Annotated in this window: 119 protein-coding genes and 3 pseudogenes (2 of these 122 running past the window's edge); 69 read left to right on the forward strand and 53 right to left on the reverse strand. The window is 52.3% G+C overall.

Features of this window, described 5'->3' with window-relative positions; translation table 11 throughout:
• A protein-coding gene (locus THINI_RS13680) for a molybdopterin oxidoreductase family protein (RefSeq protein ID WP_002709165.1) crosses the window boundary here: on the reverse strand, nt 1–2082 show its 5' portion. Its footprint begins 819 nt before the window's first position; 2082 of the gene's 2901 nt are visible here — the first part of the coding sequence; its start codon is at nt 2080–2082; its stop codon lies off the left edge, out of view.
• A gap of 181 nt (nt 2083–2263) precedes the next feature.
• Here THINI_RS13680 and THINI_RS13685 point away from each other — a divergent pair, with 181 nt between their 5' ends.
• From THINI_RS13685 to THINI_RS13700, 4 genes are all read left to right on the forward strand, one after another.
• Nucleotides 2264–2728, forward strand: coding sequence for a phosphate-starvation-inducible protein PsiE (locus THINI_RS13685; protein ID WP_002709166.1), 465 nt, complete (start codon nt 2264–2266; stop codon nt 2726–2728).
• Between the two features lie 115 nt (nt 2729–2843).
• Complete coding sequence (locus THINI_RS13690) at nt 2844–4079, forward strand: ATP-grasp domain-containing protein (protein WP_002709167.1); 1236 nt, start codon at nt 2844–2846, stop codon at nt 4077–4079.
• A 14-nt stretch (nt 4080–4093) separates the two neighbouring features.
• Entirely contained in the window at nt 4094–4909 is an 816-nt protein-coding gene (locus THINI_RS13695; protein WP_002709168.1) for an N-formylglutamate amidohydrolase, read from the forward strand.
• 184 nt (nt 4910–5093) lie between these two features.
• Complete coding sequence (locus tag THINI_RS13700) at nt 5094–5303, forward strand: DUF6447 family protein (protein ID WP_002709169.1); 210 nt, start codon at nt 5094–5096, stop codon at nt 5301–5303.
• Nucleotide 5304: 1 nt separating this feature from the next.
• Here THINI_RS13700 and THINI_RS13705 read toward each other — a convergent pair whose 3' ends face one another.
• Entirely contained in the window at nt 5305–6420 is a 1116-nt protein-coding gene (locus THINI_RS13705) for a PQQ-dependent sugar dehydrogenase (RefSeq protein ID WP_002709170.1), read from the reverse strand.
• Nucleotides 6421–6588: 168 nt separating this feature from the next.
• Here THINI_RS13705 and THINI_RS23530 point away from each other — a divergent pair, with 168 nt between their 5' ends.
• From THINI_RS23530 to THINI_RS13745, 8 genes are all read left to right on the forward strand, one after another.
• Nucleotides 6589–7611 (forward strand): transporter substrate-binding and LysM peptidoglycan-binding domain-containing protein, encoded by a 1023-nt coding sequence (locus THINI_RS23530; RefSeq protein ID WP_002709171.1) that lies wholly within the window; start codon nt 6589–6591, stop codon nt 7609–7611.
• A complete protein-coding gene (locus tag THINI_RS13715; RefSeq protein WP_002709172.1) occupies nt 7608–8069 on the forward strand; it encodes an SEL1-like repeat protein in 462 nt (153 codons plus the stop codon). The genes THINI_RS23530 and THINI_RS13715 overlap by 4 nt, the downstream gene beginning before the upstream one ends.
• Before the next feature lie 94 nt (nt 8070–8163).
• On the forward strand, nt 8164–9474 hold the full coding sequence (gene rimO, locus THINI_RS13720; RefSeq protein ID WP_002709173.1) for a 30S ribosomal protein S12 methylthiotransferase RimO: 1311 nt from the start codon (nt 8164–8166) through the stop codon (nt 9472–9474).
• A gap of 236 nt (nt 9475–9710) precedes the next feature.
• Nucleotides 9711–9890: a hypothetical protein gene (locus tag THINI_RS13725; RefSeq protein WP_154724417.1), complete on the forward strand. Its 180-nt coding sequence runs from the start codon at nt 9711–9713 to the stop codon at nt 9888–9890.
• Nucleotides 9887–10624, forward strand: a complete 738-nt coding sequence (locus THINI_RS13730; protein WP_002709175.1) for a DUF1538 domain-containing protein — start codon at nt 9887–9889, stop codon at nt 10622–10624. Before THINI_RS13725 ends, THINI_RS13730 begins: the two co-directional genes overlap by 4 nt.
• Entirely contained in the window at nt 10621–11403 is a 783-nt protein-coding gene (locus tag THINI_RS13735) for a DUF1538 domain-containing protein (protein WP_002709176.1), read from the forward strand. The genes THINI_RS13730 and THINI_RS13735 overlap by 4 nt, the downstream gene beginning before the upstream one ends.
• A 20-nt stretch (nt 11404–11423) precedes the next feature.
• Complete coding sequence (locus THINI_RS13740; RefSeq protein WP_002709177.1) at nt 11424–11774, forward strand: P-II family nitrogen regulator; 351 nt, start codon at nt 11424–11426, stop codon at nt 11772–11774.
• Nucleotides 11771–12172 carry a CBS domain-containing protein gene (locus THINI_RS13745; RefSeq protein WP_002709178.1) on the forward strand — a complete coding sequence of 134 codons (402 nt, stop codon included), beginning with the start codon at nt 11771–11773 and terminating at the stop codon, nt 12170–12172. Before THINI_RS13740 ends, THINI_RS13745 begins: the two co-directional genes overlap by 4 nt.
• On the opposite strand, the gene THINI_RS13750 is transcribed toward THINI_RS13745, so the two are convergent.
• Nucleotides 12163–13341 carry a YbfB/YjiJ family MFS transporter gene (locus tag THINI_RS13750; RefSeq protein ID WP_002709179.1) on the reverse strand — a complete coding sequence of 393 codons (1179 nt, stop codon included), beginning with the start codon at nt 13339–13341 and terminating at the stop codon, nt 12163–12165. The genes THINI_RS13745 and THINI_RS13750 overlap by 10 nt on opposite strands.
• 149 nt (nt 13342–13490) lie before the next feature.
• On the opposite strand from THINI_RS13750, the gene hisB reads away from it, so the two are divergent.
• The 4 genes from hisB to THINI_RS13770 all read left to right on the forward strand — a co-directional run bounded on the left by hisB (nt 13491) and on the right by THINI_RS13770 (nt 17762).
• A complete protein-coding gene (gene hisB, locus THINI_RS13755; RefSeq protein ID WP_002709180.1) occupies nt 13491–14084 on the forward strand; it encodes an imidazoleglycerol-phosphate dehydratase HisB in 594 nt (197 codons plus the stop codon).
• Nucleotides 14084–14722: an imidazole glycerol phosphate synthase subunit HisH gene (gene hisH, locus THINI_RS13760; RefSeq protein WP_002709181.1), complete on the forward strand. Its 639-nt coding sequence runs from the start codon at nt 14084–14086 to the stop codon at nt 14720–14722. The genes hisB and hisH overlap by 1 nt, the downstream gene beginning before the upstream one ends.
• A gap of 136 nt (nt 14723–14858) precedes the next feature.
• On the forward strand, nt 14859–16949 hold the full coding sequence (gene fusA, locus THINI_RS13765) for an elongation factor G (RefSeq protein ID WP_002709182.1): 2091 nt from the start codon (nt 14859–14861) through the stop codon (nt 16947–16949).
• A gap of 210 nt (nt 16950–17159) precedes the next feature.
• The gene (locus THINI_RS13770; RefSeq protein WP_002709183.1) at nt 17160–17762 is read left to right on the forward strand and encodes an SPFH domain-containing protein; all 603 of its coding nucleotides are present in this window, start codon (nt 17160–17162) and stop codon (nt 17760–17762) included.
• 203 nt (nt 17763–17965) lie between these two features.
• Here THINI_RS13770 and THINI_RS13775 read toward each other — a convergent pair whose 3' ends face one another.
• Both THINI_RS13775 and THINI_RS13780 read right to left on the reverse strand, forming a co-directional pair.
• A complete protein-coding gene (locus THINI_RS13775; protein WP_002709184.1) occupies nt 17966–19633 on the reverse strand; it encodes an ATP-dependent DNA helicase in 1668 nt (555 codons plus the stop codon).
• Nucleotides 19634–19786: 153 nt separating this feature from the next.
• Nucleotides 19787–21739, reverse strand: a complete 1953-nt coding sequence (locus THINI_RS13780) for a hypothetical protein (RefSeq protein WP_040839464.1) — start codon at nt 21737–21739, stop codon at nt 19787–19789.
• 1810 nt (nt 21740–23549) lie between these two features.
• Here THINI_RS13780 and THINI_RS23535 point away from each other — a divergent pair.
• The 7 genes and pseudogenes from THINI_RS23535 to THINI_RS27330 all read left to right on the forward strand — a co-directional run bounded on the left by THINI_RS23535 (nt 23550) and on the right by THINI_RS27330 (nt 27768).
• A complete protein-coding gene (locus tag THINI_RS23535) occupies nt 23550–24371 on the forward strand; it encodes a BRO-N domain-containing protein (protein ID WP_002709187.1) in 822 nt (273 codons plus the stop codon).
• 97 nt (nt 24372–24468) lie between these two features.
• Complete coding sequence (locus THINI_RS13790) at nt 24469–24936, forward strand: hypothetical protein (RefSeq protein WP_002709188.1); 468 nt, start codon at nt 24469–24471, stop codon at nt 24934–24936.
• Nucleotides 24933–25091, forward strand: coding sequence for a hypothetical protein (locus tag THINI_RS25280; protein WP_002709189.1), 159 nt, complete (start codon nt 24933–24935; stop codon nt 25089–25091). The genes THINI_RS13790 and THINI_RS25280 overlap by 4 nt, the downstream gene beginning before the upstream one ends.
• Nucleotides 25092–25148: 57 nt before the next feature.
• The gene (locus tag THINI_RS26630; protein WP_040838909.1) at nt 25149–25529 is read left to right on the forward strand and encodes a helix-turn-helix domain-containing protein; all 381 of its coding nucleotides are present in this window, start codon (nt 25149–25151) and stop codon (nt 25527–25529) included.
• A 62-nt stretch (nt 25530–25591) separates the two neighbouring features.
• The gene (locus THINI_RS26635) at nt 25592–26077 is read left to right on the forward strand and encodes a transposase (RefSeq protein ID WP_245536675.1); all 486 of its coding nucleotides are present in this window, start codon (nt 25592–25594) and stop codon (nt 26075–26077) included.
• A 123-nt stretch (nt 26078–26200) separates the two neighbouring features.
• Nucleotides 26201–26476 carry a hypothetical protein gene (locus THINI_RS26040; protein ID WP_002709190.1) on the forward strand — a complete coding sequence of 92 codons (276 nt, stop codon included), beginning with the start codon at nt 26201–26203 and terminating at the stop codon, nt 26474–26476.
• A gap of 355 nt (nt 26477–26831) precedes the next feature.
• Nucleotides 26832–27768: pseudogene (locus THINI_RS27330) on the forward strand (IS1595 family transposase).
• Here THINI_RS27330 and THINI_RS13815 read toward each other — a convergent pair.
• From THINI_RS13815 to THINI_RS13830, 4 genes are read right to left on the reverse strand one after another with little or no spacing between them, the layout of a single operon-like run.
• Complete coding sequence (locus THINI_RS13815) at nt 27713–28585, reverse strand: hypothetical protein (RefSeq protein ID WP_002709191.1); 873 nt, start codon at nt 28583–28585, stop codon at nt 27713–27715. The pseudogene THINI_RS27330 and the gene THINI_RS13815 sit on opposite strands and share 56 nt — an antisense overlap.
• Nucleotides 28582–29013 carry a hypothetical protein gene (locus THINI_RS13820; RefSeq protein WP_002709192.1) on the reverse strand — a complete coding sequence of 144 codons (432 nt, stop codon included), beginning with the start codon at nt 29011–29013 and terminating at the stop codon, nt 28582–28584. The genes THINI_RS13815 and THINI_RS13820 overlap by 4 nt, the downstream gene beginning before the upstream one ends.
• 22 nt (nt 29014–29035) lie before the next feature.
• The gene (locus THINI_RS13825; protein ID WP_002709193.1) at nt 29036–29443 is read right to left on the reverse strand and encodes a DUF2513 domain-containing protein; all 408 of its coding nucleotides are present in this window, start codon (nt 29441–29443) and stop codon (nt 29036–29038) included.
• 30 nt (nt 29444–29473) lie between these two features.
• Nucleotides 29474–32671, reverse strand: a complete 3198-nt coding sequence (locus tag THINI_RS13830) for a type ISP restriction/modification enzyme (protein ID WP_002709194.1) — start codon at nt 32669–32671, stop codon at nt 29474–29476.
• Nucleotides 32672–33438: 767 nt separating this feature from the next.
• Here THINI_RS13830 and THINI_RS13835 point away from each other — a divergent pair.
• Together THINI_RS13835 and THINI_RS27335 are read left to right on the forward strand one after the other, a co-directional pair.
• Nucleotides 33439–33981 carry a hypothetical protein gene (locus THINI_RS13835; protein ID WP_002709195.1) on the forward strand — a complete coding sequence of 181 codons (543 nt, stop codon included), beginning with the start codon at nt 33439–33441 and terminating at the stop codon, nt 33979–33981.
• Between the two features lie 296 nt (nt 33982–34277).
• A pseudogene (locus tag THINI_RS27335) lies at nt 34278–35214 on the forward strand (IS1595 family transposase).
• Nucleotides 35215–35240: 26 nt separating this feature from the next.
• On the opposite strand, the gene THINI_RS13850 reads toward THINI_RS27335, so the two are convergent.
• From THINI_RS13850 to THINI_RS13890, 9 genes are all read right to left on the reverse strand, one after another.
• Nucleotides 35241–36215, reverse strand: coding sequence for a hypothetical protein (locus THINI_RS13850; RefSeq protein WP_002709196.1), 975 nt, complete (start codon nt 36213–36215; stop codon nt 35241–35243).
• 686 nt (nt 36216–36901) lie between these two features.
• A complete protein-coding gene (locus tag THINI_RS13855) occupies nt 36902–37699 on the reverse strand; it encodes an FRG domain-containing protein (RefSeq protein ID WP_002709197.1) in 798 nt (265 codons plus the stop codon).
• Nucleotides 37696–38523, reverse strand: a complete 828-nt coding sequence (locus tag THINI_RS13860; RefSeq protein ID WP_002709198.1) for a hypothetical protein — start codon at nt 38521–38523, stop codon at nt 37696–37698. The genes THINI_RS13855 and THINI_RS13860 overlap by 4 nt, the downstream gene beginning before the upstream one ends.
• 497 nt (nt 38524–39020) lie before the next feature.
• On the reverse strand, nt 39021–40289 hold the full coding sequence (locus THINI_RS13865; protein WP_002709199.1) for an integron integrase: 1269 nt from the start codon (nt 40287–40289) through the stop codon (nt 39021–39023).
• Nucleotides 40290–40375: 86 nt separating this feature from the next.
• Nucleotides 40376–40702, reverse strand: a complete 327-nt coding sequence (locus tag THINI_RS13870; protein ID WP_002709200.1) for a hypothetical protein — start codon at nt 40700–40702, stop codon at nt 40376–40378.
• A gap of 132 nt (nt 40703–40834) precedes the next feature.
• The gene (locus THINI_RS13875) at nt 40835–41263 is read right to left on the reverse strand and encodes a hypothetical protein (RefSeq protein WP_002709201.1); all 429 of its coding nucleotides are present in this window, start codon (nt 41261–41263) and stop codon (nt 40835–40837) included.
• Entirely contained in the window at nt 41260–41493 is a 234-nt protein-coding gene (locus THINI_RS13880; RefSeq protein WP_002709202.1) for a hypothetical protein, read from the reverse strand. Before THINI_RS13880 ends, THINI_RS13875 begins: the two co-directional genes overlap by 4 nt.
• 17 nt (nt 41494–41510) lie before the next feature.
• Nucleotides 41511–41858, reverse strand: a complete 348-nt coding sequence (locus THINI_RS13885; protein ID WP_002709203.1) for a hypothetical protein — start codon at nt 41856–41858, stop codon at nt 41511–41513.
• Nucleotides 41859–41860: 2 nt separating this feature from the next.
• Entirely contained in the window at nt 41861–42496 is a 636-nt protein-coding gene (locus THINI_RS13890) for a hypothetical protein (protein WP_002709204.1), read from the reverse strand.
• 314 nt (nt 42497–42810) lie between these two features.
• Between THINI_RS13890 and THINI_RS13895 the strand changes: the two genes are divergently transcribed.
• Nucleotides 42811–43242, forward strand: a complete 432-nt coding sequence (locus THINI_RS13895; protein WP_002709205.1) for a hypothetical protein — start codon at nt 42811–42813, stop codon at nt 43240–43242.
• Nucleotides 43243–43600: 358 nt separating this feature from the next.
• On the opposite strand, the gene THINI_RS13905 is transcribed toward THINI_RS13895, so the two are convergent.
• Entirely contained in the window at nt 43601–43939 is a 339-nt protein-coding gene (locus tag THINI_RS13905; protein WP_002709207.1) for a hypothetical protein, read from the reverse strand.
• 288 nt (nt 43940–44227) lie between these two features.
• On the opposite strand from THINI_RS13905, the gene THINI_RS13910 reads away from it, so the two are divergent.
• The 5 genes from THINI_RS13910 to THINI_RS13935 all read left to right on the forward strand — a co-directional run bounded on the left by THINI_RS13910 (nt 44228) and on the right by THINI_RS13935 (nt 48983).
• On the forward strand, nt 44228–44497 hold the full coding sequence (locus THINI_RS13910) for a hypothetical protein (RefSeq protein ID WP_002709208.1): 270 nt from the start codon (nt 44228–44230) through the stop codon (nt 44495–44497).
• 672 nt (nt 44498–45169) lie between these two features.
• Complete coding sequence (locus THINI_RS13920) at nt 45170–46045, forward strand: SPFH domain-containing protein (RefSeq protein WP_002709210.1); 876 nt, start codon at nt 45170–45172, stop codon at nt 46043–46045.
• Between the two features lie 4 nt (nt 46046–46049).
• Complete coding sequence (locus THINI_RS13925; protein WP_002709211.1) at nt 46050–46499, forward strand: NfeD family protein; 450 nt, start codon at nt 46050–46052, stop codon at nt 46497–46499.
• A 215-nt stretch (nt 46500–46714) separates the two neighbouring features.
• Complete coding sequence (locus tag THINI_RS13930; protein WP_002709212.1) at nt 46715–47917, forward strand: RtcB family protein; 1203 nt, start codon at nt 46715–46717, stop codon at nt 47915–47917.
• Nucleotides 47918–48038: 121 nt separating this feature from the next.
• Nucleotides 48039–48983, forward strand: a complete 945-nt coding sequence (locus THINI_RS13935) for a hypothetical protein (protein ID WP_002709213.1) — start codon at nt 48039–48041, stop codon at nt 48981–48983.
• On the opposite strand, the gene THINI_RS13940 is transcribed toward THINI_RS13935, so the two are convergent.
• Both THINI_RS13940 and THINI_RS13945 read right to left on the reverse strand, forming a co-directional pair.
• The gene (locus THINI_RS13940; protein WP_002709214.1) at nt 48980–50266 is read right to left on the reverse strand and encodes a ribonucleotide-diphosphate reductase subunit beta; all 1287 of its coding nucleotides are present in this window, start codon (nt 50264–50266) and stop codon (nt 48980–48982) included. The genes THINI_RS13935 and THINI_RS13940 overlap by 4 nt on opposite strands.
• A 21-nt stretch (nt 50267–50287) precedes the next feature.
• A complete protein-coding gene (locus tag THINI_RS13945; RefSeq protein WP_211207031.1) occupies nt 50288–54250 on the reverse strand; it encodes a ribonucleoside-diphosphate reductase subunit alpha in 3963 nt (1320 codons plus the stop codon).
• A 415-nt stretch (nt 54251–54665) separates the two neighbouring features.
• On the opposite strand from THINI_RS13945, the gene THINI_RS13950 reads away from it, so the two are divergent.
• From THINI_RS13950 to THINI_RS13995, 10 genes are all read left to right on the forward strand, one after another.
• Entirely contained in the window at nt 54666–55154 is a 489-nt protein-coding gene (locus THINI_RS13950) for an HvfA family oxazolone/thioamide-modified RiPP metallophore (protein ID WP_002709216.1), read from the forward strand.
• A gap of 3 nt (nt 55155–55157) precedes the next feature.
• Nucleotides 55158–55985, forward strand: a complete 828-nt coding sequence (locus THINI_RS13955; RefSeq protein ID WP_002709217.1) for an HvfB family MNIO-type RiPP peptide maturase — start codon at nt 55158–55160, stop codon at nt 55983–55985.
• On the forward strand, nt 55982–56734 hold the full coding sequence (locus THINI_RS13960; protein WP_002709218.1) for an HvfC family RiPP maturation protein: 753 nt from the start codon (nt 55982–55984) through the stop codon (nt 56732–56734). Before THINI_RS13955 ends, THINI_RS13960 begins: the two co-directional genes overlap by 4 nt.
• Nucleotides 56735–56786: 52 nt before the next feature.
• A complete protein-coding gene (locus THINI_RS13965) occupies nt 56787–57062 on the forward strand; it encodes a hypothetical protein (protein WP_002709219.1) in 276 nt (91 codons plus the stop codon).
• 128 nt (nt 57063–57190) lie between these two features.
• Complete coding sequence (locus THINI_RS13970) at nt 57191–57412, forward strand: hypothetical protein (RefSeq protein WP_002709220.1); 222 nt, start codon at nt 57191–57193, stop codon at nt 57410–57412.
• A gap of 5 nt (nt 57413–57417) precedes the next feature.
• The gene (locus tag THINI_RS13975; RefSeq protein WP_002709221.1) at nt 57418–58434 is read left to right on the forward strand and encodes an AraC family transcriptional regulator; all 1017 of its coding nucleotides are present in this window, start codon (nt 57418–57420) and stop codon (nt 58432–58434) included.
• 100 nt (nt 58435–58534) lie between these two features.
• The gene (locus THINI_RS13980; RefSeq protein ID WP_002709222.1) at nt 58535–59365 is read left to right on the forward strand and encodes an NAD-dependent epimerase/dehydratase family protein; all 831 of its coding nucleotides are present in this window, start codon (nt 58535–58537) and stop codon (nt 59363–59365) included.
• Nucleotides 59362–59835: a DUF2269 family protein gene (locus THINI_RS13985; protein ID WP_002709223.1), complete on the forward strand. Its 474-nt coding sequence runs from the start codon at nt 59362–59364 to the stop codon at nt 59833–59835. Before THINI_RS13980 ends, THINI_RS13985 begins: the two co-directional genes overlap by 4 nt.
• Before the next feature lies 1 nt (nt 59836).
• Entirely contained in the window at nt 59837–60433 is a 597-nt protein-coding gene (locus THINI_RS13990; RefSeq protein WP_002709224.1) for a DUF4166 domain-containing protein, read from the forward strand.
• A gap of 70 nt (nt 60434–60503) precedes the next feature.
• Nucleotides 60504–60782 carry a helix-turn-helix domain-containing protein gene (locus THINI_RS13995; RefSeq protein WP_002709225.1) on the forward strand — a complete coding sequence of 93 codons (279 nt, stop codon included), beginning with the start codon at nt 60504–60506 and terminating at the stop codon, nt 60780–60782.
• On the opposite strand, the gene rimI is transcribed toward THINI_RS13995, so the two are convergent.
• Together rimI and THINI_RS14005 are read right to left on the reverse strand one after the other, a co-directional pair.
• Complete coding sequence (gene rimI, locus THINI_RS14000; RefSeq protein WP_002709226.1) at nt 60744–61850, reverse strand: ribosomal protein S18-alanine N-acetyltransferase; 1107 nt, start codon at nt 61848–61850, stop codon at nt 60744–60746. The genes THINI_RS13995 and rimI overlap by 39 nt on opposite strands.
• The gene (locus THINI_RS14005; protein ID WP_002709227.1) at nt 61847–62962 is read right to left on the reverse strand and encodes a DUF2817 domain-containing protein; all 1116 of its coding nucleotides are present in this window, start codon (nt 62960–62962) and stop codon (nt 61847–61849) included. The genes rimI and THINI_RS14005 overlap by 4 nt, the downstream gene beginning before the upstream one ends.
• A gap of 85 nt (nt 62963–63047) precedes the next feature.
• Here THINI_RS14005 and THINI_RS14010 point away from each other — a divergent pair, with 85 nt between their 5' ends.
• On the forward strand, nt 63048–64535 hold the full coding sequence (locus THINI_RS14010) for a RimK family alpha-L-glutamate ligase (RefSeq protein ID WP_002709228.1): 1488 nt from the start codon (nt 63048–63050) through the stop codon (nt 64533–64535).
• A 24-nt stretch (nt 64536–64559) separates the two neighbouring features.
• Complete coding sequence (locus tag THINI_RS14015) at nt 64560–65216, forward strand: thiopurine S-methyltransferase (RefSeq protein ID WP_002709229.1); 657 nt, start codon at nt 64560–64562, stop codon at nt 65214–65216.
• On the opposite strand, the gene THINI_RS14020 is transcribed toward THINI_RS14015, so the two are convergent.
• From THINI_RS14020 to THINI_RS14075, 12 genes are all read right to left on the reverse strand, one after another.
• Complete coding sequence (locus tag THINI_RS14020) at nt 65213–66946, reverse strand: hypothetical protein (RefSeq protein ID WP_002709230.1); 1734 nt, start codon at nt 66944–66946, stop codon at nt 65213–65215. The genes THINI_RS14015 and THINI_RS14020 overlap by 4 nt on opposite strands.
• A 100-nt stretch (nt 66947–67046) precedes the next feature.
• Nucleotides 67047–67325: a membrane protein insertion efficiency factor YidD gene (yidD, locus tag THINI_RS14025; protein ID WP_002709231.1), complete on the reverse strand. Its 279-nt coding sequence runs from the start codon at nt 67323–67325 to the stop codon at nt 67047–67049.
• A gap of 52 nt (nt 67326–67377) precedes the next feature.
• Nucleotides 67378–68112, reverse strand: a complete 735-nt coding sequence (locus THINI_RS14030) for a sulfite exporter TauE/SafE family protein (protein ID WP_002709232.1) — start codon at nt 68110–68112, stop codon at nt 67378–67380.
• Nucleotides 68112–68501 carry a phosphoribosyl-AMP cyclohydrolase gene (gene hisI / locus THINI_RS14035; RefSeq protein WP_002709233.1) on the reverse strand — a complete coding sequence of 130 codons (390 nt, stop codon included), beginning with the start codon at nt 68499–68501 and terminating at the stop codon, nt 68112–68114. Before hisI ends, THINI_RS14030 begins: the two co-directional genes overlap by 1 nt.
• Nucleotides 68501–68866, reverse strand: a complete 366-nt coding sequence (locus tag THINI_RS14040) for a gamma-butyrobetaine hydroxylase family protein (protein WP_040839470.1) — start codon at nt 68864–68866, stop codon at nt 68501–68503. The genes hisI and THINI_RS14040 overlap by 1 nt, the downstream gene beginning before the upstream one ends.
• A 78-nt stretch (nt 68867–68944) precedes the next feature.
• Nucleotides 68945–70312 (reverse strand): ATP-dependent protease ATPase subunit HslU, encoded by a 1368-nt coding sequence (hslU, locus tag THINI_RS14045; RefSeq protein ID WP_002709235.1) that lies wholly within the window; start codon nt 70310–70312, stop codon nt 68945–68947.
• Nucleotides 70312–70845 carry an ATP-dependent protease subunit HslV gene (gene hslV / locus THINI_RS14050; RefSeq protein WP_002709236.1) on the reverse strand — a complete coding sequence of 178 codons (534 nt, stop codon included), beginning with the start codon at nt 70843–70845 and terminating at the stop codon, nt 70312–70314. The genes hslU and hslV overlap by 1 nt, the downstream gene beginning before the upstream one ends.
• Before the next feature lie 198 nt (nt 70846–71043).
• Nucleotides 71044–71505: a hypothetical protein gene (locus THINI_RS14055; RefSeq protein ID WP_002709237.1), complete on the reverse strand. Its 462-nt coding sequence runs from the start codon at nt 71503–71505 to the stop codon at nt 71044–71046.
• A 146-nt stretch (nt 71506–71651) separates the two neighbouring features.
• Nucleotides 71652–72578 carry a LysR family transcriptional regulator gene (locus THINI_RS14060; RefSeq protein ID WP_002709238.1) on the reverse strand — a complete coding sequence of 309 codons (927 nt, stop codon included), beginning with the start codon at nt 72576–72578 and terminating at the stop codon, nt 71652–71654.
• A 108-nt stretch (nt 72579–72686) separates the two neighbouring features.
• On the reverse strand, nt 72687–73250 hold the full coding sequence (locus tag THINI_RS14065; protein WP_002709239.1) for a hypothetical protein: 564 nt from the start codon (nt 73248–73250) through the stop codon (nt 72687–72689).
• Nucleotides 73238–74425 (reverse strand): class I SAM-dependent rRNA methyltransferase, encoded by a 1188-nt coding sequence (locus THINI_RS14070; protein WP_002709240.1) that lies wholly within the window; start codon nt 74423–74425, stop codon nt 73238–73240. Before THINI_RS14070 ends, THINI_RS14065 begins: the two co-directional genes overlap by 13 nt.
• Complete coding sequence (locus THINI_RS14075) at nt 74419–75117, reverse strand: SDR family oxidoreductase (protein WP_002709241.1); 699 nt, start codon at nt 75115–75117, stop codon at nt 74419–74421. Before THINI_RS14075 ends, THINI_RS14070 begins: the two co-directional genes overlap by 7 nt.
• Before the next feature lie 172 nt (nt 75118–75289).
• On the opposite strand from THINI_RS14075, the gene THINI_RS14080 reads away from it, so the two are divergent.
• Nucleotides 75290–76498: a YncE family protein gene (locus THINI_RS14080; RefSeq protein ID WP_002709242.1), complete on the forward strand. Its 1209-nt coding sequence runs from the start codon at nt 75290–75292 to the stop codon at nt 76496–76498.
• Between the two features lie 98 nt (nt 76499–76596).
• On the forward strand, nt 76597–77628 hold the full coding sequence (locus THINI_RS25295) for a hypothetical protein (RefSeq protein WP_002709243.1): 1032 nt from the start codon (nt 76597–76599) through the stop codon (nt 77626–77628).
• A gap of 16 nt (nt 77629–77644) precedes the next feature.
• On the opposite strand, the gene THINI_RS14090 is transcribed toward THINI_RS25295, so the two are convergent.
• Nucleotides 77645–79396: an endonuclease gene (locus THINI_RS14090; RefSeq protein WP_002709244.1), complete on the reverse strand. Its 1752-nt coding sequence runs from the start codon at nt 79394–79396 to the stop codon at nt 77645–77647.
• 157 nt (nt 79397–79553) lie between these two features.
• On the opposite strand from THINI_RS14090, the gene THINI_RS14095 reads away from it, so the two are divergent.
• From THINI_RS14095 to purU, 4 genes are all read left to right on the forward strand, one after another.
• Entirely contained in the window at nt 79554–79817 is a 264-nt protein-coding gene (locus THINI_RS14095) for a hypothetical protein (protein WP_002709245.1), read from the forward strand.
• Nucleotides 79811–80164 (forward strand): type II toxin-antitoxin system PemK/MazF family toxin, encoded by a 354-nt coding sequence (locus tag THINI_RS14100; protein WP_002709246.1) that lies wholly within the window; start codon nt 79811–79813, stop codon nt 80162–80164. The genes THINI_RS14095 and THINI_RS14100 overlap by 7 nt, the downstream gene beginning before the upstream one ends.
• 2 nt (nt 80165–80166) lie before the next feature.
• Nucleotides 80167–82371, forward strand: coding sequence for a DNA helicase II (gene uvrD / locus THINI_RS14105; protein WP_002709247.1), 2205 nt, complete (start codon nt 80167–80169; stop codon nt 82369–82371).
• 97 nt (nt 82372–82468) lie between these two features.
• Nucleotides 82469–83332 carry a formyltetrahydrofolate deformylase gene (purU, locus tag THINI_RS14110; RefSeq protein ID WP_002709248.1) on the forward strand — a complete coding sequence of 288 codons (864 nt, stop codon included), beginning with the start codon at nt 82469–82471 and terminating at the stop codon, nt 83330–83332.
• A gap of 29 nt (nt 83333–83361) precedes the next feature.
• Here purU and nhaD read toward each other — a convergent pair whose 3' ends face one another.
• Nucleotides 83362–84774 carry a sodium:proton antiporter NhaD gene (nhaD, locus tag THINI_RS14115; RefSeq protein WP_002709249.1) on the reverse strand — a complete coding sequence of 471 codons (1413 nt, stop codon included), beginning with the start codon at nt 84772–84774 and terminating at the stop codon, nt 83362–83364.
• Between the two features lie 185 nt (nt 84775–84959).
• Between nhaD and gshA the strand changes: the two genes are divergently transcribed.
• Together gshA and THINI_RS14125 are read left to right on the forward strand one after the other, a co-directional pair.
• Entirely contained in the window at nt 84960–86558 is a 1599-nt protein-coding gene (gshA, locus tag THINI_RS14120) for a glutamate--cysteine ligase (protein WP_002709250.1), read from the forward strand.
• A 240-nt stretch (nt 86559–86798) separates the two neighbouring features.
• Nucleotides 86799–87182, forward strand: coding sequence for an RNA recognition motif domain-containing protein (locus THINI_RS14125; RefSeq protein WP_002709251.1), 384 nt, complete (start codon nt 86799–86801; stop codon nt 87180–87182).
• Nucleotides 87183–87241: 59 nt separating this feature from the next.
• Here the strand turns inward: THINI_RS14125 and THINI_RS14130 are convergent, their stop codons facing one another.
• From THINI_RS14130 to proC, 3 genes are read right to left on the reverse strand one after another with little or no spacing between them, the layout of a single operon-like run.
• On the reverse strand, nt 87242–87532 hold the full coding sequence (locus THINI_RS14130) for a DUF167 domain-containing protein (RefSeq protein ID WP_002709252.1): 291 nt from the start codon (nt 87530–87532) through the stop codon (nt 87242–87244).
• 24 nt (nt 87533–87556) lie between these two features.
• Nucleotides 87557–88105, reverse strand: coding sequence for a YggT family protein (locus tag THINI_RS14135; RefSeq protein ID WP_002709253.1), 549 nt, complete (start codon nt 88103–88105; stop codon nt 87557–87559).
• 18 nt (nt 88106–88123) lie between these two features.
• Complete coding sequence (gene proC, locus THINI_RS14140) at nt 88124–88966, reverse strand: pyrroline-5-carboxylate reductase (RefSeq protein WP_002709254.1); 843 nt, start codon at nt 88964–88966, stop codon at nt 88124–88126.
• A gap of 74 nt (nt 88967–89040) precedes the next feature.
• Between proC and THINI_RS14145 the strand changes: the two genes are divergently transcribed.
• The gene (locus THINI_RS14145) at nt 89041–89367 is read left to right on the forward strand and encodes a DUF3301 domain-containing protein (RefSeq protein WP_002709255.1); all 327 of its coding nucleotides are present in this window, start codon (nt 89041–89043) and stop codon (nt 89365–89367) included.
• A gap of 11 nt (nt 89368–89378) precedes the next feature.
• Here THINI_RS14145 and THINI_RS14150 read toward each other — a convergent pair whose 3' ends face one another.
• Genes THINI_RS14150 through THINI_RS14160 form a run of 3 tightly spaced genes read right to left on the reverse strand, consistent with a single transcriptional unit; the run spans nt 89379 to nt 91548 of the window.
• On the reverse strand, nt 89379–89603 hold the full coding sequence (locus THINI_RS14150) for a hypothetical protein (protein WP_002709256.1): 225 nt from the start codon (nt 89601–89603) through the stop codon (nt 89379–89381).
• Entirely contained in the window at nt 89603–90961 is a 1359-nt protein-coding gene (gene trhP, locus THINI_RS14155; RefSeq protein WP_002709257.1) for a prephenate-dependent tRNA uridine(34) hydroxylase TrhP, read from the reverse strand. Before trhP ends, THINI_RS14150 begins: the two co-directional genes overlap by 1 nt.
• Nucleotides 90962–90966: 5 nt before the next feature.
• Complete coding sequence (locus THINI_RS14160) at nt 90967–91548, reverse strand: thioredoxin family protein (protein WP_002709258.1); 582 nt, start codon at nt 91546–91548, stop codon at nt 90967–90969.
• A 134-nt stretch (nt 91549–91682) separates the two neighbouring features.
• On the opposite strand from THINI_RS14160, the gene THINI_RS14165 reads away from it, so the two are divergent.
• The 8 genes from THINI_RS14165 (at nt 91683) to THINI_RS14200 (ending at nt 99850) form a co-directional block, all read left to right on the forward strand.
• The gene (locus THINI_RS14165; protein WP_002709259.1) at nt 91683–92642 is read left to right on the forward strand and encodes an MBL fold metallo-hydrolase; all 960 of its coding nucleotides are present in this window, start codon (nt 91683–91685) and stop codon (nt 92640–92642) included.
• 308 nt (nt 92643–92950) lie between these two features.
• Nucleotides 92951–94144 carry a sulfate adenylyltransferase gene (sat, locus tag THINI_RS14170; protein WP_002709260.1) on the forward strand — a complete coding sequence of 398 codons (1194 nt, stop codon included), beginning with the start codon at nt 92951–92953 and terminating at the stop codon, nt 94142–94144.
• Nucleotides 94145–94263: 119 nt separating this feature from the next.
• Nucleotides 94264–94734 carry an adenylyl-sulfate reductase subunit beta gene (gene aprB / locus THINI_RS14175; protein WP_002709261.1) on the forward strand — a complete coding sequence of 157 codons (471 nt, stop codon included), beginning with the start codon at nt 94264–94266 and terminating at the stop codon, nt 94732–94734.
• A gap of 57 nt (nt 94735–94791) precedes the next feature.
• A complete protein-coding gene (gene aprA, locus THINI_RS14180) occupies nt 94792–96822 on the forward strand; it encodes an adenylyl-sulfate reductase subunit alpha (RefSeq protein ID WP_002709262.1) in 2031 nt (676 codons plus the stop codon).
• A gap of 118 nt (nt 96823–96940) precedes the next feature.
• Nucleotides 96941–97594 carry an adenylate kinase gene (gene adk / locus THINI_RS14185; protein WP_002709263.1) on the forward strand — a complete coding sequence of 218 codons (654 nt, stop codon included), beginning with the start codon at nt 96941–96943 and terminating at the stop codon, nt 97592–97594.
• A gap of 65 nt (nt 97595–97659) precedes the next feature.
• Nucleotides 97660–98169: an FKBP-type peptidyl-prolyl cis-trans isomerase gene (locus tag THINI_RS14190; RefSeq protein ID WP_002709264.1), complete on the forward strand. Its 510-nt coding sequence runs from the start codon at nt 97660–97662 to the stop codon at nt 98167–98169.
• Nucleotides 98170–98188: 19 nt separating this feature from the next.
• Nucleotides 98189–98545, forward strand: coding sequence for a hypothetical protein (locus tag THINI_RS14195; RefSeq protein WP_002709265.1), 357 nt, complete (start codon nt 98189–98191; stop codon nt 98543–98545).
• A 45-nt stretch (nt 98546–98590) separates the two neighbouring features.
• Nucleotides 98591–99850, forward strand: coding sequence for a 6-phosphofructokinase (locus tag THINI_RS14200; RefSeq protein ID WP_002709266.1), 1260 nt, complete (start codon nt 98591–98593; stop codon nt 99848–99850).
• Nucleotides 99851–99926: 76 nt separating this feature from the next.
• Here THINI_RS14200 and THINI_RS14205 read toward each other — a convergent pair whose 3' ends face one another.
• The 3 genes from THINI_RS14205 to THINI_RS14215 all read right to left on the reverse strand — a co-directional run bounded on the left by THINI_RS14205 (nt 99927) and on the right by THINI_RS14215 (nt 102306).
• The gene (locus tag THINI_RS14205; RefSeq protein ID WP_002709267.1) at nt 99927–100391 is read right to left on the reverse strand and encodes an FKBP-type peptidyl-prolyl cis-trans isomerase; all 465 of its coding nucleotides are present in this window, start codon (nt 100389–100391) and stop codon (nt 99927–99929) included.
• 97 nt (nt 100392–100488) lie between these two features.
• Complete coding sequence (locus tag THINI_RS14210; RefSeq protein ID WP_002709268.1) at nt 100489–101637, reverse strand: patatin-like phospholipase family protein; 1149 nt, start codon at nt 101635–101637, stop codon at nt 100489–100491.
• Between the two features lie 15 nt (nt 101638–101652).
• Nucleotides 101653–102306 carry a hypothetical protein gene (locus THINI_RS14215; protein ID WP_002709269.1) on the reverse strand — a complete coding sequence of 218 codons (654 nt, stop codon included), beginning with the start codon at nt 102304–102306 and terminating at the stop codon, nt 101653–101655.
• Between the two features lie 94 nt (nt 102307–102400).
• On the opposite strand from THINI_RS14215, the gene THINI_RS14220 reads away from it, so the two are divergent.
• A complete protein-coding gene (locus THINI_RS14220; RefSeq protein WP_002709270.1) occupies nt 102401–103042 on the forward strand; it encodes a response regulator in 642 nt (213 codons plus the stop codon).
• 109 nt (nt 103043–103151) lie between these two features.
• A complete protein-coding gene (locus THINI_RS14225; protein WP_002709271.1) occupies nt 103152–103502 on the forward strand; it encodes a DMT family protein in 351 nt (116 codons plus the stop codon).
• A 15-nt stretch (nt 103503–103517) separates the two neighbouring features.
• Here the strand turns inward: THINI_RS14225 and THINI_RS14230 are convergent, their stop codons facing one another.
• Nucleotides 103518–104420 carry an IS30 family transposase gene (locus THINI_RS14230; protein ID WP_169314624.1) on the reverse strand — a complete coding sequence of 301 codons (903 nt, stop codon included), beginning with the start codon at nt 104418–104420 and terminating at the stop codon, nt 103518–103520.
• A 234-nt stretch (nt 104421–104654) separates the two neighbouring features.
• Between THINI_RS14230 and THINI_RS14235 the strand changes: the two genes are divergently transcribed.
• From THINI_RS14235 to THINI_RS14250, 4 genes are read left to right on the forward strand one after another with little or no spacing between them, the layout of a single operon-like run.
• Nucleotides 104655–104876 carry a restriction endonuclease subunit S domain-containing protein gene (locus THINI_RS14235; RefSeq protein WP_050988058.1) on the forward strand — a complete coding sequence of 74 codons (222 nt, stop codon included), beginning with the start codon at nt 104655–104657 and terminating at the stop codon, nt 104874–104876.
• Entirely contained in the window at nt 104873–105193 is a 321-nt protein-coding gene (locus THINI_RS14240; protein WP_002709272.1) for a hypothetical protein, read from the forward strand. The genes THINI_RS14235 and THINI_RS14240 overlap by 4 nt, the downstream gene beginning before the upstream one ends.
• The gene (locus THINI_RS14245; RefSeq protein WP_002709273.1) at nt 105193–106170 is read left to right on the forward strand and encodes a Fic family protein; all 978 of its coding nucleotides are present in this window, start codon (nt 105193–105195) and stop codon (nt 106168–106170) included. The genes THINI_RS14240 and THINI_RS14245 overlap by 1 nt, the downstream gene beginning before the upstream one ends.
• The gene (locus THINI_RS14250) at nt 106167–106799 is read left to right on the forward strand and encodes a metallophosphatase domain-containing protein (RefSeq protein ID WP_002709274.1); all 633 of its coding nucleotides are present in this window, start codon (nt 106167–106169) and stop codon (nt 106797–106799) included. Before THINI_RS14245 ends, THINI_RS14250 begins: the two co-directional genes overlap by 4 nt.
• A gap of 15 nt (nt 106800–106814) precedes the next feature.
• Here THINI_RS14250 and THINI_RS14255 read toward each other — a convergent pair.
• Nucleotides 106815–107111: pseudogene (locus tag THINI_RS14255) on the reverse strand (IS701 family transposase); the annotation flags it as partial.
• Between the two features lie 127 nt (nt 107112–107238).
• On the opposite strand from THINI_RS14255, the gene THINI_RS27340 reads away from it, so the two are divergent.
• Nucleotides 107239–107322, forward strand: coding sequence for a pentapeptide repeat-containing protein (locus THINI_RS27340; RefSeq protein ID WP_081485848.1), 84 nt, complete (start codon nt 107239–107241; stop codon nt 107320–107322).
• A 4-nt stretch (nt 107323–107326) separates the two neighbouring features.
• Here THINI_RS27340 and THINI_RS14260 read toward each other — a convergent pair whose 3' ends face one another.
• Both THINI_RS14260 and THINI_RS14265 read right to left on the reverse strand, forming a co-directional pair.
• On the reverse strand, nt 107327–108520 hold the full coding sequence (locus THINI_RS14260; protein WP_002709275.1) for a BaiN/RdsA family NAD(P)/FAD-dependent oxidoreductase: 1194 nt from the start codon (nt 108518–108520) through the stop codon (nt 107327–107329).
• 81 nt (nt 108521–108601) lie between these two features.
• Nucleotides 108602–108994 (reverse strand): 3D domain-containing protein, encoded by a 393-nt coding sequence (locus THINI_RS14265; RefSeq protein WP_002709276.1) that lies wholly within the window; start codon nt 108992–108994, stop codon nt 108602–108604.
• 465 nt (nt 108995–109459) lie between these two features.
• Here THINI_RS14265 and THINI_RS14270 point away from each other — a divergent pair, with 465 nt between their 5' ends.
• On the forward strand, nt 109460–110983 hold the full coding sequence (locus tag THINI_RS14270) for a B12-binding domain-containing radical SAM protein (protein ID WP_002709277.1): 1524 nt from the start codon (nt 109460–109462) through the stop codon (nt 110981–110983).
• Nucleotides 110984–110995: 12 nt separating this feature from the next.
• Here THINI_RS14270 and THINI_RS14275 read toward each other — a convergent pair whose 3' ends face one another.
• From THINI_RS14275 to THINI_RS14285, 3 genes are read right to left on the reverse strand one after another with little or no spacing between them, the layout of a single operon-like run.
• Nucleotides 110996–111802, reverse strand: coding sequence for a hypothetical protein (locus THINI_RS14275; RefSeq protein ID WP_154724418.1), 807 nt, complete (start codon nt 111800–111802; stop codon nt 110996–110998).
• Nucleotides 111803–111854: 52 nt separating this feature from the next.
• Nucleotides 111855–113108, reverse strand: a complete 1254-nt coding sequence (locus THINI_RS14280) for a type II toxin-antitoxin system HipA family toxin (protein WP_002709279.1) — start codon at nt 113106–113108, stop codon at nt 111855–111857.
• Entirely contained in the window at nt 113105–113371 is a 267-nt protein-coding gene (locus THINI_RS14285; protein ID WP_040840781.1) for a helix-turn-helix domain-containing protein, read from the reverse strand. Before THINI_RS14285 ends, THINI_RS14280 begins: the two co-directional genes overlap by 4 nt.
• 148 nt (nt 113372–113519) lie before the next feature.
• Between THINI_RS14285 and THINI_RS14290 the strand changes: the two genes are divergently transcribed.
• A protein-coding gene (locus tag THINI_RS14290) for an NBR1-Ig-like domain-containing protein (protein ID WP_002709281.1) crosses the window boundary here: on the forward strand, nt 113520–113976 show its 5' portion. 164 nt of this gene lie beyond the right edge of the window; the window shows 457 of its 621 coding nt (coding positions 1–457); it begins with the start codon at nt 113520–113522; its stop codon lies off the right edge, out of view.

Here is a 113976-nt window from a genome sequence, read left to right on the forward strand (position 1 = left end):
CTTCGGCATCACGTGGTGGTGCATGCAATTGTTCTTGGCGTACTGTTCCCACTGGTTAGGGTTCGGTTCGCCACGCATGGATTTTTCACCACTCTGGCCGCGCCAACCACTCAGGAAGCCGATACCGGAACCAGGCGCGGTTTCAAAGTTGGTGATGAAGTCCGGGTAGTCGCGGAATTTGCGCTTGCCATCCTTGTCGGTGAAGGCCGGGAAGCCGAGGCGGGAGCCCAGCTCGATCAGGACTTCCTGAAACGGTTTACAGTCGCCGGTCACGGGCAGGATCGGAATCCGCACGGAATCGACTGGGCCGTCGTATTCGGAAATCGGGCGATCCAGCATCGACATCACGTCGTAGCGTTCCAGATAAGTCGTATCCGGCAGGATCAGGTCGGCGAACGCAGTCATTTCGGAGTGGAACGCATCACACACCACCAGGAACGGGATTTTGTACTCGCCGTTTTCGTCCTTGTCCTTGAGCATGTTGCGGACTTCGGTGGTGTTCATGGACGAGTTCCACGCCATGTTCGCCATGAAAATCAGCAGGGTGTCGAGTTTGTACGGGTCGCCGCGCCACGCGTTGGTTATCACGTTGTGCATCAGGCCGTGCACGGAGAGTGGGTATTCCCACGAGAAACCCTTGTCGACGCGTACCGGTTCGCCCTTGTCGTCAACGAACAGGTCATCCGGATCAGCAGGCCAGCCCAGCGGCATACCTTCCAGCGGTGTGTTGGGTTTCACATCGCCCGGTGAAGTTGGCGTTTTCGGGCACGGCGGAATCGGGCGCGGGTACGGCGCTTTGTGGCGGAAACCACCCGGACGGTCAATCGTACCCAGCAGCGACATCAGGATACTGAGCGCGCGGATGGTGTGGAAACCGTTGGAGTGCGCCGCCAAACCGCGCATGGCGTGGAATGCCACCGGGTTGCCGGTCACGTGGTCGTGCTCGTTACCCCATACGTCAGTCCAGGCAATCGGCAGTTCGATTTTTTGGTCACGCGCGGTGATACCCATTTCGTGAGCCAGCCGCTTGATGGTGGCCGCCGGGATGCCGGTGATGCCTTCCGCCCATTCAGCGGTGTAGGCTTCCACGCGCTCGCGCAGCAGCTGGAAGGAAGGTTTGACCGGTGTGCCGTCTTTCAGCTTGAAGTCGCCGGTCAGGAACGGGTCAGCGCCGGGGGTGTGGGTAGAAATCGGCTTGTTGAGGTCGCGATCCCACCACAGCTTGTTCTGCGGATCGAAGCAGCCTTCTTCCAGCGGCACTTCAAAACGCAGGAACATACCGTATTCCGGGTTGTTCGGATCCATGTTGACCAGTTCCGGCCCGTTGGTGTAATTCACCACGAAGTCACGGTCATACAAGCCCTGCTCAATAATTTCGCGGATGATTGCCAGCAGTAATGCGCCGTCGGTGCCGGGGCGGATCGGAATCCATTCGTCAGCCACCGCCGCATAGCCTGTACGCACCGGGTTGATGGCGATCAGGCGGCCACCGTTGCGCTTGAAGTGCGACAGTTCGATTTTCAGCGGGTTGGAATGGTGATCTTCCGCCGTACCGATCATGACAAACAGTTTGGCATGGTGCAGGTCAGGGCCACCGAATTCCCAGAAGGAACCGCCGATGGAATAGATCATGCCCGCCGCCATGTTGACCGAGCAGAAACCGCCGTGCGCGGCATAGTTCGGCGTACCGAACTGTTTGGCGAACAAACCGGTCAGCGCCTGCATCTGGTCGCGCCCGGTAAACAGGCCGAACTTCTTCGGGTCGGTCGCGCGGATATGCTTGAGGCGGGTTTCCAGCGTGTCGAAAGCTTCTTCCCACGTAATCGGTTCGAACTGGCCTTCGCCACGGGTCGCGTTGGCCTTGCGCCGCAGCGGTTGGGTCAGTCGTGCAGGGGAGTACTGCTTCATGATGCCGGAGGAGCCCTTCGCGCAGATCACGCCCTTATTGAGCGGGTGATCCGGGTTGCCCTCGATGTATTTCACCTCACCGTTCTTGAGGTGGACGTTGATGCCGCAGCGGCACGCGCACATGTAACACGTGGTGCTTTTGATCTCGGTTGCCTGGCTAGTTTGGGTAGTCATAATCAGTATGTAACTAAATAAGGATTTACTGAAATAGTAGTGTAGCCCGATAGTGCGTGAGATAAGTCAAGGAATCAATAAAAAAATTTATTTCTATGAATAGAATTTATTGATTGAAGTATTGCATCTGCCCCGTTTCTGGTGTGCTTTAATCAAAGGGCGCTAGAGGAGGAGTACAATCATGCAGAGAATACACGACTTGGGTCATTGGCTGGGCAAGCTTGGTGATTTTGCCGTGGAGGCTTTCCACATTCTGGGTTTGTTCGTCATTGGCGGCACCATCGTCTGGACAGCCGCCCACACCTATCTCGTCGATATTATGAGTAAACCGTATGCAACGCTGGACGACATCCTGTTGCTGTTTATCTATCTGGAACTGGGGGCGATGGTGGGCATTTTCTTCCGTACCCACCGCTTGCCGGTCATCTTCTTGTTGTTCATTTCCATGACGGCGTTGACCCGCTATCTGGCGATTGACCTGAAAGATTTCGACAATATGAAAATCATCACCATTGTGTCGGCCATCCTGCTGCTGTCATTCGCCACGCTGGTGCTGCGTTTCAGCGAAAAACGCTTTGCCGCGTCAGACATGGAAGGCTCCACCCGGCAAGATGTGAGTGACCATAAGGAAACCATGTCCTCGTAAGCGGGAACAGAGGTAGGGACTGTCACATTACTGAAGCAGATTTTTGCTAATTTGGCGTCATCTCCCCCTATCTCACGGTTTGACCACCCCATCCTTTTGCAGGTAATGCGTTTCTATGCTTGAACGATACACAGGCTGCACGGTCAGCGATGCTTACGCCACTGGTGCGCATGGCATCCATATGCCGCGCTACCCCTATTACGCCGACTATGACCAACCTGGGAACTGTCATTATTACTACCGGCGTTCGAGGGAATACCTTGCCTGCCAAACCGCGCGCTTCCTGCTGATCGGGGGCGAGGCGACCACGCTGGCCAAGGAGGGCGTGATTGACCCCGGCAGCGAGTTGAATGCCTGGTGGCACGGCTTTTTCCGCGAACATTTCGGCGGGCAAATGGGCGAGGTGGCCAAATACGCGGGCGGGTACACCTATCTCGAATATCTCGGTAATCACCCGGAAGCGAAACTGGTTGTACCGCACCCTTATCCGCCTGGCCAGATTGGCCGTGACCATTATTATCTGGAAAACCCGGATGTGATTGTGCACCTGAATGACAAGGGGCAGATGGCGGACATTTCCTCCCATTGCATTCCCTATCAGGTGTATGACGCCGCTACCTTCGCTGGCCACGTCTGGCGGGAGGCATGGGAACTGCCGTTCGTCATCAAGCTGGCGGCCCCTTCCGGCGGCGGTGATGGCGTGGCCATCTGCCACACGGATGAGGATGTGGCAGCCGCGCAAATCCGTTTCGGTGGGCATCGGGTCAAGGTTGAAGCCTTCATCGGCGGCTATGAAAACAACTACAACATCAACCTGCACGTTGACCGTGGCGGCTCCATCCGTTTCATTGGGGGTTCCTCGCAGCGGGTTTCCGCTGCCGCCCGTTACGAAGGCAATTACATCGACCTTGGCTGGTATCCTGAACCGGAACTGGAAGCGTTATGCGTCGAAATTGCCCACAACGCTTGGAAACTGGGCTGGTTTGGCGTGTGCGGGCTGGATGTGATCCAGGCAGCGGATGGCAAGCTGTATTTCATTGACCCGAATTTCCGCCTCAATGGCTCCACCCCGTTCCATTTTATCCGCAGCCACTTCCTGACCCATTTCCAGCGCCCGCATCTGGAAACCGGTTATTTTTGTTTTCCCGGTGACCCTTTGGCGTTTCTGGACGGGTTCCGGCCCGAAATCGAGAAAAAAATCCTCGTGCCAGTTGGCTTGTACCATGACCCCCGCTATGATCAAAAGACGCGGGTTTATCTGGCGCAGGCAACCGAAAATGACGCCGACGCCCATGCCAGCCTGCGTGCAGGGCTGATGCAGCGTGGCCTGCTGCCAGGAATACACTTATAACTGCTTGTACTTACATGGATATTGACCAACCCTATCAGTATATCGTGGGGGAATGCCCCGTTTTACTCGAACTGCCGCACGGCGGGCATCTGACCCCGGATGAGGTGAAACCTTACCTGCACCCCAAATTCACCCCCGGCGACCGGCGCGAGGATGCGGATGAGTTTTCCGACGCCATTTACCTGGATTTGCCCAGCAGGCCGCATTTGCTGCGCTTCAGCATCTGGCGCGCCCATGCAGACCCGAACCGGCGGGTTGATGACTTCCATGCTGATGGTGTGGTCAAGACCCATACCAGTCAGGGGGTGAAAATTTACCAGTCGGAACGTGGTCTGCCTGAAACCGTGCGCCAGACTGTGGTCAGCCAGTATGTCGTTCCCCATCAGCAGAAACTGTTGGAATTGTTGGGGGAGGAAAGCATCCGGCGGGTTATGTTCTGCCACACCATGCCAGGTATCGGCACCAGCGTTTCCAAGGATCGGGGCAACTTGCGCCCGTTATTCATGTTCGGCAACGGCGGTGACGCCAATGGCAAACCGCACCACAACTGTTACGGCAGCAAAAAGATGCTGGAACACATGTCCAACATTATCGAAGACCACGTGCACGAGCTGGATGTGGCGTTCAACTTTTGTGATGTAGTCCGTTACAACAACCCTTATTCCGGCATCAATTCGCTAGGCCGCTTCACCTGCGAGCAATTTCGCGGCAAGCATCCGTTCACGCTGGAAATCAACCGTGACCTGCTGCTGCATAATCCGGAAAACATCACGCCGGTACGCACCATCATCAACCTGATCGTAACCGAACTGGCGCATTGGAAGGATTGAATTGATTATACCTATATAAAATATTTTGTTGCAAAACAGGTGATTTTTCCTCAAAGGGTGATGGGGTGCACATATCCGGAGGCTTCAGCAGGTTAGACTGCCGCCCCACATGGAGTGAGACGTAGCTACTGACTGGTTCAGCAGACCCTTGTTCCATCCGTTATGGCAAATGAAGGAGAATCCGATGTCCGAAACACCTGCTACCCCAACGATCACCATCGACGGAAAAGCTTATGAGCTGAGCAACTTATCCGATGCCGCCAAATCCCATATCAGCAGTGTACGGCTGGTTGACCAGAAAATCGCGGAAGCCCAGCAAACCATCGCTGTTCTTCAGACTGCCCGCAATGCCTACATGTCTGCCTTGCAACAAGCATTGCCTGACGCTGCCTGATTCACCGCAACTGGTAAAGGCCGCCATCCTCCTCATCCGTCAGCACATACAGGTAGCCGTCTGGCCCTTGCTGGATGTCGCGGATGCGGCCAATTTTCCCCTCCAACAACTGCTCTTCCGCCACGAAACGGTCACCCTCCAGCGTGATGCGTGACAGCAGTTCGGATTTGAGCGAACCCACCAACAGGCTGCCCTGCCAGCCGGGGTATTGGTTACCCGTGTAAAATGTCATGCCGGAAGGTGCGATGGAAGGCGTCCAGTACAGCACGGGTTGTTCCATCCCGGCTGTATCGGTAATGCCTGCGCCGACTGCGCCACCGCCGTATTCCTCGCCGTAGGTAATCACCGGCCAGCCGTAGTTGGCTCCGGCGCGTTCCAGATTGACCTCATCGCCGCCCTGTGGGCCGTGTTCACACGTCCAGACCTGCCCGGTTTGGGGGTGGATAGCCATCCCCTGCATATTGCGGTGGCCATAAGTATAAATTTCCGGTTTGGCTCCGGGAGACTCAACGAAAGGGTTGTCGGCGGGGATACGCCCATCATCATGTAGGCGGATCAGGCTGCCCGCGTGGTTGGCAAGGTCTTGCGCGTTATCCCTGTTGCCCCGGTCACCGAGGCTGAGATAGAGGTATCCGGCAGGGTCAAAGGCAATCCGCCCACCGAAATGCTGCCCAGACTCGGATTGCGGGGTCGCCGCAAACAAGACTTGCACCGTGTTGAGCTTGCCATTCTGATATTGCCCGCGTGCCAGATGGGTGCTGTAACCGCCTTCCCCTTTGTCTGCAAAGCTAAAATATAGCCAGTGATTTGCTGCAAATTGCGGGTGAAGGGCGAGGCCGAGCAGCCCGCCCTGGCCATGTTCCTCGATTTCTGGCAGGCCGGTAACGGGGGCATCAAGCAATTTGCCGTCCCGGATGCGGCGCAAACTGCCGCCACGTTCGCTGACCAGGACTTCACCATCAGGGAGGAAGGTCATGCCCCAGGGGTGTGTCAGCCCGGCAGCGATCTTGACGGCTGTCACTTCCGCAGCGGCCAGCGATGCAAATAGAACAATGGGCAGGGTAACGGTGGCTGCAAGCAACAACCCGTGAATGAATGGCTGGACAGGACGGGGCATAAGACCTCCCGTTAGCGTGGGGTACTGTTCCCAAGTATAGGTGAAGCGTTGTTTTACCCCGCCTCAACCCCACAAAAACTACCTTTTATCTTGCCGACTCGGAAGCGGAACCTCCCCTGTTTATACTGTGAACCAGTGTCAATCCATTACTACATACGGGAGTTTGGTATGCGGAAATTTGTCTGGTCTTGTGCCGCCGCCCTGTTTTGCTTCGCCACCGGCGTAACGGCTGCGGTTCCGCCACCGCCACCGCCGACTGAAGCAGCCCCGGCAGCAGCAACTACCGAACCGGAAGCGGTAGGCAATGTGCTGGAGGCTGCACGGCAGGCAGGCGTGCTGCGCGTGGCGACCGAGCCTGATTTCCCGCCGCTGTACTGGGTCGATGAAAACGGTAAGGAACAGGGCTTTGAATACGAGCTTGCCCACATGATCGCCAAGGAACTGGGCATCCCCAAAGTTGAACTGGTGGAAGACGACTATGACAAGCTGCCAGACCTCGCCAAAGAAGGGAAAGCGGATATTTTCATGGCAGGTTATGTTCCCGACACTTCCGTCGATGGTGTGGCATGGTCTGACAGTTACCTGGATTTCGGCTTATGCCTGATTGTCCCCAAAGGCAGCCCGGTGAAGAATATCAGGCAGCTCAAGGGCAAGAAAATCGGTGCTTACAACGACCCTGCCGCTGTCCGCTGGATAGAAGACAACATCCCCAACCACAAGGAAGTGAAAACCTACATGGGGCCGGGTTGGCTGTACCATGCCGACAATCGCGATGTGGATGCGGTCATTTACGACTACCCACTTGCCGTACACGAAATCAAGGCATTTGGGCGGTTGCAAATCGTTGCCTTTAACCTGAATGAAAGCCTTTACGCCATCGGTCACAAAACGGGCGAAGGGGAGCTGGGGGCAGCGCTGAATACCGCCATCCAGAACATCAAGGCATCCGAGGATTATGCCCGTTTGATCAAGCAATATATGCCCTTCAAAATTTCCAAGGAAGTGCCTGCGGATAGCCGCAACTATACCATCCAGTCGGGCGATTCCCTGTCGAAGATTGCTGCCAAAGAGCTGGGGGGCGGCGACGCTTGGCGGCAAATCTGGGAGCTGAACAAGCACCGTGTCCCCAACCCCAATTTGCTGGAGTTGGGGGATGTCCTGATCATGCCAAAAGACGGGAAAAAGCCATGAAACTGGATCGTTTCTGGATCGTCCAGATCATGATTGCCTTAGTGCTGTTTGCACTGCTGATCGGCAGTTACCTGTTGTCTTCCGGGATGTTGTCTGCCAGTGGTGATGATCCGCCGCCAGCACCGCTGGAAACTGGTGCGGAGACGAAGGATTCCATGCTGGCCACGGCAGCTTGCGTGCCTGTTGGGACGGCGCTATCGCCCAGCGCCATTGAGGCTAGCCTGGGCAGCGACGACCCCGCGCGGCGCGAGGCTTGTTTAACTTTCTTACAAGCAGAAAGCGCTGCCGGAGACCTGGGCGCAGACTTGTGGCTGGGGCGCGCTTACCACAACGGTTGGGGTGTCAGCAAAAATGTGGAGGAAGCTGCCGCCCACTACCGCAAGGCTGCCTCGGCAGGCGATACTGCTACCCGGGAGTCCGCTGGGCAGTGGCTGTCACAGCTGGAACGGGGTCAGTAGGGGCGGGGTTTCATCAATTTCAACCCTACAGGCAGCACAATGGCGGATGATCGGCTATGATGATTGGCTTTCGGTCACTTAAGCATTGTCAAGCATGAAACAAGCCCAGCCCCAAGTCGGTTTTGTCAGCCTCGGTTGCCCCAAGGCATTGGTGGATTCCGAGCGCATCCTCACCCAATTGAGCGCCGAAGGTTACGCCATCAGCGGCAGTTACGATGAAGCTGACTTGGTGGTGGTGAACACCTGCGGTTTCATTGATTCGGCGGTGGAAGAGTCGCTGGAAGCCATCGGCGAGGCATTGGATGAAAATGGCAGGGTGATCGTCACCGGTTGTTTGGGGGCAAATGCCGACAAGGTGCTGGCAGCCTACCCCAATGTGCTGGCAGTCACCGGCCCGCACGCCTATGAGGCGGTGATGCAATCTGTCCACGCGCACTTGCCGCCGTTGCATGACCCGTACACCGACCTGATCCCGCCGCAAGGGGTGCGCCTGACGCCACGCCACTACGCCTACCTGAAAATTTCCGAAGGCTGCAACCACCGCTGTTCCTTCTGCATCATCCCGGCCTTGCGCGGCGATCTGGTGTCACGCCCTATCGGCGATGTGTTGCAGGAAGCTGAAAACCTGGTGAACGCGGGGGTGAAGGAATTACTGGTGATTTCCCAGGATACCAGCGCCTACGGCATCGATACCCAGTACCGCACCGGGTTCTGGCAAGGCCGCCCGCTCAAGACCCATTCCCAGCAACTGGCCGAAGCATTGGGGGAAATGGGTGTGTGGGTGCGTCTGCATTACGTTTACCCCTACCCGCACGTCGACAGGCTGATCCCGTTGATGGCGGAAGGCAAAATTCTGCCGTATCTGGACATCCCCTTCCAGCACGCCAGCCCACCGGTGCTGAAGGCCATGCGCCGCCCTGCCCATGCCGAAAAGGTGCTCGACCGCCTGCAAAACTGGCGCGCCACCTGCCCTGACATTGCCGTGCGTAGCACCTTTATCGTCGGCTTCCCCGGCGAAACCGAGGAAGACTTTGAAACCCTGCTCGACTTTTTGCAGGAGGCCGAACTCGACCGGGTGGGCGCGTTCACTTACTCCGACATTGACGGCGCACCAGCCAACGACCTGCCCGGAGCAGTCCCGGAAGAAGTCAAGGAAGAGCGCCTGGAACGTTTCATGGAGGTGCAGGCCGACATCAGCGCCGCCAAGCTCAGCCGCCTGGTTGGCCAGACCATGACCGTGCTGGTGGATGAGGCAGGGGATGGCCAGAGCATAGCCCGTAGCCACCGGGATGCGCCCGAAATTGACGGGCAGGTGATCATTGAGGGTACGGAATTGCCGGTGGGTGAATTCGCGCAGGTACACATAACCCATGCTGATGAACATGACCTGTGGGCTAGAATTTAATCATTATCAATAAGATATTTTAGTTTGCTGATTTCATCTAATTTATTTACGCTGGAAATGAACTCCAGATAGCGGAAAATGCCTAAAAATTGAATTTTGGGTGAGGGCGAGGCTAGAAGGGCGAGTCATGCATATAAAGTGATCAACATCACTGGTATGTAACTTGCTTGTGCATTAATATTGTTGATAAAGGATTAATGCAAGAAATGCAAACGCCTACGAAGGGGCTAACAACGATGATCGCAACATTCAACCGGTTATGCGGCTCTATCCTGCAATCGCTCAGTGATGCATTGCCGGTGCTGCTGATAGCCATTTTCTATCAGATGACCATTCTGGAAATCCCGGTTCACGAGATCATGGGTATGCTGGGGTGGGTGCTGTTTATTAGTTTTGGTCTGACGATGATCTTATGAGCAAGGCCATCAAAGCCTTGCTGCGCGCGATGCTGGGCAGCTTGCGTGACCTCTTGCCGATCCTGCTGGTGATCGTGTGTTTCCAGTTGCTGGTCTTGCAGCAGCCGTTACCGGATGTGTGGAATTTATTGGGCGGTGCGCTGCTGGTGGTGCTTGGCCTGACGTTTTTCATCTTTGGACTGGAAATGGGGCTGTTCCCGATTGGGGAAACCATGGCCTATGCCTTTGCCCGCAAGGGTAGCGTGGCGTGGTTGCTGCTGTTTTCATTTGCCCTGGGGTTTGGCACGACAGTGGCGGAACCTGCCCTGATCGCGGTGGCGGGCGAAGCGGCGGACATTGCCGCGCAGGGGGGCGTGATCCAGAAAGATGAAGACAGTATGCGTTCCTACGCCACCGGCTTGCGCCTAACGGTTGCCCTGTCGGTGGGGGTGGCGATTGTGGTGGGGGTGCTGCGCATCCTCAAAGGCTGGCCGATCCAGTACCTGATCATGGGTGGGTATATTGGCGTGGTGGTCATGACGGCATTCGCGCCCGAATTCATCATTGGCATTGCGTATGACTCCGGCGGGGTAACGACTTCCACCATCACCGTACCGTTGGTGACTGCTTTGGGGGTGGGGCTGGCCTCCAGCATCAAGGGGCGTAACCCGATGATTGACGGTTTCGGGCTGATTGCGTTTGCCTCCCTGACCCCGATGATGTTTGTGATGGCTTACGGCATCCTGGTGTCATGATGGAGGTTGTGTGGAGTTTCCTGCATATCCTGCTGGCGACCTTGCGGGATGTGCTGCCGATTGCGGGCATCATTTTCGGTTTCCAGTTCCTGGTGATCCGCAAGCCTGTGCCCAACCTGCGCCGCGTCATTATCGGTTTTATCTATGTGGTTATCGGCCTGGCGCTGTTCCTGCAAGGGCTGGAACAGGCACTCTTCCCGCTGGGGCGGCTGATGGCGGAACAACTGACCGCCCCGCAGTTCATTTACGGGCTGGAAAAACTGCCGGAAATCGTCCATTGGCAGGAATATTACTGGGTTTACCTGTTTGCGTTCGCCATCGGCTTCAGCACCACCATTGCGGAACCCTCGCTGATTGCGGTGGCGATGAAAGCCAATGAAGTGTCAGCGGGGGGTATCGGTGTGTGGGGGCTGCGAATAGCGGTCGCCATTGGCGTAGCCATCGGCATCGGGCTGGGAAGCTGGCGGATCGTGACGGGCTATCCGCTGCATTATTTCATTATCACGGGCTATATTATTGTGGTCATCCAGACCTTTTTCGCGCCCCGGCTGATTGTGCCGCTGGCGTATGACTCGGGCGGGGTGACAACTTCGACAGTGACCGTGCCGTTGGTGGCGGCGCTGGGTCTGGGGCTGGCAGAAACCATTCCGGGTCGCAGCCCTTTGCTGGACGGGTTTGGCCTGATTGCCTTCGCCAGCCTGTTCCCGATGATGACGGTCATGGGTTACGCGCAATTGTCGGCATGGCTGGCGGCAAGGCAGCGACGGAATGCCGGTTAAGGCTTTAAGGAGGATGCGACATGCATTTCAAGCTATTGGTGGCGCTAGTGAGCGATGAGAAAACCGACAAGGTGATCGAGGCTGCACGGAAGGCGGGCGCGATGGGCGCGACCATCATCAATAATGCCCGTGGCGAAGGCGTCAGCCAGACCCGCACGTTTCTGGGTTTAAACTTGGAAACCCAACGCGATCTGGTGATGTTCCTGGTCGAGGAGCACCATAGCCGCAAAGTGCTGGAAATCATCGCGGAAGTAGGCGAAATGGAATCCAGCAGTGGTGCGGGTATTGCCTTCCAGCTCGATGTGGAGGATGCCGTAGGCGTCTCGCACCAGGTCAAGCTGCTGGCGGAGCGGGTGGAGGAGGCATTATGAGCAACATACCGGCAGACACCCTGCGCGCCCGCGATGTCATGAAAAGCGCGTTCGACGTGGTGGATGGCAAGCTGACCGTGCGACAAGCGCTGGCGCAGATGCAGCACCCGGAAACCAGCGTGCTGGTTGTGCGCAAGCGCCACGCGGATGATGAGTGTGGCATTGTATTGCTGGCGGATATTGCCCGTCAGGTACTGGCAAAGAACCGTTCGCCAGACCGGGTGAACATTTATGAAATCATGTCCAAACCAGTGCTGGGCGTTCCGGCGGACATGGCCTTGCGGCATTGCGCACGCATGTTCGAGCGTTTCGGCATCGGTCATGCGCCAGTACAGGAAAACGGTGACATTGTGGGCATCATCAGTTACGCCGACATGGTGTTGCACGGTTATCGCTGAGCGCTGAATCCATCCAGCAGCCGCAAGCGCAGGATCAGCAGTGTACCTACCACCATGACTGCCGTCGCCAGATACAAACCATCCGCATAGCTGCCGCTTTTGGCGGCCAGCAAGCCGGTGATGGCAGGCGCGGCAATCTGCGCAACCCCGTAGGAAACGGTCATTTTCCCCATCATTTTGGCCGGTCGGGTCGGGTAATAACGCCCCGCCATGGTCAGCACCAAGCTGACAATGCCAATAAATGTGCCGCCAAACAGTGCCGTGCCGAAAAATGTTACCAGCAGGTTATCGCTCATCACTGGCAGCAGGATGCCCACAATCTGCAACACGAAAGCAGCCAGCAACGAATTCAGGTCGCCGATCCTGCGGGCAATCAAATCCCAAACGATACAGGCGGGTGCTGCCGCCAGCCCCAGCACCAGAAAACTCAGCGAACCCTTGCCTTCCAGCCCCGGCAGATGGTCAACGATGGCCACGATGAAGGTAGCGCTGACTACATACCCCACCCCCGCGCAGAAATACGCCGCCATGAAGGTGTAGAGGAAGGCTTTGCCGGGCGGCTTATCCACCAGCGCATTGCCGCTACGGGTCATGTTGCTGGTATCCGGCGGCGGCAGCCAGAGCCAGGCGGGGACTATCAGCAGCACGCCCATGCCGGTGAACAACAGCCATTGCTGATCCCAGCTGAAATGTTGCGTCATCAGCTCGACGGCCAGCGCGCAGAAGGCAATGCCCAGCCCTACGCCACCAAAATGAATCCCCAGTTCGCTACGGAAATCGTGCCGGATCAGCCAGTTCAGGATTAGCCCCGAACCCAGCAATAAGCCAGCGGCGCTGCTCAGTCCGGCGAAGAAACGCAGTATCGCCCACAGCCAGGCATTTTCCGTCAAGCCCATTCCCGCCGTAGTCACCACTGCGACGATCAGGCCGATGCGGTACAAGCGGTCTTTCAACACCAGATCGCTGATCAGGGACGCAATCAGCGCCCCACTGAAATAGCCGAGGTAGTTGATGGCTGCCAGCCAACCACCCGCCGATATTCCCAACCCGGCCTGCTGCTGCATGAGCGGCAACAACGGTGTGTAGGAAAAACGGGCAATACCCAGCATCAAAATCAGGCTCAAGATGCCTGCGCTCAGCACTTTCAGGCGTTGTGTTTGTGGGGTCATCACGGCTCTTCCAGACGAATCAACAGACTGTATATGCCGCACCGCAATATTTCCACCGGATTCAGCCGATCATGATCATTGAAATCATGGAATGTAGCGCCAGACTGATGTGGTAAGATTTACCGATAGTCAGCAACACAGGTTTACCCATGACGGAACGTACCGCCAGCGTGGCACGCGACACGCTCGAAACTCAGATTAAGGTATCCATCAATCTGGATGGAACCGGCCAATCCCGCTTTGACACCGGCATCCCTTTCCTCGAACATATGCTGGATCAGATTGCCCGCCATGGCATGATCGATCTTGACATCGAATGCCAAGGCGACCGCCACATCGACGACCATCATAGCGTGGAAGACATTGGCATTACATTGGGGCAGGCGTTCGCCAAAGCCGTGGGTGACAAGAAAGGCATCCGCCGTTACGGGCACGCTTATGTGCCACTGGATGAGGCGCTGTCCCGCGTGGTGATCGACTTTTCCGGCAGGCCGGGGCTGGAACATCACGCCGACTACCTGCGTTCACACATCGGCAGTTTCGACACTGACCTGTTTTACGAATTCTTCCAGGGCTTTGTGAATCACGCGCTGGTGACGCTGCACATCGACAATATCCGTGGGCGTAACGCGCACCACATTGCCGAAACCGTTTTCAAAGCCTGCGGGCGTGCGCTGCGCATGGCGCTGGAACTTGACCCGCGCATGGCTGGCATCATGCCTTCAACCAAGGGGTGTTTGTAATGCAGAAAATCGCCATCATCGACTACAACATGGGCAACCTGCACTCAGTGGAACGTGCTGTTTCGCACGCGGCGGGCGGTCAAGCAACAGTTGCGATTACTTCCGACCCCGACATGATCATGCAAGCCGACCGGGTAGTGTTTCCGGGGCAGGGCGCGGCGCGTGACTGTATGCGTGAGCTGGAAACGCGTGGCATGGCTGAAGTGGTGCGCGAAGTCATCCAGACCAAACCGTTCCTCGGCATTTGCATGGGGATGCAGGTGCTGATGCAGCATTCCGAAGAAAACAATGGCATCGAGTGCCTCGGCGTATACGGGGGTAATGTACGCTATTTCGGCAACGTCCATCAGGAAATCGGTGTGCGCCTGAAGATTCCACAAATGGGCTGGAATCAGGTCTGGCAGCAAATGGAGCACCCGTTGTGGAAGGGTATAAAGGACGGCGCGCGCTTCTATTTCGTGCACAGCTACTACGTCGAGCCGCTGACGCCAGACCTGATTGCCGGGTCAACCGACTATGGCATCAGCTATGCCTCCGCGATTGCCAGGGACAACGTGTTTGCGATTCAGGCACATCCGGAGAAGTCTGCCGATGACGGTTTGAAGTTGCTGGAGAATTTCGTCAACTGGGATGCGTGACGCTAGGGGGGGCGCAACAAAAAAATCACATTTTTCTGTGATTCGCGCTTGAATTTCCCCTTACTCCGTGCTTCAAGATGCTTTACAATCGCCCCCTTACTCGCAGTTCCTGCGTTTTTCTTTGAGATTTGGAACAATGACTGACTTAACACTTTACCGAAACATCGGCATTTTTGCCCACGTTGACGCGGGCAAAACCACCACCACCGAACGTATCCTGAAACTGACCGGCAAGATCCACAAGATCGGTGAGGTACACGAAGGCGAATCCACCATGGACTTCATGGAACAGGAAGCCGAGCGTGGTATCACCATCCAGTCCGCTGCGACTACCGCTTTCTGGAAAGGCCACCGTTTCAACATCATCGACACCCCAGGGCACGTTGACTTCACCATCGAAGTTTACCGTTCACTGAAAGTGCTGGATGGCGGCGTTGGCGTATTCTGTGGTTCCGGCGGTGTTGAGCCTCAGTCTGAAACCAACTGGCGTTATGCCAACGAATCCAAGGTTGCACGTGTCATTTACGTCAACAAACTGGACCGTATCGGTGCTGACTACTACCGCGTCGTCAAGCAGGTCGAAGACGTATTGGGTGCACGCCCGATCGTAATGGCGCTGCCAATCGGTATCGAAGACAACTTCATCGGCGTGGTGGATCTACTGACCCGTAAAGCGTGGGTATGGGACAACTCCGGCGACCCAATGAAGTACGAAATTCAGGACGTTCCGGCTGATATGGAAGCCCAGGTTGAGGAATGGCGCGCCAAGCTAATCGAAACGGCGGTTGAGCAAGACGACGATCTGATGATGATGTATCTGGAGGGCGAAGAGCCTGCCATCGACGACATCAAACGCTGCATCCGCAAGGGTACTATCGCACTGGACTTCTTCCCGACATTCCCTGGCTCTTCCTTCAAGAACAAGGGCGTACAATTGGTGCTGGACGGCGTGGTTGACTACCTGCCGAACCCGACCGAAGTCAACCCACAGCCTGAAACTGACCTGGAAGGCAACCCGACTGGCGAATTCGCCATCGTTGACCCAGCCCGCCCGGTACGTGCGCTGGTGTTCAAGATCATGGACGACCGTTTCGGCGCGCTGAACTTCGTGCGCGTTTACTCCGGTACGCTGAAAAAAGGCGACACCCTGCTCAACACCTTCACCGGCAAGACTGAGCGTGTTGGTCGTATGGTGGAGATGCACGCCAACGACCGTTCCGAAATCGAAACAGCCCAGGCGGGTGACATCGTTGCCCTGATTGGCCTGAAAAACGTGCAGACCGGCCACACCCTGTGTGACGTGAACAAGCCAGCTACGCTGGAACCGATGGTCTTCCCTGATCCGGTTATCTCCATCGCGATTGCGCCCAAAAACAAGGGTGCTGCCGAGAAAATGGGTATGGCCCTGAACAAAATGATTCAGGAAGACCCATCTTTCCGCGTTGAAACTGACCAGGAAACAGGCGAAACCATCCTCAAGGGCATGGGCGAACTGCACCTCGACATCAAGGTCGACATCCTCAAGCGTACCCACGGTATCGAAGTGGAAGTCGGCAAACCACAGGTTGCTTACCGTGAATCCATCACCGCCCGCGTAGAAGACAGCTACACCCACAAGAAGCAGTCGGGTGGTTCCGGCCAATACGGTAAAATCGACTACACCATCGAACCCAACGAACAGGGTGCAGGCTACGCATTCGAATCAGTGGTTGTCGGTGGTTCCGTTCCGCGCGAATTCTGGCCTGCGATCGACAAGGGCTTCAAGGAAAGCATGGGCAAAGGCCCACTGGCTGGCTACCCTGTCGTTGACGTGAAAGTCACCCTGCGCGAAGGTGGTTTCCACGCGGTTGACTCCTCAGCCATCGCGTTTGAAATCGCGGCCAAAGGCGGCTACCGTCAGACCATGCCAAAAGCTGGCCCGCAGATTCTGGAACCGATCATGAAAGTGGACGTGTTCGCACCAGAAAGCCATACCGGTGACGTTATCGGTGACCTGAACCGCCGTCGTGCGATGATCAAGTCCCAGGACACTGCGCCTATCGGCGTGCGCGTCAAGGCTGACGTGCCACTGTCCGAAATGTTCGGTTATATCGGCGACCTGCGCACCATGACTTCCGGTCGCGGCCAGTTCTCGATGGAATTCTCGCACTATGCTGCGTGTCCGAAGAACGTTTCCGACCAGGTTATCAAGGAAGCAGCTGAGCGCAAGAAGGCTGCTGAAGCTTAAGGCAATCTGCAATCTGTAGGGTGGGTGGAGCACAAGCGATACCCGTCGGGTTTACACGAAAATCCCCGCTGGGCAACTGGCGGGGATTTTTTGTTTAACGATATTCCTTTAACCCCGCCTTTGTCCGGAAATGTTCGCAGTCCAACCCCCTTGGCGATACACTAAAGCCCAATAGAAACAACAACTCGCCATAGCTGCAAGGAGCCTCCCATGTTCTCATCCTTCGCCATCGCCGTGCTGATCTTCATCGGCGCACTTATCTTCATGGGCGTCAAAATGGTGCCGCAAGGCTTTGCCTACACCGTTGAACGCTTCGGTAAATACGTCTACACCCTGCAACCCGGCCTCGGTTTGCTGATCCCCGTCATCTATCAGGTTGGGCGCAAGGTCAACATGATGGAACAAGTGCTCGACATCCTCCCGCAACAGGTCATCACCGCTGACAACGCCAACGTCAGCATCGACGGCGTAGTGTTCTATCAGGTTTTCGACCCGGCCAAAGCGTCGTATGAAGTTGCCAACCTGAACAACGCTATCCTCAACCTGACCATGACCAACCTGCGTTCGGTGTGCGGCTCCATGGAGCTCGACCACCTGCTCAGTAAGCGTGATGAAATCGGTGCGCGGGTGCTCTCCATTGTCGACGAAGCTACCAATGCCTGGGGTGTGAAAGTACTGCGCATCGAAATCAAGGACATCGAACCGCCGCAGGAGCTGGTGCGGGCGATGAACTTTAATGATAGCCTGCACGTAAGTGACAGGCTAATCTCACTGTTCAACCAACCTTTCAATGTAAACCACCAACCTGCCTAAATCACTCTTCATCCAGTCCTCCAATAAGCACCTAAACTGAAACTAAAGAAGGTTCCAGATTATCTCCAGAACCCTCACAAATAGCCCAGCTTCCAAGGCGAAAATAAACGTCACTACATCACGTAATGAACCAGGAGCGCATTCAAAAAATCATAGCCAAAAATCCCGTTTTTCAAGCACTCACTGATGGGTAATTGTTTTAACTAAAATGGAATTTCTTCAGCATCATAATTCAACTGTCTTGTTTCTTCATTGGTTGCATTACCAACATCAAGGATGATTGTTCCAACATTATTATTCTGTGAACCTGTTTCCCAATCGGCTGTATTAACATTATCAGGCAATGGCATCGAAACAGATTCAACATGCTGGCTTGCTTGATCTGAAACCTCATCTGCTGTGGCAAATGCAATAGTATCCGCAGCACCGCTAACCAAACCAACAAAGCTATCTTTACAACGACTAAAAGCCACATACAACATTTGCCTGTAGCTATCCTCATCCCATTTAAAGGACTCAAAAGAATCAATAACTATACCTGTATTACTGTATGTCCCTCCTTGACTCTTATGAACAGTCATTGCATAACCATAGTCAATCCCTTTTGGAATGCCCTTTTTTTCATCCTGATTATAAATATTTTCTGGAAAGTAATAATTCTTTAACAGCTTATTATAATCTGCTTGCTTTTTATTATCGTGTAATTGATGCAAGTACGCTCTAAGTGGAGTCCAGTCATTTTCTCTTGAAATAACAGGCAGTATCACTTCATAACCATTTTCCACCAGACTATCGTAACTCCGAGGAAGTAGCGAACTTACAAGAACCTTTAAATTATAACCCTTATAGTTTGCCTGATTATTCCTTTTTGGATCACCAATAGTAAATACCTTATCCTCAATTTCAGTTATAAAGCCATCCATGGCATTATGAAAATCTTCAGCTCCATTCTTATAAGCCATAATCAGATCACCTACATGGTATTCATTATTTGGTTTATCTTGAAATAATGCTACATGAAAGTAATCATTATACCTTTCAACTTCAGCATTTGTTCCACACAGTATACGATAATGCAGCACATTTTCTTTAAGAAGCTTAAAGGATTCAAAAGAATACTTTAGAAATTCTTCCTTATTGGAAGTAAAACAATACTCTTGGGACGGATTCAAACTAAATCCTTGACCTTGCCTTACCCCCGTAAGCAAAGACAATATAGCATTTGAGGAGGTTCTTTTTACTTCCGTGAGTTCACATTCTAATTTAGGCTCAGTCAAGGCCATACTGGTTCCAGCACTCTTTATGGGTCTTAACTGCGCGGGATCGCCCATAAAGATAACCCTTGTACCAAGCGTTCTTATAAAGTAGTTATTTATAGAAAGATACAAACTATCACTAATCATCGAAGCTTCATCTATCACAACAAAATCATATCTGGGAAGACTACTATTTCTTTTTATCAGCTTCGCCAAATCTGCATTATAAACTTCAATATCAATGTGTAATTGCAACCCTAAAAGCTTGTGTATGGTTGAAGCATTAGAAGAAACATTGTTAGCCTTCATCACTTCTACGGCTCTATTGGTAGTGGCGGTAAAAGCAATGGTAGCGCCCATCTGTTGAAGGTATTGCTCCACTATATTGATGATGGAAGTTTTACCTGTACCCGCATACCCCATGAAGGCAAAGGCATTTATATTCTTCTTCTCTGAATGAATGAAATCATTAATAATGGTTTCCAATGCGCCTTCTTGTTCTGGGGTCAGCTTAAATGGTGCTTCTAAGTTGATGCCATTAATCTGATAGGTAGTCCCTTCCACAAGTGTTAGGGGGGTCTTATTATCCATTGAAAAAGTTGGGCGACTATTCATTAAGGCATCTCACTTTTGTTGTTAGGGATTGTTTATCGAAATTTACCACGGCTATTATTGTGCGCTATAGATTTCAGATTAACGGTTAGTGAATCAACCTTTTCAATTAGTTAGCTTCCACCATTGATACCAAAAGCTTAGATATTGTTGTTTTCATGATGCGCTTACCGACTCTTGTTTTCCCACCAGCCCAGCTTTTACACTGTTGATGATGTTATTGCTCGGTTTCCAGTCAAGTTCAGACTCACAATGAGTAACAATCTCCTTGTATGTTATCTTGGGGTTATCCTTTAAGAGGGCTTCTAGTGCAATTCTTTTAGACTGATTTTTGGTTCCCAGCCCTTTTGCTCTCCCCTTCCTGCTGACTTTGATGTATTTATTGACATCCTTGGTCATCACTTCAAAGTCTGCGTACTTACTGACAATTTCTTCTTCTACAGGAAGGTTACTCCACCTTTTGATGTCTTCCACGCAAGCTATCGCCCCGTTACCTAAGCCATGCTCCTTGTAGTGGTTCATAATCTCTACACATAATTGGTTCATCTCGTTGTAATCAGTGGTATCCCTGTTAATGTGACCACCAAGATGTGCTGTTAAGTGGTCAAACTCTGAGACAGGTGTTCTATATACATTGCCTTCTTCATCGACTGATTGGCTGAATTGTAATGCAGTAACATCCCTGGCAGATTGAATGGCGCGATTATGCCTTCTCAAGACGACAGCATGAACGTGTGCCTTCCTGAATCTTGCCCATGATTGCACGACTTCAGTATTACTGTTGTTCTCATCGGTTATGACCAGTACATCTTCACCCTCCAGAGAAGTCAGGGAAACGGCTCTGGCATTGGATGTGGTAATCAGCACAATGTCATATTTCTGAATCACGTCATCGTTGAGGTGAGATTCAATTTCTTCCTGTTGATTGCCACCTTCATCCTTAACGATCTCAAAAATGTCCTTGTCGTACTCATCATACCCCAGCTTGTTGGATACAATCTTTAGCACCGATTGTTGAAAACTTCCTAAGCGGTTCAACTTGCTGACTTTTTTGCTTCTTCTGCCGTCCTCAGCGACATACACCTCCCAACCTGCATTGATTCTCTCGATAGAAGTAATCACCTTGACAGTACGCTTTGAACGTATGGCCTGCACGATGATGTTAGCCGTTGTCTCGATGCTGATACGGGTACTGTATATCAGTGCTTTCTTGTAAGTATGATCTAACAGGTAATCGGCAATGATGTGATTGGAAACATAAGTGTTACTGTCCAGCCGTTTTTGTGCATACCGGACATAGCTGATTTTCTTGAGGTTAAAGGAGATAAGTTTCAGGGGACGATGATGACGTTCTTGATACTGTTGTTCCAGAAAGTCGGGGGTAATGGTCTGTACGCCCAGTTGTTCAAGGATATGGTTAAAGTCGTCATTGGAAGTGGCGCTCATGAACAGGATACGTTTGGCGACCACCTGAATATCCCGATAGAAGGATAGGAGGGCTTCCAACTTGTTCTTGATATTCTGCGACTTGGTGACGGTAATCGTTTTCCCCTCAAAAGTTGGGCTGGTTTCTGAAATGATTTGCTGGATGATGAAATCGGATTCGTCGATGAAGACAATTTTACCTTTAACGGCAGCAAGCACCTTGGATTCCAACTCTTGGGGACTGGTTGAGTCAGTAAATTTCACATCAGGATACAAGCGGGAGGCATAGGACTTGAACAGCACATTGGTATAGGACTGGACGGTAACGGCCTGGGCAACATCACTGGAATGGATATGGTTCAGTTGTTCAACGGAAACGTACTGGCTGGGTTCAATGCCATGATTCAGCCACAGATTACGCGCCATCGTATCCATTTCATTACGAAAGACAACCAACTGAACTGCATGACCTTCAAGTAGGCGAATATTCCATTCAACAAAGGTAGATTTACCTGAACCTGGGTCGGTATTAATAAAAATGGATTCATTATCAGGGAACCACTGGTCTAATAGTTTGATCGAGAGCAGACAGGATAAATGGCCAAATGGGGCATCTTCTGCCAATGGAAATGTGTCGTCGTCGGTTAATTCAACAGGTTTAATGGAAGGTGGGTTACTTGTCATAAACTCCCGTATATTTGTTGACTTTATTGTTTTTATACTGATACTGTTGGTTATAGAACTATTGGGTAGTTCAGAAAACATAGATTTCGTCCTTTATGTTATTCTTGTTAAAGCCGCTAATTTGCCGTTAGTGGCTTTTTGCTATTTGTCATCTTTATTTTATATACCTCCAAGATAACAGAAGTGGTTAGGGAGTCAATCAGTTTCTCTCATTAATGGGGGTAATTTTTGAGAGAAAGCCTATGTGCGTTTAAATTCTAGTCATGGATACTGGTTTTAGGGGGTAGATTAGGTGATCCTCAGTGGAGAGGATTATCAGGGGTTTCTCTCTTTTTTTTTCTATCTTTGCTATATATTAATATCAAGGTTTACCCGTGGACACTCGCTAACGCTATGTGTCTATATCCGATAGGAGAAAACAGGAAGGCAATTATCAGACAGCGATGTACGAAAATGAAGTGATATGAAAAGCTGGATGGTAATGACGAACTGGTATTTGACGCAGTGATTAGATTACATTTAGAAATGAATCATAGTGGCTCTACTTTTGGACGATGAATTCAACTGGTATGGGTTGTTTACCAACCCTTGAAGTTGGATGAAGAGACCAATAGTTATTAGAGCAACTTGATGAAGTTGATAAATGGAAAGTGAGTCGAACCAATGAGACGAATGTTCTGGTCACTTGTTTAGACAACTGAAACTTGTGAAGTTGGATAAATAATTGTAGAGATAATCCCCCCCGATTTTTTCACATACCAAGTGAACGAGATTACTTTCCGATACGAGTGAACGCTTAACACTATTCTCTTGTTGTTTGTCCGGCGCTTTCCTTAACCAAATGCGCCAAGGACAAGTATATCAGTTCACCCAAAATAGAAGTAATTGCATCAGATAGAAGAAATCGCGCCATTACTTCTTCTCACTGATACCATTTACCAAACCCATCCGATAATTCATAGATACCAAACCTCTATATTTTCTATTCATCATCCATTCCAGTCTCTTAAAGCTGATACAACTGCTATTCCTTCTATGCCTACCAATCTTTTTCATATCCAGTCTCCATATTTACTTTTATTCACATTAACTAATTGAAGAATCGCCGCCATCAATTCCCCTAAAGGATTCAATATTCTTTTGACATCTTAAAATTTTCACCCTACTATAAATTCATTGGAGCAGAATATTCTAAGTCAGTCCTTTTTTAATTCATTTTCTTCATCTGACAATCCATTAATTTTGCTTCATGCAATTCGGTTATATCCTACAGCCCTTTGAGCCATTACTCTTAGGGCTTTTTTTATTTCACTCATCTGAAACCCTTCAGAATCGCCTACATTCAACTATCTCATTGAACCTATCTAGTCCCAAGACTCTAGGCATTTAAAGCATTCTACCGTCTTTGCAGGAGCTTTAGTCTTACGACACTGTTAGCACAGAGTCTGCTGCTTCTTCAATTACACTTTCTTCAGGATGCTGCTTTAGTAGCTTCCTTCTTTATATTTAGATCTACTCCATAGCAGGTGTGAACGTAGTGAACTTCTGCGGTCAATTGGCACAATAGTTATTAATACCAATATACCTACTGCATGAGTAAACAAATCGCCTCCAATAAATACCATAAAATACTTCCACATAAGCATTGACAATCCAATTAAATCAGCTATCTTGATTATATGACCTATATCAATAGGCAATAAAAAAGGCCACTTACTTTAACTAAGCAGCCTTTAAAATCTCAACAAAAGAGAGTTTTCATAGGTATCTCTCGAACCAATACCCAAAATACCTATAGGAGTATTCTTATATGAATAATTCATTTCTGCAAGTCATTAACGACAGAACTTTTAATTTCAAAGATACCAGCCTTACCATTCTTACAGATGAACGTGACAACAGCATTTGGTTTATCGGCAAGGAAGTAGCAACAGCATTAGGATATACAGATACAAAACAAGCTGTCAGAACACATTGTAGGGGGGGTGTGGAATTCACGCTACCCTCCAATTCAGGAGAACAGATTTACAAAATCATTCCTGAATCTGATGTATATCGTCTCATTATGAAGTCTCAGAAACAGGAAGCTGAAGCCTTTCAAGATTGGGTAACAGAAGAAGTCTTACCATCTATCAGGAGAACTGGTTCTTATTCAGCAGCCATCAGTTCAGACCTAATTGAAAGCAGTAACCTTATGGATACATCATTCAAGCTGTTTGAGTCCGCACATAAAGTAGCATTACTTGTAGCAAATGACAGTAACCTCGCCGCCATTGCAGCTAATAAAGCTGTCATGAGAACCACCACAGTCAATGTCCTTGATAAGTTGGATATGAACTATCTGACATCTACGAAGCAGGAAGCACGTATTGGCGCAAAGGACATAGCAAAACGTATTACAGGACTCACTGTAAGAGCTGTAAATCCTTTATTAGTAGATATGGGCTACCTTACCAAGGGGACAAGTAATAGATGCCCATGGGAGCTAACAGAGTCCGGTAAAGAGTATGGTGTCTATTCAGATACAAGCACCAATAATTTAAAGAGCTTCCAAGTCCAATCAGTTCATTGGTATGAATCCATCATTCCAAAAATTGAAGAATACCTGAACAGCAATCCAGACGAAGAATAACACTCAGCCAGATTTACGGCTCAGTTAATAACATAGAACAACAATACTTGCAGATAGGGACAAATCGCGCCCTATCTCACCATACAGGAAAAGAAAAATGATTAACACCAATTACAAAATTGTAAACGGCTTCCCACTAATTATAGAAGACAACTATTTTGATGCCATTTTATTACTTGAACATCTGAATAAAGATTTAATCAGCAGAAGCAAGAAAGCCAAGTACATGCAAGCAGTCATGAGAAATAGTATCGTTCAGGATGGCATTACAATCATCTCAGAAACGACAGGTATGCCAGCAAAGAAAAGCAATCGCGGCAAGAATACTCTACTTCATATTGAGATGTTACCCTTTTTCCTTGATTCAATAGGAACAGAATATTTCATCCAGTTCTTGAAAGGAGAAATCGCCCAACTCTCTTCCAAAGAGACACTTTCTGAAAATGAAACAGAAGAAGTAGAAACCTTGCACGACATGATTATTTTTTACAAAGAAGCAAAAACATGTAATGAAGAAATCGCGCCAAACAACAACACTACAGCCCCTAAAGGAGAAACAAAATGAATAACTTATCACCTGAATTACAAGCAAAAAGAGATGAACAACTTAAAGAATATCGAGCTTCACAACAAAGAATGGCCGATTACCTAAAACCAGCACCTTCAGTAGTTACCAAAATCCCAAACAAAGTCTATTTAGATAATCTAAATCGCCTATAGTCTTTTCATTTTAGTCAGCTACAATAGGACGGATGATCAACTTCCCCATCCTTCATCATGCCGACTTACTACTCTAAGGATCTCCGTGAACGTGTTGTTGCTGCCTATGACAAGAGCAAACATAAATCCCACGTTTGTGGGACGTTTTCCATAGCCCGCAGCACCCTGGACAAATGGTTGGCCCTGAGGGAAGAAACCGGCAGCCTCCAACCCCGGACACATCCCCGCCCTGGGCACAGCCATAAGGTGAAAGACGTTGAAGCTTTTCGGCAATGGGTGGAGAGCGAAACCCCGTTTGAACGCATCGAGGATTTGCTGCCACGCTTTGAAGCGCATTATGGCAAGGCCATTTCTTATCGTGGCCTGCATAAATGGCTGCAACGGATCGGCTGGAGCCATAAAAAAAACGTTCTTTCTACCAGCAAGCCAAACCGCTAGACCGCTGGGTTTTCCTGTGGCTACTTGGGCATCTGGAGAAAAAATACGGTCAGGATCATATCCTGTTTGCGGACGAGGCAGGATTCTACAGTACCGAACGCTATGAGTGGGGCTGGGCAAAAAAAGGGGAGCCTTGTGACATCCCCCGCCCTGGAGGCCGGGGACATAAACGCAACTGGATCAGCGCTATCCGCGCCTCTGATCAAAGCTGGCAAATGCCGTGGGTAGTGACCGGCAACATTAACCGGATGATTGTTGAACAATGGTTGGAAGCCTTGGGAAAATCGTTGCAGCAAGGTCAGGAAAAGCCCAAACCTTATGTGCTTGTCTGGGACAATGCGAGCTTCCATTTAGGCGGTGACCTGGAGGCGATTGCCATGAAATACCAGATTCGTATCATTCAGTTACCCGCTTATTCGCCTGATCTCAACCCCATCGAGCAATGCTGGGCAACCTTGAAACATTATGCGCGTCTGGCCATGGGAAAAGGTAGCACCCTGGACGACGCGATTGATTACGCATTCAACAGACAAAGTGTAGCCGACTAAAATGAAAAGACTATACTTCCAGAAATCACATCCCTAAATATCTCATCATTAAATACAATCAGAAATGCAAAAATTCTAATTGATAATGAACTGGATTATAGAATCAATGAACTTTACAACTTAATGAAAAATATCGTAGAGGAATCCGGCTCACCAATCCCAGAAATATCATTTCCAAAAGTAGAACCTTATACAACAATAGGTCTAAATAACAGACTAAAAGAAGTCAGAGTAATTCTGAATAAGTTAACATCAGAGAGCATTGATTTACTAAACATCGGCAATGGAAATATTTCCCAGTCATCCGATAGAGGAATTCCTACTGAGATTTATGAACTGTACTACGTCATTAAAGACTTGAAAGAGAACTTCAGGCATAGTGCAAAACTAATCGTATAGGCAAAGATACTGATGAAGCAGATACGTGAGGAACATGGATTTACAGGTAGGATTTATTCGTAGCTTTATTAAAACAAAGGGGGGCTTTAATACCCCTCTTTAACAAGATTCAACAGGTTCGGTATACTGCAATTTCAACTCGATGCATGTCATTTCCGACTCAGAGAAAGACAAGTTAAATATCTTACAAAAGTCATTATTACTTATAACTTGCTGCAACATAAAAACAAATTTTTCTTTCGAGACAGTTGGCGATGAGGCTCAATATGCGTTTCAGGGTCTTGTTTTCCCCGGCATTGCAAACGTGATGGATAGCGGTAAAGTTAGTCATTTCCGATAGCCAAGGAGAGGCTTTATGACCTCGCTCATCAGTATTTCCAGCCTGACCAGTGATGCCGCCTGTTTCGAGCAAGTCCGTTCCGTGCGTTGGCCTAATGGGGTGATTTGTCCGCACTGCGGTTCACAGGACACTATCCGTCGAGGCAAGGATGACACCCAGCAGGAACGCCAGCGTTACCAGTGTAAGGATTGCCAAAAGCGTTTTGATGACCTGACGGGAACGGTGTTTGAAGGCCACCACCAGCCGCTGAAGGTGTGGGTGTTGTGCCTGTACCTGATGTCGTTGAACCTGTCCAACCAACAAATCGCCCGCGAATTGGGGTTGAACAAGGATGATGTTCAGGCGATGACGGAACAGTTACGGCGTGGTGTCGAGAAAAAAAACGCCAGTAAACCTGTTTGGGAATGTTGAATTTGATGAGGTTTATGTCAAGGCTGGACACAAGGGAAACCCCGAAGCCGTCGCGGATGCTGGGCGTGAAGGTCGCCGCCGCGCCCTGAAAGGTGCGCCGGGGCGTGGGACACTGGAAAAGGACAAACCACCCATTTTCGGCATGATCCAGCGTTCCGGGGAGGTCGTGATCCGTATGCTGGCGAATGTGAAACAGACGACGATCAAGCCGTTGATTGTGGAAACGGTGGCAGCAGGCACGCTGGTCTACACCGATGAGTACAACATTTACAGCCGATTGGAAGAATGGGGCTATGCCCACAAAACCGTCAACCATGGCGCAGGCGAATATGCCCGTGACGAAGATGGTGACGGTTTCCATGAAGTCCACGTCAATACGATGGAAGGTTTTTGGTCACTGTTACGCTCATGGTTACGACCTCATCGGGGGATCTCACAAGAAAAGCTACCGTGTTACCTTGCATTCTTCGAGTCTCTTCACAACATCAGGAAACGGGGGCAAGCTGCCTTACAGTCCTTGCTTTCGCTGCTGTTGGGATAAGACCCTGAAACGCATATTGAGCCGGCGATGATTTATTCCAGTCTGCCAAAGTACCGGCAAGATAGTCAGGTATCCTCACCAGCTCCTGATAAAAAATACCCTTTTCAGTAGGATAGTAATACATCCTTTGAAGGTTTCTGGTTGGCTCATTGTTAATGACACATATACCATGATAATTCATCTGACAAAATGAGAAAGCCACCTGAGAATAAGCTTCTGTCATTTTATCCCTATCAGACAACCAAGCAACTTCTCTTATATTTCCTTCTACTGCCAGTAAAAACATAATATATGCTGTTAGCAATGATACTATGGAAATGTCAGCAATCAGCCTTAAATTGGATGACTTCTTGGCAATCTCGTTTTTGAAGCATTCTAATATCTTGACCCATTCTTTCTCATCAGCCCTGGTAGACGTTGATAATGCATCAATGCTATGTTGTATCGACTTAAGCATCTGCTCTCTTGAGTCCATTCCGCTCCTTTTGAACAGCCTCACATCCCCAAGCAGAAAGCTTATATGAAACAATGAATTCCTTTGTAGTATTTCTATGAACTCAGGTTTAATAGACCTAGACTTTTTAATATCTTTCTTCGCATGGGTTTCAATACTCTCCTTGATAAATCTTAACTCTTCTTCATTACAAGGAATCAAAGTATACGTAACAACATCGTTCGCTTTATTCGCATCATGCAAAACATAGTCAGACAATACTAAATAGCATATCGCATTTTCATTTAAGGCAAGATAACGTCTCAGATCATCTTTGATCCTGTCAGCAAACAACTCCTTAAGATGTTTGATTACAAGATTCATTTACTTCCTTGTAATTTTTCTTGAAGCTTAACGAGCTTCTCATCCATTCGCTCTACAGCCTCTTTATAGTTTTTTAGATTATCGTATCTGCGCCAGAACCCAATACTTAGCCATATAACACATCCCCATAAAAACACTTCCAAGAACGAACCAGCCATAACAAACACACTTATGCCCGTTAGAGAAAATAAATGCGGAATCAAATTAGCCAGACCAATGAACATAAAGATAGCAAAAATTGCCCTGAAGGAGCTGCGATTCATTTCAACACTTGAGCGCTTCATTTCTTCGAGGTGCTTTTTTTCAAACTCCAAGAATTCAATATCGCTTTTAATACTCTTCTTTCTATAGGCATTGTAGACTTTGGATATGCCAAGAACTACTAGGCCACCAATGATACCTATTAGCAAATTCTTCCAGTCTTCCATACTATGACTCCTGCAATAGAGCTTATATCACTATAAGGCTTTCAACTTTCTTTTTAAGATAACCTTCTAGTAATTGCTTTGAAACACTCCACAATGTTCCAATACTTGCATCCTTGAAGTCCGTTTTCAGTTTTGCCCATACCTCATCGTTGCGTAAAGCCTCTAAAAAATCATGACCATCGGCAGTCAATCGTAATGGAACAGCTATCCAACCATATTCCCCTCTATTGGAATCTACTATTCCAAAACCAGCCTCACCATCTTCTCGTTGAACAAGCTTTCGATCACAAAGAATCTGCATATGAAACACAAAACAATGTTCATCATCTAGAAAAGCATTATTTTCAAAGTCAACAAGGGTTATTGTTGGCTTATCAGCAGACTCAAAAAAATCCAGTATCTTTTTCAGAAATTCATGGTCTATCTTCATAACAACCTTCACTATCAATCAGCATCAAAATTATGGAGTCCAGACCTTATCAAGCTCTTGCATGAGTCTATCTGTCTCCTTTAAAGCCACAATAATTTTCTGATAATGACGTATGTCATCACGGGTAAGCACCCTGCCAGTACGATCTTTCAACCACTTCTGTGCTGGCTGGTATCCACCAATATAGAACTCCCAAGCCAATAGAGGTATTTGATCGAAGTATTGCTCATCATTAATCCAAATACGCCCTAAACTCCTATCAACATCGTACAACTCCCAATCCTTACTAAGAATTTTTCGAGTAACAGTATTATCTCCTACTTTTGGGTAAGACGTAATCGCCTTATTCAACAAGACACTTTCTAACAAATGTACTTGCCGCAACTCATTACCAAGTTGCACCAGATTCCAAAACATATTCACATTGTCAGGGTAGGGTATACGTGGATAATCACTACATAAGAATTCATTGTATTTCTCCCTATATGCTGGAGAATGCAATATACTATAAATATAATCAACAACATCTAATGCAGAGAATGATTCTTTGTTATTACTCATTTCTAACGAAAATGGAACTTTTATTATTCTTGAGATTTTAGTAATTATTTCATCATTAAAGTTGGCAATTTTTTCTCCACAGATGCCTTCTTTTGAAACAAAAATGGGGGCTATGCTATTAGCCTCTTTTATACTGAGAGAATGAAGCTGAACAATTCCTTTAAACAGAAAAACATCAGTAAATCGTCTATTCTCTTCAACTCTTCTATTGAAACAAATCCCAATATTTTCCCCAGAAACCAAATGCTGCATAACATCATTCCTAGGCATACAATGAAAACCTCTTGAATTACCGGTATAGTATGTATACCGCTCATCAAATGGTCTATAAAAAATTTTCTCAACCTTGTTTTCGTCAATATTGGATTTTAATAAATCTGCTTTCGCCCACTCAACCTTCCAATCTCGAACATCCTTTCCAAGTTGATATTTTTCTCTTGCATCCTCAATTTGCATTAAGGAAAAATCACCAACTAGTTTCTTAACCTCATTTTCAGAAAATTTGATGCAAAATGAATCTCTAGCAGTTGCAATGCCAATTGACTGAACAACAAAGAGTTCCTTTAAAGAAAATCCTTTTTCATAAACACTCTGTCCTTTTGTTTCAAACTGAGTAAAAAGATATGATGGGCTGCGCAAGTCAATATTTTTAAACTCAAAGGCATCAAGAGCGCTTTCAGCCAATAATTTATATTTCTTTTTACGGCTACCATGCACAGAATAATAGAACAACTTGGCTAACTGTCCCTTTTTTTTGCGGCCTGTCTTAACGAATAAGTTAATGGAGACCCCCTGCTCAATATCGAAAACATTTTCATCTTTATTTTCATCGAAATTACCATCTTTCTTTTTGACGCTACCATGTAAATTTATAACAAATATTTTGTCAAAGGTAGTGAGTAAGTGCCAACGCATCCCTCGAAATGTCGGATTATCTAGAAAGCCATTATTGCTAATATAGGCAAGCACGCCTTCGTGGTTTCTTTCTACAAAAAACTGCCCATATCGAATAAACTTAACATAGTCATCATTTAGCCATTTGGAATTTCGTTCTTTTAGTTTTCCACCACCAGGCTCTTGTTTATAATCAGTCAAAAGTGATGCAATCCACTTTCCTCTATTGGCAGAATGACCACTATATGGAGGATTTCCAATAACAACCATTACAGGTGTGTCGCGTTTAATATAGTTTGCTGACTGCGCTTCATCAGAAAGCCATGAGGCAAATAAGGTTGCCGTATCAGGATGATGTTCTTCAAGTGCATTAGTAAGGAATATATTAAAGCGTTGGTCTCCCTTAGCTTCATAGCCGGTCTCACGTAATAACATATCCATTTTCAGATGAGCCATTGCATAGGAAGCCATCAACAACTCGAACCCATGTAAACGTGGTATTAAGTCATCCCTCACATACTGAGGCCAAATACCCGGCATAGATTCAAAATCTTCATAAATATGCCTTACTGCTTCAGCAAGAAATGTTCCTGTTCCACATGACGGATCAAGAATTTGTACACGATGTACTTCCCTCTCAACCTTTTCAATTCTTGTTGCCCTGTCCTTACCTCTCCCCCTAACAACAGGCATGTCAACCTTGATAGTGGTTTTACTGGAATCTGCCAAACCTTCAGATAAACCAAATTCCGTTTTTAAAATACCATCTACTGCACGGACAATAAACTTAACAACAGGCTCAGGTGTGTACCAAACCCCACGAGCTTTCCGTAATTTAGGATCATATTCAGCAAGGAATGTTTCATAGAAATGAATTACAGGATCATGGCGCTTTGTACCTTTGCCATGTTGCTCCATCAAAGCTGCTACATTGGTAGCTAAGAAGACTTCCACCAATGAATCAACAATCCAAACAATCCGGTCATCAAGATCATTGGCAGCAATATACTGGAATAGTTTTCTCAAAAACGGATTTGAAGTTGGTATCAGTTTAGCTGCTTCTTCGCGTGAGAATGTCGGCAGAGTTGGATCATGTAAACGCGCTGCAAACATTCCATAAGCAACTGTCTGAGCATAAATGTCAGCAAATGCCTTTGTATCTATGTCATGGATCAGAACTTGTCTGAAACCTTCATACTGAGCATATAGATCATTATTTGCTGATGACTCTTCATCACTATCAAGTGCATTATGGATAATATTTGCAAGTAATCGCGCCTTACCTGCCATCATCTTAGCAAGTTTTTCAGGCGACTTAATAGACTGCCCTATGAAAATTGCAAAGTCTTTGATGTAAGAGGTAAATGTTTCAAATGATTCTGGTAAAGGATTAATTTTGCCATCCTTCACTTCCGCAACGCGGATACTAACAGTACGCTCACCTTCACGATAAAAATGAAAATCCAGATAGTCAGTAATAATCAAGTTAGACAAAGCATCACGATAACGATCAAACTGTTCTTTATGCTTTTTGCCCTCTAATGGCTCCCCAATATCCTTGGCTTCAATATATCCAATAGGAATTTCCTTCCCTTCTCTCGTCAGCACATAATCAGGTGAACCACAGTCAATACGTTTAGGTTCATTGGTAGCAATCACACCGGGCAAGATACTTTCCAGTAAGTTTTTCAAGTAGCCTCGGTATGCATGTTCTTTCGCAATACCGGTCAAGAACTGTTTGTTAACTTCGCTTAGGTAGCTGCTTACATCCATCTAACTATCACCATGCCCTTGGGGTTGAATTGTTACTTCTCTATAGTAAATAACATAAACATCCTATTCTATGGTAGAGCATTCTTTATGGATAGATAATTAGTCATAAAAACTCTACTGATGATACATACCAGATTGAAAAATAGATATATTTCATGTCGAGGTAGTGTCAGACAAACGCTTCTTCGCGCAGCGAAGACCAAAGATGTCTGTTCTGAAGCAAGCTATGGAGGCTTGGCCTGGGATCACGTAGCCCGAATGGAATGTAATGACCATAGCGAGCATGTGCGAAGGTATACCCCTAAGTCTCCACAGATAGTTAATAGTTCCTCTCTCCTGCCACATACACCATCTGCGAGTGTAGAGAATGAAATGGAATGAAGCGGAATGATGCCAGGACAGGCCGGAGTAGATTGCGGAAGTGGACACTGATATGGATGCACATTTATGTGCTTCCATTCCTCACCTATACTCTGAGAAAGGTAGTAGTAATAAGTACCACCCTATTGGAACGTAGGCTGTGTTCCCGTCAGGGAACTGAGCCGGTCTTATGAAATTCAATTTTCGCTCATTCATGAATCCACCAAATACTTAACGCATTGTTTAATTGGGTATTTAGCTCAAGGCTATTTTTCTACCACTTACCAAACCGACCGTATGTCAGCAAAAGTTATCAGCATATAACAATAATAAGTTATCTTTAACAAAAAGCAGCATTTAGTACAGCCCCCAAAATATATTATTACATAATTTAAAAGAGAGGTTTTATGCTCTTAATTAGTGAAGAAATTACACAAGACGAAATATTTAGATTACTTAACAAACATTTTCCAAACGTTGAAAATCATGACAAGTTTATTTCTCTTGGAAGCAACTGGCCATTTCTCCCTTTCACCGGCCTTAAGATAACCCTATTTGAAAAAGAGAATTTTATTGAATTAGATTATGAAGCAGGCTTTTCCACTAAAGACAAGGAAACAGCTAAAAACAAGCGAACTGAAATATTAGGTATTTTAGAAAATGAATACCCATTTATTGAGTTTTATTCAGATGGAATGGGGGAGGCACTTTCAGCCGTAATGTTCAGTGCTCGTTACCATATATCACTCGGGTCAGCCATCACATCTAACAAAATATTCTCAGAAACCAATAAATTTTACACTGCTTGCACAGAGGCGAGAGACAAATACCTTGTTCCTGAACAACAAAGAATTAGTCCTTATGATGAAGAACAGTTAGATTATATAAGAAGGCTCTACCCGTATAAATCCATGGATCACATACGGGAAGCCCATCCGAACAGGTCATAATAATCAAAAACAACTTTAATAGCAGCCCTTTATCATGGTTTAGGTGCTGCTATTACTAGTAGTTGCCCCCCTAAACAGCAGTTTCTATTCTTTTAGAAAAACAGTCATTTCCATAGTTTAAATCAAATTATAACCTCGAAGACTGTCACCGCGTCCGTCGTCGACACACTCGTTATACTTTTTTTGAGCATTTTTTAATGGCTCAATATGCGTTTCAGGGTCTTGTTTTCCCCGGCATTGCAAACGTGATGGATAGCGGTAAAGTTAGTCATTTCCGATAGCCAAGGAGAGGCTTTATGACCTCGCTCATCAGTATTTCCAGCCTGACCAGTGATGCCGCCTGTTTCGAGCAAGTCCGTTCCGTGCGTTGGCCTAATGGGGTGATTTGTCCGCACTGCGGTTCACAGGACACTATCCGTCGAGGCAAGGATGACACCCAGCAGGAACGCCAGCGTTACCAGTGTAAGGATTGCCAAAAGCGTTTTGATGACCTGACGGGAACGGTGTTTGAAGGCCACCACCAGCCGCTGAAGGTGTGGGTGTTGTGCCTGTACCTGATGTCGTTGAACCTGTCCAACCAACAAATCGCCCGCGAATTGGGGTTGAACAAGGATGATGTTCAGGCGATGACGGAACAGTTACGGCGTGGTGTCGAGAAAAAAAACGCCAGTAAACCTGTTTGGGAATGTTGAATTTGATGAGGTTTATGTCAAGGCTGGACACAAGGGAAACCCCGAAGCCGTCGCGGATGCTGGGCGTGAAGGTCGCCGCCGCGCCCTGAAAGGTGCGCCGGGGCGTGGGACACTGGAAAAGGACAAACCACCCATTTTCGGCATGATCCAGCGTTCCGGGGAGGTCGTGATCCGTATGCTGGCGAATGTGAAACAGACGACGATCAAGCCGTTGATTGTGGAAACGGTGGCAGCAGGCACGCTGGTCTACACCGATGAGTACAACATTTACAGCCGATTGGAAGAATGGGGCTATGCCCACAAAACCGTCAACCATGGCGCAGGCGAATATGCCCGTGACGAAGATGGTGACGGTTTCCATGAAGTCCACGTCAATACGATGGAAGGTTTTTGGTCACTGTTACGCTCATGGTTACGACCTCATCGGGGGATCTCACAAGAAAAGCTACCGTGTTACCTTGCATTCTTCGAGTCTCTTCACAACATCAGGAAACGGGGGCAAGCTGCCTTACAGTCCTTGCTTTCGCTGCTGTTGGGATAAGACCCTGAAACGCATATTGAGCCTTTTTAATTATTTTTTTCAAGTTTTTTATCCTGATACTCTTCATCGTATTCTTCAGCTATCTTAATAAAATTATTATGTTCTTTTTCAAGATAGTAGTGATATACTCGTGCATCACGTTCATTCATTTCTTTCGATTCTTCTTTAAAATATTTTCGTAATTTATCAATTGCATGAAAATATTGGTCTAGATCATATTTTAAGTATTCATTGCCTTGAATCTCATTTCTATTCATTAGTTCTTTTTCAAAATCACGATATATCCTCTCAATAGATTCTAACATTGAACCCCCAAAGGCTACATTGCTGACATCTGGAGAGTAGATAGCTTGGGCAACTTTTTGAAATAAGTAACTCATTGATGATGGAAATATATTTACCATAAGCTGCTCTCTGTGTCTTTCTTTATGTTTTTTATCGGTTTCTATTAGTAGGTCTGAAATAAACTTGTACTTATCAAGCACGCCAAGAAGTTGACTCTCTAAAATTTCTTCGATATTTACGTCATGAAAGAAATCCTCTCCAGACGCGCTAGACCTCATATAAGAAAAACTTTCTTTAGATAACGTATTTCTAGATAAATATGTGTAATAAACATTTTCTTTTGTTGGTTCATATGTGGGATGACCAATGGCTGAGTTTCTAATATCACGAATTTTTTTCAGGGATTCGCTTATTTGGTATTCTTCACCAAACGCTTTTGTTAAGTTTTTAACAGCATCTTGTTGTATAAACAGTGACTGAAGCAATCCATATGTATAAATATATTGTAGTCCTGTGTCTTTTGGATAATCATTTGAACAATAACTAAGAATCGCCATAATTGTGTCAGATATGACATCGAGAGAACTACAAATCTGATTCCAAACCTTGCTGTCACTAATTAGATTAGCTTGATACCGATTTGTATTGATATGTGCATAAATAGATTCTTGTAATTTGAGAATATCATCTGCACTTTTTCTTATCTTTTGGTTCATGAGCTTAGATTTTTATTTTGGTATAACAGTTTATTATAGAGAAAATATCAGACGGGGTTTTCCCCTTATCCTAATAGTCAACCTGAAGAAAACTATCGTAAGCACCTAATTTCATAAGCATAACAACCATGTAGCCTATCAATTAACCAGCAGTATACGCCCACTTATCATCTGTGCATAGCTTAGTGAACACTTTCATAGACAGGGTACTTTACCTCATCATCTACACATCATCAGAGCCACTACCAATTAAACACATCTGAGCGTCAGCGAAGACAGTAAAAGCCTGCTCTGGAGTCTATGTGGAGATGTCAGGAATCTGATGTAATGGAGTGTAGAGGAAGGACGGAACGAGCTTGTGCGAAGCCCTACAACTCACATATCACGATGGTTGTAACTATCTCATGCCTGTCAGCATCTACCAGCGCGAGTGAAGGACTGGAACGGAACACAATGGAAGCAGGTTCCTGGCATCGGAGCAGAGACGGAAGACCAACATGGGGATGGAGAGCTTTAGCTTTCCATTCCTCACCTGAAGCTTTGGATGTCAGTTGCAAGAAGTCTGAGCTTACCCCATAGGGAATGTAGGCTGAGCTTTAGCTGTGCCGATCTTATGGAATGACGCAGGAGCCGCAAGGCTGCTGCATCTTCAAGAAACAAGAGCTTTAGCTTTTGAGAATAAGAATCTAGGCTGTATATACTTGAAGTTCCATACGAATAGCTTTTGCCAAACCTGATAAATCACCATAAATTGATTTTGCATTGATACTCATTTTTCTGAGTAGTGCATATACAGATTCATAGAGAGCGCTACTTATTATCAACTTTACAATTTTGCACTCATCATATGTACCAGATGCGATAACCGACTCAATTGTTTTTTCTCTATTACCAGATACCAAAAATGTTCCAGACTGCCTATCCATTCTAGCATTTAGTTCCAGTGGTTCAGTAATCCATAAAATATCATATGCAAAACGATCTACAACTTCCTCAAAGATTTTATCCCTTTGTCCATATATTGAAGCTCTAGTTTCTTGAAATTTAGTATCCCTTAATTTTATGAACTCCAACGAACGCTCCATTACAGCCGTATAATCAATTGCATAGATAGAAAAGTCCCTTCCTGATAAAGGATTATATGATTCTAATGCGAAGTACAATGCGATGTATGGACTTTCAGTAAAATCGAGAAGTCTAGTAGGAACACCGTAGTGCTGCATTACTGACAACCAAGATAGCTTTGACTCTGGAGTATGTTCATTCTGATTATAAATATGATACTTAGAACGAAATGCATTATATGAATGATCTTCAAATTTGGTTGCGCTATTAGCGCACCAATGTTTACCAATTACTCTTTCAAGAGTTGATTCAAGTTTCCAAGTTGCATCAGCCTGACCTCTAAAAACAAAGTGATTTGGCAATGAGTTAATGAACTTAATAAGCTCATCTGCTGTATCAATTACAATATCTTCAATCATCCTCGAACCCGATAATATGCTTCTTTTACTTCCCTTAATGCTTGTTCGCGCCCACTACTCTGGTCGACAGGAACACGAACAGCATCACCTCGAAGCTGCACCGATATTAATTTTTTCTCCTTATCCGTTTGTATTCTTGCAGAAGCAGTATTACCGGTTGCTGCTGTTGACTTTGCAACTGCTTCGACTCCCTCTTCATTTAAAGCATCACCAACAATCTCCACACTCCCATAGTTACCATTCAGATTTTGACAATAAATTGAAAGTGGCTTCTGGAATATTTCATCTGCATCAATAGGATTGGGGCCAGTGAAAAATGCCTTAAACCTCTTAATAGAATAAGCACTCCGTATTTTTTCTATAAAATCCTCTGGATCAGGAATAATATCCACTAGGACATTAATACCACGTTCTTTTACTGATGTAGAGTTATCAAAAATCCCTTCAATTTTTCTAGCAATTGCCTGAACATCGGGAGCAACTTTTGTTTTTTTAGCTACACCTAAAACACCTATTGACCTATCAAACAAAACGTATGTATAAGGACAAGAGTCATCCAACTGCTCTATAAAATTACCTGTATTATTATCATATCGTTCAACAGTGGTTTTAGTTGTTCTCCCAATTGCAAAAGCTCCACAAAATTTATCAAAATACTCTATATTACCAATATGCCAAACATTGTCTTTTTTTAATGTAATAGTAGGCTTCTCATTTAAAGCCATTGAAAATAAATCTGAGGGAGAAACATCTGAATAAAATAGTGTCATCTGAGATGGTTTTATAAACTTAATGCGATATAAGTGATATTCGATTACAGGCATTGAAACCAAGACTCCTTGTATTCACCATTTAACCATCATCGGGTTACTGTACTATCGCTTGTCCGTTCTGACTACCGATTGCCCACAACTATACATCCAACTAATGTCTGTGCATAGTAAGTTACCAAACAATACCTTACTGCGGTTAGCCATCCTCAGCACTACGACCTCCAAGAGCAATACAGCTATCCTGATCCAGATAAGCATCTTCACGGCATCATCACCTCCTTTGTGTGAACATGGCACTTTAACCACCCTAACCTCTTGCAGCCGCAAGGCTGACAAGAGAGTTGTCCTGTTAAAACCAGATTGGCACGACTACCAACAATGTGAACTTCATCCTGTCTAGCCCTATCCAGGACGTGAACAGTTCGCCAGCCCTTGCAGAACTGTCGTCCTGTACGGAGTCAGTCATAGACTTCCTCCGGGAGCTTTCGCTCACAGAGTAGAGCGCAACCCAGTAACAACAGAATCGCGCCCCATCCTTCCTATAGGAATCAGTCATCAAGCAAAGCATCCAACGGTGAAGCAGTTCCATTAGCAGCACTACCCGCAATGTGAAGGTATATCTGCGTGGTTGAAATGTCAGAATGTCCAAGTAGCTCCTGCACACTTCTGATGTCAACACCACTCTGAACAAGGTGTGTGGCAAAACTATGGCGCAAGATGTGCGGGTAACAGTTCTTCTTTATCCCTGCATCCTTCCCAGCTTCCCTGATGGCTCGCTGCATCACTGACTGATGTAAATGCCAACGTCTGATAACACCTTCCTGGTAAATATCCTCTGACATATTGCTACTCGGCCATAACCATTGCCACCCTACCTGATACTGATACGTTGCAGCCTTACGGTTCAATGCTTCTGGTATCCAAACACTTCCATAGCCTTTGTCCAAGTCTTCAAGGTGCAGGGTTTCCACTTTGCTAACTTGTTCCTTCAGTGCCGGTATCAACTTCTTCGGCAGCATTACTTTCCTGTCCTTGGCTCCCTTACCACGCCAAACGAATATTTCACCTCTATCAAAGTCGATGTCCTTCAATCTGAGGGTCATACATTCACTGATGCGTAATCCCGTCCCATAGAGCAATCGGGCAATCAATAGGTGTGTCCCATCAAGGAACTGGAACAATTGCCTCACTTCTTCAACAGACAGCACTACCGGCAACTTCTTCGGCTTCTTGGATTTGTTGACACTATCAATCGGTGCCAGCTTGATTTTCAGGAACTGGTTGTAAACAAACATCACAGCATTGAATGCCTGCTTCTGGGTTGATAGCGCCACCTTCCTTCTGTTCACCAGATAGTTGAGATATGCCTCTATATGCAAGTGGTTCAACTTGGCAGGATGTTGATGTCCATTGAACTCGATGTACTTGCTCACCCATCCAAGGTAAGTCTTCTCCGTCTCATAGCTGTAGTTCCTGACCCGTATGTACTCCTTCAGCCGTTGCATAAATGCCGGAATGGATTCCCTGACAACAACGTCATTCCTGCTGAAATCATCCCTTTCAGGTTCCATCACTCCGGCAACAATGTCCGTAATCGCCTTGTTATATCCATACACGATAGGTAAAGCATCCGTTCTGTTACCTCCACCATGAGCAATCTTCATGATGTTGCGTTTCAAATTAGCCAATTCCTTATCAGCCTTCGCTTTGTTGTCACCCTCCAGATTAAATTCACTGTAGAAGAGCACTTCACTAATCAGCAGTTTCCACAGTTCCACAGGGTCAAGCTTTTTATATTCAATTGTGTTGGTATTCATAATCGTAGACCTCGATATGACAGGCACAGTGAAGCGCAGCCTGAGCGTTAGCTGAGGCTGTGCTGGTTTCATGTGGGAGTAACTTCTTAGCCTTCCTGAGTATCAGGAGGGCAATCTTCATCAGCAGGTTGGTTCTTTACGAAATCATCCCTTTCCGGCTCCATCTTCTCGGCCAGCAAATCATTCACCGACTGGTTGTAGGTAAAGACCACTTTCAGGGCTTCATCCTTCGTTCCCTTTGCCAATGAGATGCGCCAGACCTGTATCTTCATCGCCTGTAGCAATTCATCAGCTTTCTGTTTCAATTCACCTCCAAGGTCAAACTCATCAGTGAAGTTCACTTCTTCCTTGATGGCATTCCACAGTTTGATACCTGCATTCTTTTGGGCTTTGGTTGCATGTTTGCTTTTCATGATAATCACCTTTTCATTTTTTACGGACATAAAAAAAGGCCGTATGCTTTCGCACACAGCCTTCAAATGGTTGGGTAATGGGATAGTAGCCCTGAAGCTCTTAAAGAGCCTTAGAGCTAATTGCAGTAGGTTTTATGCAGTCTTTTCAGTTCTCCCAAAGATAAATGTTTTAACAAATCTGAATGTACCACCCAATAAAGTAGTGATACCTTTCCTGAGTTCTTCACCAAAGGATTCAGCATTTACTTCAGGTTCAATAGTCTCAACCCAGAACCCTAATGTTTTACTTCTTAACTTCGATAAGTTCCATCTGATACGTTTACCACCTTTGAACCTCCTGATAGCAATAAGCACCATGGGAAATAGAACAGCAGCAAGGGAGTTAGCCATAAACGCTATAAAGGACGTTCCAGCCAGTAACATATTAGCCACAACAGCTATCTGAAATAACAAGCTGAACAGTTCTGCGTGACCGACTACATACTTGGTAAAAGGTAAATGATTCATTGATTGATAAGAGCCATAGGTAATGACTACAGCAGCAAATAACAGGTATATCATGACACCACTCCTTTCAGACGATTGATAAATCCACTAAACCCAAAGATTATATTTAGCAATGAGTACGCCACAAAACAGGTTATCCCGACTTCAATCATGAAATTGGCAGCAAGGTAAAGCGGCGCAATGATTCCCATAGGAACCGACAGGAACAGTAACAGGTATGACATCCCATTCAGGATAATGCCAATACCCAGGAAAAAGACACTTAACAGATTTAAATCTTTCATTCTCATATCCTCACATTTCAAGCAAAGTGATAATTCAAACCTTTAGCATCAGCTATCTTTCTGAAATAACCTTCCAGAATAGTGTACGTGCCAAGGTAAAAGGCTAAAGAGAGTGCAACAGTAGTTGACAAGACCAAGAGAAGACTTGCATCAGAAAGCAGTGCAGAGGAAAGAATAAAGGCACTACCTGCATTAACCAGAAACGCGCCTATCATTCCCCTTACAGGATGTGCATAAGCTTTATGGGCATCTCTCACTTTTGACATAAAGAATGGTGTTATCAAAGCAAGGTAGATAACACGGTTATTGAATCGCACAGAAGGCTTGTTCAAATAAACCTTCAAGGCATGTAATAGTTCTAACATCACTATTCTCCTTTTGTTTTATAGGTATTGACCATTGCCATAAACTCAGGGGTGTATCGCCCATTCACGACAATTCGGTTAATCAGTTCCTGCAACTCAGACTTACTCAATACAAAGCCTCGTTCCTTCGCTCTGGTCAGCAGAAAACTCTGATATTGCCGACTCCTGGCAATCTTCTGGTAACGGGACAACTCCTTACCATGCAGGGTACATTTCTCACTATCCAACGCTGTCTTGAGCATACTGGGGGTTAGCTTGAATTCACCAACCACAGCAGCAAAGTCATTGATGGTCAGGTTTATCTTTTCCTCAGATGGCAGCTCACCTACATCCTCTTGTCCTTCAACAGAGAAATGCGGCAACAACAACACACCAGCAGATTCAGATTCCCTAACGGTTTCAGTTGCTTCCTCTGCAAAAACAAATTCACCTGTTGCCTTGTTCACAAAGAAGTTCCTGACCTTTTCATATCCTTCCTTGATTCTGGTAACAACCTTTTCACATTTATCAGCAACATAGGCTTTCACCTGATGGTACTTGTTAACCATATAAACCTTGACCTGTAGACCTTTCTCTTTCAGGCAGGCAACCGTTGATTCATAGACTTCCAATAAAGTCCATTCACTTGTAATAAACATAAGAATTACCTCTTTCGTTCAGACATAAAAAAAGCCATCAACCTTGTCAGTTGACAGCTCTATTTGGATACCGGGGGCATCGACCGAGATACTCCCCCCATATATATGACTCGCTATACCTTTAAGTCATACCAGGTACACATTCAAAGGATTATGATTTTAAGCACAGTAAGGAGGGTGGGGGCATCGAAAAACTTTCAGATTTAACTAAAAAGCCTTGCCCCTGAAAATATATTATATAAATTTTTGACTCCCTTTATAGTTTCAATTAACTTAATAGATAGAAAGATAAAACCAGATGAAGGGGTATTAAAATGAGTAACTTATTTGACGATATGGATAAACAGCAGTTTCTGTATCACCAACACTTTGATAATTACATAGAGCGTGTATATGAAAATGGTGAAGAAAATTCACTTAAAAGAATGAATCACTTATGGCCGACAGCTTACAAGGATATTTACTTATCAGATAGAAAGATTGGGCCATTTACTGTTAATACAGGAACAGGAGAAATAATTAGAGATGCGAGATACCCGGTTGCCATTGCAGGGACACTTAAGACGCAGCAAAAGGAAAAGCTGAAGGGTATTCCGATAGAAAGGAATAACAGGTTTAAGGATATGAGAAGGTTGGGCGATTTTCTTTATAGAAACAAATACACCATAGGCGTACCAACAGCACTAGGCGCATTAGGTTTAGGCTTATACTCAAGCAGAAAGGTGAATTTCAATGATAGTCAATAATGAAGTCATGTTCACTTGTAGGCAGTATATATCATTACAGGTCAAACTCGGCAAACTGGATAAAAGTTATTACTTCGACAAAAGCTTTATGCAGAGGTATCGGCTCAAATGTAAAAGTATCTCTGTAGATGAAGGTATCAGCATCACCAAAAAAAGACATTTCAACAGCCTCAAATCCAAGACTTCAAATGTCTATCCAGATGACATATTACAAAAGGCTCTGAATGAACTACAGGACGAACATCCTGCAAGGGTGTGAGGATGTTAACGTCTCTGGATAGTGACTAGACTTCATATTTAGACCATTCAGAACGACATGGGCTATCAGAGAGCCTTTAAACGGCTCTCCTGAATGTGGTTAATAAAATTTCTTCAGATGTTTATATTCACCTGCTATGCCAAGGATACCTTTACCAAGTATTCCAGCAGTTGCACCTATAGAAGCATTCACAAGGTCAGAATTATGGTAATCATTCCAATTGTAAGCTACATTGGCTACTGCTCCAATCATAGCAGCTTTACCTGCACCTCTTGATGTAAATGACATGCTAGTAGCATTTTTCAGTCTGAGTTTACCAATATCATCATCAAGAATATTCCTCAAATCACCCATCAGTTCCCTGTGAACATCATATTCACCTATCGCCCTATTCTTCACTTTGTTAAATATGCCAGTTGCATATGATTTCGTACTCATAATCATCATCTCCTTTATTGTTAATCTCTATCTCATCTAAAGACAGAAACTAGCGTTTACAGTAAATAGATTGTCACATAATTGACATTACCACAATATATAGTTATTTTTATAAAAAGCAGACACAATATATGGATTCTTACACAAACGTATTTTCTACACATCAGCATATATAACAAATCGCGCCAATCATTTCCTAACGGATAAAGAATGACTTTCAAAAAGTTGAGGTAAAAAAATCATGAAAAACAGGGCAAGAAGAATATGGTTCAACTTAAGGAAAAACAAATGAATTATGATTTAATGACCTTTAATAGGCAGCCACTTAGGTTCACCACCATAGAGAAAAAGTCCTATGTCTCACTATCAGATATTCTGAATATTTCAAATCTGACAAGGCCGAATAATCTCACCACCATAAATAGCAGCATCATTACTGAATACGGCTACAACCCAATAGAACTGATTTCAGTGATGGATGCCATTGAGCTTGTTAAAAGTGCTAATAAAGTTAATCCCAAATTGCTTGAAATCCTAGAAACCAGAGTTACCCATTAAAACCATGAACAAGTTAACCGTTAAATTCCCTTACCCAGATGAACAGAAACCCAATGAAGATAGCTACAAGTACAACAAAAGGCGCAAATGATTGAACTGAGCCTTTATGAACATTGGGTACTTAACTGTTTAGTCAGAAATCGCGCCCACTTCTATTACGACACAATTCCCTATTCAGGAGCACCAGATATTACAACTGTCAAGGAATTGTACCACGAGCACTTTGAACAGTTATTTAACAAGCCTGTAGAAACAGTTACTGGTGACTATATCGACCAGATTGAACATAGAGCAAATACCCTCATTGATAAGTTGCTGTCACTTGATCCGAATTCCTATAAGAATAAAAGAACCAAAAGGAGTAACTATCAGGTTTTTGATTTGCATTAAAGCCCCATCATAATCCAGATATTCAGATCACCGTTGCACCAGCCCTTCACACAGGCACTGTTACAGCAATAGATAACCTTCATCCTGGCTCTACCCTCATCAGTTCTCCACGGCAAAAATTCCATGTTAGGCTGTAACTTCGTTGAAACCACAGTCACTTGTCAAAAATTTCCACAGCCGATAACCCCACCTTCATCCGGAAATGTTCGCAGCCTAACCCCCTTGGCGATAAACTGACGTCCTATAGAAATAACAACCCATAACATCTGCAAGGAGCTTCCCATGTTCTCATCCTTCGCCATCGCCGTGCTGGTGTTCATCGCCGCACTGATCTTCATGGGCGTTAAAATGGTGCCACAGGGCTTCGCCTACACCGTCGAACGCTTCGGTAAATACGTCTACACCCTGCAACCCGGCCTTGGCCTGCTGGTGCCGGTCATCTATCAGGTCGGGCGCAAGGTCAACATGATGGAACAGGTGCTCGACATCCTGCCGCAGCAGGTCATTACCGCCGACAACGCCAACGTCAGCATTGACGGCGTGGTGTTCTATCAGGTGTTCGACCCGGCCAAGGCGTCGTATGAAGTCGCCCACCTGCAAAACGCCATCCTCAACCTGACCATGACCAACCTGCGTTCGGTGTGCGGCTCAATGGAACTTGACCACCTGCTGAGCAAGCGTGACGAAATCGGCGCACGGGTACTGACCATCGTTGACGAAGCCACCAACGCCTGGGGCGTGAAAGTGCTGCGCGTCGAAATCAAGGACATCGAGCCGCCTGCCGAACTGGTGCGCGCGATGAACCTGCAAATGACCGCCGAACGCCAAAAGCGCGCCCAGATCACCGAAGCGCAAGGCAAGAAGGAAGCGCAAATCCTCGAAGCCGAAGGCGCCAAGACCGCCGCCTTCCTGCGTTCCGAAGCGCGCGAACGGGAAGCGCTGGCGGAAGCGAAAGCCACCAAGATGGTATCCGACGCCGTGGCACAAGGTGATGTGCAAGCCCTCAACTACTTCGTGGCGCAAAAATACGTCGAAGCCTTGGGCAAGTTCGCGGATTCCGACCAGCAGAAAACCATTTTCATGCCCATGGACACCAGCGGTCTGATGGGTTCCATCGGCAGCATCAACGAACTGTGGAAAGCGATGAAGGACAAGTAAGGCCATGGAAAACCTGCAAATTGAATTCTGGCACTGGCTGATTTTCGGCTTCCTGCTGATGGCGCTGGAGGTGTTCGCCCCCGCCATGGTGGTGATGTGGTTCGGCTTTGGCGCGATTATCGCGGGCATTGCGCTGTGGCTGTTCCCGTCACTGGCGTTCGGCTGGCAAATCATTATCTTCGGTGTAGTATCGCTGGGCAGCGTGCTGGGCTGGCGCAAGTCACGCTTCCGTGAGGAAAACGTGCAATCCGACACGCCCGACCTCAACAACCGCCTGCACAGCCATATTGGCAAGGAATACACCCTGACGGAAGCCATCATCAACGGGCGCGGCTCCATGCGTGTTGGCGATACCGCCTGGCGGGTGCGTGGCCCTGATTTGCCTTCCGGCACGCGGGTGCGTATCACCGGGGTGGATGGCGTCATGTTCACGGTCGAAAAAACTGACCATTGACTTTTGTTTTCCAGGCGTTACACTTTCACCCCATTATCAACCTCATTCTACGGAGACACACAACATGCCAAGTACAAATCGGAGAATCAAAGCAGTTTAGTGTCTCCCGCACAACGCCGGGAGACTGATTTACCCAGTCATCCGGTGTGAACCAATCCGCAGTGCCCACGCGCTGCCTGAAAACCCCGGATGGCTTAAACCTTCGGGGTTTTTTTATGCCTATCAGTTTTATGCTCAACAAGGGCAAGGTTCCGGTGAAAATTTTTACCGCCGACGTGGACAGCGCCTCCCTCACGCAACTGGGGAACCTGTCGCAACTGCCCTTCATTCACAGCCACATTGCCGCGATGCCCGACGTGCACGCAGGCATTGGCGCAACCGTGGGGTCAGTGATCCCCACCCGTGGAGCCATCATCCCGGCAGCGGTCGGAGTGGATATTGGCTGCGGAATGAACGCCGTGCGCCTGTCGCTCAAGGCCAGCGACCTGCCGGACAACCTGTACAGCATCCGCAGCGCGATCGAACAGCGCGTGCCGACCGGTTTCGACCAGCATGACAAACCATCCACGCAGGGTGCGACCCTGAAAAACATGGAAAAGCATCTGGACGCAATCACCGACAAGCACCCGGCGTTGATCAAAATGGTGAAAAACTTCCACCGTACCTGGGGCAAACAGCTCGGTACGCTCGGCAGCGGCAACCATTTCATCGAGCTGTGTATCGACGAAAGCGATGACGTGTGGGTGATGCTGCACTCCGGCAGCCGGGGTATCGGCAACGCCATCGGGCGCTATTTCATCGAAAAGGCCAAAAAGGATGTCGGGCGCGAACTCGGCCAGTTACCGGACAAGGATCTGGCCTACTTCACCGAGGGCACGCAGCATTTCGACGACTACGTGCAAGCGGTCGGCTGGGCGCAGGATTACGCCATGACCAACCGCCGCGAAATGATGCGGCTGGTGCTGGATGCGCTGCAAACCTGCCAGCACCTGCCGACGTTCACCACCACGCGCGAAGCGATCAACTGCCACCACAACTACGTGCAGCAGGAAACGCATTTCGGCGCGGAGGTGTACGTCACCCGCAAGGGCGCGATCAGTGCGCAGCAAGGTCAGCTCGGCATCATTCCCGGCAGCATGGGCGCGAAATCCTACATCGTGCGCGGCTTGGGTAACGAGCAATCGTTCTGCTCCTGCTCGCACGGCGCGGGCCGCCGCATGAGCCGCACCGAAGCCAAACGGCGTTTCAACACCCGCGACCTGGAAGCCCAGACCGCCGGGATCGAATGCCGCAAGGACAAGGGCGTGGTGGATGAAATTCCCGGCGCGTACAAGGACATCGACGTGGTGATGCAGAACCAGGCCGACCTGGTGGAGGTCGTACATACGTTGAAGCAGGTTGTTTGTGTGAAAGGTTAAAGACCCTCACCCCCCAGCCCCCTCTCCCGGAGGTAGAGGGGGGAGCAAGACAGGGGGTTTCTCTTAGCCCCTCTCCCTCTGGGAGAGGGGTTGGGGTGAGGGTTCTTCAAGGAGCCAAATCATGGAAAAACACCAAGTAGACCTAATCCGCGAATGCCTGGAAGGCAAGCGCAAGGTGTTCCGCTACGCACCCGACAGCTACGCCATCCAGCTACTCAAGGACTACATCGGTGACGGCATGGGGGTCGGTGCATTGCGCCGTTCCCCCTACGCCAAGCTGCTGAACAAGCCGATTGTGATGGAGGCGCTGGCGATGGCAGGCAACGGCGTGCTCGAAATCTGGCATCTGGAGGCGGTGCTGGCAAAATACCGCGAACACACCCCGCTCAATTTCGTCCTCACCTTGGACGAATGGGGCACGGATGACAAGGAAGACCGCCATTGGAAACAGATTGTGCGCCCCGGTTATGAGCTGGTGCTGCAACTGAACTTTGCCAGCGATCACCAGAAACATTTCAAGGAACTGATCAGGACAGAACACAACGCCCCGTTTTCCTACCACGGCCACCCGGTACGGCAGGATGGCGAACTGGAAACGCTGGCATGGGCGCGGATCGACCTCGATTTCGCCGCCAATCAGGCGCTGATCGAGGAGCTTCAGTCCGACTGGGTGAAGAACGTGGCCGATCACGAACAGGACTGGAACTACGGCGCGGAAAACATGCAGAAGTACCGTGAAATATTCAAGCCTTACGCGAAAGTGTGGGACGAGGCCATCCTCACCGCCGCGCTGTGCCTGATCCGCCGTGATTTGGGCATCCGCGAGGTGTTCTACCACAGCTTTGACACCGGCAACCGGCTCAAGGGTATCGAGCGTTATTACCACTACGGCAAGCCGCCGCGTTACCTGTACACCGAGCTGCCAAAAAAGTTTTGCTTCGCCAAAACCAGCGAAGCGCCGGATTTCCTCAAGCAAGTCCGCTACGTGCACTACCTGCAACGGCACGGGCGGGCGCAATGGTTCAAGCTGCCAACATCAGGGAATGTCCACGGCAAGCCGTGTTAATCCCACTTCAGTGCACCACCAGTCTGGTACTCGGTCACGCGGGTTTCAAAGAAGTTCTTTTCCTTGCGCATGTTGGACTGCTCGTCCAGCCAAGGCAGGGCATTCTGTGCGCCGGGGAACGGTTCTTCCATGCCCAGTTGACGGGCGCGGCGGTTAGCGATGAAGCGGAACTGCTGGCTGTGGTCTTCCGCGTTGTAACCGAGGATCGGATTAGGCAACAGGAATTTGGCGTAAGCCTGTTCAGCCGCTTCGGCCTCATCCCACATGTCGCGCACGGCCTGCGGGTCGAGCTTGACGTTTTCTTCCTGCATGATCTGGCGCACCACGCGGATGCCGAAGGAGCAATGCAGCACTTCGTCGCGCATGATGTATTGCAGTTGCTCGGCAGTGCCTTTCATCAGGCCACGGCGTTGCAGGGCGAAAATGGGCGAGAAACCGTTGTAGAACCAGCAGCCTTCAAAAATCCCGGCGAAGAAGGTGTAGGACAGCACGAAATCGTGCAAATCATCGCGGTTCTTCAGGTCGATGTCGGCACGCAGGGCATCGTTCAGGCGACGGTTGGCCAGCTGAATCTTGCCGTTGATTTCTGGCACCACACGGTAGCGGTTGTAGATTTCTGACTGGTCGAGGCCAATGGTTTCGATGCAATGCTGGTAAGTCCAGGTATGGAGCGCTTCTTCATACACCTGACGTGCCTGGTAGATTTGCAGCTCTGGCGCGGTCATCTTTTCCATCACCGCCAAGCCGATATTGCGCATGGCGAGGATGTCGGAAGTGGTCAGATAAGCGAGCACGTTTTCGTACACATGCACTTCTTCCGGCTTCAGGTTGTGGTGGTAATCATGCACATCCTGCGCCATGTTGATGTCGAGCGGCGTCCAGTGGTTCTTGTTGGCGTTGATGAAAAATTCCCACGCCCAAGGGTACTTGAAGGGCGCGAGCTGGTTGATGTCGCCGCTGCCGTTGATGACGCGCTTGTCTTCGGCGCGTACCGGCTGTTGTGGTTTGAAGGCTTCATCCGTGAGCGGCTGGCGGGCGCGACGTAGTGCGGGCGCTTGCGTAGCGGCTTCCTCCAGGGGGGGGGAAGCCGCTTCTGTTACCTCCGTTGCAGACGCCTGCGGCTGCGCTGGCGTACTTTCTGCAACTTGGGTTTCAGTAACGATTTCACGGTTTTCTACCTCCACAACAGGTTCATCAACGGCATCAACGACTTTAAGTTGTGGTTTGTGGCCGTTTACACGAGGTATGGGTGCGGCCAGTGGGTCATCCCAGTTTAACATCATCTTGTTGTTCCTCCAGAAATCTTATTGGCAAGCTTCGCAGTCAGGGTCGAGCAGGGAACACGCTTTCGGCGCTTCCGAGCCTACCGATACCAGGCCAGCTGTTGCCTTGAATCCTGTTCCTGCTTCAGCCTTGGTTGGCTCGTCGCTGGAAGTTTTTTCCGCGCCAGTCGCACCCAGCGTGCGCAGGTAATAGGTGGTTTTCAGCCCGCGTACCCATGCCAGCTTGTACAGGTTGTCGAGCTTCGTGCCGTTTGGCTCTTTCATATACAGGTTGAGCGACTGCCCCTGGTCGATCCACTTCTGGCGGCGACTGGCAGCTTCGACCAGCCAGCGGGCGTCGATTTCAAACGCGGTGGCGTACTTGGCCTTGATCTCATCCGGCACACGATCCAGCGGCTGCACGGAACCGTCGAAGTATTTGAGGTCGTTCATCATGACCTCATCCCACATATCCAGACGCTTCAGGTCTTCCACCAGATACGGGTTGATAACGGTGAATTCACCCGACAGGTTGGATTTGACGAACAGGTTCTGGTAAGTCGGCTCGATGGATTGCGACACGCCACAGATGTTGGAAATGGTTGCAGTCGGCGCAATCGCCATGCAGTTGGAGTTGCGCATCCCCTGCTGTTTGATCAGGTTACGCAGCCCGTCCCAATCCAGGGTTTGGGTGTGGTCGACGATGAAGTATTCGCCACGCGCCTCACCCAGCATTTCCAGCGAGTCGATCGGCAGGATGCCTTTGCTCCACAACGAGCCTTCGTAGCTGGCGTAACGGCCACGCTCCGCTGCCATATTACTGGAGGCGCGGATGGCAAAATAAGACACCGCTTCCATGCTTTTGTCGGCAAACTCAACCGCTTCCGCTGACGCATACGCCAGATTCATTTTATAGAGCGCATCCTGGAAACCCATGATGCCCAAACCCACCGGACGGTGGCGCAGGTTGGAACGGCGCGCCTGCGGCACACTGTAGTAGTTGTAGTCGATGACGTTATCCAGCATCCGCATCGCGGTGGTCACGGTGCGCTCCAGCTTCGCCACATCCAGCTTGCCGTCAACAACGTGCGCTGGCAGGTTGACGGAACCAAGGTTGCACACAGCGATTTCGCTGTCATTGGTATGCAGGGTGATTTCGGTACAGAGGTTGGAACTGTGCACCACACCTGCGTGCTGGTTGGTGTAACGCACGTTGCAGGGGTCTTTGAACGTGATCCAAGGATGCCCGGTTTCAAATAGCATCCCCAGCATCTTGCGCCACAGGGTCAGCGCCTTGACCTTGCGGTGCAGCTTGATTTCGCCGCGCGCCACTTTGGCTTCGTATTCGGCGTAACGGGCTTCAAACGCCTTGCCGCTCAGGTCGTGCAGATCGGGCGCATCATCCGGCGAGAACAGCGTCCATTCACCTTCTTCCGCCACCCGTTTCATGAACAGGTCGGGAATCCAGTTGGCGGTGTTCATGTCGTGGGTACGGCGGCGCTCGTCACCGGTGTTTTTGCGCAATTCGAGGAAATCTTCGATGTCGATGTGCCAGGTTTCGAGGTAGGCGCAGACAGCCCCCTTGCGCTTGCCACCGTTGTGCACCAGCGCTGCCGTGGTCATGTAAGACTCGTCGCCTTCTACAATCAGGTCAAATACAAACGGCAAGGTTGGTGTGGTTTCGACGCTACGCACCCGGCTGAACACGCAGCCGTTGTAAGCCAACCAATTGTGCTTGCCAATTGGCTGACAATTGATCAATCCGGCAATTTCCGCCACTGCAGGAATGCGGATATCGAACACCTTGGTAATGCCGTTGAACTCAACCTGTGTACCATCGGAGCGGGTTCCGGTATGGGTATTGTCGCGTTCACGGTATTGCCCTGCGGTCGGCACGCCCAGGCGCAGGCATTGGTAACGCACCCCTTCCGCCAGTTGGCGCGAAGTGCTGGTGAAATAGATTTCTTTGCCCCGACTGACGCCGCCGTCGATTTCCAGCAAGCCTTGCAAAAGCGCCAACGTCTGTGGGCGTGGCAAATGGCTGAAACGGCGGGCAATGCGCTTTTCGCCTTGCGTGTTGTACAAATCATCGTAGGTAAATGGTAGGGTAGCCTCGCCCGCGCCGACAATACGCCCGGTTGTGCCATCACGTACTGCGCCACGCCCGCTTGCCCAGTGGATTTGTGCATAGGTTTCGCCGCGCCCCGTTTCCCAGCAATGGATGCCACGCGCAGCCAAATAATCACGCACGAATTGCAGGTGGGAATCGCGTTGTGGATTGCCGGATACGCCCCATTGCGTCCCGTTTTTGGAAAGATGGCCATCACCCAGCAAGATGCCGTACAAACGTGCATCGTCAGCATCAAAGCCATGCACCACAACGGTTTCAGTAGGAATCACTTGGGCGACATAATCGCCTTTTTGCAATTGGCCAGCTTCGACCCACTCCTGTTTGACCTTACCCTTCGCCAACCAGTCATGAGTATGGCTATTGGCTTGCTCCATGGGTACGCCACGGATAGCATAGAACGGATGCCCTGCCGTGACTTTCACGGGTTCAACGGAATGTTTCACATCCAGCGCCACCATCGCGTCATGCTGGTTGTAAACCATTGCCCGTTTGACTTCACGGTATGTGCCGCTAATGCCCAGCACCAGGTCGCCTGCCTTCACTTCACGGATAGCCTTGATGCCGTCAGCCGTGTGGATGCAGGTATCCGGCGCAAAACACTGATTCACGGCTACCGCCGTATCATTCGCCACTTTCAAGAACGGCACCACGCCCTGCGATTTGCCATTGGTTCCTTTGATATGCGCGCCCATGCCGCGCACCCGGCTCCAGTCATTGCCCAGACCGCCCGCGTATTTCGACAGCAGTGCGTTATCCTTAATCGCGTTATAGATGCCATCCAGATCGTCGGAAATGGTGGTCAGATAGCAGGAAGACAGTTGCGGGCGCAGCGTGCCAGAATTGAATAGCGTCGGCGTACTGCTCATGAAATCGAAGCTGGACAGTATGTTGTAGAACTCGATGGCGCGCTCCTCACGATCCACCTCATTGATCGCCAAGCCCATCGCCACGCGCATAAAAAATACCTGCGGCAGCTCAAAGCGCGTGCCTTCGTGATGCAGGAAATAACGGTCATACAAAGTTTGCAGGCCGAGGTAGGTGAACTGTAAATCACGCTCTGGTTTGATCGCCGCTCCCAACTTGTCGAGATCATAGTTTTTCAGGTCATCCGCCAGACGCTCAACTTTCACCCCAGTCAGGATGGTACGCTTGAGGGCTTCCGGGTACAAAGCCACCATTTCCACCTGGGTGGCTTCGGTCGGCTGGCCTTCGAGGAAACTCAGCACTTCACGGCGCAAACTGTCCAGCAACATGCGGGCAGCAACATGCGAATAGTTGGGGTCACGGTCAATCAGGACACGGGTACTAATCACCAGCGCAGTCGCCACTTCCTTCTCGGAAATGCCGTCATACAGGTTGCGCATGGCGGCATTCAGCACCTGCTCGGCGTTGACGCCTTCCAAACCCTCAACAGCCTCCACCACGATACGGCGCAAACGGTCTTCGTCCAGTGGCTTCAGATCGCCACTGGCCGTTTTGACATGAATAAGGTTTTCGGACTTTTTACCTTTTTTCTTGGCTTTGGCCTCTTTTTCAGCACGCAAACGGGCACGCTCGGCACGGTACAGCACGTAACTGCGCGCCACCTTGTGCTCACCAGCCCGCATCAGTGCCAGTTCCACCTGATCCTGGATGTCTTCGATATGTACCAGACCCCCTTCCGGGGTACGGCGCAACAATGCATCCACCACCTGCGCGGTCAGTTTGCGCACCGTATCGTGGATGCGGGCGGAACCGGATGCCTGACTGCCTTCCACATCGAGGAAAGCCTTGGTCATGGCGACCTGGATTTTGCTGCCGTCGAAATCGGTTACCTGGCCATTGCGGCGAATAACCTTACAGGAACAGGGTTGGGCATCTGACATGGTGAACATAATGGGCGTATGGGTGGCGGGTGTTAATTCCTGTGCGCTGGCGGCTTGCATTTTTTATCCTCGTGAGGCCGGAATGGCTTGACAATGGCGGTCGTTCTTGTGTAACCCCAGAAGTAGATTTCTTCTGGAGAAATACTATAGGATGTGTTTTTAGGGGTGGTCAAGCACAACATCTTGTCAGGAACTTGTGTGTAGCCTGTGGATAACCGGAGAAAATCCAGTACCGGTACGGTGTTAATGACAGCCGTGCGATGCCGGAAAATTTTTTCAAACATAGGCCGGTTTATTATTGTCTTTTTCGATAGCTTTGTGAAACCAGTGACTTGCTGCATCCACGCAGAAACTTTTTGCGTACAATCCTTCATGCCAGTTTCACTGCGCATAAAACAAACCAAATACACTGGAGATTTAGAGCATGAAGAGCACAACACCCCTGAAACTTGCACTGGGCGTCACTTTCACCACCGGCATTGCACTGGGCGCAGCTCAGGCTATCGCGGATAACCCGTTTGCTTCCAGCACCCTCAACAGCGGTTATATGCAGCTGGCCGATAACGACAAGGCGGGTGAAATGAAGTGCGGCGCGAGCATGAGCAAGGATGGCGAAGGCAAGTGCGGCGCTGGTATGAAAAGCGCTGATGGTGAAGACATGAAATGCCCTGCCGACGCCAACGAAGATGGAATGGTCACCAAGGAAGAGTTCATGACCTACCATGAAAAAATGTTCGACGAGGCCGACGCCAGCAAGGATGGCTCGCTGGACGCTGACGAACGCAAAGCCCTGCACAGCAAAATGATGGAAGGTAAATGCGGCGGCAAGAAAGAAGGCACCTGCGGCGCGGCCAAGACTGACGATACCAGCAAGCCTGCGGCTGAAGAAAAACCGGCTGAAGAGAAAAAGTAAGCCATGCCCGTGCCTGCACTCCACGGTGCAGGACTCGGCTTCCGGCGCGACCTGCTGGTTGCGTTGGAAGAGCGGGTTCCAGACTGCATCGACTTCTTTGAAATTGCCCCGGAAAACTGGATCGGGACGGACAAACACAGCAGCCGGCGCCTGCGTGCGTTCACCGAACGTTACCCGTTTGCCTGCCACGGCTTGTCGTTATCACTAGGCGGCTTGACGCCGCTGGATACGGAATTGCTTGGCAACATCAAAATCTTTCTGCGCGAACACAACATTCCACTCTATACCGAGCATTTATCGTGGTGTTCCGACCACGGGCACTTGTACGACCTGTTGCCCATCCCGTTTACCGAAGACGCGGTGAAACACGTCGTCAACCGCATCTGCCAGGCACAAGATGTTCTGGGGCAACCGATCGGCATCGAAAACGCCTCCTTCTACATGCAAGCCCCCATCAGCGAGATGGATGAAGCCACCTTCATCAACGCGGTACTGGAAGAGGCCGACTGCCTGCTGCATTTGGACGTGAACAACGTTTACGTCAATAGCGTCAACCATGCCTACGACCCACGCGAATTCCTGCTGAAGCTGCCCAAAGAGCGGGTGGTGTACATGCACATGGCTGGCCATTACGCAGAAAAGCCCGACCTGCTGATCGACACCCACAGTGCAGCGGTCATCGACCCGGTGTGGGAGCTGCTGGATTTCACCTACCAGCATTTCGGTGTGTTCCCCACCCTGTTGGAACGCGATTTCAACATCCCCCCGCTGGCGGAACTGGTTCCCGAAGTCGAGCAAATCGCCAGCCTGCAACGGAAACATGCCGCATGAATGCGACCGAAATTTTCCAGCGTGCTTTCGCCGCCCACCTGCGCGACCCGGAGGCCAACCCAGTCCCGCAAGGCGTGGATGCAGAACGGGCAGGTGTCTACGTCGAGCTGCTGTTCAATAACGTGGAAGATTTCCTCAGCGGCTGCTTCCCGGTGTTGCGACGGATTCTGGATGATGAGCAGTGGAATGCGCTGGTGCGGCAGTTTTACGCCGAACACGCCTGCCAGTCGCCATTCTTCCGCGAGATTCCTGCCGAGTTTGTGGAATGGCTCACTACACGGTTTGCATCGATAGCGCTCAGCGAACGCTACCCCTTCCTGCTGGAGCTGGCGCATTACGAATGGGTGGAAGTGCCGCTTTCCGTGGATGCAACCGAAATCAACTGGGAAGGCATTGACCTGGCGGGTGACTTGCTGGAAGGCACGCCAGTCTTGAACCCGGTCATGCTGCTACAAAGCTACCAATACCCGGTACACCTGATCAGCCCTGATTACCTGCCGACCGAACCGGAACTGACCCATCTGGTGTTGTTACGTGATCAGGATGGCAAAATCCAGTTTGTCAGCCTCAATGCCCCCACTGCCCGGCTGGTGCAGTTGTTGGAGGAAGGCTTGAATGCCCGCGCAGCCATTGCCCGGTTGGCGGAAGACATGCAGCATCCTGATCCCGCACAGGTTTTGCAGTTCGGCCAGCAAATTCTTGCACAGCTGAAAACACAATTTGTTATCTTGGGTGCATCCAAAGTGTGATTGTTTTACGTATCCAATGATAGTTCCAACCAACAACACGAGGAGTGTAACGATGCAAAAACGTAACCTGAGTCTGGCACTGTCTGTAGGCGCGATCCTGGTCGCTGGCTCTACCCTGAGTGCCTGCAACCATACCCCAGTCAAATCCGATGATGGCGCAAGCACTGCCGCAAAACCGGCTGATGGCAAATGTGGCGCGAAAAAGGATGGCAGCTGTGGGGCCAAGAAGGATGGCAGCTGCGGAGCCAATAAGGACGGCAGTTGTGGCGCTAAAAAGGATGCTACCTGCGGGGCGAAAAAAGACGGTAGCTGCGGAGCCAAGCAATAAGCGCTGGTGGTAACCAGTGACCGTGCCCGTCTATCGGCTATAAGTAGCAACATTGGCATATTCTATGTACGCCCAAAGGGTGGGATGTGTTATTGATAACGCATTCCACTATCTTTGAGGCTACACCCGTGAATAAAGCACACCCCCACGCGGCCACCGCTGCGAGCCTTTTCCTGACCGCCAGCCTGTTTGCCGCTTGCAGTGAAGCCCCGCCAACCAAGGAGGCCGATAGCAAAAGTGTTCAGGAAATCGCCAAAGAAGCCATGACTTCCAAAGGCAAGCTGAGCAAGGAGCAAATCAACGCCCTGATCAAGGCCAATGCTGCTTGCCGCCCTGGCGACCAGCACTGAAATTTATGCACACACTTGCCATTTTGCTGATCGGCTTTTCGGTATTCAGCGCCTTCTCTATCGGGGTAGCCCATTTCCGCTGCGAGAATTATAAAGACCAGCCCTTTGCCCAGGCGATGGGAATTATCCTGCTTATCGTGCTGGCCAGCTTGCAACTGGCGCATTTTTTCTGGCTGCAATACGGGGTGGATACCCTCCATAACGGGCATTATCAGGTACTGTTGTTTGCCGTTGCCCCCGCTTTTTACCTGTTCAGCAAACCCCTGTTAAAGGCAGAAACCGGGCGGATGCTCCCACAGCTATTGCACCTGTTGCCGGTGTTGGTGGCGTCATTCCTGCCTTTCAAGCTGGCTTTGCCGTTGGCATTTGCGCTGGGTGCAGGTTATTTGTTGTGGCTGGCGCACAGTGTTTATGCCCTGCGCGGGCAGCGCAGCCGGTTCCGGCTGGAGTTGGCCATGCTTGGCGTGGTGTTTGTGACCGCGCTGTTGGTGATGCTGCTGGGGCTTGGTTTGCCGTCGCTGCCGGAAAGCACCTTTTTCATGCTGTACGCCAGTGCTATCGGTTTTGCTTTCCTGCTGGTCAATATTGCGCTCGGCATTGCCCCGCAACTGCCGACCGATGTTAGCGAGGCTGCGCGCGAAACCTATGCGGTTTCCACCCTCAACAACGTCGACTGTGACGCGATGCTGGCGGAAGTGGAGGGTTTGATGCAGGAACATGAGCTGTTCCGTAACCCCAACCTCGACCTGCCCAGTCTCGCCGAACAGATCGGCCTTTCCAGTCACCAGCTGTCAGAGCTGCTCAATACCCGGTTGGGTAAGGGTTTTTCCCGTTACGTGCGTGAATTCCGGGTGGAGGCGGCAGAAGATATGCTGCTGGAAGAGCCTTCCGCCTCGGTGCTATCGGTGGGCATGAGCGTGGGCTTTACCTCGCAGTCGAACTTCTATCAGGCTTTCCGCGAAATGACCGGGATGACGCCGGGGCAGTTCCGCAAGATCAACAACCGGGCTTATCCGGAATGATCATTCCGTAACAGGAATCTGTTCCTGATCGATCAAAACGGAAGTTTCGCCCCAGCCTTCCCCTCTATGCTTGCTCCATCAAATCACTTGAGGAGCATTCATGAACATACTGCTGACGGGCGCAAGCGGCTTCATCGGTGGGCATATCCTGCGGGCGCTGGAACAGGCCGGGCACGAAGCCCAGCCTGTCTCCCGCCGATATGGTGTCGATTTCCAGCGGATGTTGACGCCGGAAGACTGGCTCCCCCACCTACACGGTATTGATGCTGTCATCAACAGCGTCGGCATTATTGCGGAAACACGCGGGCAAACCTTTGGGGCGTTGCATTACCGTGCCCCTGCCGCCTTGTTCCGTGCTTGTGTGATGGCGGGCGTGCCGCGCGTGGTGCAGATTTCTGCGCTGGGCGCTGACGGGCAAGCCTTTACCCCCTACCAGTTGAGCAAGAAAGCGGCGGATGATGTGTTGCGCAGCCTGCCGCTGGAATGGTTCATATTGCGCCCATCACTGGTGTACGGGGAAGGCGGCAAAAGCGCGGCGCTGTTCCGTTGCATGGCCAGCCTGCCGCTCATGCCGCTGGTGGGGGATGGCAAACAACGTATCCAGCCAGTGCATGTCAGCGATGTGGTAGCAACCGTGCTGCAATGCCTGCAAGCGGCTTCAGCGCGGCGCACGCTGGATGTGGTCGGCGCTTACCCGCTGACCTTTGTTGACTGGCTGCAATCCATGCGTAGGGACGTGGGGAAACAGCCTGCGCTGACCATGCCCATTCCATCCAAGCTGATCATGGCGGCAGCTCATGTGGGCAGGTTTATCGTGCCAATGCTGCACCCGGATAACCTGCGCATGTTGCAGCGGGGTAATACTGCTGATGTGCAACTGCTAGCCGAATTTCTCGGGCGTATGCCACTGAGTGTGGAGGAGGCGCCATGACCTACCTGACCCTAAAATACCTGCACATCCTCAGCATGGTACTGTTGTTCGGTACTGGCCTTGGCAGTGCGTTCTACAAGTGGATGGCAGACCGTAGCGGCAACGTGGCGCATATCGCCGTCACCAACCGGCATGTGGTGCTGGCCGATTGGCTGTTCACCACGCCGACGGTGATTTTCCAGCCCATCAGCGGCTTGTGGATGGTGTATCTGCTGGGCTTGCCACTGGCGACGCCGTGGATTGCCATCAGCCTGAGCCTGTACGTTCTGGCGGGCATATGCTGGTTGCCGGTGGTGTGGCTGCAAATCAGGATGCGTGAGCTTGCGATGGCTGCGTTCATTTCCCAACAGGATTTGCCTGCACAATACTGGCGGTATGCGCGGGTATGGTTCTGGCTGGGCGTGCCTGCATTCGCAGCGATGCTGGCGGTGGTACTACTGATGGTTTTTAAATCCAGTTTCGGAGGCTGACATGGATAATATACCCTTGATGCAGAAAGCGCTGGGCGCGCAATGGGAACAATTGCCCCCCGGTTTGCAGGCACATTACCAGCATGGTGACAACCGCGATGTTGGGGCGCTGGATATTGATTACCCCGGCTTCATGCAACCCTACCTCAGTTTCCTGCGGCTACTGGGCGCACTGGTCAACCGGCGTGGCAAGGCCGTGCCGACCACGGTGAAAAAGTGGATGGAAGGCGAAACCCAACGCTGGAAACGCACCATCACTTTCCCCAACGGCAAAGCCATTTTCTTCAACAGCCACTGGGTGTATGCGGGTGGCAATGAAATCATCGAATACGTCAGCCCGCTCATGGGGTTACGCATGGCAGTGGCAGTAAAGGATGGCAAGCTGCATTATAGCGGCAGGCATCTGGTGCTGAAGCTGGGCGGCTTGCTGATCCCGATTCCCGAATGGCTGGTGCTGGGGCATACCACCATTGTCGAAACCGCGTTGGACGAGGGCGGGTTTGCGATGGATTTCAGGCTGACGCATCCATGGCTGGGGCAGGTGTTCAGCTATGCCGGGAAGTTTCGGACGTTACGTAAGCAATTCTATTTTATTTGAACGTTTTGCTGATAGCTTGCGACATACCCGACGGGAGTTTCCCATAAAAAACCACCAACAGAGGGCATTCATGTCAGCAAAAGATCTCGCCAGTTACCTTAAGCAGCGCGTCAGAAGCCTTGGCCTTACCAAATCGGAAGCGGCGCGGCGGGCGGATATTTCCCGCCAGACTTGGTATCGTCTGCTGGATGCAGAAATCCATGATGCCAAGCTTTCCACCCTGATCCGTCTGGCGGGGGCGTTGCAAACTACCCCTTTGCACCTCCTGTACCTCTATTTCGCGGAAGAAACCGTCAACGGTAAACTTCAATCAGCGCAGGCCAACGATAACCGCCGTGCGCAGGCGTGATTGCCCGAACTGTGACATCTTGTCAAAATCGTTGCGGCTAATCGGCAGGTACTGGTTATCCAGCGCAAAGCGGTAGTCGGTTTCATTGATATACGGGTCATGGATATAGATGAAACGCTCATCCAGTGCCGTTACCACCACCCAATGGGGTGTTTTCTTGTGGTCAAAGCGGTAGGTGCTGATCAGCACCAGTGGCGCTTTGCCCTGTTCCAGCGCCGTTTCCAGGTCTTCCTGGGTAATATTGGTATAATGCACCGGGGCTTGGTGTGTTGCCAGCTGTTGCAGGAAATCCTGGTGCACCAGCTCAATCACCTGTTTCTTTTCCTCATCCCGCACCGAGTCGATGAATGGGGTATCCGTCGACGACAGCCAGATGTCGGCGCGGAAACCCCGCCGTAGCGCCGCCAGTGCCAGCCCCACCGGGCTACAGCCGCCATGCCCGGCCATCATGTAAATGGTGGTGGCTTCGCGCCAGATGCCCAGTTCCTCGTTCATGGTCAGCGCCGTGGCGGGGTTGAGGGAAGCCATCGCCATCATCAGCGCCGCCGGGCCGCAGGTGAAATCGGTGTGCTGAGGGTAATAAGGCACATCGGCATGGGTAGTCTGGGCGGTGGGGGAGAGGATGCGCTTTTGCAGCCGTAGGGCGTCGGCGTGGTCTTCGTAATAATCCTTGTATTCGCCAAACGGATGGTAGCCCAGCTGTTCGTACAGACGGATGGCGCGGGCGTTATCCTTACGCACTTCCAGCCGCATACTGACGCGCCCGTGGTCGGCGCAGAACTTTTCGGCGCGCTCGATCAGGCTGCGGGCAATGCCGCGCCCGCGCAGGTCGCTGTTCACCGCGATGGAATAAATCCGTGCCAGATGCGTGCCCCGGTGCAGCAGCACCAGGATGTAGCCAGCGGTTTTCTGCTCCAGTTCCGCCACTAGGAAGCAATTCTGCCCCTGTTGCAGGAAATGGCGGAAGCTGCGGCGGCTCAGGCGGTCAGTGTCGAAACTGGCGTTTTCCAGTTCCAGCAGCGCGGGCAGGTCAGCAGTGGCGGCAGGGCGGATCAGGGTGTCATTCATGCAGCAGTACCCTTACCCAGCAAACGTTGCCAGCCGGTGCGGATGACCTGGCGCGCCCGCAGCAGCACGCATTCCCGCCACAAGGCCGAGTCAGGGTTGAAGAACTCGCGTAGTTCGGCGCGGATGGTTTGCGCTTGCGTCGAGGTGAAATCCGGCTCGCCTTGCGCGTACAACCAGTGGTCGTGGCGCAATACTTCCAGCATCCGCATGACGGGGTATGTGCCGTATTCCAGCGTCAGGTACATGCCGTCGGCACGCATGGCGTCATGCCACAGGTAATCCATTAGCCCGGTCAGCGGGATGGAACAGGAATCGCCCGTTTCCGGAATCGAAACCAGATGGCCAAACCAGTCACGCGCCTTGCGGCTGGCGGGGCTATCCGCCGGATGGTCGCAGATCAGTTCGCCGTGGCCGAAGGGGCCGAGGCCGGTGTGCAGGTCAAGCACCAGTACTTGGCGCTGCTCCAGCCGCCATTCCGCCAGCTTGCGCCCGACCAGTTGGCAGGAAAAGCTGGGGGCGTTGCCACCGTAAAACAATCCGTCGGGGTGATTGTATTGCCCACGGGTAATGGCTTGCCGCAAACGCTGTTCACCCCACTCGGTGGCGTATGCCTGCAAGCGCTGGTTGGCGGTTTGCCAATCGCCATCCGGCGGCAGGATCAGGTCGGCCAGCAAGGCGTAGTCAGCGGTTTCCGGCAACGGCTGACTAAAATCCATGCTATTGCGGTTCAAATCCACGCCAGTTTCGTTTACCCGCCGCTGATGGGAGAATCCCCACGGATTCAGCGCGTGGATCACCACCACCGCCATCTCCGCAGGTAATTCAGTTTGCGTCAGTTGCAGCAGGGTATCGTGCTGGACGGCGGAACCGGCAAAGCCTTCCACGCCATGGGTAGCGGAAACCAACACCAGCACATTGGCAGCGTTTGCATCACCCAGCCAAGCAATATCGGTAAACAACGCCTCCCCATGGACGCCAACCGCAGGATGCTGGATGGCCTCGTGCGCCAGCGGGCAAACCTGCTGTTGCAGGGCGGCCAGAAAGTTGGCGCGGGCTTGCGCATAATCCACCGGGTAGTGCTGCAATGCGGGGGAAAACAGCGGTTCAAACATGCCAGAAAAGCCTCGCCTGGATTGCCGGAAATTAACGTGTATCCGGTGCTGGAAAGCCGTATGATGCACCGATAATCATTATGACATGAACCACGGGGTCGCCGCCTACATGCCTGGCTATTTATTACTGGTCGATGACATCAAGCACTGGAAAAAATCTTATCCCGATTACCCGGTAGTAGCGGTCAAGGATTACCTGACCGGTGAAAACGGGGGCAAGCGCCCGCACCTGCATGTCATCAACCTGTGCCGGGATTTGTCTTACCAAAGCCTTGGTTACTACGCCTCCCTGCTGGCGGAAGCACGCGGGCATCGCGTAATCCCCTCGGTCAGCACCTTGCAGGATTTGGCACGCAAAACCCTGTACGGCCCGGTGCTGGATGATCTCGATGCACTGGTCAACAAAGCGCTGGGGCAAAAGGCCCCGGATGTGGATATTTCCCGCTTCGAGATCGTGCTGCATTTTGGCAAATGCGACAGCGAAACCCTGCGCCCATTGGCACGCAAGTTGTATGAAGCCTTCCGCGTGCCGTTGCTACGGGTGGAATTTCGCCGCAATGGCCGCTGGCGTATCAGCAAACTGAAAGCCGGTTCCCTCGACAAGCTGAGTTATCCGCAGGAGCAGTTTTTCCTGCAGGTGCTGGACAAGCAGTTGCGCCAGCGCTGGAAAACGCCCGCCAGCGCCAAGCAAGCCCGTTACGACCTGGCCATCCTCTACAATCCGGATGAAAAGCTGCCGCCGTCTGACCAGAAAGCCTTGCAGGCATTCATCCGCGCCGCCGCCGAACAGGGGATCGAGGCGGAGCTGATTACACCTAAGGATTACGGCCACCTGCTGGAATACGACGCCTTGTTCATCCGCGAAACCACGGCGTTGAACCATCACACCTATAAGTTTGCCCGCAAGGCCGCCAGCGAGGGCATGGTGGTCATTGACGACCCCGATTCGATCCGCCGCTGCGTGAACAAGATTTTCCTCAGCGAGCTGCTCACCACCCACAAGATCCCCACCCCGGCCAGCCTGATCCTGGCCAAGGGCGAGCTGGAACGGGCGGAACAGCAACTCGGCTACCCGCTGGTGCTGAAGATTCCGGACGGCTCGTTTTCGCGCGGCATGTACAAAGCTGCCACCCGCGCAGAAATGGCGACAGCGGCGGCGGAACTGTTCAAGCATTCCGAACTGATCCTGGCGCAGGCTTACACCTACACCGAATTCGACTGGCGCATCGGCGTGCTCAATGGCGAAGCCTTGTATGCCTGCCGTTATTTCATGTCACGTGGCCATTGGCAAATCATTGATCACAATGCAGGCGGCAAAATCAAGGAAGGCAAATGGGAAACCCTGCCGGTGGCGGATGCCCCGGTGGAAGTGTTGGCGACGGCGCTGAAGGCTGCAAGCCTGATCGGCGACGGTTTGTATGGCGTCGACCTGAAGCAGACCGACAAAGGTGTGCTGGTCATCGAGGTCAACGACAACCCCAGCCTGGAATACGGGGTGGAAGACAAGGTGTTGGGCAAGCAGCTTTACCAGCGTATCATGGGCGAATTCCGGCGGCGGCTGGAGCAAACCTAGGGTAGCAGTAGACAAGGAGTATCAATGGACGCGGAATTCTGGCACGAACGCTGGCAAAAAAACCAGATCGGTTTCCACCAGCACGAAATCAACAGCCACTTGCAGGCATTCTGGAACAACCTGGTAGTGCCGGTAGGCAGCCGGATTTTTGTGCCGCTGTGTGGCAAAAGCCGCGACATGTTGTGGTTACGCTCCCTGGGTCTGGGGGTAACGGGTGTGGAAATCAGCCCGATTGCCGTGCACGATTTCTTCAAAGAAAACGGCCTGGAGCCGATCGTCACCCGACACGGCAAGTTTGAGCGTTGGGAGGCGGATGGGCTGGTGATTTTGCAGGGCAACTTTTTCGACCTGACAGCGGCGGAGGTGGCGGATTGCGCCGGTGTGTTCGACCGTGCTTCCCTGATTGCGCTGCCGCCAGCGATGCGCGAACGCTATGCGCAACACCTGATGGCAATTCTGCCACGCCACATCCAGATCTTGCTGGTCACGCTGGAATACGACCAGCAGGAAATGGGCGGGCCGCCGTTCGCGGTGCATGAGGCCGAAGTGCGGGCGTTGTATGAGGGCAAGTACCAGGTAGACCGCTTGCTGGCCATCAATGCGCTGGATGATGAGCCGGGGTTCCGCCAGCGCGGGTTGACCCGGTTGGCGGAAAAGGTTTATTTGCTGACGCCGCGTTAAGGTACGCCGCTTGCCGCTGCTTGTTGGTATTCGGCGCGCACCTGTTCCACGCGGAGTTGCAGCTTGTCGATGAATTCAGCCAGTTTCTGCCGTTTGGCAGGGTCTTCTACCTTGGGCAGCAGCCGGTTGGCGGAGGCAAAGTCCGTGATCATCGCGTAGCCGGAAGCCAGTTGCACGAAACTGCTGGAACGCGGCTCAACGCCTTCCGGCAAGGTGTCGGTCAGCTTGCTGGCTTCTGCCAGCACCTTCTGGGCGGCAATCTGGTTGCCGAACAGGGTTTGTTCGTTGGCCAAACGGGCGAGCAGCTCGATTTTTCTGCTGGTTTCCGGCAGTGACAGGGCTTTTTCGGTGGCTTGTTGCAGGCTTTGGCCTGCTTGTTCCCACTCATCCCGCATCAGGTGTGCTTTGCTGATGCCGCCCAGGATCAGGGCTTGCTGGGTCACGTCCTGGGTTTTTTCCAGTTCCTGCTGGATACGGGCGATGGTTTTCTGGGCGTTTTCCGGCTGCCGGTGTTGCCATTGCCATTCAGCGATGTCCAGCATCAGCAGGGTGCGGGGGTAGGCTTCGCTGGTTTGTTCGATAATGGTGTTGGTGAGGTCAGCTTCGTCCAGTTTCAGCAGTTGCAGGATACGGCGGCGGCTTTCGGCGTGTTCGTCCTGCGTGATCTGGAAACGTGGGGCGGCGAGTTGCTGGCTTTCCATTTCGGTGATGGCGGTGGCGGATACCTGAGTTTTAACTTGCCGTTCGGTGGTTTCCTCGGGTGTTTCGGGTTTTTTTGCGTCACTTTTGAGGGCTTCGGTCATTTTGGCCTGGGTTTGTTCGCGTTGTTGCTGTTGTTGTTGCTGTTGTTGTTGCTCCGGTGAAGGGGCTTGTTTGGCTTGCGGGTTGGTGTCGCTGGCGTTGCCTTCAGCGGCAGCATCCATGGCACCACCCGGGCCTGCCGCACCCATATTTTGTTGCAGCTTTTCAGCCATCTTGGTGGCTTTTTGCATGGAAGCCATCATGGCCTCTTCCTGCTTCTTTTCGGCTTCTGCCGCAGCTTCGGCGGCGGCTGCTTCCTGCTGGGCGATTTCTTCCTCGGTAGGCTGGTTCAGGTAATAGACCGTGCCGAAAGTGATGCTGAGTGTTGCTACCACGGCGGCAATCTTGACGCCAATCTTATCAGGCTTTTCAGCCAGGCCGAGGCGACGGCGGGCTTCCTGTTGCAGCATGGCTTCTTCGTCCTGCTTGGCGCGCTCCAGCACTTCGCGGATGCGTTTGGAGCGCTCGTTTTCGTGCTTTTGCTGCTCGGACTTGATCACCTCTTGCAGGCGCTGCTTCTGGTGGTAGCGTTCGCCGACGATGCCGCAGACTTCGCAGATTTCCAGGCGGCCATCCTTTTGCTCCTTGCGCTTGGGTTGTTGGTGGCCACAGGCGGGGCAGGTGTAAACGGCGGCTTCGGCTTCAGATTGTTCTGCTTCCTTGGGGACGATTTGCAGGGTGGGGCGGATGTCGCATTGCACTTGCAGCGGCAGCAGTTGCTGGATGATGGCTTCGGCTTCCGCCTGGGTGATGTTGTCGCGGATCGAAACCATGCCGTTGTTGAACAGCAGCGCGTCCGACAGTTTGAATTCCAGATGGGGGCTGTGGTCGTTGAGCTGGGTAAGAATTTCCCGTACCAAGGCTTCGACAGGTTTGTCGGAGCTGTGCCCGGTGACAACAAGGTCAAAGAGTTGTTGTGGTTCTGACATGGCCTTTATCCGCTATTTTTATTGTCTGCCTGAGCGAGGCGATAAGGGCTAAAGGGTAAAGGCGCTGTGGTGGGCTGTAAACAATGGGCTGATAAGCGCGTCAGTGTTTGGCGGAATCCTGCGGGGGTTTGCTGCACGGTTGCCCTTGGCAGCAGCTTGCGTGCAGGGGTTCCGGAACCGGGTCGATGCCGCCTTCATGCCAGGGGTTGCAGCGCCCAATGCGGCGGATGGCCAGCCAGCTTCCACGCATTGCGCCATGTTTTTCGATGGCTTCATGGGCGTAATGCGAGCAGGTGGGGTAAAAGCGGCAGTTGCTGCCCAACAACGGGCTGAGGACAAGCTGGTAGCCACGGATAACAAGCATCAGTATTCGTTTCATGCGCTTACTTTAAACCTGGCAAGGCAATGGGACAAGCTTCATGCGGGGGTGTTCAGGTGATGGCTTTCAGCGCCAGCGACAGGCTGGCCAGTAACAGCAGGAGGCCGATCAGGCGCGTCATTTGCGCATGGGTGAGGCCGGTATGTACGTGCCCGCCCAGCCACAGCGCGCCCAGCATCAGCGGCAATGCGCCCAGCGCGCTCCACCACACAGTTTGCAACAGGAGCAACCCCGCGCCGAGGAAGGTGGCGATACGCACAGCCCCTTCCAGAAAAAACAGCGCGGAAAAGCTTGCCCGTAACAGGCTTTTGTCATGGATGCGGTGGTTGAGGTAAATGACGTAAGGCGGCCCGCCAGTGCCGAACAGGGCACCGACCGTGCCGCCGGTCAAGGCTGCCGGTACTGCCCACCAACGCGACACCGGCTTTTCACCCTTGATGTTCAGCAGGCTGCGGATGGCGAATATCAGCACAAACGCCGCCAATGCCAGCAGCATTGGCAGGGCGGGCAGGTTGACCAGCAGATGGGTTCCCACTACTACGCCGATGATGCTGAAGGGGATCAGCGCGCCAACCTCCCTCCATTGCACCCGCTTGAGATCCAGCCCGCCCATGACCAGCGAGGCAGTGAAATCCAGCAGCAGGATCAGCGGAACCACAAACGTCAGCGGCAGGAACAAGGCCAGCAAGGGCACGGCAATCAAGCCCGAGCCAAACCCGGCAATGCCACGGATGAAATACGCCAGCAGCACGATCGCTGCTGACAGGCCATATTGCCAGGGTTCCACTAGGCGTAGAGCGTTTTGGGGTCGATAAGCACTTCGCGGTCAATGATGACCTGATCGCCCTTCACTTTGTTGTAAAAGCAGGAACGCCGCCCGGTATGGCAGGCAGGCCCAAGCTGGTCGACCAGCAGCAGGATGGTGTCGGCGTCGCAGTCGTAGCGGAATTCCTTCAACGCCTGCACCTGGCCGGAGGATTCGCCCTTGCGCCAGAATTTATTGCGTGAGCGAGACCAATAGCAGACACGCCCGGTTTGTAACGTTTCTTCAATACTGGCGCGGTTCATCCATGCCATCATCAGCACTTCATTGCTGTCATATTGCTGGGCAATGGCGGGAATCAGACCGTCGGCATTGTATTTGAGGGAATCGAGGGCTTCGGCAAGCGCAGTCATTAAATCACCTGCCCCGGTGCTTTGCGTTGGTAGCCAGCCGCTTCCAGCTTGGCCAAGTATTCCGCCCAATACTGCTCCATATTCTTGCCCAGGTCGTAGAGCAGGTTCCAGTCGTAGATGCCGCTATCGTGGTTGTCGTCAAAGGTGAGCTGGACGGCGTAATGCCCAACCGGCTCAATGCCCTTGATGTTCACGTCTTCCTTGCCGATTTGCAGCTTTTCCTGCCCCGGCCCGTGGCCGCGTACCTCGGCGGAGGGGGAATTGACCCGCAGGTATTCGCAGCTCAGTGCATGTACTTCGTCGCCCGGCCAGGTGATCAGCAGTTCGCGGGTTTTCTGGTTCAGGGTAATGTCAATCGGTGTCATCTCAAATCTCACGGTAGGGGCGTATTGCATACGCCCTGGGGCATTTCGGGTTCCGGTATGGGCGTATGCAATACGCCCCTACAGGATGTAACGGCTCAGGTCTTCATCCTTGACCAGTTCGCCAAGGGTGTTGTTGACGTATTCAGCATCAACCGTCATCTGGTTGTCGCAATCCGGCGCGTCGAACAGCACGTTTTCCAGCAGGCGCTCGACCACGGTATGCAGGCGGCGCGCGCCGATGTTTTCGGTGCGTTCGTTGACCTCGAAAGCAATTTCAGCGATGCGGCGGATCGCATCCGGCGTGAAATGCAGTTCCACGCCCTCGGTTTTCAGCAAGCCTTCGTACTGCTCAGTCAGGGATGCATTCGGCTCGGTGAGGATGCGCTCGAAGTCGTTGGCGCTGAGGGCGTCCATTTCTACACGAATGGGTAGCCGACCTTGTAATTCCGGTATTAAATCGGAGGGTTTGGAAACGTGGAACGCACCCGAGGCAATGAACAGGATGTGGTCGGTCTTGACCATGCCGTATTTGGTATTGACGGTACAGCCTTCAATCAGCGGCAGCAGGTCACGCTGCACACCTTCGCGGGAAACGTCCGCACCGCTAGTCTGGCCGCTGCGCGCCACCTTGTCGATTTCGTCCAGGAACACGATGCCGGTTTGCTCGACCGCGAACAGGGCGCGTTGCTTGAGTTCCTCTTCGTTGACCATCTTGTGTGCTTCTTCCTCGGTCAGCACCTTGAGCGCATCCTTGATCTTCATCTTGCGTTTGCGCTTTTTGTTGCTACCGATGTTCTGGAACATGCTTTGCAACTGGCTGGCCATTTCTTCCATGCCCGGCGGGGTCATGATTTCCACGCTTGCGCCGCCGACGGCTACGTCCAGCTCAATTTCCTTGTCGTCCAGCTCGCCCTCGCGCAGCTTCTTGCGGAATTTCTGGCGGGTGGCGGAATCTTCACGCGCAGGCTTGGCGGGTTCTTCATCGCCGTTGGATAGCCATTCGTTGGTCGGTGTTTCCTTGCGCGGGGCAGGCAGCAGGATGTCGAGGATGCGCTCTGCAGCCGCTTCCTGGGCGCGGTAGTTGACTTTGGCAACTTCCTGTTCGCGCATCATCTTCATTGCCATGTCGGCGAGGTCGCGGATGATGGAATCAACTTCCTTGCCCACGTAACCGACTTCGGTGAACTTGGTGGCTTCCACCTTGATGAAAGGCGCGTTGGCCAGCTTGGCGAGGCGGCGGGCAATTTCGGTTTTGCCCACGCCCGTCGGGCCGATCATCAGGATGTTTTTCGGGGTGACTTCGTGGCGCAGCGTTTCATCCAGTTGCTGACGCCGCCAGCGGTTGCGCAGGGCAATGGCGACGGAACGTTTGGCCTTGTCCTGACCAATCACATGCTTGTCCAGCTCCTGGACGATTTCGCGGGGGGTCATGGTCGCAACAGGCATCAGAGTTCCTCGATGGTCAGGTTGTGGTTGCTGTAAATGCAGATGTCGGCGGCGATGTGCAGCCCTTTTTCGACGATTTCGCGGGCGGAAAGCTCGGTGTTTTCCAGCAGGGCGCGCGCGCCAGCTAAGGCGAAGGAACCGCCGGAACCGATGGCGATCAGGTCGTTTTCCTGTTCCACCACATCACCATTACCCGTGATCAGCAGGGAAGCAGTGGCGTCGGCCACGATCAGTAGCGCTTCGAGGCGGCGCAACATGCGGTCGGTACGCCAGTCTTTGGCGAGTTCCACCGCCGCGCGGGTCAGGTTGCCGTTATGTGCCTGCAACTTGCTTTCAAAGCGCTCAAACAGGGTGAAGGCGTCGGCAGTGCCGCCTGCGAAACCGGCCAGTACCTTGTCGTTGTAGAGGCGTCGCACCTTGCGGGCATTGCCTTTCAGCATGGTGTTGCCTAGCGTGACCTGTCCGTCACCACCGACCACGACTTTCCCGTCGCGGCGCACGCTGAGTATGGTGGTTCCCCGGTATTGTTCCATTGCGGCTCCAGAATCTTTGTCAGGGCTATAGATTGTGGGTAAGGAGCGCGAATTTCAAGGTTTGGGAGTGTTTGAGTTTGCATCCTGTTTCACTCAGGCAGTGTTTTATCTGCATAGGCAAACCGGTAAGGGCGAAGTACAAATAAAAAAGACGCCTGCGGAGAGGCGTCTTTTGGGAATCAGCTGGGGAAAAACTGATTACTTGGCAGCAGCAGGGGCTGGCGCTGCTGGAGCGGCAGCCGTTGGCATTTGTGGAACCATCATGGAAGCATAGGGGTTGCCGTAGCCGTTTTTGGCAAAGTTGTTGTAGCCATACAGGTTGCTGTTGCCGTTACCATAGCCGTAGCCATTGCCCGCACCGTACCAGTCGCCATTGCCTTTGCCGTTGGCAGCCATGTCGGTATTCATGTTGGTGCGACCCTTGCCTTTGAAGGTCAGGCTGAAATCCACTTCGCCGTCTGCGTCGCCTTTGCCACGACCCCAGCCGTTGACATCGCCAGCGCCGTTGCCGTAACCATTGCCATAAGCGTTGGTGGCAGCAGTACCGTTGCCAGCACCGTTACCGGTAGCAGAGCCGTTGTCAAAACCGTCGAAGAATTCTGCGGAAGCAGCAGTGGACAGGGCGATCAGGGAAGCGAATACGATAGTTTGCAGTTTCATGATTATTCTCCTAGCGAACGTTGAATTAGTAAATGGAAATATTACCATATTTCTATTTGGTATAATTCTAATATTAGTAATTACTAACGTAAAGCAGTTTTTAGCCATTTCGAGACCACTCGTCTGAGGGCATACCCTTGGGTTTGTCAGGTTTTGTCTGATTTGCCCTGCTGCATGACATTGACGACGGCCAGTTCCAGTTGGGCGCGCACCCACTGATGGGCTGGGTCGCCCTGATGACGCTTGTGCCATAGCATGAACATGAAGATGGAAGGCAGGCTGAAAGGCGGCTTGATGGAGGCGAACGACGACAACGCGCCCAGCCGCAACATGCCGGGAGCCAGCGCCAGCAAATCACTGCCACGCATGAAACTGGCCATGTCGGAAAAGTTGGGCACGCGGATGGCAACCTGCTGTTCCAGCTCGCGGGAAATGGGCGCGGCCAGTGGTGAAGAGCGCCCACCTTCCAACAGGTTCAGGCCGATGTAGCGTGCTTGCCGGAAATCCGCCAGGGTGCGTGGCTGCGGGCGGGCGCTGGCATCATAGAAGCAGCGCGGCTGGTCGATGAATAGGCGCTTGTAGAGGATGTCAGGCCCTTCCGGCGCAATCGGCGAAAGCAGCAGGTCGGCCTTGCCGGTACGCAGCAGTTCCAGTGACGGGTATTCGGAAATGATGGTGCGTAGGGAAAATTCCTTGGCTTCGCTGGCCACCTGCCGGTACAGTTCCGGCAACACCAAGTCGCGCTGGAGGTCGTTAGTCCCCACCGTGAAATGCAGGGAAGCCCGCTGCGGCTTGAAAGCCTGTTCGGTGGTCAGCTCGCGCATTTCCGACAATACCAGGCGCATCCTCTCGGCCAGGCTTTCGGCACGGGCAGTGGCGACAATTTCATTGCCGCCAGTGCGCACAAACAGCGGATCCTGAAACACCGAGCGCAGCTTGGTCAGGCTGTTGCCTACCACCGTCCTGGTGATGCCGAGTTTGTCGGCAGCACTGGCGACGGAACCCTGCTCCAGTACGGTCAGGAATATGTGCATGGAATGGCCATCTAACGCCAGATAATCACTTTCTCTCATGTAAAGGAGCGTAGCAGCAAGTTTTTATTTATTGAAATATATAAAAAACTTAGAATGATAAATTTTTTTAGGGATAATTCAGGCTTGTCGTAAAAATATACGTGCCTGTCAGAAAAAGGCCAATACCAGCAGGACAACCCCGACCAGAACCAGCAACAGCACGAACAACAACGACAACACGCCCAGTACCAGCGAGAATGGGTTCACCAGTGTGCCGATACTGAGGTAGGAACCCAGCAACTCGCGCGCTTCCCCCGCCAGCGAACCAATGCTCCACAGGCTTTTAGCGGAACGGATGAAACCCAGTCTCGGTGTGTTGCCCGTCTTGATGCCCTGTACGGTTGCGCGGATTTCGCCCTTGGTATCCTCCACCATGCGCCCGGCAATATTCGGCAAATCCTTGAGTTCTTCCAACGCCCACCAGAAACGCAGCAGGATCAGGATCGGCAGCAGTGCCACGCCCGCCACGATCAGCGAACTGCTGAGGGAAACCTGCTTGAGGAAATAGAGCCAGACAAAAACCCAGCCAATCAGACCAATGCCTAATAAACTGGCAAAACGTATCTTGTCGGATACACTATCCACCAACGGTAACAGGCGGGTGAAAATGTCCAGCAGCCGCGCTTTCAAGTCAGCCGGTTGGGCGGTGGTGGGTTGCTCTATTTCTGACATACCAATCCTTTCAGGTAATAGCCTTCGGGGAATGCCAGCCGGGTGGGGTGATCAGTGGCCTGATCCAGCTTGCGCAGGATGCGGGCGTCACAACCCGCATCCACGGCGGCGTCGGCGACAATTTTCTGGAACAGGCTGCTTTCCATCAAGCCCGAACAGGAAAATGTGAACAGCAATCCACCGGGTTTGAGCAGTTTGAAACCGAGCAGGTTGATGTCCTTGTAGCCGCGCGCGGCCTTTTCCAGTTGCTTGCGGTTGTCGGCGAATTTGGGTGGGTCGAGCACCACGATGTCGAACTGGCGGTTTTCGTTGCGGTATTCGCGCAGCAGCTTGAACACATCGCCGCAGATGTTTTCAAGCTGGCTGGGCTGGAAACCGTTGAGGGCGGCGGCTTGCGCGGCAATATCAAGCGCGGGCTGGGAGGCGTCGATGTTGGTAGCTTGCGCTGCGTCACCGTGCAGGGCTGCGATGGAAAAACCACCGGTGTAGGAAAAGCAGTTCAGCACGGTTTTGCCCGCAGCATATTGCTGCAACACGCTGCGGTTGTCGCGCTGGTCGAGGTAAAAACCGGTCTTGTGGCCATTGAGCACGTCCACGCGGTAGTGGCGGCCTTCTTCCACGATGTCGATGTGCGCAGGCGGGGTTGCGCCTTTGAGGCTGCCGGTGGTGGTTTCCAGCCCTTCCTTTTTGCGCACGTCCACGTCGGAACGTTCGTATACGCCTTGGGCCGGGATCACTTCCAGCAGGGCGTCGGCCAGGGTGTGTTTCCAGTATTCGGCTCCGGCGGTCAGGGCTTGCATCACCAGCCAGTCGCCGAATACATCCACCACCACGCCGGGCAGGCCGTCGGATTCGGCATTGATCAGGCGGTAGGCGGAATTGCGCGCCGGGATGCCAAGCTGCTGGCGGTAGGCTAACGCCTGCCGGATGCAGCGGACGAAAAAGCCGTGGTCGATGCTGGTTTCCGCGAATGTCCACAGGCGTACCTGGATTTGCGAGGCGGGCGACCATGCGCCCAAGCCCAGCAAGTCGCCGTTGGCGGCGCGCACTTCGACCGTTGCGCCGGATTGTGGTTTGCCTTTCAGCTTATCGACCGCGCCGGAAAACACCCACGGGTGGCGGGCGCGGACATTGCGGTCGCGCCCGTGCTTGAGGATGACCTGACCACTTACCACGGGATGGTGCTGCCGTCGATGTCAATGAAACGGCCTGAATCCGCCACGGTAACATTGGTCAGGTTGCGCTTCAGGGCGGTAACGGATTCTTCCACGGAAAGCTCGCCGTTGGGGCCGCCCATGTCGGTGCGTACCCAGCCGGGGTGCAGGGCGACTACCGTAATCCCCTGGCGTGCCAGGTCGCGGGCGGCGCTCATGCTGACCATGTTGAGCGCGGCCTTGCTGGAGCGGTACACATAGCTGCTGCCGGAGGTGTTGTCGGCGATGCTGCCCATCTTGCTGCTCATGTTAGCGATGATCTTGCGGTCGCTCATGGCTACGTTGGCGGCGAAATCCTGCATCATCAACGTCGGGGCAATGACGTTGGTGCGCAATACCTCCAGCCATTCGTCGGATTGGCACTGGCCGAAACTTTGCGTACCCCAGTTGCCGGAAATGCCTGCGTTGTTGAACAGGATGTCGATGGGTCTGCCTTTGAACTGGGCGGCGAGTGACTGGCGCTGGGTGTTGTTAGCGACATCCAGCAGGTGGACGCTGACCTTGCCGCCGGAAGCTGCCGCTAGTTGGTTGAGTTCGCGGGCATTTTCGGGGGAGCGGCAACAGGCCAGTACATCCCAGCCGTCGGTGGCATACCGGCGGGCGAGTTCCAGGCCAAGGCCACGGTTGGCACCGGTAATCAGGAGGGTGGGCATGGTTAGGGTTGTCCTCATGGCTTTTGGAGTCAGGACAGTATAGCAGTGTCCTCCCCGTGCGAAAGGCATTGCTGTCAAACAATGCGCTGACATCATTTTAATTTATTGGCGTTGGGATATAATGCCCCCAACAGTTTCCCGTTTACAATGATTACAACAAAGGGTTCCATCCATGACCATAAGCAAACTTATTCCTGCCCTGATGGTGTCCAGTATTCTGGTGGCCTGCGGGGGTGGGTCGGGCGCTTCCCTCGGTGGCCTGACGAATACCAATACAGGCGGTTCTTCAACCGGAACAGGTTCCAGCGCTACGGACGGTTCTTCCACCGGAACAGGTGCTGGCACGGGCGGTTCCACCGATACCGGGGTTGATGGCGGCGGCGATACCGGCACTGGCGGTGTAAGCAGCAATGCCTTGCTGCTGGCACGCAATGTGGTGGATGCCGAGTACAGCGATGCGCTGGAGCGTCTGGTGACGGTCAGTTCCTCACCGGATAACGCGCTGAATATCATTGACCCGACCGGCGGTGAGCAGCAGGCCATCCCCTTGAGCCTGGTTCCCACCAGCCTTGGGCTTAGCCCGGATGGTAACAAAGCGGTGGTCGGGCATGACGGCGGCGTTACCTATATCAACCTGCAAACAGCCAGCGTAGTGGATTTTTATGATACCATTGGTTTCAAGGTATCCGATATTGTGCTGGACGATGCTGGCGTGGCGTATGTGACGCCTTTCAGCGACGCGCAGGGCGGAAACCTGCAAAGCATTGACCTGAAAACGGGTCAGGTTAAGCCAAGCCCGACTACCATCATGCTGGGCGGCGCGTATCTGAAACTTGCCCCCAGCCTGAAGGCGGTTTACACCCTGGATGGGAATGTCTCGCCGGTTGACCTGGAAAAAATCGACGTTTCCGTCAGCCCGCCTGCCGGTTTGTATGATTCCCCTTACCATGGGGATTACGACATGGGCGGTTATTCTGGCAATGGCATGTGGTTGAGCGAAGATGACGCTTACATCCTGACGGCGGGCGAAACCCTGTTCCGCACGGCAGCTACCCAGGATCAGGACATGCTCTACCAGCGCAGCCTGGCGGACAATGATGGTGATTACACCACCAACCTGGTTCATGCTGACCATTCACGGGAGGCGGGGAAATTTGTGGTCATCCTCGATAAGGGGATCATCGGGACAGGCTCCGATTACCGGATCAAAACCTACACCCAGCCATTCCTTAACCTTGAGGATGAACAGAAGGTCAGTGAACTTTCCCCCACCAGCAGCACCGATGCGGTCACGCCCCAGTTCGTGTTTTTCAACAGTGATGGGAGCAAACGCTACGCGGTGTTGAAGCAGGGGGCTGCAAGCTATCTGGTAACATTCTGAGGCATGACCCTGTTCATGCTGTAACCGGCAAGTGGCTGGATAATGGGTTTCCTTTCCAGCCAGCCGGGACTCATATTTTCCATAAAGAGGGGCTAATCATGAAATACAAATGTATCCTGCCAGCGCTGGCGGCAGCCGCGTTATTGTCTGCCTGCGGCGGTGGAACTTCCACCAGCACCTCCACCACTACCGGTGGCAGCACCAGTACGGGAGGCAGCACATCAACGGGTGGGTCGACAACCACAACTACGTTGGCGGACGCCAGCCGTGCCTATTCCGGCAACCGTAATCTGGCGTCGCTGAATGCTGTCAACAGCTTGGCATTTGTTGATCTGGTGTATGGTACAGGCAGCCTCAACGCCAATCTTGCTGCCCGCCCGCAGGATGCCGCAACAGATGGTGCAGGTTCCGCCACAGGTAACTTGTTCCAGCCACAATGGGCGCTTGCCCGGCTGGCTGCCACTACCATCAACCGGCAGCTTTATCAGGCGCGTACTTTCAATATGCAGGAAGCCTGCCCCGATGGCGGCACAATCAGCGCTTCCGGCGACCTGAGCGATACGAGTTTCACCGGAACCCTGCAAGTGGTTTACAGCCAGTGCAACAATGACGGTGTGGTGGTTAATGGCTCGGGGTTGCTGGTTATCCATGGGTTCAACCTGCTCCAGCAAGCGCCAACGGCTTATACCATCAGCATGAATGGGCTGGGTGTCCGTATTGATGACGTCCCTTACAGCCTGACTGGCACTTTGCGCGCCGACCTCAACTTCGATACCGGGCAGGAAACCCTGACCATCAACGAGCACCAGCGCAACATGAGTACCGGCCAGCAGCAACTGGCAGAAAATGTGCAGATGGCGCTGGCAGCCAGCGGTGAAACCACGATCAGCGGCAAGTTCTGTGAGGGGACACAAGGCTGCGTCAATGTTTCCACCGTCAGCCCGTTCCTGATTGATGCTGCGGGCGTGCCGTTGACGGGCGAAATGCTGATGGCAGGTGCCTCCGGCAGCAAGACCCAGGTGATTGCGGAGGGTTACGACTATTCCACCACCCCGGCGCAGCCCAGGATGCAGGTCAATGTGGATGCCAACGGTGATGGCGCATACGAAACCTTCATGACGGTGCCATAACGGGGTCGGGCAGGTATCAGGACATGCCTTGCCCGAAATCAATCCTCTCCGCCCATTCGGGGTGGTCGATCAGCGGGTTGCGGTTATGCTGCATGTCGAAAATGGCAGCGTTGCGGTGGTGCTCGTATTCATCCGGCGGGAAGCTGTTGTGCCAGACTAACAGGATGGGCAGGCGTTCCCGTTGCATTTCCCGTTCCTCATCACCCACCATACCGGGGTAGCGCAGCAGGAAATACAGGGCGGCGCGCGCTACTGCCCCCTTGCCGTTGCCCGGCTCGAACTTGTCTGCGTCGCGCTTGCCGCAGGCGTCCCGCAAGGCTTCCTCGAAATCGGGGAAGTCGTAATACGGGGTGTTGCCGCGAAAACTGTTGCAGCCGCTTTCACAGGCGAACAGGTGGTGCAAGTCGCCGCGCATCGGTTCCTTTTTCTGGAACCAGGATTGCGGCACGACATGTTCGCAGTTGTAGGGCAGGGTGGCTTCCAGCAGGTCAAGTTCCAGCTCCAGACGTTCCCGGCCCAGGCTGGCTTCATGTAGCAGCATGTCACGTAAGCGTGCGCTGCGTTGCTGGTCGATGCGGAAATCTTCGTGGATCAGTTCTTCAGGCTCGAAGCCCTTGCTGGAATAGATGCTGCGGATCTTCAGGTCGGGGTGCAAATCCACCCACGGGTAAACGTGCTTGCTGGGTTTGTAGGCAAACGTTTCGGTGTGGGTGGCGCGGAGCAGTTCGCTGAGTTGGGTGAACAGTTCGGCAGGCTGGGCATCAGTCTGGATGTCGCGGTAATAATCTTCCGCTGCTGCCTGGTCGGTACCGGCGTTGTAGTATTCACGTTCGTTGGCGTTCACCAGGGCATCAAGCGCATCCTGCAAGTCAGAGTTGGCTGTTTCCGGGGCAGTGGGTGTAGGGGCGACGAACAGCCCGGCGCACAGTTCCTGCTGGGCTGGCGTGAGGGCTTGCGCTTGGATATGGGTGGCAATCTGGCTGATGCGCACACCTTCGTTGGCTTTCCAAGCGATGCGTTGTTCGCCCATGGCTGGGTTCCATACCTGCCCATCCGTGTTGAGGATGCGGCCTTCCGCGTCGCGTTGTGGCACGCCGGAATGGTGCAGCGCCACCACTTCCCAGCGGTCGTTGCATACTGGTGAGCCGGAGGAGCCGGGTGCGGTGTCGGTGCGGTAGTGCAGGAACTGTTCCAGTTCGTCGACCACCTGATTTTCCCGCAAGGCCAGCTGTTTGGGTTCACCATTGGGGTGCTGGATGATGTTAAGCCATTCGCCCAGCAAGGGTTTGGCGGGAGTGTCAGGCAGGGGTAACCAGCCGTAAGCGGCAAGCGCGGGGTCGGGGCGCAACGCCACCAGGGTGTAGTCCAGCGCTTCGTCGGTCAGGAACAGGCTGTCTGGGTCGAGCGCGAAACTGGCGCTGGTTTCCATGCTGCCATTTTTGCCCAGCTCGAAATTAAATTCGGCCAGGCTGTTGCTGGCGTCGGCGGCGCTGGCCAGCACATGGTTATTTGTCAGCAGCAAACGCGGTGACACCAGGAAACCGGTTCCATAACCCAGCAGGGCGTCATCTGCCGAGCGGATGTGGATACGTGCCACCGCGCGGGCGGCGGCCAGCCCCTGATGTAGGAACAGGACGGGGATCAGGTCGTTATTCCCTAGTACCCGTTTGGGAGCCAGTTTGGCCTTGCGGGCGCGTTCGCTGAAGCGTTGGGTGTAGCGTTGCTCGGTGGTTTGCAGGAGGGTAGTGAAGCGATCGGGCGTGTTCATGTGGAGTCTCCCGTTTCAAAGCTGGGCACACAGGGGTTGCAGGTTCATGATTTGCCAAACTTTGTGCATAGTCAATCTGAATTGTTGCTGGTATTGACATTAGTATAACCAATGTCAATAATTGATTATGCCTGTGTAAAACCTAAAAGGTGTAGCCATGTCTGCCACTATCAAAACCGCCATTTCCATTCAGCAGGATTTGTTCGACACCATCAACCGGCTGGCTGAAGAGCTGCATGTATCCCGTAGCCGCCTGTTCGTGATGGCAATGGAAGATTTCATCGAGAAAAACAAAAACCGCAAATTACTGGCACAAATCAATGCCGCCCTTTGTGAGGACGCTCCTGATGCCGAAGAGGCGCAAATACAAAAAATGATGCAGAAAAAGCAGGCCAGAAATCTTGAGACCGAAGCATGGTAATCAAACAGGGAGAAATTTACTGGGTTGAGCTTGGGGAACCGACCGGATCAGAGCCAGGATACCGACACCCGCATATTGTGCTGCAAAATGATGTTTTCAACGCCAGCATGATCAACACTGTGGTCGTTTGCTCACTGACATCTAACCTTAAGCGTACCCAATCGCCCGGCAATGTTTTACTGAAAAAGGGCGAGGCAAACCTGACAAAAGCCAGCGTTGTAAACATTTCCCAGATTTACACGATTAACAAACATGAGCTGACCGAAAAAATCGGCAAAGTGTCAGTTGAGCGTATGCAGGAAGTCATTGCGGGAGTGAAACTCCTGATCGAAAGGAAAATACTCTAAAAATGGATATATCACCAATACTCGCCCCCCTCAACCCGCAGCAGCGCGAAGCCGTTGCCGCCCCGCCCGTTCCCGTACTGGTGCTGGCAGGCGCTGGCAGCGGCAAGACCCGCGTGCTGGTGCATCGTATCGCCTGGCTGATTGAAGTCGAAAACGTTTCGCCCTTCAGCATCCTCGCCGTGACCTTCACCAACAAGGCCGCCAACGAAATGCGCGGGCGTATCCAGGAACTGCTCGACGTACCCGCTGGAGGCATGTGGGTCGGCACTTTCCACGGGATTGCGCACCGCCTGCTACGCCTGCACTGGCAAATGGCGAAACTGCCGCAGACCTTCCAGATACTCGATTCCGAAGACCAGATCCGCATGGTCAAGCGTGTGCTGAAAGCACTGGAACTGGACGAAACCCGCTTTCCACCGCGTCAGATTGCCGGTTTCATCAATGCGCGTAAGGATGAAGGTTCGCGCCCGCAACACATTGACGATCGGGGTGATTTCGCCCAGCGCCAACTGGTGCGGATTTACACTGCCTACGAGGAAGCCTGCCAACGCAACGGGCTGGTCGATTTCGCCGAACTGCTGCTGCGCTCGCTGGAGCTGCTGCGTGACAACCCCGACCTGCAACAGCATTACCGCAACCGGTTCCGCCACATTCTGGTGGACGAATTCCAAGACACCAACGCGCTGCAATACGCTTGGCTGCGCCTAATCGCGGGCGACCATAATCCGGTATTTGCGGTGGGTGATGATGACCAGTCGATTTACGGCTGGCGCGGGGCGAAGATCGAAAATATCCGCAACTTCACCCAACATTTCCCGCGCTGCGAAACCATTCGGCTGGAACAGAACTACCGTTCCACCGCCAACATCCTGCAAGCTGCCAATGCCCTGATCGACAATAACCGTGGCCGCCTCGGCAAAAAACTGTGGACGGATGGCAAGGAAGGCGAACGCCTGCACCTCTACGCCGCCTTCAACGAACTGGACGAAGCACGTTTCGTCGCCGGACGCATCCAGAAATGGCAGGAACAGGGCGGAATGCGCCGCGGCGTAGCCGTACTATACCGCTCTAACGCCCAGTCGCGCGTGTTTGAAACCACCTTCAACGAAAACCGCATTCCTTACCGTGTGTACGGCGGCCTGCGCTTCTTCGAGCGGGCGGAAATCAAGGATGCGCTGGCCTATTTGCGCCTCACCGCCAACCGCGCCGACGACGCCTCGCTGGAGCGCATTATCAACCACCCACCGCGCGCCATCGGCGAACGCACTGTCGACATCCTGCGCTCGCAAGCGCGGCAGGACGGTAAATCCTTGTGGGAAGCCGCAAGCGCCGCTGCCGACAACGGTGAATTCACCCCACGCGCTGCCAACGCGGTGATGGGTTTCGTCCACCTGATCAACCGCATGGCCAAGGACATCAACGGCCTGCCACTCAAGGAACAGGTGGAGATTGTTATTGATCTGGCTGGCCTGAAGCCCCATTTTCTCGCCAAGGAAAAAGGCGAGCAGGGTCAGGCGCGCATCGACAACCTCAACGAACTGGTCACCGCCGCGCACGGCTACACCTACGTGCAGACCGAAGACATGCCGGAAATGGACGAGCTTTCCGCGTTCCTCTCGCACGCTGCGCTGGAGGCAGGCGAAGGCCAGGGTGAAGCGGGCGAGGACTGTGTGCAAATGATGACCCTGCACTCGGCCAAGGGACTGGAATTCCCGCTGGTGTTCCTGTGCGGCATGGAGGAAGGCTTGTTCCCGCACCAGATGTCCGCCGAAGACCCGGCACGCATGGAGGAGGAACGCCGCCTGTGCTACGTCGGTATTACCCGCGCCGAACAGGAACTGGTCATGACCTACGCCGAACAACGCCAGTTGCACGGGCAAACCCGCTTCAACCCACCCTCCCGCTTCCTGCGCGAATTGCCGGAGGAGCTGGTGGAAGAAGTGCGCCCGAAAGTGAAAACCTTCAAGACTGGTTTTCAGGGTAGCGGCTACCGGCCATCCACACCGCCACCGATGCCAGCACGGCGCAGTACGGCCATCAATGAAACCGGCTACGCGGTGGGGCAGCGTGTGCGCCATGCCAAATTCGGCGAAGGCGTCATCGTCGATTCGGAAGGTGCGGGCGCGCATTCGCGTGTACAGGTCAATTTCAGCAGCGTGGGTATCAAGTGGCTGGTGTTGGGTTACGCCAATCTGGAACGGCTGTGAGGCACTGCACGGCCAACATGACTTTCTGATGTTATTGGGCATCAATTCACACTAGAATGACGCACATTTAATCCATAGCATTTGAAGATTCGCTCCCATGCAAGAACAAGAAAACTACATCCTCACCGTCACCTGCCCGGCCACTACCGGCATTGTCGCCGCTATCACGGGCTTTCTGGCCGATACCCATTGCTACATCACCGAGATGGCGCAGTATGACGATGAAATGACGCAGAAATTTTTCTGCCGTATCACCTTCCGCCCGGATGCCAGTCTGTCGCCTGCCATTGATGGTATCCGCCAGCAGTTCGCCCCGATTGCGGGCACATTCAATATGGATTGGCGGATCAGCAGTTCCAGCCGCCCGACCCGCGTGATTTTGATGGTATCCAAGGCCGACCACTGTCTGGTCGACCTGCTGTACCGCAAGAACAAGGGCGACCTGAACATGCAGGTGGTATGCGTCATTTCCAATCATATGGATTTGCGTTCCATCGTCGAGCGCGAAGGCATCCGCTTCGTCTGCCTGCCGGTCGACAAGACCAACAAGGCGGAACAGGAAGCGCGGATGCTCGGTATCGTGGCGGAAACGGGGGCGGAACTGGTGGTGTTGGCGCGTTACATGCAAATCCTGTCCAACGATGCCTGCAAGAAACTGGCGGGGATGTGCATCAACATCCACCACTCTTTCCTGCCCGGCTTCAAGGGGGCGCGCCCCTACCATCAGGCGTATGACCGTGGGGTGAAACTGATTGGTGCTACCGCGCATTATGTGACATCCGACCTGGATGAAGGCCCGATTATTGAGCAGTCAGTGGAGCGGGTTGACCACACTTTCCTACCTGACAATCTGGCGGCGCTGGGGCGCGACCTGGAAAACAGCGCATTGGCCAAGGCAGTCAGGTTGCACATCGAACGGCGGGTATTCGTCGATGGCAACAAGACCGTGGTTTTCAAATAAAAAAGTGGCTTTTGCCCCTTTTTCTATGCCTACAGCAGCGATGTATTGATCAGTAAGTGCACCCAGATACTGACCACGTACCCCAATGCGATTGCCCATGTCCATTTCAGGTGGGAAAAAAACGTGTAAATGCCGCGTGCCTGCCCCATCAGGGCAACCCCTGCCGCCGAACCAATCGACAACAGGGAACCACCGACGCCAGCAGTCAATGTGACTAGCAGCCACTGGCCATGTGGCATTTCCGGGCTCATGGTGATGACGGCGAACATGACGGGTATGTTGTCCACAATGGCGGAAAGCAAACCCACCAGCACGTTCGCCCAGGTTGCCCCCAGGTCGACATACATGACCTGTGCCGCCAATGCCAGATAGCCGAATGCGCCCAAGCCACCAACGCACAAGATCACGCCGTAGAAAAACATTAGCGTATCCCATTCCGCGCGCTGTAATTGTGTGAAAATGTTGAAGCGCCCAACCGCCTCGTCTTCCAGATCGTTGGAAGGGTCGTTATCGGACATCTTCAGATACCAGCCATACAATTTCAGTACGCCCAGGCCAGTCATCATCCCCAGCACCGGCGGTAAATGCAGAAAGTTATGGAACATAACAGCTGTCGCAATGGTGCCAATAAACAAACCAAGGATTATAAAACCACCCTGTTTGATCACGACAGCCTCATTCATCGCTGCCGGTTTCCCTTTTTCGATGAAAAAGGACATGATCAGCGCTGGCACAAACCAGTTGAGCACAGAAGGCAGGAACAGGTCGAAAAACTCGTGGAATTTCACCAGCCCGGCTTGCCAGACCATCAGGGTGGTGATGTCGCCAAACGGGCTCCATGCCCCACCGGCATTGGCCGCCACCACGATATTGATGCACCCCATTGCCACAAACTGTGGCCGGTCGGAAGCCACCGCTACCAACACTGCCGCCATCAGCAGCGCGGTTGTTAGGTTATCGGCTACCGGCGAAATGAAGAATGCCAGTACCCCGGTAATCCAGAAAATCCAGTACAGGGAAAAGCCCCGTGACACCAGCCAGGCACGCAAGGCTGCAAACATGTTGCGCTCATCTAGCGTGTTGATGTACGTCATCGCCGCCAACAGGAATAGCATCAGCTTGCCGTATTCCAGCAGGTTGTGGTCGAGGATTTCCTCTACCTTGTCAATCTGCCCAATCGCGGCATAGGCTATGGATACCAACACCCAGATAATGCCCGCTGCCACCATGACTGGCTTGGACTTGCGCATGTGTATGCGTTCTTCCCCAATTACCAGCGCATAAGCAAACACGAAAATGATCAGTGCGGTAATGCCCAGCCCGGTTCCGGTCAAATGTGGTGTTTCACCGGTTGCCTCGCTGGCGAATGCGAGGAATGGGAACAACAGGATCAATAATCCGGCCAAAAGGCTGATTGGCAGGGGAAGGCTGGCTTTTTTCATGACAAACGGACACTGCTCAATGGATAAGAAGGCGTTATCTTAACGTGTCTTGTTGCCTGTTGCACCACGACGGCCAGGAATTGGAGGATTTTCACGGCAGGCAGTTGCCACCAGGATGCGGGGAAATTTGCAATGCTGGCAGCATGTGCTGTAATCACCCTTTAATAACAAGCCGGGAGCCATTTGTGTACCGCCTGCTGGAACAACGCCTGCGCACTATCGACGCCAACCACCTCCACCCCTACCTACAAAATGCCCGCACCGGGCTGGAAAAGGAAAGCCTGCGGGTTGGCGCTGACAGCCATCTTTCCCAGCGCAACCACCCCTTGGTATTGGGTTCGGCCCTGACCCACCCGTGGATTACCACCGACTACGCCGAATCCCTGCTGGAACTGATCACGCCGCCGCAACAGCGTGCCCCGCAGGCGCTGGATTTCCTGCTCGACATCGAAACTTTCGTCTACCAGCAACTGGGTGATGAATTGCTGTGGACGACTAGTATGCCCTGTGTACTGGCGGGTGAGGATGACATCCGTATCGCTGAATACGGCACATCCAACGCCGGGCGCATGAAACACGTTTACCGGCAGGGGCTGGCGTGGCGCTACGGCAAGGCCATGCAGGTCATCGCCGGTATCCACTTCAACTACTCCATCGACGAAGCCTTCTGGGAGCCGTGGCAATCCGTGCAGGGCGATACAGGCAGTTTGCGCCAGTTCCGCGACACCCAATACATGGGGATGGTTCGCAACCTGCAACGCTACGGCTGGCTGATCATCTACCTGTTCGGCACTTCCCCCGCCATCTGCAAAAGCTTCCTCGGCGGCAGGCCAGCCCCGGAAGGTATGGAAACGTTCAACCAGTGCACCCTGTACGAACCCTTCGGCACTTCGCTGCGTATGGGCAACATTGGTTACACCAACAGCAAAGAGAACAAGAGCGGCGTCAAGGTCTGCTACAACACGCTGGAAACCTATGCGCAAAGCCTGCGCCAGGCCATCAATACCCCTTGCCCGGAATACAGCAAGATCGGCGTCAAGGTGGACGGTGAATACCGCCAGTTGAACGCCAACACCCTGCAAATCGAAAACGAATATTACAGCACGGTGCGCCCCAAACAGCCGCTGCGGGGTTTCGAGAAACCCACCGACGCACTGGAACAGCGCGGCATTGCCTACGTGGAACTGCGCTCCATCGACGTGAACGCCTTCCATCCGGCTGGCATGACCCGCAGGCAGCTGTTTTTCCTCGAAGTCTTCATGCACTTCTGCCTGTTGCAGGAAAGCCCGCTGGTCACTGCAGATGAATTTCAGTCCATCAACCACAACCAGATGCTGACCGCGCATCGCGGGCGCGACCCGGAAGTGCGCCTGCATTGCCTGGGCGAAAGCGTATCGTTGCGTGACAAGGCGCGTGAACTTCTGGAAGCCATGCGCCCGGTGGCGGAACTGCTCAACGCCGTCCACGCGGAGGATTGTTATACTGACTGCCTTGACAGCCAAATCCAGCTTGCCTGGAATGCAGGCATCACCCCCTCAGCCCGGATGCTGGAAGAAATGCAGACCAATCAGGAAAGCTTTTTCGAGTTTGCCCACCGCAAGTCACAGGAACACCGTGATTACTTCCTGCAACGCCCGTTGCCACCAGCGTTGCATCTTGAATTCCAGCGGCTTGCTGAAGAATCCCTTGCCAAACAAGCAGCCCTCGAAAGTGGGTCAAGCATGGATTTTGACCATTTTCTGCAAGCCTATCTGACAGGAACATTGAATGACACAAAAAATTAACATGACAATCATCCGATTTTTGTTACCAGCGTGAAAAAACTCGGGTACACTGCTAGATACTTGCCTGATACTTGAGAGTTTCGTGCGTCCTGCTTACTGCTTTACCACGTTTCGACTTGCAGGTTTCAAAGTGCATAACTTATTGGCCGCCGTGGCCGATCGTTATCAGGTAATTCGTGTGACTGGTTACCTCCTAACGTAAATTTCCAAACAGCACATGATTTTATGAGATGAGAAACAGTGAATATTTACGTTGGCAACCTGCCCTATAAAATTACCGAAAATGAACTGCGTGACCTGTTCGGCGCTTATGGCGAAGTATCCAGTGTCAGCATGATCAAAGACAAAATGACGGGGCAATCCAAGGGCTTCGGTTTTGTTGACATGCCCAATGCCGGTGAAGCTACAGCAGCAATCAATGGCCTGAACGAACAAGCTGTTCAAGGCCGCAACATCAAAGTTAACGAAGCCAAGCCTCGCGAAGATCGCCCACGCGGCGGTGACCGTGGTGGTTTCAAGCCACGTGATGGCGGTGGCCGCGGCGGTTTCGGTGGTGGCCGTGACGGCGGTGGCCGTGGTGGTTTTGGCGGTGGCCGTGACGGCGGTGGCCGTGGTGGCTGGTAACGCTAGCGGTTTCCGCTCACGCGCATTCTAAGACACCCAGAGGGCTGACCGGGCAACCGTCAGCCCTCTTTCGTGATGTCCGCCGGTAAACTGAGCGGGTCTTCCACACACACGTGTTTGTTTCTGCCGGTTTCACCGCTGATAATTTGCACCTTGGATTTGGCAACGCCGAAGGCTTTCGCCAGAAATTTCACAAGGTGCTGGTTTGCCTTGCCATCTACGGGCGGTGCGGTGATGCGTATGCGAATACGGTCTTCCTGAATGTCGGCAAATTCATCCTTGCTGGCTTTGGGCTGCACCTTGATGAACAGGTGCAGCGTGTCGTCTTCCCAACGGTAAAAGTCAGCCACTGCAAGTTTCCCCGCTGATAGCATTTATAAACCAAACGACTGCAAGACAATCAGCACCACGTACAGCAGCAGGATAGCCACCATTGGTGACAAATCCACCATGCCAATGGTGGGCACGATATTACGGATTGGGCGCAGGATCGGGTCAGTCAGGCTGTTCAATATATCCGCCAGCGGATTACCATAACTGTTGCCCACCCAGCTCAGCACGGCCTGGATGATCAGGGCGAAAATGTAGATGTGGATGACCATGCGCAACAGCTCGACAATGGAATACGCCAGCACCACCGGTACACCAACACTACTGCCCTGCATACCGACCAGCAGGAATGCCTTGATGATCATCAGCCCCAGCGCCAACACAATGGCGGCTGTATCCAGCTTGCCCATGGCCGGGATCATCCGCCGCAAGGGAACCAGTACCGGGTTGGTGATCTTGACCAGAAACTGCGACAGCGGGTTGTAGAAATTGGCTCGTGACCACGCCAGCAAAAACCGGATCAGCACCGCGCCAATATAAAGTGAAAACAAAGTTTCGACCAAAAAGACACCCACATTCTGTAATGCCTGCATGAAATATCCCCTGTTTGATTAACTATTGGCGGCGGCCAGTTCGCGTGAACGGCTGTCGGCAGCTTGTAATGCTTTGGCGAACAGCCCGTGTAAACCGCCTTCGGTCAGCACGTTGAGCGCTGCTTCGGTGGTGCCGCCTTTGGATGTGACCTTGCGGCGCAATTCGGCGGGCAGGTCGTCGCTTTCCAGCGCCAACCTGGCTGCCCCCAGTGCTGTCTGCATGATCAGCAAGTGGGCATCTTCGGCACGCAAGCCGAGCTGTTCCGCCGCTGCCTGCATCGCTTCCATCATCAGGAAGAAATAGGCAGGGCCACTGCCGGAGACGGCAGTTACGGCATCCAGCTTGCCTTCGTCCTCAAACCACAGGGTTATGCCGACAGCGCGCAGGATGCTTTCCGCCAGGCTGCGCTGCACGGTGGAAACCTGCGCATTAGCGTACAGGCCGGTTGCGCCGGTTTGCACTAGCGCCGGGGTGTTCGGCATACAACGCACGATAGGCAGGTTGCCACCCAGCCAGTTATTGAGGGCTTGTTCGCGGATGCCGGCGGCAATGGAAACGAACAGCGGGCGGCTGCGCTGGGCGGTTTCAACCAGTTGTTCGGCCACTTCGCGCATGATCTGTGGTTTGACGGCCAGTACCACGACATCCGCGCCTTGCATGGCTTCGTGGTTGTCGGTGGTGGTCAGCACACCCGGCCAGTGCTTGCGGATGGCATCCAGTTGCAGCGGGTCAGGGTCGGCCACGCGCAAGGCCACATTGGCCTGATCTTGCATCAGCCCAACGATCAGGCTGCGCGCCATGTTGCCAGCCCCGATGAAGGTGATCGTGGTTGGCTTTTGTGCAATTTTAGGTGTTTCCATATGCGCTCTTTGTTTTGTGTCAGTCAGCGGGTTTCCGTAATAATAGGCGCATTCTACTATTTTCAAGGCCAAGAATGGAAAATCTGCTGTTACTGGGGTTAATCGGGTTGGGGGTATGGTTCTGGCTGGACTCCATGAATGCGCGCGAACGGGCAGTTGCAGCCGCCATCCGCGCGTGCAAGGAAATCAATGTGCAGTTCCTGGATCAGACCGTGGCGCTGGAAAGCCTGAAACCGGCCCGCAATGCCAACGGGCATCTGGTGTGGCGGCGTACTTACGGTTTCGAGTATAGCCTACAGGGCGTTGAGCGGCGGCGCGGGCGGGCTATCCTGCGCGGGCGGGTGCTGGAACAGGTGCAACTGGATACGGATGATGGTGCAATTATCGAGCAGTACGAATAACTACACTTCTGTCACAAGAGTTGCCACAGCAGTTTCATGAAAGATTGCCCAGTCAGATAGGCGTAGCCGTAAAGGATAATACCTGCCGCAATTAGCAGGTAAAACGCCCAGGTCATGATGCGCCCCAGGACGGATGCGCCAATCCAACCTACCACCAAAACAATGGCGGCGTACATCATGTTCTGCGTCACAATCCAGGTCAGGATCGTGGCCAGAATGACCAGCACTTGCAGCATTACAGAAACCGGCTGATTAGGATCATCTCGCTATCCACCCCTTGCGGCAGCGGAATGCGCACCTTGTGGCCACTGCCGGGTGCAACTTCAATGTGTTCGCCTTGCAGGGTTTGCATGGAGTCTAGTACCAGTTCGCGGTTATTGCCGTCTGGCAGGACGAATTCGAGCCGGTCGCCGATGCTGAAACGGTTTTTCACATCCAGCTCAACCCAGCCATTGTCCCGGTCGACCCGCATCGCCTCGGCCACAAACTGCTGCTGATGACCCATGGATGCGCCCTGGATGTAGTTCTGGTATTCGTGGGTATGATGGCGTTCGTAAAAACCGTCGGTGTAACCCCGATTGGCAAGGTTTTCCAGCACGCCCAGCAATTGCGGGTTGAAAGTACGGCCAGCCAGCGCATCGTCAATCGCCTGTTTGTAAGCCTGCGCGGTGCGGGCGACGTAATAGTGCGACTTGGTGCGGCCTTCGATCTTGAGGCAATCCACCCCGATTTCGGTCAGGCGCTGCACATGCTCGATGGCACGCAAGTCTTTGGAGTTCATAATGTAAGTGCCGTGTTCATCCTCAAGCACGGGCATCAGTTCGCCAGGGCGGTTGGTTTCCTCCAGGAAGTATACCTTGTCGGCCAGTGGGTGGCGTTCCTGATTGCCGCAACTGCCCATGCTTTGCGCTTGATTGAAAGCATCCATAGATAAGACTGCCTCCTTCGGCACAAACTTCCCCTCTGCGCTCTCGGTGGCCTCGGTGGTTTTGTATTCCCAGCGGCAAGCATTGGTGCAAGTACCCTGATTCGGGTCACGGTGGTTGAAATAACCGGACAGCAGGCAACGCCCGGAATAGGCAATACACAAGGCGCCATGCACGAACACTTCCAGCTCCATGTCCGGGCATTGCTGACGGATTTCGGCAATTTCATCCAGCGACAGTTCGCGGGAAAGGATCACGCGGGTCAGGCCAAGGCTTTGCCAGAATTTCACGGTGGCGTAGTTGACCGTATTCGCTTGCACTGAAAGGTGTACTGGCATCTCCGGCCAGCGTTCGCGTACCAGCATGATCAGGCCGGGGTCGGCCATGATCAGTGCATCCGGGTTCATGTCGATCACCGGCTCAAGGTCTGCCAAGAAGGTTTTGATCTTGCTGTTGTGGGGGGAAATGTTTACCGCGACGAAAAACTGCTTGCCCAATGAATGCGCTTCGGCAATACCCAGCGCCAGGTTGTCATTCTTGAACTCGTTGTTGCGCACCCGCAGGGAATAGCGCGGCTGGCCAGCGTAAACCGCATCCGCCCCGTAGGCGAAAGCGTGGCGCATGGCTTTGAGGGTTCCCGCCGGGGCGAGCAGTTCAGGGCGTTTCATCGTGTTTAGCTACCGTAATAATCAGGCTCGTTGCCGGTTTTCCACTTGATATTGCAACCCAGCGAGGCTTTCTGGCCATCAGGTGGGGCCATGTTATCCAGCAAACGGTCGAGCGCATGGCGCAGGTCGTTGCCGGTAACAGGAGCGGCATTGCCGGGGCGGGCGTCGTCAAACTGGCCACGGTAAAACAGTGTGTGCTGTTCGTCAAACAGGAACAAATCCGGCGTGCATGCTGCCTGGTAGGCTTTGGCTACCGCCTGCGATTCATCATAGAGATACGGAAAGGTATAGCCATGCGCTTGCACGGCTTCCGCCATTTTTTCAGGGCTGTCATCCGGATAACTGGCCGCATCGTTGGCGTTGATTGCGACCACGGCAACGCCGCGCTGCTGGTATTCCTTGGCCAGGCTGGCAAAAGCGTCGCGGATATGGATCACATATGGGCAGTGGTTGCAGAGGAAGGCGACCAACAAGGGCTTGCCCATGAAATCCTTGCGGGTTATGACATGCCCGGTAATCGGCTCCGGCAGGGCGAAATCGGGCGCAGTTGTGCTCAGTTTCGGCATGGTAGAGGGTGTGCGGGCCATAGGCGTCTCCTGAATAACTGAGTGTGGTGCTGTGGAATCACGATTATACGCCAATCACATCGAGGCACGACAATTATTCTCATTTAGGGGTATACTGCTGCATCGCAACATTCAGGAACCCCGGAGGAAGCAACATGAAGGCGCGTTACGAAGATTTGGGCAATGGCATTTTCTGCATCGACACCGATCTGTACCGCCCGCAACTGGCTGCTTGCTACATGGTACGGGAAGGTGATGCGGTGGCATTTGTGGATACCGGCACTTACCACACGATCCCCTTGTTGATGGAAGTGCTGGCAGATCAGGGGCTGGGCGCTGAGCATGTGCGTTACGTCATTCCCACCCATGTGCATCTTGACCACGGCGGCGGTGCGGGCGAACTGATGGCACGTTGCCAGAATGCCACCCTGATTGTGCATCCAAAAGGCGCACCCCATATGATCGACCCATCCAGGCTGCAAGCAGGCGCAACCGTGGTGTATGGCGAAGAAGGTTTCGCCAGGGATTACGGCAAACTGGTTGCGATTCCTAAACAGCGGGTCATTGCTGCGGAGGATGGTTACGCCATTGACCTGAATGGCCGCACCCTTACGTTCATTGACACGCCAGGGCACGCCAACCACCATGGTTGTATCTTTGATCACAAGAGCAGACACTGTTTTACCGGCGACACCTTTGGCATTTCCTACCGTGAATTCGACACCGACAAAGGCCCGTGGATGTTTGCCCCCACCACCCCGGTCGCATTCTCTCCGGATCAATGGCAAGCCAGCCTCGACAAACTGGAGGTTCTGCAAGCATCCGCCATGCTACTGACCCATTACGGGCGCATCACCAATGTTGCAGAAATGCTTCCACAGTTGCGCAAAAGTATCACCTCTCTTACCGAACTTGCCCTTGCCCAGGAAAATGCACCAGAAGGACGCATCGACACCCTGAGAGCGCAAATTATCGACACCTGGCTTGAAGAGATAGCCGCCCATGGTTGCACCCTGCCAGAAGGGGATATACAGGAATTACTGGCAGTCGATAATGACCTGAACGCCCAAGGTCTGGAAGTGTGGTTACAACGTCGGGCAAAAACCAAAACCTGATCTAGATTCAGTAAATTGCGAATATCCTAGCAATAAAGTCAACAAATAACAAATCACAAGTTAATAATATAACAATATTCTTATTTACTTGAAATATAAACAGTTATATCCAGATATAATAAATTTTACTTATGATACAGAAGAAAGAAACTCGTTGGTTTATGCACTAAAAGTGTATAAAGTGTGCGTGTTCAAAATTTCAAGTCAGTGGCTAATGAAAATTTTCTATCAGTAAATTAGGTTGAATTTGGCTGCTTTCGATGACACTTACTGGCCGGGAACACGCACACCACATGCGGGAGATTAGCATGATCAAACCTCACGGTTCCGATGAACTGAATCCATTATTCGTCTATGACAGCGCCGAAAACGAAGCGCTGCAAAAAGAAGCAGAAGATCTTGTTTCCATCGTAGTCAGCTCTGCGACAGCAGCGAATGCCGTGATGCTCGGCGGCGGCTACTTCAACCCACTGACTGGCTACATGAATAAAGCAGATGCGCTGTCAGTTGCGGATAATATGCACACTACTTCCGGCCTGTTCTGGCCAACGCCAGTGCTGAACCTGGTGAATGATGCCGGCAGCATCAAGGCAGGCGACCGCATTGCACTGAAAGACCCCAACGTGGAAGGCAACCCGGTACTGGCCATCATGGATGTCACAGGCGTCGAAGAATTTACCGACGCCGAAATGGCCACCATGACCCAGCAGATTTATCGTCCCGCTGAAGGTGAAAGCCATATTGGCGCAGATACGTTCAATTCCCAAGGCAAGGTTTGCCTGTCAGGGTCAATCAAGGTACTGAACTTCTCCTACTTCCAGAGCGAATTCCCGGATACTTTCCGTACTGCTGTTGAAATTCGCAATGAAATTACTGAGCGTGGCTGGAAGAAGGTCGTTGCCTTCCAGACCCGTAATCCGATGCATCTGGCGCACGAGGAACTATGCCACATGGCCATGGATCGCCTCGGCTGTGATGGCCTGGTCATCCACATGCTGCTGGGCAAGCTGAAGAAAGGCGACATCCCTGCGCCGGTACGCGACGCTGCCATCCGCAAGATGGTTGAGCTGTACTTCCCGCCGAACAGCGCGATGGTGACAGGCTACGGTTTTGACATGCTCTATGCAGGCCCGAAAGAAGCTGTGTTGCACGCCGTCTTCCGTCAAAACATGGGCGCGACGCATTTCATCATTGGTCGTGACCATGCAGGTGTTGGCGACCATTACGGTGCCTTTGATGCCCAGGAAATCTTTGATAAGGAAGTGCCTAAAGACGCCCTTGCCATCGAGATCTTTCGCGCAGACCACACCGCTTACTCCAAGAAGCTGGATAAGGTTGTGATGATGTGTGAAGCACCAGACCACAAGAAAGAAGATTTTGTACTGCTTTCCGGCACTAAAGTCCGTGAAATGCTGGGTCAGGGCATTGCGCCACCAAAAGAGTTTTCCCGCCCTGAAGTGGCTCAGATCCTGATCGATTATTATCAAAGCGAGAACAGTTAAGTCTGTCAATAAAGTATCTCTGGCGGTTGCATAACATCCCGAGGAGGGGGATATGCAACCGCTGGTTGAGTTCTGTAACCGTAATATAGCAATACAACCCGTTTGAAGGAGTTACACAAATGCCTACGTATGTACGTACTGACAAATGCGATGGCTGCAAAGGTGGTGACCGTACCGCTTGCATGTACATCTGCCCACATGACCTGATGAAGCTGGACGTTGACGGTTCTGCTACCGGCCACGCCATGCGCGCTTACAACCAGGAGCCTGATCAGTGCTGGGAATGCTATTCCTGCGTCAAGATCTGCCCTCAGAACGCTATCGAAGCACGTCACTACGCTGACGTAGTTCCACTCGGCGGTTCCGTACAGCCTCTGCGCGGCCAGGATTCCATCATGTGGTCCATCAAGTTCCGTAACGGCACCATGAAGCGCTTCAAATTCCCAATCCGTACCACTCCGGAAGGTTCCATTGACTGCTACGGCGGCAAGCCAAAAGCAGTACTGGCCAACCTCGGCAAAGCCCTGCTGACCCGCGACATGATGGGCGGCTACCGCGCTGGCAACCCGGACGAACTGATCTGCAAGTAATTGCCTGATCGCGAAAACGCTTCATTTTTAACGAATTAAGATATTGAGGAAATACAAATGGCAGGTACATTTGGTAATCCAGAGGTTGTCCAGGAAGAAGTAGACATCCTCCTCATCGGTGGTGGTATGGCAGCTTGCGGTGCTGCATACGAAATCATGCCTTGGATCCAGGCAGCGAAAGAAGAAGCTGGCATCGACATCACTGTCAAGCTGGTAGACAAAGCAGCAATGGACCGTTCCGGTGCCGTTGCACAGGGTCTGTCCGCGATCAACACTTACATCGGCCCACACCAGGATCCGGCTGACTACGCTCGCATGGTCTCCAACGACCTGATGGGCATCACCCGTGACGACTTGGCGTATGACCTGGGCCGTAACGTTGACGATTCCGTTCACCTGTTTGAAGAATGGGGTCTGCCAATCTGGAAAACCGTTAACGGCGAACGTTTTGACGGTGCTACTTGGCCGAAAGAAGGCGGCAAGCTGCTGAAAGACGGCGGCGATCCAGTCCGTTCCGGTAAATGGCAGATCATGATCAACGGCGAATCCTACAAGTGGATCGTTGCTGAAGCGGCCAAGAAAGCACTGGGTTCTGACAACATTCAGGAACGTGTGTTCATCGTTAAGCTGGTTAACGACGCTAACGACAAGAACCGCGTTGCGGGTGCAGTTGGCTTCTCTACCCGTGAAGACAAAGTATACGTTTACAAATTCAAGGCTTGCCTGCTGGTAGCTGGTGGCTGCGTAAACATCTTCCGTCCACGTTCCGTTGGTGAAGGCCAGGGCCGTGCATGGTATCCAGTATGGAACTCCGGTTCTACCTACACCATGGCTGCTGAAGCCGGTGCAGAACTGACCATGATGGAAAACCGTTTCGTTCCAGCGCGTTTCAAAGACGGCTACGGCCCTGTAGGCGCATGGTTCCTGCTGTTCAAAGCCCAGGCGACCAACGCTTACGGCGAAGTTTACATGCAGAAGAACAAAGAACTGTTGAACGACTACCCTCCATACGGTCAGGCTGCGGTTCCAGCTTCCTGCTTGCGTAACCACCTGATGCTGAAGGAAATGAAGGAAGGCCGTGGTCCTATCTACATGGACACCGTTACCGCCCTCGGCAAACTGCGTGAAACCCTGTCTCCTCGTGAAGTAAAGCACCTGGAAGCAGAAGCATGGGAAGACTTCCTGGACATGTGCGTTGGCCAATGCGGTATCTGGGTTGGTGAAAACGTTGAGCCAGAGAAGAAAAACTCTGAGCTGATGCCTACTGAACCTTACCTGCTGGGTTCCCACTCCGGCTGCTGCGGTATCTGGGCTTCCGGCCCTGAAGACGTTGGCGCTCCAACTACCGAAGAGCACCCAGACAAGGACAAGATCCCAGCTCACCTGCCACAAGGCTGGAACTGGGGCTACCGTGGTATGACCACTGTTCAGGGTCTGTTCACTGCGGGTGACGGCGTTGGCGCATCTGGCCACAAGTTCTCTTCCGGTTCCCACACTGAAGGCCGTATGGCTGCCCAGGCAATGGTCAAGTTTGTTATCGACAACAAAGACTGGACACCAACTCTGGACACTTCCGTTGAGTCACTGGTTGAAGACATCTACCGTCCAGTCCGCACCTTCCTGGAGCACAAGGACTACACCACTGCGATCGATGTAAACCCACACTACATCACGCCTCGCATGTTGCAGTTCCGCCTGCAGAAGATCATGGACGAGTACGTAGCGGGCGTTGCCACCTACTACAACACCAACGGTCACATGCTGGCAGTTGCTGAAGAAAAGCTGGGCATGTTGAAAGAAGACGCCATGAAGATGCGTGCAAAAGACCTGCACGAACTGCTGCGCGCATGGGAAAACTACCACCGTATCCTGACGGCGGAAGCTCACATGAAGCACATCCAGTTCCGTGAAGAATCACGTTACCCTGGCTTCTACTATCGTATGGACCACAACTACGTTGACGAAGAAAACTGGCATTGCTTTGTAAATTCCGTCTACGACAAGGACACCAAAACCTGGACCGTGTTCAAGCGCGCCCACAAGGATCTGGTTGACAAGTCCAAGCTGTTTAAAGCTGCCGCCCATTAATCGGGTTGCCTTACAACAGCACTAGGCCGTAATATCCGGTCTAGGCCAAGATCAGGGCATCCTCGGATGCCCTGATTTTTGTCCGCAGTAGCAAAAAATCATGGAGAGGAGACCCCATATGAAAATCATCCTGTTGGGTGGCCCGGGCGCAGGCAAGGGTACACAAGCTGGTTACATCAAAGAAAAATACAATATCCCTCAAATTTCCACCGGTGACATGCTCCGCGCAGCCGTTAAGGCTGGCACCCCGCTGGGCATCGAAGCCAAAAAAGTCATGGATGCAGGCGGTCTGGTTTCAGACGACATCATCCTTGGCCTCGTTAAAGAACGCACGGCTGAAGCAGATTGCGCCAACGGCTTCCTGTTCGACGGCTTCCCGCGCACACTGGCGCAGGCCGAATCCCTGAAAACCCAGGGTGTGGACATCGACGCCGTGGTTGAAATCGCCGTTGATGACGCTGAAATCGTGCGCCGCATGAGTGGCCGCCGTGTTCACGTTGCCTCTGGCCGCACCTATCACGTCATCTTCAACCCACCAAAGGTTGAAGGCAAAGACGACGAAACCGGTGAAGACCTGATCCAGCGCGCTGACGACTCGGAAGAAACCGTGCTGAAGCGTCTGGAAGTCTATCATTCCCAGACTGCTCCGCTGATCCAGTACTACTCTGACTGGGCAGCTTCCGGTGAAGCCAAGGCTCCGCGTTACATCCGTATCGAAGGCATTGGCAAGGTTGACGAAATCCGCGACCAGATTTTTGCGGCTTTGGGTTAAGACTTTTTGTGGGGTTCGGGTGCAATCCCGCAACCCCACTTTCCCACACAGACACAGGTATCGTAATGACCGCACCCAACAAAATCAGCGCAGGCAAAGTCGTCCAGTTCAACTACTTCATCACCGATGAAAACGGCAAAGTCGTTGAACAGGTTGATTTACCCCTCAACATGGTCTTCATGATGCACAACCGCCTGTATGACAGCGTGGAACAAATGTTGGTCGGTTGCGGGGAAGGCGATCAGGTGTCAGCGGACGTACCACCCGATGTTGGTGCCTGGGGCGAATCTGACCCTAACCTGATCTTTAGCGATGCGACTGAAAACGTCCCGCCACAATTTCGCCGGGTCGGCGAGGAAGTGCAATTCCAGAATGCCAGCGGCGAATCCAAAACATTCCGCGTCACCAGCGTTACCCCTGAATTGGTGACCCTGGATGGCAACCACCCGTTTGCGGGACAAACCATGAAATTCCACGTCAAGGTGCTGGCTGTGCGTGACGCCACCCCGGAAGAAATGCGTTACGGCATTCCATCCGGCGCACCGGGCACTGATCCAACCGCAACCATGCACTAACACCAAGAGGCAACAAGCGATGGCCAATATCCCTGATCTGACCGACCTCGAAAAGCACATCATTCAGCAAACCATCGACGAGCGTTGGGGCAAAGGCAAAGTGACGGCTGAAGAGGTCGAAGTCGAAATCCGCCTGTCCCCGGTCGATCGTGAACTGACCGATTGCCCGGCAATGTACTGGTCACACGATGATTGCAATTTTGTCATCGCCAAAACCGGCGAAAACCAGTACCGCTCACAGTTTTTCTACTCGGTGAAAGACCGTTTCAGCACAGGTATCGAGGAATATACCGAGTTGGCCGACTGCGTGCTCTACCTGCTGCGCTTGCAGGCAGACCACGAAAGCGAACGCAAAAAGAATTTTCCCACCGCATGAATCCACGAGTTAGTTTGAGAGAGATCGCATAGAGGAGTTTGCATTATGACCGTAAAGAATGCTTTTTACGCACAATCCGGCGGCGTCACTGCCGTTATCAATGCATCAGCCTGCGGCGTGCTTGAAACCGCCCGCCAGCACAAGGACAAGATCGGCACCGTTTACGCCGGTCAGAACGGCATCATCGGCGCCCTGCTGGAAAACCTGATCGACACCAGCAAGATTTCCGACGCTGATGTTGCGGCACTGCGCCACACCCCATCCGGCGCGTTCGGTTCCTGCCGCTACAAGATGAAAAGCCTGGAAAAGAACAAGCGCGAATACGACCGCCTGATCGAAGTGTTCAAGGCGCACAACATCGGTTACTTCTTCTACAATGGCGGCGGTGACTCCGCTGATACCTGCCTGAAGGTTTCCCAGCTGTCTGACGCGATGGGCTTCCCGATCCAGGCGGTACACGTGCCAAAGACCGTTGATAACGACCTGCCTGTTACCGACAACTGCCCTGGTTTCGGTTCCGTTGCCAAATACATCGCAGTCTCCACTCGTGAAGCGAGCTACGACGTCGCTTCCATGTGCGCCACTTCCACCAAGATTTTCGTACTGGAAGTCATGGGTCGCCACGCAGGCTGGATTGCAGCGGCAGGTGGTCTGGCGGCTGATGCCAACAACGATATTCCGGTTGTGATCCTGTTCCCTGAAGTCGAATTCAATCAGGAGAAATTCCTGGCGACAGTTGATGAAAAGGTCAAGAAATACGGCTACTGCTCCGTCGTTGTATCTGAAGGCTGCCACTACCCTGACGGCAAGTTCCTGGCTGAGCAAGGCACCCGCGACTCTTTCGGCCACGCGCAACTGGGTGGTGCGGCTCCGGTCGTTGCCAACATGATCAAGGATGCGCTGGGTTACAAATTCCACTGGGCGGTGGCTGACTACCTGCAACGTGCAGCACGCCACCTGTCTTCCAAGTCTGACGTGGAACAGGCTTACGCCTTGGGTCAGGCAGCCGTCAATCTGGCACTGGAAGGCCGTAACTCCGTCATGCCTGCGGTCATCCGTGACTCCAACAGTCCGTACAAATGGCACATTGGCGTGGGTGAGCTGAAAGACATCGCCAACGTCGAGAAGATGATGCCGATGGAATACATCAGCGAAGACGGTTATGGCATTACTGACGCTTGCCGTGAATACCTGCAACCACTGATTGAAGGTGAAGACTATCCGCCATACGAAAACGGTATGCCGAAGTACGTCACCCTCAAGCACGAGCTGGTTGGCAAGAAACTGGAAGCGTTTGAGCTGTAATTAGAGGTTTATCCCTTGTCCTCGCCCCGCTCCCTCTCAAGGGGAACGGGGCTTTCTGGGCAGTCCGGTGTCGGACTTACTGTACGCCCAGCAGTTCAACATCAAACATCAAGGTGGCATTGGGCGGGATCACACCGCCAGCACCGCGTGCGCCGTAGCCCAGTTCTGCTGGAATAATCAGGGTGCGTTTGCCGCCGACTTTCATGCCTGCAACGCCCTGATCCCAACCCTGGATGACGCGGCCAGCGCCCAATGGGAACTGGAATGGCTCCCCGCGATCCACGGAGCTGTCAAATTTCACGCCATGCTTGTCGGGTGCATTTTCGTCGTATAACCAGCCGGTGTAATGCACGGAAACGATCTGGCCAGTTTGCGCTTCCGCGCCATTGCCTACGGTTACGTCGGTCTTTACCAATTCTGTCATTTTGCTTGCCTCGGTTTTGGGTTCAGTGCCGGTGTTGGCCGCTTTGTCAGAGCAGGCCACCATGAAAATGCTGGTGGACAAAGCCAGTGCCAGCGGGAGCAGCAGGGTTGCTTTCATGTCTGTTATTCCTGATATTTTTTGGGCAATAAAGGGCGCATTATGCCGGGTTTCATGAGTGGGTGCGAGATTATCCTCATCATTGCCCGTGGCATGTTTACCAGAAACCGGCGAAATGTTCCGGTTGGACTGTCTGGGCGGCGATGTGCTGGCCGACGGCTTGCAGGATATTCATTTTTTCCACGGCATCCAGGCGTTTGACATCATCTGGCGCGTAGTTGGATAGGCCCAGGAGCTGGAAGGCTTCCTCGCTGATGTCAAAATCATAGCGGACATAGCTAAACAATTTTTCCGGTGTGCAGCCCTGGCCGAGTACGCCGGTCAGGGCTTCCAGTTCGCTGTCGAGGCGTGGGCCTGCGCGGCACTCGCCGAAAATACGGCACAACATGTCCTGCTGGTATTGGGCGGCATTCATCAGGTGTGATGGCGTGCTGGCGGCATGATGCAACAGGTGCATGTCACGCACATCCAGATTGGGCCGGTTCAGGCTGTGGTTGCCGGTGCCGACCGAGGTGATTAGCAATTGTTCCGAGCCGCATGGCCAGCATAGCCGGTAGGCATTGAGGGTAGCCATCACGTAAGCCTGAAAGGCAGGGTTATTGTAAGGAGTAATGCAGCCGTCGATAAAAATGAATTCCTGCTTGCCTATGTTGAGTTTTTCCGGCGGAAAGTAGGAAGGGGCAGCGGCGCTGGCTTTTACCAGTTGCCACAGCGGCAGGTTCAGGTTGCTGTTATCCCCCATGCGGCCCCGGTCGTTGTACTTGGCGAAGGGGTTGTTGGTGACTGGCCAAGGGGAATCAGTCCTGGCGTTGTGCATGACGATCAGTAGCAGGGTTTTGATTTTGTCGCTACCGAGGGTTGTTTCTTTACCGAAAACGTCTTGCAGCTTTTGCCCCAGTTTGATGTCGTTGTATTTGTAACCAAACAAGGAGGTCATACGGGTAAACCAGTGGGCGCGTTCGAACATGTCGCGGCCATGGTGCAAGTAAAAATGTCGAACCTCCGCAACTTCCAGCCCCATCGATAAGCCTGCGCCAATAATGGCGCCAGTGCTGGTGCCGGCGATAAAATCAAAACAGTCGGCCAGCACCAGGCGCGGATTTTGATGATGGTCGCGGAACAATTGTTCAATCGCGGCCAGGATTTCAATGGCAATCACACCCCGGATACCACCACCATCCAGCGCCAGGATTTTCTTGGGGGCGGGGCTGTTGAGGCGTTGTTTGAGATGGGTTTGCGCGTCCATGCCTATGGGTGTTGGTCAGCCTATCGGATTAATAATGGCCAGATGCTGTTCTTCCGGATCCTTTTCCAGCCACCAGCCCAGTGTTTCCAGCGTACCGCCTGGCCCACCGCCCTGACGGGAGGGGTCATTGACGGCGATTAGCTCATCAGCATGGTCGACAATCCAGCGTGCCGCCTGTTGGAAGGCGGGCTGATAGTTTTGGGATGGCGGGGGTCTGGATAAGCTGGGCAAGCGGATGATGCGGTTGTGTGTAACGCCCCGCACCACCAGTGCCGCCAGCCCTTGCAGGATGGCTTGCTTTTGCGTTGGCCAGTCGAGTTGTTGGGTGAGGGTATCGCCATCCCAGGAGCCGCCCTTACGCCAGACGGAATGGTATTTTTCAACCACAATCTGCGGGTGCAGGGCTTGCACGACTTGCAGGCGGCAGGGAATGGTGCGGTGTTCAAACCAGTCGGTCAGTTCCCGTGCCAACAGGTAATCACTGCCGGGGGCAAGTGGGGTCAACAGGCTGATGGAATGGCGCGGGTAGCGGGTGAGTAGGCGTGGCAAGATGATCGTGCGCAGGAGATGGCGGATGCGTGCTGCCTGAGGCGGGGTAATGAAGTTGTGCCCGATAAGGCCAACCCTGGCTTCATAAATAATATTGTTGAGTTTCGGGCATTTTTTCATGGGCTCAGCGCTTCTGTCATGAATGGGTCTGCCTATAATCATAGTGAAAAATTGCCAGGAAAAATAAAACAATGGAAGTAGGGTAGGTGTAACCATGCATATTTTGATTCTGGATGATCACCCTTTGTTCGCGGAAGCGCTCAAGCAGGTGGTGCAACGGCTGGGTGGCAATACGGTCATCCATGCGGTGGAAACCGCCAGCCGCGCCATGGATTACATCGAGGCGCGCAATTACGACCTGATTATGGTGGATTTGCACCTGCCGGGGCTGGATGGCTTTGGCTTTATGCGCCTGCTGAAATCGCGTTTCATCCTCGCCCCGGTGGTGGTGGTGTCGGCGACCCAGGAGGTGGAAGACATCCGCCGGGCGCTGAAACAGGGCGCGATGGGTTTCATCCCCAAGGCGGCGGACGCCAAAAGCATCCTCGCGGGTATCCATGCGGTGTTGCAAGGGCAAATCTACCTGCCGGAGGAGTGGCGTCACGCCCTCAACGAACAGCAAACCGGCACAGATCCGAAAAGCCAGGAAGCGTTACTGGCGAAACTCGACATCAGCCCACGCCAGTTTTCCATCCTGCAACAGATTGAGGCCGGGCTTTCCAACAAGGAAATCGCCCGCAAGTTGTTCATCAGCGAATCCACCGTCAAGACGCACGTTTCCAACCTGATGGCAGCACTGGCGGTGCCGAACCGTACCGCCTGCATTATGGAGGCGCAGCGGCTGGGGTTGTTGTGAGTACCCGTTTTTCTGCGCAATGATTTTCGCGATTTTCACTTTGCCAAAGCCTTCGCAAGCTATACCAACGGGAGCATAATCACGCGTCCTGTTCTGGAGTTTCCGTGCCATGCATCCTGTTGTCGTCAGTATCCTGCTATTGTTGTGCAGCAACGTCTTCATGACCTTTGCCTGGTATGCGCACCTCAAGGATCTCAACCACAAACCGTGGCTGATCGCGGCGCTGGTGAGCTGGGGAATTGCGCTGTTTGAATACCTGCTGCAAGTGCCTGCCAACCGCATTGGGTTCACCGTCCTGAGCGTCGGGCAGCTCAAGATCATGCAGGAAGTGATTACCCTGACCGTTTTCGTACCCTTTGCACTGTTTTACCTCAAGGAGCCGCTGAAGTGGGATTATTTGTGGGCGGGTTTGTGTATCCTCGGGGCGGTGTATTTCATTTTTCGCGACAAATTGGGGTAATGTTGATGCGTGAATTCAAGTAATAAGTGCATAACCCACCAACTTTTCAGCATCCATGCCGGATAGTTCACGGAACACCTCGTAAGGTGTCTTGAAGCCCAGACACTTCCGTGGTCTGTTGTTGGGTTTATGTACAGCCTCCAACACCTGTCGAGTCGTCACGTCCACCAATCCCATTGCTTTAGGGAAGTATTGGCGTAACAGCCCATTGGCATTCTCATTTTGCCCGCGCCCCCACGAATGGTAGGGCTTGGCGAAATACGTTTTGCACTCAATAGCTTGGGCAACTTGCTCATGTTTGGCAAACTCTTTGCCGTTATCGAAGGTGAGCGTGTGTACCCACTCCTTGAAGCCGGACAGCAAGGTGATAATGCTGCCCGTCACGGCTTCAGCCGTCTTGTTCGCCACGGGAAATGCCAGACGTAGCTTGGATTTGCGTTCGTCCAGCGTCACCAATGCACCTTTGTGTCCCTTGCCGGTCATGGTGTCCGCTTCCCAGTCGCCTAGCCGTTCACGTTGGTTGGCCACCTCCGGGCGTTCGTCAATGTCTACCCGGTTGGGGATGCCTTGGACACTGCCAGTACGGCTACCATAACGCTGGCGGTATTTCTTCGCATGGCGACGCAGGTTCAGGTACAGCTTGCCACCCGCACGTTTATCCTTCAGCACCTGCTGGTAGATGGTTTCAGGGCAGACAGCCGTCTTGCCTTCTTCTTTCAGCCTGCCGCTGATCTGTTCGGGGCTCCATTGCTGTTCCAGTAGCGTACTGATACTGCCCGCCAGTTCCGGGGTCAACCTGACCGCTTTGGGTTTGTCCGCGTGGCGTTGCTGCGCTTTGGCGTGCGCTTGCTTGTGCCGGTAGCCGAGTTGCCCCCGGTTGTGGGTCAGTTCACGGCTGACCGTCGATTGGCTGCGCACCAATGCTTTCGATGGCCGTCGTCGAATCACCCATCTTGTGCCGTGTTTCGATATAATGCCTCTCCTCAGAGGTAAGCTGTGTGTAAGCCATGAAGCTCTCCCGTCAGTGGTTTTTCGGGATGCTTTTTACCACATCTTGCCTCTGACCTGATGAAGAAAGCCGCATCCCGTCTCGATTAACGGGTTATGCACTTATGATACGAATTCGCCAACGTGGGTTCTGCTGTTCCTAGCATGACAACAAAAGTGTTGAACGATCTCGACACACTAAAACCCAGCGATAAAGTTTTGCAGGCATTTGAGCAATATCTTTCGAATTTCTTCAAAAGGAAAACTGTGCTTGATAGCTCATCCGATGCTTTAGGCAAACTAAGGGATACGCTGCTGCCGAAGCTGCTATCCGGCGAACTGCGGATTCCAGACGCGGAAAAACTGGTGGAGGAGATACAGTCATGAAACCCGGAAAAAGAGATGTGAAGGTAAACGTTCTGATTCAGGGAGATGAATTAGACGCATTGCAGGATATTTCCGGCTATTTTACTGAATGTTTCGGCTTGGATGACAGGATTTATAACTACAAAGGTGTCAGACCACTTGGCCTCTACAGTTGGGATTTTGACTGCCTGATCGCAGGTATTGAAGATGCGCTTGAAAGCACAAGCCCGTATTTGAAACTTTCACCTACCGCAGTAAGGGCATTATCCGACTTGCTCATCAGAATCAAAGCCCTGGACGCCGAGGCTTACCCCCAAAAAGCAGGGAGCTGGGAATAATGCCATACCAACCGCCCTTTACCATTACCAACGACATCCTCACCCTCGTGGCGGACATCAGCGAACGGGTGGGGCAGTTGAAACATTGGTACGACAAGGAAATTGATTTACGCCTACGCCGCATCAACCGTATCCGCTCGGTAGCAGGCTCACTGGCGATTGAAGGCAACACGCTTACCGAGGAACAGATTACTGCCCTGCTCGATGGCAAACTGGTTATCGCCCCACCCCGCGAAATTCAGGAAGCCAAAAACGCGCTGGACACCTACGAACAAATGCCAAAGTGGAACCCTCGACAGGAATCCGACCTGTTGGTTGCACACAAAACCATGATGCTGGGGCTGATCGACAGCGCAGGCATGTACCGTAGCGGTGGTGTCGGCGTATTTGCGGGCAAACAGGTTCTACACATGGCTCCGCCCGCCAACCAGCTACACCGCCTGATGGCTGACCTGTTCCAATGGTTGCAAACAACCGATACACATCCCCTCGTTGCCAGTTCCGTATTTCACTTCGAGTTTGAATTCATCCATCCCTTTGCTGATGGTAACGGACGCATGGGGCGCTTATGGCAGACGTTGATCCTGTCCAAATGGCACCCACTGTTTGCCAACCTGCCGGTAGAAAGTCTGGTTCATAAAAATCAGGCAGCTTACTATCAGGCACTTCAGGACAGCACCCACCAAACAGATTGCGCACCTTTCATCAGCTTCATGCTCGGTATGATCCGGGATGCCTTACGCAGTTTTGAAGAAAAAACGCCGGTAGAAACGCAGGTTAAAACGCGGGTTAAAGTTCCGGAGCAGATACTGGAACTCCTCCAGCAACAACCCACCCTCACCTTGGCCGAAGTTGCAGGCAAACTTGGAAAATCCGTCAGTGCAATTGAACGCGCCGCCGCCAAACTGCGCAAGGAAGGCAGGCTAAGACGGGTTGGCCCGATCAAAGGCGGGCATTGGGAGGTTGTCCAGAATTGAAACTGACCTTCATCTCCGACACCCATTCCCTGCACGACCGGATGCCACCCCTCGGTTCCGGTGACGTGCTGGTGCATTGCGGCGATTTCACCGGGCGCGGCGACCTCAACGATACGCAGGACTTCGCCCGCTTCATGGCTGTGCAGGATTTCACCCACAAAATCGTGATTGCCGGAAACCACGACTGGTGTTTTGAGAATGAACTTCGGGATGAAGCGGAAGCTTGCTTACGAGATCACGGCCTCATCTACCTCAACGATTCCGGGGTGGAGATTGATGGCATGAAATTCTGGGGTTCACCCGTCCAGCCGGAATTCTGCGACTGGGCATTCAACCGCAAGCGTGGCGAAGACATCCGCTACCACTGGGACAAAATCCCCAACGGCATCGACGTACTGATTACCCACGGCCCCGCACGCGGCATTCTCGACCGCTGCGAGAATGGCTATCCTGCCGGTTGTGATGACCTGCTGGATGTTGTGCAGCGAATCAAGCCCAGAATTCTGGCCTGCGGACATATCCATGAAGCGTATGGTGTGCTGGAAGTCGATGGCACGATTTTCATCAATGCCTGCATTCTGGACGAACGCTACCGGGTGCGGAATCCGCCGGTTGAGGTGGAACTATAATGTTGATAACTGATGTTACGCAGCAGCCCTGAAAGCCTGTAGCTCGTCAAATGCCGTCCGTATGGCCTTGATGTACAGCTTGGATTTCAAGGCAAAGTGGTTAAGTTTTTTCCTGACCGTCAAACACTCCATCTTGAACACTGCGACAATGGAGGCGAACAGGTGGTTGGCCTGTGTCCTGGCAGTGTGGGCGGGTGATTTGGCAAAGGCGGCATTGGACTTGAGCGATTTATGGAAGACCTCCACTTTCCACCGTTTCTGGTAGGTTGTGGTGATTTTGTCCCACCCAGCGTCCAGCTTGCTACAGGCCAGCGCGGTGGCGTAGCCAAAAGTGACGCTCAAGTAGTCCGTGTAGAGGTCAAGGCGGTTCTGGTTCATCCTCTGAATATAGCCGGGCAGATAGCTCGCTGCGTAACATCAGTTAAGTAGCACCGAACTCATGGGAGCCAACCTCGGTGGAGCAGACCTCAATTTTGCTAACCTCCGTAATACCGTATTAATAGTAGCCGGTGAAGTCGGGTGATACTTCAAGCATACTGCCCAGCACACCACCCCGACGCCCATGCCCACTGGAAGTTGTAGCCCCCTAGCCACCCCGTCACATCCACTGTTTCCCCGATAAAATACAAGCCTTGCACCTTACGGGCTTCCAGGGTTTTGGAGGAAAGTTCGCGCGTATCGACGCCGCCCAGGCTGACTTCCGCCGTGCGCATCCCCTCTGTGCCTGCCGGGGTTAGCTGCCATGCCTGCAACTGTTGGGAAATTGCCTGCAATTGCTTGCCACCATACTGCCCCATCGGGCGGTTGGGGAGTAGGGTTTCGCACAGGCGTTGTGCCAGCCGGTTGGGCAAGGCTTCCGCCAGCAGGGTTTTCAATTCGGTTTTGGGGCGTTGTTGCTGCATGACACTTAGCCATTCCAAAGCATCCCTGTCGGGCAACAGGTTGATTTCCAGGGTTTCGCCTTTGTGCCAGTAGGAAGAAACCTGCAACATGGCAGGGCCGCTCAGCCCCCGGTGGGTGAACAGCATGTATTCGCGGAAGTGGCCTTCCCCACAACTGACGGCAACTTCCGTGCTCACACCCGCCAGCCCGGCAAACAGCCCGTCCAGCACATCCTGGGTAAAAGTAAAGGGAACCAGTGCCGGGGAAAACGGGACGCTTTTCAGCCCGAATTGCCTGGCTAACCGGATGCCGAAGTCTGTCGCACCCATGCGAGGTATCGAAGGGCCGCCAGTGGCGATGACCAGCGCGGTGCAGGCCAATGTACAGCTGCCTGTTTGCAGGTGGAAACTGGCTGCTTCCCGGCGAATGATGGTATCCACTTCCGTATTCAGGCGTAACACCACGCCCGCCTGTGCACATTCTTCCCATAGCATCGCCACAATGGCGGGGGCTTTTTGGTCGCAAAACAATTGCCCCAGGGTTTTTTCATGCCAGCTCAAACCATGTTTGCGCATTAGGTTGAGAAAATCTTGTGGTGCATAACGCGCCAGTGCTGATTTGCAGAAGTGCGGGTTGTGGGATAGGTAGGCTGCCGGGTTGGTATTCAGGTTGGTGAAATTGCAGCGCCCACCGCCAGAAATGAGGATTTTTTTGCCAATCTTGTCGGCCTTGTCGAGCAGTAATACCCGCCGCCCGCGTTTGCCGGTTTCTGCAGCGCACATCAGCCCAGCGGCTCCCGCGCCAATGATGATGACATCGTAATGTTCCATGGTTTGCATGGGTGAATCATAAGCTGGCATCCGCCAAGAAAAAAGCCCGCACGCGGCGGGCTTTGGGTGAATCCTTTAGTCGACGTTAGTTTACCAGTGAATGGTGACAGTGCGCTTTCCCCAGCGCAGGGCTTTGCGTCGGTCTTTCCCCATATAAATATCAATCTTTTTACGCCAGCGTGGATGCATTTTATCCAGCACGACGTATTCTCCTTCAAGTCCCTTGATTTTTACTTTGCTTCCACGAGAAAGGCCATACTGCTTGAGCAGGTCTTTGGAAACGGCAATGGCTTTCATCCCTGGGTTTAATTTATCACCCCATGCGGCGATGTTTGGAGTGCTGTCAGTTTGCCTGGAGAGTGAGTTATAGGCTGTAGCGGTTACCTTAAGGCTGTTGTTTGGCCGCTCCTTTCCAGCGAAGGCGGCTCCGGCCAAACCGATGGACAGAAGCGCTACTGTTAGAAGACGTGTTACAGTTAACATAAATATAACCTAAATTTTTGATCTTAAATAAAAAAATGATTTAAGACTAAAGGATTGCTCTGGATATTAGCATATTCAAATATGCTAATGGAACAGTTTTAAGGTAACAAACCCGATAAGCGGCTGTGGTTGAATGGCTGAATTGACACATACTCTATGGCCACTGCGGACAAAATCACTACACATTGGGTTCATGCTTGCGGATTCTTGTCCGGTATTTTCCTGTTCCGATTACTTTGTGCGACACTGGCCAGTCTTGATTGTATCCAAATTGCCACACAATGTGGTCGCGCAGTGTATAGGAATGAATCTCCTGTGTCATTTGTTTATTGATAAAAGATTTCTTTGCTGGCGAGAATTAATAATTGCCTCAAGAAATCTTTTTGTAAAAGAATCAATTGTGATGATTCATGTGGTGCATCGATGAGAAGTATTGTTTTTTATGGTTAAATTTAAGTGTTATTTATGAGTAATGCCATTATTCTTGCGACACTCAACGCCCGCTATGCCCATGCATCGCTTGGTTTGCGCTACCTCTATGCCAACCTGGGGGAATGGCGCGAGCGGGCCAAATTGATGGAATTTACCATCGCCATGCGCCCCCTGGAGATCGCCGAACAATTACTGGCAGAGCAGCCGCGCATCATCGGCCTGGGGGTTTACATCTGGAATATCACTGAAACCACAGCGCTGGTGACATTGCTGAAAACCCTTGTTCCAGATGTGGTTATTGTCCTGGGTGGCCCGGAAGTCAGCCACGAAACGGGGCAGCAACCGATCGTAAAACTGGCGGATTATGTGATCACCGGCCCCGGGGAAAGCAGTTTCCGGCACTTGTGTGGCCAGCTGCTTAATGGCCAGCAGCCCTTGGCAAACGTGATCGCGGGGGAGCAGGTTCCCCTGCCGCAACTGGTGTTGCCTTATACCACCTATACAAATGAAGACCTGACGACCCGCTCGATCTATGTGGAAGCTTCGCGTGGTTGCCCATTTAAATGCGAGTTTTGCCTGTCGGCGCTCGACAAGACAGCCTGGCCGTTTGATCTGGAACGCTTTCTGGCGGAAATGGATCTGCTGTGGCAGCGTGGCTTGCGGCAGTTCCGCTTTGTTGACCGCACGTTCAACCTGAAAGTGCAGACTACGGTGGCCATCCTGGATTTTTTCCTGCAACGGCTGGATGCGGATACCTTCCTGCATTTTGAGCTGGTTCCGGATCATCTGCCCGACATGCTTAAAGAACGCATTAGCCGTTTTCCCGCCGGTTCCCTGCAATTTGAAATCGGTATCCAGACCTTTGACCCACAGGTGCAGGCGCTGATCAGCCGCAAGCAGGATAACGCCAAATCTGCGGAAAACATCCGCTGGTTGCGCCAGTGTTCTACGGCACATTTGCATACCGACCTGATTTTCGGTTTGCCGGGGGAAGATTTGTCGGGGTTTGCCGCCGGGTTTGACCAACTGGTGAGGCTGGGGCCGCACGAGATCCAGGTTGGTATCCTCAAACGCTTGCGTGGCGCGCCGATTATCCGTCACATAGAGCCGTTTGGCATGGTGTTTAACCCGTTACCGCCCTACAACATCTTGCGTACCGACCGGGTGGGTTTTGAAACCATGCAGCGCATGAACCGCTTTGCCCGCCACTGGGACATGATCGGCAACTCGGGGCGTTTTGCGCATACTTTACCGTTGTTGCTGGGGGATGCGCCATTCGAGCGTTTCTGGCGGCTGTCGGAATGGATACACGAACAGGCGCAGCAAACCCATAAAATCGCCCTGCCGCGCCTGTTCGTGCTGGTGCATGGGGCAGGGTTGGAAGCATTGGGGCTGAATAAGCAAGTGCTGGAGGAGCGGCTGCTGAAAGATTATGCGCTGACTGGGCAGAAGGGGCAGATTCCCTTTCTGACAGAATCGCGGCGCAATCCTGTCATGTTAAAAACAGGTGGCAAAAGCGGCAACCAGCGGCAGTTACGGTTTCTGGAGGAGGGCTAAAGAATCCCCAGTTTATTTGCTGCACACTTCCTTGGCAAACGTTGGGTAATCAACGGTCTTGTCGCTTTCACAGGCAATCTTGCAGCGCCGCCCAAAAGCATCGGCCATGAAACCGGGGTGTTCCCCAACCGCCGCGACCCCGCGCATCAGGTAACCGGCGAAGCTGGCCTGGGGATCCTGGCAGGTGGGGTCAGTGTCGCGGTAATCACGGCAGGCGCTCAGGGCTTCGTCATACAGCCAGCGGCAGTTTTCTTCGCCAAGGAAGCTTTTGGCGACGTTTTCCAGTTGGATGGTCAGCTGGTCGCCTTGCAGGGTGGCAACTTTATGCTTGCCTGCCTGAAACCCCAAATCCAGCAACAGGCGGTCGCCATCGACATTCAGCTTGAGGTCGTCCGGGTACGCGGTGAAATCATCTTCGCTACGGATTTCCGGGCCTTTACTTTTGTCCAGCAGCAGGAAGTAAAACTGGTTTTGCGGGCAAGCAGTGCCGCCGCAGTTGGAGCCGAATAGTACAATGTCACGCTGGTTTTGTTTGATGTACTGGTGCAGGGAAAGGTAAAAGGCTTCCTGCTGGAAAACGGGTTTACCATCCAAACTCAAGGTGTCGGGCGGCATTTCAGGTTCGCTGCGGGCGAGTTCCAGTTTGCCGAAACGGGTCTGGAGGGCGTTTTCCTCAACGGGAACTTCCTGGATATAGGTTTCCAGCACTGCGATCCTGGCGGTTGATGTTGGTTCGGCAGACGGTTTTTGTTCGCAGCCGGACAGCGCCAGCAACATCAGGCAGCAAGCTGCGGAACCGGTTTGCATCCAGTGTTTCATGGTGATGTTCAAGCCTGTTGGTGGGGTCGGGGTCGTTGGATTTTCCATGATCTTAATGGATAGCCGTCAACTCGGCAATTCCCTGTTTCCAGAGGGCCAGCATCCGCTCGCCGACCTCGCTGAACGCGGGGTGTTGTTGCTGGTATGCCTGCAATTCCGGCAAGGTGGCTTCCAACCCGTGTGCCACCCAGCCCAGCAGGTGCTTGCCACGGCGTTCGCTGATATTGCAGAACTGGCGGGCGAAAGCCAGCAGCGCCTTGCGTTCCGGGAATGCCTTGCTGCCGCCGAACAGCAGCGCCAGCGTGTCGTTGGGGATGTAGGGCGTGGTGGAAACGATGTCGAATGCGGGTGCAAAGCGTATTTCGTCTTCCGGGTCGTCATAGAGCACGCCGAAATTTTTCAGGTGGGCGTCGCCGTTGCGTACTGTGCAGGTCAGCGCCAGCGACAGGAAGAATTGTTCCAGCGCTTCATGTACGCGGTGGGGGGAAACGAACTGGCGGATGCGTTCGGCAATATCCTGATAACTGCCGACATATTTGTCATCGGTAGCCAGGCCGTTGAGGACACAGAAATCCTCGAAACCCAGGTAGCCGCCTTTGGCATCCAGATCGAAACGCTTGACGATTAGCAACCTGCCTTGGGCGGCCAGTTCCACTTCGGGCGTTTCCAGCCCGGCGCGGCGGGCGGCCTGCATACAGAAATATTCGTTGGCGGCCAGCTGAGGGAAGCGTTCCGGGTTCCATGCCTTGACGATGTGGGTGGCGTCGCGGTAACTGAACTGTTCCGGCTGGGCGGCGCTGGCCACGGTATCAGCGTCACGTACCAGTACTTTGGGCTGTACGCCGGAAATGCCGGAATAGCGCGCGTAACGTTGCAGCAGCTCGGCAAACAGGTCTTCGCTGCCGGTGTAGGCGCGCAGTTCCCGCATATCCTGCATTGGCATGGCATCCAGGGTGCTGCCCGCCGGGGCGATGCGGATGCGCCCGATTTGCGAGTGGCCGATAATGCCCAGCAAGGCCAGGTCATCGAAATGCTGTACGGTTTTCTGGAAACGGTTGCGCAGCAGCTCGCGCAGTTCGCCTTCCGGCAGGTTCATCTGGAAAATGGGGTGTACGCCTTGCTGGAATCCGTACTGGTCGGGCATCACCGGCATGGTCAGGGATACTGCCTGTTGCGGGCTGGCGTCCGGCAAATAGCCGAATATATAGGCATGGGAACGCACCACGCTGCGCCCGAGTACGCCGCTGTATTCGCCGTGTACGTAAATGTCGAGGCTGCCTTCGTTGGGTGATGGTGATTTGTTCATTTGCGGCGACCTGTTTTACGGTGTTCGGCTTCATCGACCAAAGTGTGCAGGGTCGGGCGGCGCGGTGTCAGGGGTTGGGCATTCAGTTCCAGCCCTAGCACTGAGCACAAAGCCATGACCTTGCGGATACCGATTTCCGGGATGGTGCCATTTTCAATACCGGAGAGGGTAGCGCGGCTGATACCGGCCAGTTCGCACAGGTCAGTCTGGTTTAATTCGCGTTGTTTGCGCGCATGGCGCAGGGTTTTCCCTAATGATTGCATATCCATGTCTTGTATATAATGCAAAATGACTATTTCACTTCAAGATGTATTGTATATGACTCATATTGAAAGTGCTGTATACCCTATCGCCAGCTTTTCCTTTCTGTTAAATTGTTAAGTGGTTAGTTCAGTTGAGGAAAATAAAACTATGTCTGCATTTGAAGTAGCGGATTATATGCGCGTTCGTCTCAAATCCTTGAAAATGACGACGACGGAAGCGGCCAGACGCTCGGGGATTTCCCGCCAAACCTGGCACAAACTGTTGCGCGCTGATATCAGTGAAGCCCGCCTGTCCACCTTGGTCAAGGTGGCGGAAACGCTGGAGGCTCACCCTCTCAGCATGTTACGCATTTATTTCAATGAGAGCCTGGATAAAAAGACCGGCAGATCCTCGAAACAAGCCAAAGGCGACAACAAGTTTGCCTACGGTTTCGTGGGGGATGTGACCTGCCCGGATAATAGCGTTGTCCAGACTGCCCTGGAATTTGAGAAAATCTGGGAAGTGGCCAACCTGGGTAGCGAGCCGTGGATTGGCTGGCAACTGCAATGTATGGATGAACCACAACAGGCTGCACTGACGCCGTTGAGCAAGAGTATTCCCATTC

This window comes from Thiothrix nivea DSM 5205, from assembly GCF_000260135.1.
GTDB lineage: Bacteria > Pseudomonadota > Gammaproteobacteria > Thiotrichales > Thiotrichaceae > Thiothrix > Thiothrix nivea.

Coding starts and splice junctions, on each gene's coding strand:
- THINI_RS13685 (WP_002709166.1), top strand. CDS start 2,264: ATGCAGAGAATACACGACTTGGGTCATTGGCTGGGCAAGCTTGGTGAT.
- THINI_RS13690 (WP_002709167.1), top strand. CDS start 2,844: ATGCTTGAACGATACACAGGCTGCACGGTCAGCGATGCTTACGCCACT.
- THINI_RS13695 (WP_002709168.1), top strand. CDS start 4,094: ATGGATATTGACCAACCCTATCAGTATATCGTGGGGGAATGCCCCGTT.
- THINI_RS13700 (WP_002709169.1), top strand. CDS start 5,094: ATGTCCGAAACACCTGCTACCCCAACGATCACCATCGACGGAAAAGCT.
- THINI_RS13705 (WP_002709170.1), bottom strand. CDS start 6,420: ATGCCCCGTCCTGTCCAGCCATTCATTCACGGGTTGTTGCTTGCAGCC.
- THINI_RS23530 (WP_002709171.1), top strand. CDS start 6,589: ATGCGGAAATTTGTCTGGTCTTGTGCCGCCGCCCTGTTTTGCTTCGCC.
- THINI_RS13715 (WP_002709172.1), top strand. CDS start 7,608: ATGAAACTGGATCGTTTCTGGATCGTCCAGATCATGATTGCCTTAGTG.
- rimO (WP_002709173.1), top strand. CDS start 8,164: ATGAAACAAGCCCAGCCCCAAGTCGGTTTTGTCAGCCTCGGTTGCCCC.
- THINI_RS13725 (WP_154724417.1), top strand. CDS start 9,711: ATGATCGCAACATTCAACCGGTTATGCGGCTCTATCCTGCAATCGCTC.
- THINI_RS13730 (WP_002709175.1), top strand. CDS start 9,887: ATGAGCAAGGCCATCAAAGCCTTGCTGCGCGCGATGCTGGGCAGCTTG.
- THINI_RS13735 (WP_002709176.1), top strand. CDS start 10,621: ATGATGGAGGTTGTGTGGAGTTTCCTGCATATCCTGCTGGCGACCTTG.
- THINI_RS13740 (WP_002709177.1), top strand. CDS start 11,424: ATGCATTTCAAGCTATTGGTGGCGCTAGTGAGCGATGAGAAAACCGAC.
- THINI_RS13745 (WP_002709178.1), top strand. CDS start 11,771: ATGAGCAACATACCGGCAGACACCCTGCGCGCCCGCGATGTCATGAAA.
- THINI_RS13750 (WP_002709179.1), bottom strand. CDS start 13,341: ATGACCCCACAAACACAACGCCTGAAAGTGCTGAGCGCAGGCATCTTG.
- hisB (WP_002709180.1), top strand. CDS start 13,491: ATGACGGAACGTACCGCCAGCGTGGCACGCGACACGCTCGAAACTCAG.
- hisH (WP_002709181.1), top strand. CDS start 14,084: ATGCAGAAAATCGCCATCATCGACTACAACATGGGCAACCTGCACTCA.
- fusA (WP_002709182.1), top strand. CDS start 14,859: ATGACTGACTTAACACTTTACCGAAACATCGGCATTTTTGCCCACGTT.
- THINI_RS13770 (WP_002709183.1), top strand. CDS start 17,160: ATGTTCTCATCCTTCGCCATCGCCGTGCTGATCTTCATCGGCGCACTT.
- THINI_RS13775 (WP_002709184.1), bottom strand. CDS start 19,633: ATGAATAGTCGCCCAACTTTTTCAATGGATAATAAGACCCCCCTAACA.
- THINI_RS13780 (WP_040839464.1), bottom strand. CDS start 21,739: ATGACAAGTAACCCACCTTCCATTAAACCTGTTGAATTAACCGACGAC.
- THINI_RS23535 (WP_002709187.1), top strand. CDS start 23,550: ATGAATAATTCATTTCTGCAAGTCATTAACGACAGAACTTTTAATTTC.
- THINI_RS13790 (WP_002709188.1), top strand. CDS start 24,469: ATGATTAACACCAATTACAAAATTGTAAACGGCTTCCCACTAATTATA.
- THINI_RS25280 (WP_002709189.1), top strand. CDS start 24,933: ATGAATAACTTATCACCTGAATTACAAGCAAAAAGAGATGAACAACTT.
- THINI_RS26630 (WP_040838909.1), top strand. CDS start 25,149: ATGCCGACTTACTACTCTAAGGATCTCCGTGAACGTGTTGTTGCTGCC.
- THINI_RS26040 (WP_002709190.1), top strand. CDS start 26,201: ATGAAAAATATCGTAGAGGAATCCGGCTCACCAATCCCAGAAATATCA.
- THINI_RS13815 (WP_002709191.1), bottom strand. CDS start 28,585: ATGAATCTTGTAATCAAACATCTTAAGGAGTTGTTTGCTGACAGGATC.
- THINI_RS13820 (WP_002709192.1), bottom strand. CDS start 29,013: ATGGAAGACTGGAAGAATTTGCTAATAGGTATCATTGGTGGCCTAGTA.
- THINI_RS13825 (WP_002709193.1), bottom strand. CDS start 29,443: ATGAAGATAGACCATGAATTTCTGAAAAAGATACTGGATTTTTTTGAG.
- THINI_RS13830 (WP_002709194.1), bottom strand. CDS start 32,671: ATGGATGTAAGCAGCTACCTAAGCGAAGTTAACAAACAGTTCTTGACC.
- THINI_RS13835 (WP_002709195.1), top strand. CDS start 33,439: ATGCTCTTAATTAGTGAAGAAATTACACAAGACGAAATATTTAGATTA.
- THINI_RS13850 (WP_002709196.1), bottom strand. CDS start 36,215: ATGAACCAAAAGATAAGAAAAAGTGCAGATGATATTCTCAAATTACAA.
- THINI_RS13855 (WP_002709197.1), bottom strand. CDS start 37,699: ATGATTGAAGATATTGTAATTGATACAGCAGATGAGCTTATTAAGTTC.
- THINI_RS13860 (WP_002709198.1), bottom strand. CDS start 38,523: ATGCCTGTAATCGAATATCACTTATATCGCATTAAGTTTATAAAACCA.
- THINI_RS13865 (WP_002709199.1), bottom strand. CDS start 40,289: ATGAATACCAACACAATTGAATATAAAAAGCTTGACCCTGTGGAACTG.
- THINI_RS13870 (WP_002709200.1), bottom strand. CDS start 40,702: ATGAAAAGCAAACATGCAACCAAAGCCCAAAAGAATGCAGGTATCAAA.
- THINI_RS13875 (WP_002709201.1), bottom strand. CDS start 41,263: ATGATATACCTGTTATTTGCTGCTGTAGTCATTACCTATGGCTCTTAT.
- THINI_RS13880 (WP_002709202.1), bottom strand. CDS start 41,493: ATGAAAGATTTAAATCTGTTAAGTGTCTTTTTCCTGGGTATTGGCATT.
- THINI_RS13885 (WP_002709203.1), bottom strand. CDS start 41,858: ATGTTAGAACTATTACATGCCTTGAAGGTTTATTTGAACAAGCCTTCT.
- THINI_RS13890 (WP_002709204.1), bottom strand. CDS start 42,496: ATGTTTATTACAAGTGAATGGACTTTATTGGAAGTCTATGAATCAACG.
- THINI_RS13895 (WP_002709205.1), top strand. CDS start 42,811: ATGAGTAACTTATTTGACGATATGGATAAACAGCAGTTTCTGTATCAC.
- THINI_RS13905 (WP_002709207.1), bottom strand. CDS start 43,939: ATGAGTACGAAATCATATGCAACTGGCATATTTAACAAAGTGAAGAAT.
- THINI_RS13910 (WP_002709208.1), top strand. CDS start 44,228: ATGAATTATGATTTAATGACCTTTAATAGGCAGCCACTTAGGTTCACC.
- THINI_RS13920 (WP_002709210.1), top strand. CDS start 45,170: ATGTTCTCATCCTTCGCCATCGCCGTGCTGGTGTTCATCGCCGCACTG.
- THINI_RS13925 (WP_002709211.1), top strand. CDS start 46,050: ATGGAAAACCTGCAAATTGAATTCTGGCACTGGCTGATTTTCGGCTTC.
- THINI_RS13930 (WP_002709212.1), top strand. CDS start 46,715: ATGCCTATCAGTTTTATGCTCAACAAGGGCAAGGTTCCGGTGAAAATT.
- THINI_RS13935 (WP_002709213.1), top strand. CDS start 48,039: ATGGAAAAACACCAAGTAGACCTAATCCGCGAATGCCTGGAAGGCAAG.
- THINI_RS13940 (WP_002709214.1), bottom strand. CDS start 50,266: ATGATGTTAAACTGGGATGACCCACTGGCCGCACCCATACCTCGTGTA.
- THINI_RS13945 (WP_211207031.1), bottom strand. CDS start 54,250: ATGTTCACCATGTCAGATGCCCAACCCTGTTCCTGTAAGGTTATTCGC.
- THINI_RS13950 (WP_002709216.1), top strand. CDS start 54,666: ATGAAGAGCACAACACCCCTGAAACTTGCACTGGGCGTCACTTTCACC.
- THINI_RS13955 (WP_002709217.1), top strand. CDS start 55,158: ATGCCCGTGCCTGCACTCCACGGTGCAGGACTCGGCTTCCGGCGCGAC.
- THINI_RS13960 (WP_002709218.1), top strand. CDS start 55,982: ATGAATGCGACCGAAATTTTCCAGCGTGCTTTCGCCGCCCACCTGCGC.
- THINI_RS13965 (WP_002709219.1), top strand. CDS start 56,787: ATGCAAAAACGTAACCTGAGTCTGGCACTGTCTGTAGGCGCGATCCTG.
- THINI_RS13975 (WP_002709221.1), top strand. CDS start 57,418: ATGCACACACTTGCCATTTTGCTGATCGGCTTTTCGGTATTCAGCGCC.
- THINI_RS13980 (WP_002709222.1), top strand. CDS start 58,535: ATGAACATACTGCTGACGGGCGCAAGCGGCTTCATCGGTGGGCATATC.
- THINI_RS13985 (WP_002709223.1), top strand. CDS start 59,362: ATGACCTACCTGACCCTAAAATACCTGCACATCCTCAGCATGGTACTG.
- THINI_RS13990 (WP_002709224.1), top strand. CDS start 59,837: ATGGATAATATACCCTTGATGCAGAAAGCGCTGGGCGCGCAATGGGAA.
- THINI_RS13995 (WP_002709225.1), top strand. CDS start 60,504: ATGTCAGCAAAAGATCTCGCCAGTTACCTTAAGCAGCGCGTCAGAAGC.
- rimI (WP_002709226.1), bottom strand. CDS start 61,850: ATGAATGACACCCTGATCCGCCCTGCCGCCACTGCTGACCTGCCCGCG.
- THINI_RS14005 (WP_002709227.1), bottom strand. CDS start 62,962: ATGTTTGAACCGCTGTTTTCCCCCGCATTGCAGCACTACCCGGTGGAT.
- THINI_RS14010 (WP_002709228.1), top strand. CDS start 63,048: ATGAACCACGGGGTCGCCGCCTACATGCCTGGCTATTTATTACTGGTC.
- THINI_RS14015 (WP_002709229.1), top strand. CDS start 64,560: ATGGACGCGGAATTCTGGCACGAACGCTGGCAAAAAAACCAGATCGGT.
- THINI_RS14020 (WP_002709230.1), bottom strand. CDS start 66,946: ATGTCAGAACCACAACAACTCTTTGACCTTGTTGTCACCGGGCACAGC.
- yidD (WP_002709231.1), bottom strand. CDS start 67,325: ATGAAACGAATACTGATGCTTGTTATCCGTGGCTACCAGCTTGTCCTC.
- hisI (WP_002709233.1), bottom strand. CDS start 68,501: ATGACTGCGCTTGCCGAAGCCCTCGATTCCCTCAAATACAATGCCGAC.
- THINI_RS14040 (WP_040839470.1), bottom strand. CDS start 68,866: ATGACACCGATTGACATTACCCTGAACCAGAAAACCCGCGAACTGCTG.
- hslU (WP_002709235.1), bottom strand. CDS start 70,312: ATGCCTGTTGCGACCATGACCCCCCGCGAAATCGTCCAGGAGCTGGAC.
- hslV (WP_002709236.1), bottom strand. CDS start 70,845: ATGGAACAATACCGGGGAACCACCATACTCAGCGTGCGCCGCGACGGG.
- THINI_RS14055 (WP_002709237.1), bottom strand. CDS start 71,505: ATGAAACTGCAAACTATCGTATTCGCTTCCCTGATCGCCCTGTCCACT.
- THINI_RS14060 (WP_002709238.1), bottom strand. CDS start 72,578: ATGAGAGAAAGTGATTATCTGGCGTTAGATGGCCATTCCATGCACATA.
- THINI_RS14065 (WP_002709239.1), bottom strand. CDS start 73,250: ATGTCAGAAATAGAGCAACCCACCACCGCCCAACCGGCTGACTTGAAA.
- THINI_RS14075 (WP_002709241.1), bottom strand. CDS start 75,117: ATGCCCACCCTCCTGATTACCGGTGCCAACCGTGGCCTTGGCCTGGAA.
- THINI_RS14080 (WP_002709242.1), top strand. CDS start 75,290: ATGACCATAAGCAAACTTATTCCTGCCCTGATGGTGTCCAGTATTCTG.
- THINI_RS25295 (WP_002709243.1), top strand. CDS start 76,597: ATGAAATACAAATGTATCCTGCCAGCGCTGGCGGCAGCCGCGTTATTG.
- THINI_RS14090 (WP_002709244.1), bottom strand. CDS start 79,396: ATGAACACGCCCGATCGCTTCACTACCCTCCTGCAAACCACCGAGCAA.
- THINI_RS14095 (WP_002709245.1), top strand. CDS start 79,554: ATGTCTGCCACTATCAAAACCGCCATTTCCATTCAGCAGGATTTGTTC.
- THINI_RS14100 (WP_002709246.1), top strand. CDS start 79,811: ATGGTAATCAAACAGGGAGAAATTTACTGGGTTGAGCTTGGGGAACCG.
- uvrD (WP_002709247.1), top strand. CDS start 80,167: ATGGATATATCACCAATACTCGCCCCCCTCAACCCGCAGCAGCGCGAA.
- purU (WP_002709248.1), top strand. CDS start 82,469: ATGCAAGAACAAGAAAACTACATCCTCACCGTCACCTGCCCGGCCACT.
- nhaD (WP_002709249.1), bottom strand. CDS start 84,774: ATGAAAAAAGCCAGCCTTCCCCTGCCAATCAGCCTTTTGGCCGGATTA.
- THINI_RS14135 (WP_002709253.1), bottom strand. CDS start 88,105: ATGCAGGCATTACAGAATGTGGGTGTCTTTTTGGTCGAAACTTTGTTT.
- proC (WP_002709254.1), bottom strand. CDS start 88,966: ATGGAAACACCTAAAATTGCACAAAAGCCAACCACGATCACCTTCATC.
- THINI_RS14145 (WP_002709255.1), top strand. CDS start 89,041: ATGGAAAATCTGCTGTTACTGGGGTTAATCGGGTTGGGGGTATGGTTC.
- THINI_RS14150 (WP_002709256.1), bottom strand. CDS start 89,603: ATGCTGCAAGTGCTGGTCATTCTGGCCACGATCCTGACCTGGATTGTG.
- trhP (WP_002709257.1), bottom strand. CDS start 90,961: ATGAAACGCCCTGAACTGCTCGCCCCGGCGGGAACCCTCAAAGCCATG.
- THINI_RS14160 (WP_002709258.1), bottom strand. CDS start 91,548: ATGGCCCGCACACCCTCTACCATGCCGAAACTGAGCACAACTGCGCCC.
- THINI_RS14165 (WP_002709259.1), top strand. CDS start 91,683: ATGAAGGCGCGTTACGAAGATTTGGGCAATGGCATTTTCTGCATCGAC.
- sat (WP_002709260.1), top strand. CDS start 92,951: ATGATCAAACCTCACGGTTCCGATGAACTGAATCCATTATTCGTCTAT.
- aprB (WP_002709261.1), top strand. CDS start 94,264: ATGCCTACGTATGTACGTACTGACAAATGCGATGGCTGCAAAGGTGGT.
- aprA (WP_002709262.1), top strand. CDS start 94,792: ATGGCAGGTACATTTGGTAATCCAGAGGTTGTCCAGGAAGAAGTAGAC.
- adk (WP_002709263.1), top strand. CDS start 96,941: ATGAAAATCATCCTGTTGGGTGGCCCGGGCGCAGGCAAGGGTACACAA.
- THINI_RS14190 (WP_002709264.1), top strand. CDS start 97,660: ATGACCGCACCCAACAAAATCAGCGCAGGCAAAGTCGTCCAGTTCAAC.
- THINI_RS14195 (WP_002709265.1), top strand. CDS start 98,189: ATGGCCAATATCCCTGATCTGACCGACCTCGAAAAGCACATCATTCAG.
- THINI_RS14200 (WP_002709266.1), top strand. CDS start 98,591: ATGACCGTAAAGAATGCTTTTTACGCACAATCCGGCGGCGTCACTGCC.
- THINI_RS14205 (WP_002709267.1), bottom strand. CDS start 100,391: ATGAAAGCAACCCTGCTGCTCCCGCTGGCACTGGCTTTGTCCACCAGC.
- THINI_RS14210 (WP_002709268.1), bottom strand. CDS start 101,637: ATGGACGCGCAAACCCATCTCAAACAACGCCTCAACAGCCCCGCCCCC.
- THINI_RS14215 (WP_002709269.1), bottom strand. CDS start 102,306: ATGAAAAAATGCCCGAAACTCAACAATATTATTTATGAAGCCAGGGTT.
- THINI_RS14220 (WP_002709270.1), top strand. CDS start 102,401: ATGCATATTTTGATTCTGGATGATCACCCTTTGTTCGCGGAAGCGCTC.
- THINI_RS14225 (WP_002709271.1), top strand. CDS start 103,152: ATGCATCCTGTTGTCGTCAGTATCCTGCTATTGTTGTGCAGCAACGTC.
- THINI_RS14235 (WP_050988058.1), top strand. CDS start 104,655: ATGACAACAAAAGTGTTGAACGATCTCGACACACTAAAACCCAGCGAT.
- THINI_RS14240 (WP_002709272.1), top strand. CDS start 104,873: ATGAAACCCGGAAAAAGAGATGTGAAGGTAAACGTTCTGATTCAGGGA.
- THINI_RS14245 (WP_002709273.1), top strand. CDS start 105,193: ATGCCATACCAACCGCCCTTTACCATTACCAACGACATCCTCACCCTC.
- THINI_RS27340 (WP_081485848.1), top strand. CDS start 107,239: ATGGGAGCCAACCTCGGTGGAGCAGACCTCAATTTTGCTAACCTCCGT.
- THINI_RS14260 (WP_002709275.1), bottom strand. CDS start 108,520: ATGCAAACCATGGAACATTACGATGTCATCATCATTGGCGCGGGAGCC.
- THINI_RS14265 (WP_002709276.1), bottom strand. CDS start 108,994: ATGTTAACTGTAACACGTCTTCTAACAGTAGCGCTTCTGTCCATCGGT.
- THINI_RS14270 (WP_002709277.1), top strand. CDS start 109,460: ATGAGTAATGCCATTATTCTTGCGACACTCAACGCCCGCTATGCCCAT.
- THINI_RS14275 (WP_154724418.1), bottom strand. CDS start 111,802: ATGAAACACTGGATGCAAACCGGTTCCGCAGCTTGCTGCCTGATGTTG.
- THINI_RS14280 (WP_002709279.1), bottom strand. CDS start 113,108: ATGAACAAATCACCATCACCCAACGAAGGCAGCCTCGACATTTACGTA.
- THINI_RS14285 (WP_040840781.1), bottom strand. CDS start 113,371: ATGCAATCATTAGGGAAAACCCTGCGCCATGCGCGCAAACAACGCGAA.